Genomic DNA, 98,301 nt, shown 5'->3' with positions numbered 1-98,301 from the left:
GGTGAGGAGGGCGCAAATGCTGATGGGGACAGGGCTTGCGCCCTCTGGGAGGGGTTGTGTGAGGGGGTTCTTTCCAGCACAAAATATGGGTTGCAATTTCAAAAGGGACACTATATAATGTACTCCGTCAAGAGCACACCGTTTTCTCGCCGCCGGCGGGGAAATGGTGCGTCTCTTTGTTATAGAATATTGAAGGGGCGAGAAGATATGAAGATCATGAAGCGCAGCGGAGTGGAGGCCCAGTTTGACCGAAGCAAGATCGAGGCGGCGGTACGCAAAGCCAACCAGGCCACCGACGGCGCGCCGGAACTGACCGAGGCCCAGATCTGTGCCATCGCCGCGGACATCGAGGCCGATTGCCAGCGGATGGGCCGTGCCCCCTCGGTGGAGGAGGTCCAGGAGCTGGTGGAGACCGGCATCATGGAGGCCGACGCCTTTGAGACTGCCAAGCGCTACATTCGTTACCGTTATAACCACAACCTGATGCGGGAGGCCAACACCACCGACAATCAGATCCTGTCCCTCATCGAGTGCAACAACGAGGAGGCCAAGCAGGAGAACTCCAACAAGAACCCCACCGTCAACTCGGTGCAGCGGGACTACATGGCCGGTGAGGTGAGCAAGGACATCACCCGGCGGCTCCTCCTGCCCCAGGAGATCGTGGAGGCCCACGAGGCGGGCATCATCCACTTCCACGACATGGACTATTATGCCCAGCACATGCACAACTGCGACCTGGTGAACCTGGAGGACATGCTCCAGAACGGCACCGTCATCTCGGGCACCATGATCGAGAAGCCCCACAGCTTCTCCACCGCCTGCAACATCGCCACCCAGATCATCGCCCAGGTGGCCTCCAACCAGTACGGCGGCCAGTCCATCTCCCTGACCCACCTGGCCCCCTTTGTGGATGTGTCCCGGCAGAAGATCCGCGCCGAGGTGCTGGCCGACATCGCCGTATGCGGCGGCTCCACCGACCCCGAGGTCATCCACAAGATCGTGGAGAAGCGCCTGCGGGAGGAGATCCGCCGGGGCGTGCAGACCATCCAGTACCAGGTGGTCACCCTGATGACCACCAATGGACAGGCCCCCTTCATCACCGTGTTCATGTACCTGGGCGAGGCCAAGAATGAGCAGGAGAAGAAGGACCTGGCCCTCATCATCGAGGAGACCCTGAACCAGCGCTACCAGGGCGTGAAGAACGAGGTGGGCGTGTGGATCACCCCCGCCTTCCCCAAGCTCATCTACGTGCTGGAGGAGGACAACGTCCGCCCCGGCACCCCCTATTACTACCTGACCAAGCTGGCCGCCCGCTGCACCGCCAAGCGCATGGTGCCCGATTACATCTCGGAGAAGGTCATGCTGAAGAACAAGGTGGACAAGAACGGCGAGGGCCACTGCTACACCTGCATGGGCTGCCGCTCCTTCCTGACCCCCTATGTGGACCCCGAGACCAACCAGCCCAAGTACTACGGTCGCTTCAACCAGGGCGTGGTGACCATCAATCTGGTGGACGTGGCCCTGTCCTCCGGCGGCGACGAGGAGAAGTTCTGGAAGATCTTCGACGAGCGGCTGGAGCTGTGCTACCGCGGCCTCATGTGCCGCCACAACCGCCTGAAGGGCACCCTGTCCGACGCCGCCCCCATCCTGTGGCAGTACGGCGCCATTGCCCGCCTGAAGAAGGGCGAGCCCATCGACAAGCTCCTGTATAACGGCTACTCCACCATCTCCCTGGGCTACGCCGGCCTCTATGAGTGTGTCAAGTACATGACCGGCAAGTCCCACACCGACCCGGAGGCCACTCCCTTTGCCCTGGCGGTGATGGAGCACATGAACGAGGCCACCGCCCGCTGGAAGGCCAAGGAGCACATGGACTTCTCCCTCTATGGCACCCCCATGGAGTCCACCACTTACCGCTTCGCCAAGTGCCTGCAGAAGCGCTTCGGCATCATCGAGGGCGTCACCGACAAGGCCTACATCACCAACAGCTACCACGTCCACGTCACCGAGGAGATCGACGCCTTTACCAAGCTGTCCTTTGAGGCCCAGTTCCAGACCCTGTCCCCCGGCGGCGCCATCAGCTATGTGGAAGTGCCCAACATGCAGAACAATCTGGAGGCGGTGCTCCAGCTGATGCAGTTCATCTACGACAACATCATGTACGCCGAGCTGAACACCAAGAGCGACTTCTGCCAGGTGTGCGGCTACGACGGAGAGATCTCCATCGTGGAGGACGAGGACGGCAAGCTGGTGTGGGAGTGCCCCAACTGCCACAACCGCAACCAGGACAAGATGAACGTGGCCCGGCGGACCTGCGGCTACATCGGCACCCAGTTCTGGAACCAGGGCCGCACCCAGGAGATCCGGGAGCGGGTCCTGCACCTGTAAGAGAAGAGGCGGACATTTATGAATTATGCCGCCATCAAGCGCCGGGATATCGCCAACGGCCCCGGCGTGCGGGTGTCCCTCTTCGTCTCGGGCTGCACCCACCACTGCAAGGGCTGCTTCAACCAGGAGGCCCAGGATTTCTGCTACGGGGCGCCCTTCACCCAGGAAGTGGAGGACGCCATCCTGGCGGACCTTGAGCCCAGCTACGTCAGCGGGCTGACCCTGCTGGGGGGAGAGCCCTTCGAGCCGGACAATCAGCGCGCCCTGCTGCCCTTTCTGAAGCGGGTGCGGGAGCGCCTGCCGGAAAAGAACATCTGGGCTTTCTCCGGTTATGTCTACGACACCCAGCTTTTGCAGGAGAGCCGTGGCCGCTGTGAGGTCACCGACGAGATGCTCTCCCTCATCGATGTGCTGGTGGACGGTCCCTTCGTGGAGGAGCAGAAGGACATCACTCTTCTCTTCCGCGGCTCGGCCAACCAGCGCCTCATCGACCTGAACGCCACCCGCGCCGCCGGTACGGTGGTGCTGTGGCAGAATCCGGATTGAGTGTCCTCGCCGGACGGGCCGCTTACTCAGCGGGAGCACCGCTTTCTTTGCAAAGAAAGCGGTGGGAAAGAAAGCCCAGAGGGGGGATACCCCCCTCTGGACTCCCCCAAGGCGCACCCCGGCTTGTGTTCCGCTGCGGAGGGATTTCCAAAGCGTGGCGGAGCAAAAACCAGGCCCGGTGCCTATGAAGAAAGCGTTGTACCCTGGCAATCGGGCGGCCCCCAAAAAGGCCGCCCTTTTGGAGGGGAGTGGAGAGGGGAACGAGAAGTTCCCCTCTCCTTCTTTTCTTTCCCCGGTTTCTTTTCGAGAAAAGAAATCGGGTCCCCGCTGGATAGGCGGCCCGCGCGGCGAGCGCAAACTCCCCCGCCGCAGCGGGGGACAACTGCATCTCGATTGCTCACTCTTGAAATCCTAGTATTTCTATCGTATAATGATGGGTAATGAGAGGTGATAGACTTGAAAATTTCCACCAAGGGGCGCTACGCCCTGCGTGTGATGATCGATCTGGCCCAGCACCGGGATGAGGGGCTCATCCCCCTGCACGAGATCGCCCAGCGCCAGGGGATCACGGTAAAATATCTGGAACAGATCATCTCTCTGCTGGGGCGCGCCGGCTTTTTGCAGAGCGTCCGGGGGAAGAGCGGGGGCTACCGCCTGGTGCGGGAGCCGGAGGAGTACACCGTGGGGGAGATCCTGCGGGCCACCGAGGGTAAACTGGCCCCCACCCTCTGCCTGGAGCTGGGCCCCGAGCTGTGCGAGCGGCAGGGGAGCTGCCCGGCCCGGAGCTTCTGGACCGAGTTCTACGACACCATCAACCACTTTCTGGACAGCAAGACCCTCCGGGACCTGATGCCGCCGGAGGAATGAGGCATATCTCCCGCCGGGATGGCATAGACTGGCCTGTGGACGTATTTCGCATCCCGGGAAAGGGGGGAGAGCCATGCCGGAGGAGGAGCGCCGGGAACCCAGGAGCGGCGCCGGAGGCCAGGAGGATGTGGACGATCTGATCTTCCACACCGAGCCGGAGTGGTGTGCCAGCCAGCGATGAGGCGGGTTTTTGCACATTTTTCTTTACATCTCTCTATGGATTGTATATAATGGAGCGATGAAACAATCAAAGTGAGAGTGTATAGTATGCTTCAATTTGACGAGTATAAGGTAAAACTGAACAACATCCTGCCCGACCTGGAGGACCTGAATCAGGCTCTGGGCCTGGAGGCTGCCGCCCGGGAGGCGGATATGCTGGAGTCGGAGAGCGCCTCCGAGGGCTTCTGGAACAACCTGGAGAAGGCCCAGAAGGTCCAGCAGCGCCTGTCCCAGCTCAAGGCCAAGCTGGACGGCCAGAAGAGCCGCATGGACACCTGGTCCGACCTGATGACCCTGTGCGAGATGGGCAATGAGGAGGAGGACGAATCCCTCCTGCCCGAGCTGGAGGAGGGCTTTGCCAAGCTGGAGAGCGACATCGAGGAGGCCCGTCTGTCCTCCCTGCTCACCGGCGAGTATGACAACTCCAACGCCATCCTGAACATCCACGCCGGCGCCGGCGGCACCGAGGCCCAGGACTGGGCCCAGATGCTCTACCGCATGTACACCCGCTGGGCCGAGCGCCACGGCTATGCCTGCAAGACCATGGATTATCAGGACTGCGAGGAGGGCGGCATCAAGAGCGCCACCATCACCATCTCCGGTGAGAACGCCTACGGTCACCTGAAGAGCGAGCACGGCGTGCACCGCCTGGTGCGGGTGTCTCCCTACGACGCCCAGGCCCGGCGGCAGACCTCTTTCTCCGCGGTGGAGGTCATGCCGGAGCTGCCCGACGACGTGGAGGTGGACATCCGGCCTGAGGACATCGAGATGCAGGTCTACCGCTCCTCCGGTGCGGGCGGCCAGCACGTCAACAAGACCTCCTCCGCCGTGCGCCTGATCCACAAGCCCACCGGCGTGGTGGTCTCCTGCCAGACCGAGCGCAGCCAGTTCCAGAACCGGGACAACTGTATGCGGATGCTCCGCTCCCGCCTGGTGCAGCTGAAGATGGAGGCCCATCTGGAGAAGATCTCCGACATCAAGGGCGTGCAGCTCAAGATCGAGTGGGGCAGCCAGATCCGCTCCTATGTCTTTATGCCCTACCAGCTGGTGAAGGACAACCGCACCGGCTACGAGACCAGCAACATCAACGCCGTCATGGACGGCGACCTGGACGGCTTTATCAACGCCTATCTGAAGGCCAGCGCCACCGGCAACTGGGCCAGCAAGTAAAGAAAACGACAGACCGCCCCCATCCGGATTCCCGGATGGGGGCGGTCTTTTGCACGGTGTGAGAAATTTTGCACCAAGAGTGCTTGTATTCTCGTAACTCTTTTGTTACTATTATGATGTCAAACTCCGGAGACATCATCCGGATGAAGTGTGACGAAAGGTGGAATGTTTGAAATGAACTCCAAGAAGATCCTCTCGCTGTCTCTGGCGGCGGCCCTGACCCTGGGTCTGGGCGCTCCCGCCCTGGCGGCGGACGAGACTGCGGCCAAGGAAGACGGCAAGATCGTCATCCTCCACACCAACGACGTCCACTGCCAGATCGACCAGGCCAAGGACGAAGAGTCCGGTGCGGTCACGGCCATCGGCTACGCGGGCGTTGCCGCCTACAAGGCCGAGATGGAGGCCCAGTACGGCGCTGACAACGTCACTCTGGTGGACGCCGGCGACGCCATCCAGGGCGGCGCCATCGGCACCCTGTCCAAGGGCTCCTACATCGTGGACATCATGAACGAGGTGGGCTATGACCTGGCCATCCCCGGCAACCATGAGTTCGACTATGGCATGGACAACTTCCTCACCCTGGCCAAGGAGAAGGCCAACTACGACTACCTGTGCTGCAACTTCACCGACCTGAACGGCAAGGCCGTCCTGGACGCCTATAAGCTGGTGGACTACGGCGATGTGACCGTGGGCTTCGTGGGCATCGACACCCCCGAGTCTTTCACCAAGTCCACCCCCACCTACTTCCAGAACGACAAGGGCGAGTACATCTACAGCTTCTCCCAGGGCAATGAGGGCAAGGACCTCTACGCCGCTGTGCAGAAGGCCGTGGACGACGCCACCAAGGCCGGCGCCGACTACGTGGTGGCCCTGGGCCACCTGGGCAACGAGGGCTCCACTGATGTGTGGACCTCCAAGTCCGTGATCGCCAACACCACCGGCATCGATGTGTTCATCGACGGCCACTCTCACGAGACCTATGACGAGACTGTCCAGAACAAGGACGGCGAGGACGTGACCCTGGCCCAGACCGGCACCAAGCTGGCCAACATCGGCAAGGTGGTCATCGACACCAAGACCGGCGAGATCACCTCCGAGCTGGTCACCGGCTACGACAAGCAGGACGAGGCCGTGGCCTCCTACGTGGCCAAGGTCAACGAGGAGTTCGACGCTGTCCTCCAGGAAGTGGTGGCCAAGAGCGACGTGGATCTGACTACCAAGGACCCCGCCACCGGCAACCGCGCTGTCCGCAACGCCGAGACCAACCTGGGCGACCTGTGCGCCGACGCCTACCGCGTCATGCTGGACGCTGACATCGCCTTCGTCAACGGCGGCGGCGTCCGCGCCGACATCGCCGCGGGCGAGATCACCTACGAGGACATCATCAATGTCCATCCCTTCGGCAACGAGGCCTGCCTGGTGGAGACCAACGGCCAGGACATCCTGGACGCTCTGGAGATGGGCGCCCGCCTGTGCCCCGAGGAGAACGGCGGCTTCCTGCAGGTCTCCGGCCTGACCTACACCATCGACACCACCATCCCCTCCTCCGTGGTCCTCAATGACGAGGGCGAGTTCGTGAAGGTGGACGACGAGTACCGCGTGAAGGACGTCATGGTGGGCGACGAGCCTCTGGACGTCAACAAGACCTACACCCTGGCCTCCCACAACTACATGCTCAAGAACGGCGGAGACGGCTTTGTGATGTTCAAGGACGACACCGTGCTCAAGGACTGCGTCATGATCGACAACGCCGTGCTCATCAACTACATCGTGGACGAGCTGGGCGGCGTCGTGGGCGAAGCCTACTCCAACCCCACCGGTGATGGCCGCATCACCATCATCAAGGACGCCCTGAGCGCCTACACCGACGTGGATACCTCCGCCTGGTACGCTGAGGCCGTCCGCTCCGTGGTCACCGACGGCTACATGAACGGCACCTCCAGCACCACCTTTGCTCCCGCCACCACCGTGACCCGCGGCATGGTCTATCAGACCCTGTACAACATGGCCGGCAGCCCCGAGGTGGGTGAGACCACCTTCACCGACGTGGAGGGCAAGTGGTACGCCAATGCCGCCGCCTGGGCCGAGGCTGAGGGCCTCACCAGCGGCGTCAGCGCCGGCGTGTTCGGCGGCGACCGCACCATGAGCCGCCAGGAGCTGGCCAAGGTGTTCGCCGACTACGCCGCCAAGCAGGGCGTCACCGCCGCTGAGGGTGACCTGAGCAGCTTCACCGACGCCGACCAGGTGGCCTCCTGGGCGCAGGACAGCGTGGAGCAGGCTGTGGCTATGGGCATCATCGCCGGCAGCAACAACAAGCTCAATCCCACCGGCACCGCCTCCCGCGCCGAGCTGGCTCAGATCCTGGTGAACTTCGAGAACGCCACCACCCAGACCGGTGAGAGCACCGAGGCGGCTGCGTAAGTTCCCTTCCGTTCCAATCGATCCAGACCGCGGGGGCCGGCCAACAGGCCGGCCCCCGTTTTACTTCCATCGAAAGGTGTGTTTCGCGTGAAGAAATCGCTCGCTCTGCTGATGGCCGGTGCGCTGGCTGTCAACCTGGCCGTGCCCGCCCTGGCGGCTGAGGCCTCCTTCTCTGATGTGCCGGAAAACGCCTGGTATGCCTCTGCGGTGACCGAGGTCACCGCCCAGGGCATGATGGCCGGCATCGGCAACAACAAGTTCGACCCCACCGGCACCGTCACCCGCGGCACCGTGTTCCAGACCCTCTACAATCTGGCCGACCCCACCGAGGAAGTCGCCGCCACCACCTTCGTGGATGTGGAGGGCAAGTGGTACGCCGACGCCGCCGCCTGGGCGGAGGCGGAGGGTCTGGCCGCGGTCCCCGCGGACAAGACCTTCGCCGGTGACCGGGCCATCACCCGGGCCGAGATCGCCGTGATCCTCGCCCGCTATGCCGAGCTCACCGGCGTGACCAGCGAGGAGGGCGGCATGGCCATGCGGGAGGCCCCCGACTATGACCAGATCCCCGCCTGGGCGCTGGAGGGCATGTCCTTCTGCTACTACGCCGACGTGATGAAGGGCGACAGCCAGGGCTATCTGAACCCCAACGGCACTGCCACCCGGGCGGAGCTGGCCCAGATCCTGGTGCAGTTCACCGCTCTGAGCCCTGAACAGTCCGGCGAGGAGTACATCGCCGCCCATGCGGAGGACTTCTTCCTTACCGGCAAGACCGAGTACACCATCCAGGGTATGATGGTCTCCAAGGACACCTCCTTCCACAACGACCTGGAGAATGTGGACTACACCGCCACCGACGACGGCGAGAGCGTGGTCCTGAAGGGCACCGTGGGCGAGCAGTGGGTCACCAAGCTGAGCAAGGTGCTGGAGACCTACACCAAGGCCGACGGCTCTGCGCTCACCGAGAAGGATTTTACCGAGAACAAGGATACCTTTATCGACCTCAAGACCAAGGCGGAGCCTGACACCAACTTCGCCTGCTTCGTGCCCGCCGACGTGCGCCTCACCGTGAACACCGCCTGGGGCGATGTGCTCCACGTGAACGACCCCGCCTCCGAGCACGGCTATGGCGACTATCTGGTCTGCCCCAACAAGGACGGCAAGCCCGACTTCTCCGACGTCTGGGTGGTCAACGGCGCCATCTTCGCCAACACCTATGACACCACCAATGCCCCCGTGGTGGGCAGCGTGGCCGCGGTGGAGAAGTACGGCAACCTGGACCTGGACATCAAGCCCGAGGCCCTCTACACCGCCGGTCTGGAGCTGGGCGACGTGCTGGAAGTGACCGTCAACGGCACCAGCCTGGACATCCCCTTCTGCACCTCTTACAGCGACGTGAACACCGGTGAGAACGTGGTCCGGGACAACCAGGAGAGCGACCTCCTGGTGGTGGCCATCAACATGGGCAACTTCTCCACCACCTACGGCGTGGAGGAGGGTGACATCGTCACCTTCACGCTGGCCGAGAAGGCGGGCTATCTGGCCCAGTATGAGGCCCATCAGCTCCAGCGCACCAACGAGCGGAGCGACTACGCCTCTGACGAGGTCTTTGCCAACTTCCGCGCCATCACCGTGGGCGACATTGCTGAGGGCGTCCTGTACCGCACCAGCAGCCCCGTGAACCCCGAGCTGGGCCGCGCTTCCTACGCCGATGACCTCATCGAGAAGGCCGGCGTCAAGACCGTCGTGAACCTGGCCGACGATGACGCCGCCATCCAGGGCTACATTACCGCCGAGGGCTTCGATTCCCCCTACTACCAGAGCCTCTATGAGGCGGGCAATGTGATCGCTCTCAACATGGGCGTGGACTACAAGGCCGAGGATTTCCAGACTAAGCTCAAGAGCGGCCTGGAGTTCATGATCGCCCACGAGGGCCCCTACGCGTTCCACTGCACCGAGGGCAAGGACCGCGCCGGCTTCACCGCCATCCTGCTGGAGGCCCTGATGGGCGCCACCCAGGACGAGATCGTGGCCGACTACATGGTGTCCTATGAGAACTACTACCACGTGGAGAAGGGCTCCGAGCAGTACCAGCTCATCTCCGAGGTGGCCGTGGGCATGCTCCGCGACATGGCCGGCCTGGAGAAGGACGCCGACCTCACCGGCGTGGACCTCCAGAAGGCCGCGGTGGACTATCTCACCGGCATCGGCATGACCGCCGACCAGATCACCGCCCTTCAGAACCGCCTGTCCACCCCCGTGGCGTAAGCAAATATACCGCAAGGGCCGCCCGGAAAGAGACCGGGCGGCCCTGTTCACGCAGAAAGGAAGTGGCCCTATGCGCCATCCCATCGTCACCATTGAGCTCTCCAACGGCAAACAGATCGTCTGCGAGCTCTACCCCGAGGAGGCCCCCAACACGGTCAACAGCTTCCTCTATCTGGCCCGGCTGGGCTGTTTCGACGGCCACACCGTGGAGCGCCTGGTGCCCGGCTATGTGGCCGATATGAGCTTTACCGCCTTCGGCCGGGAGGAGGCCAAGTACCTCATCCCCTACGAGGCCCAGACCCACGGCTTCCCCAACCACCTGGAGGTGGTCCCGGGCACCATTGCCATGGGCGGCTATGAAAACGGCATCGCCGGGGGAGAGTTCTTCTTCCCCCTGGCGGAGGACCCCCGGCTGGGCTTCCACTATCCGGCCTTCGGCAAGGTTATCGAGGGCATGGAGGAGATCCGCCGCTGGGACAGCCTGGAGGTGCGCCCGGTGGAGATCCACCTGGGTCCCGGCGTCACCGTCACTGCCCCCGTGGAGCCCATTGTCCTGAAGAAGGTCCGGGTGGAGACCTTTGGGGAGGAATATCCGCCCCCGGCCCGCCTGGAGGGGGCAGAGCTGCCGGAGAACTGGCACTGAGTGTCCATAAAAGAAGGAGGCGTCCGCAGTATGCGGACGCCTCCTTTGCGTTTTCAGCAGGCCGGTCAGCGGGTCTGGCCGGTGCCGTAGATGATGAATTTGCTGCTGGTCAGCTCCTCCAGGCCCATGGGGCCACGGGCGTGCATCTTCTGGGTGGAGATGCCGATCTCGGCCCCCAGGCCGAACTCGCCGCCGTCGGTGAAGCGGGTGGAGGCGTTCACATACACCGCCGCCGCGTCCACCTCATCCAGGAAGCGCTGGGCGGTGAAGTAGTTGTTGGTGACGATGGCCTCCGAGTGGCCGGAGCTGTGCTTGGCGATGAAGTCGATGGCCTCGTCAGGGCCGGAGACCACCTTGCAGGCCAGGATGTAGTCCAGAAACTCGGTGTCCCAGTCCTCGGCCACGGCGGACTTTACCCAGTCGCCCAGGATGGCCCGGGTCTCGGGGCAGCCCCGCAGCTCCACGTTCTTGGTTCTCAGCAGCTCCCAGGCCATGGGCAGGAAGTCGGCGGCCACCGCCCGGTCCACCAGCACGCACTCGGCGGCGTTGCACACCGAGGGGCGGGAGCACTTGGCGTTGAAGAGGATGCGGCCGGCCATGTCCAGGTCGGCCTCGCCGTCCACATAGATGTGGCAGATGCCCACGCCGGTCTGGATGACGGGGACCCGGGCGTTCTCCACCACCGAGCGGATGAGCCCGCCGCCGCCCCGGGGGATGAGCACATCCAGGTATTCCGTCAGGTTCATCAGGGCCGTGGCGCTCTCCCGGCTGGTGTCGTGGACCAGGGCGATGCAGTCCCGGGGGAGGCCGGCCTCCTCCAGGGCGTCCCGCATGATGGCCACCATGGCGCAGCTGGAGCGGAAGGCCTCCTTGCCGCCCCGGAGGATGACCGCGTTGCCCGACTTGAGGCAGAGGGCGGCGGCGTCCACGGTGACGTTGGGGCGGGCCTCGTAGATGATGCCGATGACCCCCAGGGGGACCCGGCGCTTGCCGATGGTCATGCCGTTGGCGTGGTTGAACATGCGGGTGACCTGTCCGATGGGGTCGGGGAGGGCCTTCACCTGGCGGACACCGTCCACGATACCGGCCATGCGCCCCTCGTCCAGGGCCAGGCGGTCCAGCATGGCGGGGCGGAGCCCGGCGGCGCGGGCGGCGGCCAGGTCCTCGGCGTTGGCGGAGAGGACCTCCTGTTTCCGGCGCTCCAGCGCGGCGGCGATGGCCTCCAGCGCGGCGTCCTTGCGGGCCGAGCCCGCCACGGCCAGGACACGCCCGGCGGCCTTGGCGGCCAGGCCCTGGGTTTCCAGCTGAGTCATAGTGATCCACTCCTTTTCAGTTTGAATGGGGACCGCGTGGAGCGGTCCGGGTCAGGTTTTGGCGGAAAAACGGGTGCCGATATTCTTGCCCGCCACGATGTCGTAGAGCTCCTCCATCCGCGCACCGTTGGAGATGACCATGTCGATGCCGGCGTCCAGGGCCAGCTGGGCGGCGTGGAGCTTGGTGGCCATACCGCCGGTGCCCCGCCAGGTGCCCGCGCCGCCCGCCATGGCCCGCAGCTCCGGAGTGATGGCGGAGACGTGGTGGATGAGCTTGGCGTCGGGGTGGGTGCGGGGGTCGGCGTCATAGAGGCCGTCGATGTCGCTGAGCAGCACCAGAAGGTCGGCCTTGCACAGCCGGGCCACGATGGCGGACAGGGTGTCGTTGTCGCCCAGGACCTTGCAGCGGCCGGTTTCGATCTCGGCGGAGGAGACCGAGTCGTTTTCGTTTACCACCGGGATGACCCCCAGCTCCAGCAGCGCGGAGAAGGTGCTGGACAGGTGCTCGGCCCGGATGGGGTCCTCCACATCGTCGCCGGTGAGGAGGATCTGGGCCACCGTGCGGTTGTATTCGGAAAAGAGCTTGTCATAGAGGTGCATCATCATGCACTGGCCCACAGCGGCGGTGGCCTGCTTCATGCGCAGCTCGGTGGGGCGCTCCTCCAGGCGGAGCTTTTTGGTGCCCACGCCGATGGCGCCGGAGGAGACCAGGATGATCTCGTGCCCCATGCCCTTCAGGTCGGCCAGGGTGCGGGTGAGATGCTCCATGTTCTGTAAATTCATGCTGCCGCTGGAACGGGTGAGGGTGGAAGTGCCCACCTTCACCACGATACGCTGCGGCTTGAGATCCGCGTTCAAATCGTTCACGCTCCCGGTCCGGCCCCCTACGGGGGCCGGTGTGTTGAGATGAAAAAAGTATAACATAAAAACCCGAATGAATAAAGACTGAACTTTGCAGTTAAGCTGAAATGGGGATAAGAGGGGCCTAAAGTTGAAATTTTTGTGCGTTTTTCCCGTGTTTTATTATTGAAATTCCGGTTAAATTGGAGTACAATATGCTCCGTCAATGGAACGGAACTGTCAAAGGGGTGAGTGGATCGCGTGCTGAATATCGTTTTGGTGGAGCCTGAAATCCCCATGAATACGGGCAATATCGCCCGGACCTGCGCCGCCACGCGCAGCCGGCTCCATCTCATCAAGCCTCTGGGGTTTGACATCAGCGACAAGGCGGTCAAGCGGGCCGGCCTGGATTACTGGCATATGGTGGATCTCCATGTGTATGAGAACATGGAAGATTTCTTCGCGCGCACCGGAGCCACGGATCTCTGGCTGGCCACGGCCAAGGCCCCACGTCCCTATACGGAGGCGGAGTTCCGCCCGGACTGCTGGCTGCTGTTCGGGAAGGAGACCGCCGGTCTGCCCGAATCGCTGCGCTCGGCGTTCCCGGAGCGGTGCATTCGCATCCCCATCCGGAACGGGGCGCGCTGTCTCAACCTGGCCAACTCGGTGGCCGTGCTGGCCTTCGAGGCCCTGCGCCAGTGGGGCTTCCCCGGGCTGGGCCTGTCCGGCACGGAGGAGTGAGACCGGCAGTCCGTACCATTCTTCTCCGAATTTCCATTTTATCGGAATCTGAAAGGAGTCAATTGACATGAACTACAATAAGAAGACCGTCAAGGACATCGACGTGAAGGGCAAGAAGGTCCTGCTGCGCTGCGACTTCAACGTGCCCATGGCCAAGGACGGCAGCGGCGTCATCACCGACGACAAGCGCATCCGCGCTGCCCTGCCCACCATCCAGTACCTGCTGGAGCAGAATGCCGCCGTCATCGCCTGCTCCCACATGGGCAAGCCCGTCGCTACCTTCGACTCTTATGTGAAGAAGCAGGCTGAGAAGGGCAAGGACCCCGCCTCCATCACCGAGGAGCAGTGGAAGAAGTCCCTGGCTCAGCTGTCCCTGAAGCCCGTGGCCAAGCGCCTGAGCGAGCTGCTGGGCAAGGAAGTCATCATGGCCGACGATGTGGTGGGCCCCGATGCCATGGCCAAGGCCGCCGCTCTGCAGCCCGGCCAGATCCTGCTGCTGGAGAACACCCGCTTCGAGAAGGGTGAGACCAAGAACGATCCCGAGCTGGCCAAGAAGATGGCTTCCATGGCCGAGGTCTATGTGTCCGACGCCTTCGGCGCCGTGCATCGCGCTCACGCCTCCACCGCCGGCGTGGCCGACTACCTGCCTGCCGTCAGCGGCTTCCTGATCCAGAAGGAGCTGGAGATCATCGGCGGCGCTCTGGCTAACCCCAAGCGTCCTCTGGTGGCCATCCTGGGCGGCAGCAAGGTCTCCTCCAAGATCGGCGTCATCAACAACCTCCTGGAGATCGCCGATACCATCATCATCGGCGGCGGCATGGCCTACACCTTCTCCGCCGCTCAGGGCGGCAAGGTGGGCGACAGCCTGCTGGAGGCCGACTGGGAGGAGTACGCCAACGACATGGTGAAGAAGGCCGCTGAGAAGGGCGTCAAGCTCCTGCTGCCCGTGGACACCGTCGTTGCCAACGCCTTTGCCGCCGACGCCGAGAGCAAGGTGGTCAAGAATGGCGAGATCCCCGACGGCTGGCAGGGCCTGGACATCGGTCCTGAGACCGTGAAGCTGTACTGCGACGCCGTGAAGGGCGCCGGCACCGTGATCTGGAACGGCCCCATGGGCGTGTTCGAGTTCCCCGCCTTTGCCAAGGGCACCGAGGCTGTGGCCGAGGCTCTGAGCCAGACCAGCGCCATCACCATCATCGGCGGCGGCGACTCCGCCGCGGCCGTGCAGCAGCTGGGCTATGCCGATAAGATGACCCACATCTCCACCGGCGGCGGCGCTTCCCTCGAGTTCATGGAGGGCAAGGAGCTGCCCGGCGTGGCCTGCCTGCTGGACGCTTAAGAAGCGCGCAGGGTAGGCGCATAGGGAAGCCAAGGAAGGGCACAGACGAAAAAACAGGCGACGGGCGCAGCCCGGAGCGGCATTTTTCGCGGAGCCCGCATTTGGCGACCCGGCCATGCGCCCAACCCGAAGCGTGACAAGAAGCGCAGAGCGCCCCCAAGCGGAGGGCGCGGCGCGTGACAAAGAGCGCGCAACCCGGCGCTCGCGGCAGCGTGGGCGCCGCCCAGAATGCGCACAACCTGCCAAATCCGGTCGGACCGCGGACGGTTTGAGCCGTTTTCAGACCTGATTTTACGAAAAGCGCGGAGAAATTGCGGGAAAACGCTTGACAATCCAAGCGGATAACGTAAAATAATTGAATTGGGCCGGAAGTGCATACCTCCGGCCCAATTCGTGAAACCGTTTGACCGTGCCGCTGCAATACTGCACGAAGAACCATGAGGAGGCAATTATCCAATGAACAGAAGATACCGCAAGACCATCATCGCCGGCAACTGGAAGATGAACAAGACCCTGTCTGAGACCCGTGCCTTCGCCGAGGAGCTCAAGCCCCTGCTGGGCAAGCCCAAGTGGTGCGAGGTGGTGCTGTGTGTGCCCTACGTGAACATCCCCTCTGCCGTGCGCCTGTTCAAGGAGTGCCGCGTGGCCATCGGCGCGGAGAACGTGCACTATGAGTCCCACGGCGCCTACACCGGTGAGGTTTCCGCCGACATGCTCAAGGAGCTGGGCGTGAAGTACGTCATCATCGGCCACTCCGAGCGCCGCACCTACTACAACGAGACCGACTTCACCGTCAACAAGAAGGTCCACGCCGCCCTGGAGGCCGGCCTGTACCCCATCGTCTGCGTGGGCGAGAGCCTGGAGCAGCGCGAGCTGGGCGTCACCATGGACCTGATCTCCTACCAGGTGAAGGCCGCTCTGGCCGGCGTGCCCGCCGAGAAGATGCGCCATGTGGTCATCGCCTACGAGCCCCTGTGGGCCATCGGCACCGGCAAGACCGCCACTGCTGAGCAGGCCGGCGAGGTCTGCGAGGCCATCCGCGCTGTTATCCGCAAGCTGTACGGCGCCCGCGTGGCCCGCTCCGTGACCATCCAGTACGGCGGCTCCATGAACGCCAAGAACGCCCACGAGCTGCTGGCTCAGCCCGACGTGGACGGCGGCCTCATCGGCGGCGCTGCTCTGAAGGCCCCTGACTTCGTGCAGATCGTCAACGCGGCCAATCAGGAATAATCAGAACCGAGGTTTCTCTATGAGTAAAACTCCGACTACTCTCATCATTATGGACGGCTTCGGCCTGAGCAGCGAGGAGAAGGGCAACGCCATCCGCAGCGCCCGCACCCCCTTCCTGGACAAGGTGTTCTCCACCTGCCCCGGCTGCCAGCTCTCCGCCTCCGGCCTGGATGTGGGTCTGCCCGAGGGGCAGATGGGCAACTCCGAGGTGGGGCACACCAACATCGGCGCCGGCCGAGTGGTGTTCCAGGACCTGCCCCGCATCACCAAGGCGGTGCAGGACGGCACCTTCTTTGAGAACGAAGCCTATTGCGAGGCCATGGACGACTGCAAGGAGCGGGGCACTGCCCTGCACCTGATGGGCCTTCTGAGCGACGGCGGCGTCCACAGCCACATCACCCACGTCTTTGCCCTGCTGGAGATGGCCAAGCGCCGCGGCGTGAGCAAGGTCTATGTCCACTGCTTCCTGGACGGGCGCGACGTGCCCCCCTCCTCCGGCAAGGGCTATGTGGCCCAGCTGGTGGAGAAGTGCAAGGAGATCGGCATCGGCCAGATCGCCACGGTGATGGGCCGCTTCTATGCCATGGACCGCGACAAGCGCTGGGAGCGCCTGCAGCGTGCCTATGACGCCATCGCCAACGGCGAGGCCCCCTTCGAGGCCGACCCCGTGGCGGCCGTGCAGAAGTCCTACGATGCCGGCGTCACCGACGAGTTTATGGAGCCCGTGGTGTGCACCGAGAAGGCCACCGTCAACGAGGGCGATTCCGTGATCTTCTTCAACTTCCGCCCCGACCGGGCCCGGGAGATCACCCGCTGCTTCGTGGACCCCGCCTTCACCGACGTGGTGCGCAAGAAGGGCTACTATCCTGTCACCTATGTGTGCACCACCGAGTACGACGCCACCATGCCCAACGTGTCGGTGGCCTTCCCCCACAAGGAGCTGCACAACATCTTTGGTGAGTATATCAGCCAGCTGGGCCTCACGCAGCTGCGCATCGCCGAGACCGAGAAGTACGCCCATGTGACCTTCTTCTTCAACGGCGGCGCCGAGCAGGTGTTCCCCGGCGAGGACCGGGTGCTGATCCCCTCCCCCAAGGTCGCCACTTATGACCTGAAGCCCGACATGAGCGCCCATGAGGTGGCCGATGAGGCCGTCAAGCGCATCGAGAGCGGCAACTACGACGTCATCATCCTGAACTTCGCCAACTGCGACATGGTGGGCCATACCGGCGTGTATGAGGCCGCCCGCCTGGCGGTGGAGACGGTGGACGAGTGCGTGGGCCAGGTGGTAGAGGCGACCTCCAAGATGGGCGGCATCTCCCTCATCACCGCCGACCACGGCAATGCCGACCGCATGCTGGAGCCCGACGGCACCACCCCCTACACCGCCCACACCACTAACCCGGTGCCCTTCTATATCGTGGGCGCCGACGTGAAGCTGCGCAACGGCAAGCTGGCCGACATCGCCCCCACCATGCTGGACCTGATGGGTCTGGAGAAGCCGGCGGAGATGGACGGCACCACCCTGATCGAGAATTGATCGACGCGCCTGTGGGCGCGGAAACCAAGTCAGCCCCCCGGCCGGCCTTCGGGCCGGCAGCTCTCCGCCGCCTGCGGAGGGTGGGCACAGATAAACCAAAGGCCTGTCCATCCGGGCGGGCAGCCGGCTCAGCCGGCGGAGGGTATCCTGCCCTCCCATTTTGAAAGGAGTAGATTTCCCATGAAGCAGATCATCGAAATCGTTGACGTTGTCGGGCGCGAGATCCTGGACTCCCGCGGCAATCCCACCGTTGAGGTCGAGGTCTATCTGGAGGACGGCGTTGTCGGCCGCGCTTCCGTGCCTTCCGGCGCTTCCACCGGCGTGCACGAGGCCTGCGAGCTGCGCGACGGCGACAAGAGCCGTTACCTGGGCAAGGGCGTGCTGAAGGCCGTCGAGAATGTCAATACCGAGATCGCTGAGTGCCTGGTGGGCATGAACGTGCTGGACCAGACCGCCATCGACAAGGCCATGATCGAGCTGGACGGCACCCCCAACAAGAGCCGTCTGGGCGCCAACGCCATCCTGGGCGCCTCCCTGGCCTGCGCCAAGGCCGCTGCTGAGAGCCTGGGCACCAGCCTGTACAACTATATCGGCGGCGTCAACGCCAAGACCCTGCCTGTTCCCATGATGAACATCCTGAACGGCGGCGCTCACGCCACCAACAACGTGGACATCCAGGAGTTCATGATCATGCCCGTGGGCGCTTGCTGCTGGAAGGAAGCTCTGCGGATGTGCGCCGAGGTCTTCCACACCCTGAAGACCGTCCTGAAGGAGAACGGCACCCCCGCCGCCGGCGTGGGCGACGAGGGCGGCTACGCCCCCAACCTGAAGAAGGACGAGGACGCCTTCAAGTGCATCGTGGCTGCCATCGAGAAGGCCGGCTACAAGCCCGGCGAGGACTTCAAGATCGCCATCGACGCCGCTGTGTCCGACTGGTACAACGCTGAGACCGGCTGCTATGACCTGCCCAAGGCCAAGAAGACCATGACCAAGCAGCAGATGGTCAACATGTGGAAGAAGTTCGCCGACAACTACCCCATCATCTCCATGGAGGACTGCATGGGCGAGGACGACATCGAGGGCTGGCAGATGCTGACCAAGGCTCTGGGCAATCGCGTGCAGCTGGTGGGCGACGACCTGTTCGTCACCAACACCGAGCGCCTGAAGATGGGCCTGGAGAACAAGATCGCCAACGCCATCCTCATCAAGGTCAACCAGATCGGCACCCTGACCGAGACCCTGGACGCCATCCAGATGGCCAACCGCGCCGGCTACACCGCCGTCGTGTCTCACCGCTCCGGCGAGACCGAGGATGCCACCATCGCTGACATCGTGGTGGGCACCAACGCTGGCCAGATCAAGACCGGCGCTCCCAGCCGTACCGACCGTGTGGCCAAGTACAACCAGCTGCTCCGCATCGAGGAGGAGCTGGGCGACGTGGCTCAGTACCTGGGCAAGGACGCCTTCTTCAACCTGAAGTAAGCGAAGGAACCACAAGGGGCCGCTGCCAAAGGCAGCGGCCCCTTTTTTTACTCGTTCATCTCGAAATTACCACTGCATTTCCCACAGATCATCCATGGTAATGACAGGCTCATCCTCTCCAGGGGCAGTGGGTACGGTCTTTTGCGTGGGGACCGAGGAGGTCTCCCAGGAGCCGTCCAACCGGCCCAGATAGCGCCCGGCGACGGACAGAGTGCCGGAGCCGCTGAGGCCGTTAGACGCCATGGAGAGGGTAAATTCCACCGGTGTGGTCCCCGCCACGGCCAGGCGCAGGTCCAACCCGGCCTGGGTGAGAGCACCGTCCTTCACCGCAGCCGTAAAGGAGAAGGAGAACTCCGGCAGGTCGCCCGCCAGACCCAGCAGGTCGCTGAGGTCCATCTCGTCCAGCAGCCCCAGCTTTTGGGCCTGGGCGGCCAGGGTGGCCCAGCTGTGCTTGACCTGATAGGTGGTGGTGCCGCCGCTCTCTTTGACGGTGAAGCAGTTGTCCCCCAGCAGGACCTGGAGGAACAGCGCCGTCTCCTGAGCATTGGTGCTCATTCCTGTATAGCCGCTGCCGGAGTACAGAGTGGTCAGAAGGGTACCCACGGTAATATCGGATGTCTCAGACAACTGGAAGCCATCCAGCACCAGCCAGGTCTCCGCGTCCATCAGGCCATCGGTGAGGAGGGGCATCAGAGCGCCCCGCAGGTAGCACACGCCCTCCTCCCCGTTGAGGATGAGCTCCAGACCCGCGCCGTTCAGGTCCGTCAGAACCGTCTCTGCGTCCTCCGGAAGCTGGGAAAAGAGGGTGTCGGCCATATCGCCGGCGTCCAGGTCCAGCTTCACGCTGGCGCTGACCATCCGGCCATCTCCACGGGTGAGGCCCTCGCCGGTGAGGGTAAATGCGGCGGTGTCGTTCTCCTTCTCGCCATAGAGGGTACCGGACAGCTGGAAGGTCTCGCTGCTCTGATAGACCTGCTCCGGGTCCACAGAAGCCATGGAGGCGGCCAGCAGGGCGTTGAGGTGGGTGAAATTCTGGTCGATATCCGCGGCCATGGCGTCCCAGTCGGTGAGGTAGGCCACTTCCAGATAGTCATTCCACGCCACTTCCAGGCCCATGGCCTCGGCGGCAAAGCGCACAGGGATGTACACCCGCCCGTTCTGGGCGTAGGGGGTGAGGCCCATGTCCACCTCATGGAGCTGATCGCCCTCGTTCCAGGTGAGGACCGTGCTGTCCACATCCAGCTCCAGCACGTCGCCGCTCTCCAGTGCGGCGGTGATGTGGCCCTTCTCATAGGTCACCTTTGCGCCCATAGCCTCGAAAAAGGCCCGGAAGGGCACCATGGTCCGCCCCTCCACCGCCAGGGGGGCGGCGTCGCCGAAGGTCATCCACTCGCCGTTGAGTGAGACATTGATGCCGCTGGGGTAGGGCATGCCCAGCTCGGTTTTCAGCTCCTCCAGATAGGCGTCGTCGTCCCACTGGTCGGGGTAGTAGACCTCCATCCAGGCGGTGAGATCGGTGTCGTACCGGTCGATCAGGGACCAGACGTCGTTCTCGTAGGCACTCCAGTAGGCCCACCACTGGTCCTCGGTCCAGCTTTCAGCGGCCTGGGTCTGCTCGGCGGTCCAGCTGTGCCAGGGGCCCGCCGCCTGATAGAGGGCCTCGCCCTCGGAATTGTTCGGCTCCTCCGGAGAGGCGATGACGATGGTGGTGGGACCGTCGGCGCCGCCGATGATCCCCAGGTCGTAGGCGCTGGCCGATGCCGGGACCAGACCGGCCAGCACCGCCACGACTACGCAAAGACTTAGCAGTTTTTTCACAAAAATCAACCTCTTTTTCAAAATGGTTTTGTGCTTAATTCCAGTATAGCGGATGGAAGGCCCCTTGTCCAGCCCCCGGACGCCACCATCCGACGCTTCCACCTCTGGACGGAAGCGGGCCTTTTGGAGTACAATGGAGACAACTGTGATACAAAGGAGAAACCTCATGGATCAGATCATTTCCATCCTGGCCCGGGAGCTGGACCGCAGCGAGGAGCATGTGGCCAACGTGGTGCAGCTCATCGACGAGGGCAACACCATCCCCTTTATCGCCCGCTACCGCAAGGAGCTCCACGGCGCCATGGACGACACCACCCTGCGCACCCTGGCCGACCGGCTGGAGTACCTGCGCAACCTGGACAAGCGCCGGGAGGAGGTCAAGACCTCCATTGAGAACCAGGGCAAGCTCACCGAAGAGCTGGCCGCCGCCATCGACGGCGCGGTCACCCTGGCCGAGGTGGAGGACCTCTACCGCCCCTACAAGCCCAAGCGCCGCACCCGCGCCACCGTGGCCCGGGAGAAGGGGCTCCAGCCCCTGGCCGACCTCCTCTTTACCCAGGGGAACGACTGCCCCCAGCCGGAGCAGGCGGCGGCGGACTTTGTGGACCCGGAGAAGGGCGTGGAGACCGTGGCCGATGCCCTCCAGGGGGCCAGCGACATCATCGCCGAGGCCATTTCCGACGACGCGGAGGTACGCAAGCGCCTGCGCTCGCTGTACTGGGCCCGGGCTGTGCTGGTCTCCCGCAAGGCCAAGGAAGACACCCCCGACAGCGTCTACCGCCTCTACTACGACTTCCGCACCCCGGTAAACAAGGCCCAGGGCCACCAGGTCCTGGCCATCAACCGGGGCGAGCGGGAGGAGTTTCTGAAGGTGTCCATCGAGCTGGACCGGGAGGAGGCCCTCATCGTGGTGCGCCGGGCGGTGATCGTGCCCGGCTCTCCCGCCATGGCCTTCATCCGCACTGTGGCCGAGGACGCCTACGACCGGCTCATCGCCCCCAGCATGGAGCGGGAGACCCGCAACCTCCTCACCGAGCAGGCTGACGAGGGCGCCATCCACATGTTCGGCATCAACCTGAAACCCCTCCTGATGCAGCCGCCGGTGAAGGGCTTCGTCACCATGGGCCTGGACCCCGGCTACCGCAACGGCTGCAAGGTGGCGGTGGTGGACGGCACCGGCAAGGTGTTGGACACCGCGGTGGTCTACCCCACCTTTAACGAGCGCCGCGAACGGGAGGCCATGGACACCCTGAAAGCACTCATCCAGAAGCACGGCGTGGCCCGCATCGCCATCGGCAACGGCACCGCCAGCCGGGAGACCGAGCAGATGACCGCCCAGATGCTCAAGGAGCTGCCCGCCGGGAGCGTCAGCTACATGGTGGTCAGCGAGGCGGGCGCTTCGGTGTATTCCGCCTCCAAGTTGGCCGCCGAGGAGTTCCCCGACTACGATGTGAACCTGAGAAGCGCCGTGTCCATCGCCCGGCGGCTCCAGGACCCCCTGGCCGAGCTGGTGAAGATCGACCCCAAGGCCATCGGCGTGGGCCAGTACCAGCACGACATGCCCCAGGCCCGGCTGGACGAGACCCTGAAGGGCGTGGTGGAGGACTGCGTCAACGCCGTGGGCGTGGATGTGAATACCGCCTCGGCGCCCCTTCTCACTCAGGTGGCGGGCCTCAACAACACTACCGCCAAGAACATCGTGAAATACCGGGAGGAGAACGGCCCCTTCACCACCCGCAAGCAGATCCTGAAGGTGCCCAAGCTGGGCCCCAAGGCCTTCGAGCAGTGCGCCGGCTTCCTGCGGGTGCCGGAGAGCAAGAACATGCTGGACCACACCGGCGTCCACCCGGAGAGCTACACCGCCGCGGAGAAGCTGCTGGCGCTGTGCGGCTATACCCTCAGCGACGTGGCGGCGGGGAATCTGTCCCAGCTCAGTGCGAAAGTGGCCGACTACGGCGAGGAGAAGGCCGCGGAGGAGTGCGGTGTGGGCGTGCCCACCCTCCGGGACGTGGTGAAGGAGCTCCTGAAACCCGGCCGGGACCCCCGTGACGAGCTGCCGCCCCCCATGCTCCGCACCGACGTGATGGAGATGAAGGACTTGAAGCCCGGCATGGAGCTTACCGGTACGGTGCGCAACGTCATCGACTTCGGCGCCTTCGTGGATATCGGCGTCCACCAGGACGGCCTGGTCCATATCTCCCAGCTCAACGTGAACCGACGGGTGAAGCACCCCTCCGAGGTCCTCTCGGTGGGGGATGTGGTCACCGTCTGGGTGAAAGAGGTGGATGTGCCCAAGAAGCGCATTTCCCTCACCATGCGGCCTCCCAAGGCCTAAAAACCACCGTGCAACCTGAGGTTGCCTGAAATTTTCCACAAAGAACCCCCGGGTTGGTGGCCTTTTGGCCCTCTGCCCGGGTAGGATAGGGGCAGAACGGAGGAATGGATATGTCGATATTTTCCCAGAATCTGCCCAAGCTCCGCCGCCGGGCGGGCTACACCCAGGAGGGGCTGGCCGAGGCCCTGGGGGTGTCCCGCCAGGCGGTGGGGAAGTGGGAGGCGGGTCAGACCCTGCCCGAGGCGGCCACCCTGCTGGAACTGGCGGAGCTGCTGGACTGCTCTCTGGACCAGCTCATGCGCTTTCCTCTGGAGGAGGAGCCGCTGCCGCCGGAACCGGAACCAGAACCGGACGGCGGCGAGGAGGTGTGGCGGGTCTATGAGCGCCACATGAACCATTTTGCCGTCCAGATCTCCTCCGGTGTGGCCCTGTGCCTCATGGGCGTGGCGGCGCTGCTGGCCTTGCTGGCAGTGGGGGGACCGGTTCCGGGGATTATGGCGCTGTTCTTTTACCTGGCGGCGGCGGTGTTCCTCTTCGTGCGGGGCGGCATGGAGCACGACGCCTTCCGCCGGAGCCATCCGGTCATCCCGGACTACCGGGATGTGGAGGAAATGGAGCGCTTCCGGCGCATCTTCGGAATCGGCATAGCTCTGGCCATCGCCGCCATCCTAGCCGATGTGGCCCTGCTAGTGGGGCTGGTCGCCATGGCCCTCCGGGTGGGCTGGAAGCCGGTCTGCCTCCCGGCGGCCCTCTTTTTCCTCATCCTGGGCGGCGCAGTGGGGACCATCGTGCTGCTGGGGCTTTGGATGGAGAAGTACGACCTGGAGGGCTGGGCCCGGGAGTCCCACGGCCAGGCCAAGCTGGAGCAGCGGGTGGAGGAGCAGGTACAGCGGGAGCTGGAACAGGCTCTGACCGGCCAGGGAAGAGACTGGAGCGGCGCTATCATGCTCACCGCCACGGGTATTTTTTGGGTGGCAGGATTTCTGTTTGACGCCTGGGGCACGGCCTGGGTGGTCTTTCCCCTGGGGGGCATCCTGTGCGGCATCGTGGAGGTCCTGCAAAGAAAGCGCTGACTTTTTTCTGACAACAAAAGGTAAAGTGTGGAGCACCAATTACAATCCGTATTGCGCGATCCCCTTTCCTGGGAAAAGGTACTTGACTGTCAACCGGGTTCATCCTTTACAATGGTGTCAAAGGAGGGGATACCATGACGATCAAGGAGCTGGAGCAGCGCCTGGACCTGCCCCGGGCCAGCGTCCGCTATTACGAACAGGAGGGCCTCCTGCACCCGGGCCGCGGGGCCAACAACTACCGGGACTACACCGAGGAGGACCTGTGCACCCTGGAAAAGGTGAAGCTGCTGCGGCAGCTCCACCTGGAGGTGGACACCATCCGCCGCATCCAGGCCGGAGAACTTAGCCTGAAAGAGGCCCTGGACCGGCAGCTGGGGGAACTCTCCGCCGACCAGACCGCGCTGGAGCGCTCCTTCCGGGTGTGCCGCGCCCTGCGGGCGGAAGGGGAGAGCTACGACGCCCTGGACCCCCGGCCTTGGCTCCGGGAGCTGGAGCGGGACGTCCCGCCCCCGGCCCCTCATTTCCCACAGCCCCGGGAGACTCAGCCGCCCCCGTCGGTGGCCCCCAACCCCATCCGGCGCTGGGGCGCCCGGTTTCTGGACCTGTCCATCTGCGCCCTGCCCTGGGTGATCCTCTCCACGGCGCTGCACATCCAACTGCCGGACAACCTGATTGTCACCTGGCTGAAGAGCTATCCCGCTTACCTGCTTCTCCTGCTGGTGGAGCCGCTGCTCCTCCACACCTGGGGCTATACCCCGGGCAAGTGGCTGCTGGGCCTGAAGGTCCGGGACCGGAACGGGGAAAAGCTGACCCTCCGCCGGGCGAGACAGCGGGCGTGGCGGCTCTTCGGGAGGGGCGAGGGCTACAACATCCCCATTTACAACATCATCCGGGAGTGGAAGAGCTACCGCGCCTGCCGGGACGGGGAGCCCATGCCCTGGGACAGCGACGACGCGCTGCCGGTGGAGGAGGACCTCTCCTATGTGGCCGAGGAGCTGAAGGTCCGGCAGTTCGTCGGCTGGGTGGCGGCCGTGGTGGCGATTCTGGTCCTGACCGTACAGGTGGGATTCTTCGCACTGCTGCCCCCCTGCCGGGGAGACCTGACGGTCACCGAGTTTTCACGCAATTACAACTATTACGCGAGCCTTCTGGACCAGGACGTCCCTGCTCTAGATGAGAACGGCGTGGCCGACTCCACCTGGAGCAAGCTTCTGGACAGCGCCCTGGGCTGGTACCAGCCCAACCTGACCCTGGAAACCGACGAGACGGGGAAGGTCACCGGCTTCACCGTCACCTGGGTGAGCCGACCGGACGCGGGGGTCTACGGTGTCCCGGACCAAGCTATGGTCAACGTCCTGGCGGCGTCCCTGCTGGGAGCCCGGGAGGGCTGGTGGGCCCAGGGCTTCATGGACGACATCCTGGACTTCTCCGGTCAGCTCTCCGACCTGCCTATGGAGGGGAGCCTTTCCATAGAAGGTCTGAGCCTGGAGCGGAAGCTGGATGTGCGGGCCGGAAAATTGACCGATGTGAGCACCAACCACGATTTCTATAAGCCGGTGGGAACAGAGGACGTCCACGCCCTCCTGACCCTGACGGCCCGGATCCCGGAATAAGGAGACAACATGGACATTCTGACCTTTGACCAGGCGGGCGACCTCCTGGATGAGTTGGCCGAGGAGTTCCCGCCGGAGTTTTACGAGGACCTGAACGGCGGCATCTCCCTGCTGCCGGAGGCCATGCCCGACCCCGACTACCCGGAGGAAAACCTCTTCATCATGGGGGAGTACTGCAACGACCAGATGGGCCGGTACATCAACCTCTATTACGGCTCCTTCCTGGCCCTGGCCCAGCAGGAGCACTGGACGCGGGAGGACTGGGAGGACGAGCTCTACGACACCCTGGCCCACGAGTTCACCCACCACATTGAGGGCCTGGCCGGGGAGCGGGGCCTGGAGATCAAGGACGCGGCTTTTCTGGAACAGTACAAAAAGAAATGACAAAACCCCCGCCGGAGAGAAAACCATCTCTCCGGCGGGGGTCTTTTTGCGCCTTATGCGTCGCCTTCCAGGGCGGCGCGGTAATTTTCATAGTCGGCCGCCCAGGCTTCGTCGTCCGACTGGGCCATCAGGTCGGGCCAGCGGCGGCTGAGCTGGATGCTCAGGTAGTTGGTGAACTTCACCGCGCCCGAGCCGGTCAGATGCCGCTGGTCATAGAAGTCGTCCAGGGTCAGGCCAATCTCATCGTAGCAGTCGTTGAAGTCGTCAAAGGGCACGCCGTAGGCGGCGGCCAGGGCCTCCACAGCATCCATCCGCAGGGCCTGGGTCTCCTCCAGGGCGGTGTTGGAGGGGGACTTGATGAGCCAGAGGTCGATGTCCTTGGCCTCGCACAGGGCCACGATCTTGGCCAGGTACTCTACATTCTTGTCCAGCAGCTCCCCGCTCTCCCCCTCTTCCATGGGGATGACCTCGGGGGTGACCACCTGCTTGTCCGGCAGGAGCACATAGCCCTTGTAGGGGTCGTGGAGGTCCGAGCGCTCGGTGTTCCAGTCCGCGTCCTCCAGCTCGTCCCAGCGGCCGTGGTACTTCATAAAGTTCCAGATCAGCGGAGCCCGCTCCCCCTCGGGGGCGGAGGCGTAGGCCAGCTGGATCTTATTGAGGGACAGGGGAATGTCGTCCGTGAAGGAGAAATTCACGCCGTCGTCGTAGTACTCCTGGTCGCCCCCCATCATGTTGCACTCCACCACGATGAGCTGGGGGTCCTGGGTCTTGAGGGCCTCCTTGATGTAGTGGTAGGTGGCCCACATGGGCTGGAGCTGGGTAGCGAACACATAGCTCTTGATGCCGGTGTTGGCCCAGAGCTGGAGGGGGGACACCGAGGCGTACACATGGGAGGAGCCGAAGAACATCACGGAGAACTCCCGCTCCGGCTCGTTGTAGAAGCCGCCGATCTTCTCGGTCATGTCCCAGGGTCCCTCCAGGGACTTGCGGGCGAAGAGCCAGGTGATGGGCCCGACGGTCATGAGGAAGATGAGGGCGAACACAAACACACTGAGGAAAAACTTTTTGTTGGCTGTCATGGGTCCACCTCAGAACTGGAAATAGATGAACTGGGACTCGGAGAAGCCGGGTCCGTAGATGCCGAAAATGAGAATGAGATAGATGCACACCAGATAGCACACCCACCGCACCGGGAGGGGCAGGCGCAGCAGGTAGTCCCGCACCTGGATATGTGCGGCATTCAGCCCGTCCACCACCACCAGGGCCAGGAGGGAGAGGGCCATCACCTTCAGCTCCGGCGCGTCCAGACCCAGCGTAAACTCCGGCCCGGCGGCCACGCCGCCGGAGAGAGCCACAGCCAGGATGTCCAGCGCCGTGGAGAAGGAGGGGGCGCGGAAGAAGAGCCAGGCGAAGTCGATGAAGAGGAAGGTCACCACCACCCGCACTCCCTGCCAGACGAGGGTCTTGGTGGGGATGTGGAGGGCGGAGCAGAGCTTCTCCCGAGCGGGGCGGAGGATGTCGCCGATGACCTGATAGAGGCCGTTGAGCCCGCCCCACACCACATAGTTCCAGCTGGCTCCGTGCCACAGGCCGGAGGCCAGGAAGGTGACGAGGTTATTGAGGTACTTCCGGACCTTTCCCTTCCGGTTGCCGCCCAGGGGGATGTAGAGGTAATCCCGGAACCAGGTGGACAGGGAGATGTGCCACCGGTGCCAGAACTCCCCGCAGGACCGGGACAGGTAGGGCTGGCGGAAATTCTCCATCAGGCTGAAGCCCATGACCTGGGCCGCGCCGATGGCGATGTTGGAGTAGCCGCCGAAGTCGCAGTAGATCTGGAAGGCGAAGAGGAACACCGCCAGAACGATGGCCCAGGCGGGCATGGTAGTGTACTGGTTAAAAACGGTGTCCACCACCGTGGCCACCCGGTCGGCCACCACCATCTTCTGAAAGAGGCCCCACAGCATGAGCAGCAGGCCCGACCGGGCCCACTGGGCGTCAAAGGTGTGGCGCTCGTGGACCTGATGGAGCAGATTCTTGCTCCGCTCGATGGGGCCGGCCACCAGCTGGGGGAAGAAGGAGACGAAGAGGGCGTACCGGAAGGGGTTGCGCTCGGCCTCCACCTCGCCGCGGTAGACGTCCATGGTGTAGCTCAGGGCCTGGAAGGTGTAGAAGGAGATGCCCACGGGGAGCACCACATCAAAGACCGGCTTGTGGAGAGCGATGCCCCCCAGGGCCAGCACGGCCTCCAGGTTGTTCCAGAAAAAGTCCCAGTATTTGAAGCAGAAGAGGATGGCCAGGTTGCTGGTGAAGCTGAGGGCCACCCAAAGCTTGCGCAGCCGCGCCCGCTTGACCGCATCGCTGACCTGGTTGGCCCGATGGATGAGCAGACCGCTCAGGTAGGTGATGAGGGTGGACAGGGCCATCAGCAGGGCGTACCGGGGGTTCCAGCACATATAGAAGTAGTAGCTGGCCACCAGCAGCCACACCCACCGCACCCGGTGGGGCAGTACGAAGTAGAAAAAAGTGACCAGCGGGAAAAAGATCAGGAAGTCCAGTGAGTTGAAGAGCATCGCGCTTCCTCCTGCGCCCGGGAGCACCCGGGGTGATTGAGCAAAGGCTATTATATCACACCCGTCCACGGAAACGGAAGTACCGGCGCGTATAAAAAAGCGGACCTTCTCTTAGAGAAGGTCTGCTTTTCGAATCAAATCAGGAAGACAGGTTCACCAGAGCCTCGCCGGCGGTGTAGATGTCGCCCGCGCCCACGGTGAGGATGAGGTCCCCCTCCTGGGCCAGGTCCGCCAGAGCCTGGGTGACCTCCGGCAGCGTGGCGTAATAGCGGCTGCCGGGGATGACCTTGGCCAGGTCCGCCGAGGAGATGCCGATGTCGTTGGTCTCCCGGGCGGCGTAGATCTCGGCCAGAATGGTGATGTCGGGCTCCTGGAGCACCTTGGCGAAGTCGTCGAAGAGGGCCTTGGTACGGGAGTAGGTGTGGGGCTGGAAGGCGCAGATGACCCGCTTGTAGCCCAGGCCCTTCACCGCCCGGAACAGGGCCTCCAGCTCGCCGGGGTGGTGGGCGTAGTCGTCATAGACCTCCGCGCCGTGGTAGGTCCCCTTGTGCTCGAAGCGGCGGCCCGCACCCAGGAAGGCGCCCAGGCCCTCCTCCACGGCGGAGACGGGGAAGTGGAGGGCGATGGCCGACGCGGCGGCGGCCAGGGCGTTCTTGACGTTGTGGACGCCGGGGACCTGGAGGGCCACATGGGCGAACTTCTGGCCCTGAAGGATGATATCAAAGGCGGGCAGGCCGTTGGTCCAGGTGAGGTTGGCGGCGTGGACATCGCCCTCGTCCAGGCCGAAGGTCATCACCGGACGGGTCTCCCCCTCCAGGGTGTGCATGGTGTTGGCGTCGTCCCGGTTGGCGATGATGAGGCCGCCCTCGGGAATCCGGTCGGCGAAGGCCCGGAAGGAGTGCTCCACGTCCTCCAGGTCCTTGAAGAAGTCCAGGTGGTCGGCCTCCACGTTGAGGATGACGGCGATGGTGGGGTAGAAGTGGAGGAAGGAGTTGCAGTACTCGCAGCTCTCCAGAATGATGGTGTCTCCGTGGCCCACCCGGTGGCCGGCTCCCAGCAGGGGGAGGGTGCCGCCGATCATAACAGTGGGGTCGGCGGCGGCGGCCATGGCGATGTGGGTGCACATAGAAGTGGTGGTGGTCTTGCCGTGGGTGCCCGAGATGCAGAGGGCGTTGCGGTAGCCCCGCATGATGGAGCCCCAGGCCTGGGCCCGCTCGTAGACGGGGATGCCGGCGGCCCGGGCGGCGGCGATCTCCGGGTTGGAGTCGTGGGCGGCGGCGGTGCGGATGACGAGGTCCGCCCACGCCACGTTCTCCGCCTTCTGGCCGATGGCCACCGAGATGCCCAGGGAGCGCAGGTGCTCCACCGCGGCGCTCTCCCGCATGTCGGAGCCGGTGATGGTCATGCCCGCGCCGTGGAGGACTTCCGCCAGGGGGGCCATGGATACGCCTCCGATGCCCACTAAGTGGGCGTGGCAGCCGGGTTTCAGATAGTCGTGAATGCTGCTGTCAGTCATGGGTCATACACCCTTTCCAAATATCAAAAAATCAGCTATATTAGCCCTGTTTCGCTTCTTCGGATTTGGCGGCGTCCAGGCGGGCCTGCGCGGCCTCCCGGCGCGCCAGCTCCTCGGCCAGGGAGCGCTTGGGGCGGGCGTTGATGGTCTCACTCCACTTTGCCACCCAGGCCCGCAGCTCCTCCAGCCCCTCCTCCGAGAGGGGAAAGCTGGTGTGTTCCTCCACCTCGCTGAGGGCGTAGCCGTAGGGCCCCTCCCACACCTGGGCGAACAGGGTATTCTCCACCGGGTCCACCCGATAGCGCATCCGGCCGGCGCTGGCGGTCCAGAAATTTTCGTTTCGGAAATGGGAGAGGACGGGCAAATAGATCTCTTCCATGGGGGTCTCCTTCCTGAGGGCGGTGATCCGCCCTGAGTTCGTTCCATTATATCACAGAACCGGCGGGAGGAACAGCGGAAAAAGAGCCCCCGCCCGGAAAAAAGGGCGGGGACTCGTGGGATTCAGTTGGCGTCGGCGTAGCGGGAGAGGAACTGACGGGTGCGCTCCTCCCGGGGGTGCTCGATGACCTCCCGGGCGGGTCCCTTCTCCACAATAACGCCGCCGTCCATGAAGATGACCTCGTCGGCCACATCCCGGGCGAAGGCCATCTCGTGGGTGACGATGATCATGGTGGTCTTTTGCTCGGCCAGACTCCGGATGACCTTCAGCACCTCGCCGGTGAGCTCGGGGTCCAGGGCGGAGGTGGGCTCGTCAAAGCAGAGAATGTCGGGGTGGAGGGCCAGAGCCCGGGCGATGGCCACCCGCTGCTGCTGGCCGCCGGAGAGCTGGCTGGGGTAGTGGTTGCATCGCTCGGCCAGACCCATCTTGGCCAGCAGGGCCTCGCCCTCGGCCTGGATCTCGTCCAGAATGGCCTTCTTGTTCTGCTTGAAGTCGGGGCGCTCCTGGCTGAGCAGCTCCTTGGCCAGGGTGACGTTTTTCAGGGCCGTATACTGGGGGAAGAGGTTGAAGGACTGGAACACCATGCCGAAGTGGAGGCGCTTTTTCCGCACCTCGCTCTCCCGCTGGGTGGCGGGGTCGGAGGCGTCGAAGATCACATTGCCGTTTACCGCGATGGAGCCCTGGTCGGGCTTTTCCAGAAAGTTCAGGCAGCGCAGCAGCGTGGTCTTGCCGCTGCCGGAGGAGCCGATGATGGCCAGGGACTGGCCCTTTTCCAGGGAGAAGCTGATGTCCTCCAGCACCCGGGTGGAGCCGAAGTGCTTTTCGATGTTATGTACGTCCAAAATTGCCATGTTTGCTCCTCCTAGTTACTGAAAGAAGGCCAGTTTGCGCTCCAGCTTGCCCAAGAGCATGGTGACGATGCCGCTGAACACCAGATAGTACACCGCCGTGAAGAAGAGGGGCCACACGAGGCCAGAGATGCCGGAGTTGCCCTTCATGAAGGACTCGCCCATCCAGATGACCTCCTGCAGCGCAATGACCCGGGCCAGCGAGGTGTCCTTGACCAGGGTGATGATCTCGTTGGACATGGGGGGGACGATGCGCTTGATCATCTGGAGCAGGGTGATGTGGAAGAAGATCTGGGACTTGGTCATGCCCAGCACCTGACCGGCCTCCTGCTGCCCCTTGGGCACGCCCTGGATGCCGCCGCGGTAGATTTCCGAGAAATAGCAGGCGTAGTTGATGATGAAGGCCACACATACCGCCGTCATTCGGCCGCTCTCACCGCTGGGCCAGGTGAACCACTTCTGAATCCCGGGCACATAGAAGAGGGCGATGATCTGGAGCACCAGAGGGGTGCCCCGGATGGCCCACACCACCGTGCGGGTGACCCAGCGCAGGGGGGTGAAGCGGCTCATGGAGCCGAAGGAGATCACCAGACCCAGGGGCAGCGCTCCCACCAGGGTGAAGAAGAAGATCTGGAGGGTTTTCAGAAAGCCGCTGTTCAGGGCGGCCAGGACGGTCTGGAAGGTATCGGATGTGAAAAATTCGATCATGGTATCGTCCTCTCGAGGTGGTATGGTGGAAGAAAACCGTGGAAAGGCAGAGCGCGCTCACGGCGCGCTCTGCCTTGGGGATAGAACAGGCCTTACTCCAGGATCACGGCATCCTGAAGGCCGTAGGTGGTGGCGATTTCCAGGGCGCTGCCGCTGGCGACCTCATCGGCCCAGAAGCTGTTGAAGGCATCCACCAGATCGGAGCCCTGACGGAAGCCCACGCCGTACTCCTCAGACTCCAGACCCTGAGCGTCGTTGAGGTTCAGGCTGTAAGAGAGGTCGGCATAGCTGGTGCCCTCGCCGGTCATGGCGGCGGCCATGAGCACGTCAATGACGGCGGCGTCGGAAGTTCCGGCGGCCACTTCCATCAGGGTGTTGGCCTGGGACTGCACCGGCACGGTGGTGGCGCCCAGGGCCACGGCGGCATCTTCACCGGCGGAGCCGGATTCCACGGCCACATTCAGGCCCTCCAGAGAGGTCAGGCCCTCAAAATCAGCGGCCTTATCGCTACTATAGACCAGGACCTGATAGTTGGTGCAGTAGGGGTTCGAGGTGCCCATGGCCGACAGGACCTCGTCGGTGAGGGTCATGCCGTTCCAGACACAGTCGATGGCCTTGGAGTTGAGCTCCTCCACCTTGTAGTCCCAGGTGATCTCCTGGAACTCCACGGAGACGCCCAGGCTCTCGGCGAATTCCTTGGCCATGTCGGCATCGAATCCGATCCACTCGTCGCTGCCTTCGGCCTTGTAGTCCATGGGCTCGAAGTAGGTGATGCCCACCACCAGGGTGCCCTTGTCCTTGACATACTGCAGATCGCTCTCAGTCTGCGCGGCGCTCTCCTGCGCATCGGAGGGCTGAGTGCTGGGGTTGGTGCTGGGCTGGGAGGTGGTACCGCCGCCGCAGGCGGTGAGAGAGAGGCCCAGCGCGCCGGCCAGGGCCAGAGAGAGCAGCTTCTTGTTCATATCATTCTTCCTCCATCCGTTCTGGCAGCGATACAGTGCTGCACTGTTGCTTTAGTATATTAACACAATAAAGTCTTTTTGTGAAGGGGGGAATGATAAAAATTTTTCAGGAACGAAAAAGCGGCGGAGCCAGAGAGGCTCCGCCGCGGGAACTTGGATTTAGATGCGGGCCACACCGGAGTCCCGGGCGGCCTGAGCCACGGCCTGGGCCACGGCGTCCTTGACGCGGGGGTCGAAGGCGGCGGGGAGGATGTAGTCGGCGTTCAGCTCCTCGTCGCTCACCAGCCCGGCGATGGCCCGGGCGGCGGCCACCTTCATGGCGTCGTTGATGTCGGAAGCACGCACATCCAGGGCGCCGCGGAAGATGCCGGGGAAGGCCAGAACGTTGTTGACCTGGTTGGGGAAGTCGCTGCGGCCGGTGGAGACCACAGCGGCGCCGCCGGCCTTGGCCTCGTCGGGGAAGATCTCAGGCACGGGGTTGGCACAGGCGAAGATGATGGCGTCCTTGGCCATGGTGGAGACCATCTCCTTGGTGAGGGTGCCGGGGGCGGACACGCCGATGAACACGTCGGCGCCCTGGATGACCTCGGCAAGGGTGCCCTTCTCGTGGTTGAAGTTGGTGATCTTGGCCATTTCCTCCTTCACGGGGTTCAGGCCCTCACGGCCCTCGTAGATAGCGCCGGTGCGGTCGGTCATGATGACGTTCTTCAGGCCCATGCTCATCAGGAGCTTGATGATGGCGATGCCGGCAGCGCCCGCGCCGGAGGTGACGATCTTCACGTCCTCGATCTTCTTGCCCACCACCTTCAGGGCGTTGAGGAGGCCCGCCAGGGTGATGACGGCGGTACCGTGCTGGTCATCGTGGAAGATGGGGATGTCGCACTGCTCTTTCAGCTTCTTCTCGATCTCAAAGCAGCGGGGAGCGGAGATGTCCTCCAGGTTCACGCCGCCGAAGGAGCCGGCCAGCAGGGCCACGGTGTGGACGATCTCGTCCACGTCCTTGGAGCGGACGCACAGGGGGATGGCGTCCACATCGCCGAAGGCCTTGAAGAGGACGCACTTGCCCTCCATGACGGGCATTCCGGCCTCGGGGCCGATGTCGCCCAGGCCCAGCACGGCGGTACCGTCGGTGACCACCGCCACGGTGTTCCAGCGGCGGGTGAGGTCGTAGCTCTTGTTGACGTCCTTCTGGATCTCCAGGCAGGGCTGGGCCACGCCAGGGGTATAGGCCAGGGAGAGGGCCTCCTTGCTGTCCACGGCGGCCCGGGGGGTCACTTCCAGCTTGCCCTTCCACTCATAGTGCTTCTTCAGAGATTCCACTGCGTAATCCATGGGGATTCCTCCTTTGATCGTCCGGCGGGGCGGCTCACCGCTCCCGCATGCTTGGTAGCTCAGTATTCAGTATACCGGATTTGTGGGGGCGGGAAAAGCCCCCGCGTATTTTTTTTCGGCAGGAGAAAAACCGGTATGCCCGGAGGACTTCCCAGGCATACCGGTTTTTTGCAGAATTACTCCGCCTTGGCAGCGCCCGCAGCGGCGGGAGCGGCCTTGGGGGCGGCGGGCTTCACCTCGGGGACCTTGCCGTCCACCGTGATGAGCTTGCGGGGGCACTTCTGGGCACAGATGCCGCAGCCCACGCACTTGTCGTAGTCGATGACGGCCAGGTTCTTCTCCACCGTGATGGCCTCCTTGGGGCAGGCCTTGGCGCACAGGGAGCAGCCGATGCAGCCGTTGTCGCAGACCTGGCGCACCACCACACCCTTGTCCTTGGAGGAGCAGGTGATGGCCACGTGGCGCTTGGTCTTGTAGGGGGCCAGGAGGATGATGTGGCGGGGGCAGGCGTCGATGCACTTCTTACAGGCCTTACACTTGTCCTCGTCCACCTTGGCCACGCCGTCCACCACGTGGATGGCGTCGAAGGGGCACACCTTCTCACAGGTGCCGAAGCCCAGACAGCCGAAGGAGCAGCCGGCAGGGCCGCCGCCGGGCAGGCGGGAGGCGGCGGAGCAGTCGGCGATACCGGCGTACTCGTACTTCTCGTGGCCGCGGCAGCCGCCGGTGCACTGCACCTGGGCGATCATCTTCACACCGGCCTCGGCCTTCACGCCCATGATCTCAGAGATCTTGGCGGTCACGGCGTCGCCGCCGGCGGCGCAGCAGTTGGTGGCAGCCTTACCGGCAGCCACAGCGGCGGCATAACCGGCACAGCCGGGATAGCCGCAGCCGCCGCAGTTGGCGCCGGGGAGCACCTCGGCGATGGCCTCTTCCCGGGGGTCCTTCTCCACGGCGAAGGCCTTGGAGGCGAAGGCCAGGATCAGGCCGAACACACCGCCCAGGACGCCCAGCACCAGCAGGGCATAAATCACAGTCATATCCATGTAAAATCCCCCTTAAAAGACACTCAGGCCGGAGAAGCCCAGGAAGGCCAGGGCCAGCAGGCCGGCGGTGACCAGCGCGATGGGGAAGCCTTCAAAGGACTTGGGGCACTCGGAGAACTCCAGGCGCTCCCGCACACTGGCGAAGAGCACGATGGCCAGCAGGAAGCCCACGCCGCCGGTGACGCCGTAGACCACGCTCTCGATGAAGTTGTAGCTGTTCTGGGTGTTCTGGAGCACCACGCCCAGCACGGCGCAGTTGGTGGTGATCAGGGGGAGGTACACGCCCAGAGCCTGATAGAGGGAGGGCATGGCCTTCTGGAGGAACATCTCCACGAACTGCACCAGGGAGGCGATGACCAGGATGAAGGTCACGGTCTGCATGAACTTCAGATCCAGGCTCAGCAGCAGCTGGTTGATGGGCCAGCACACGGCGCTGGCCACGCCCATGACGAAGATAACGGCCATGCCCATGCCCAGGGCGGTGTCGATCTTCTTGGAGACGCCCATGAAGGGGCAGATGCCCAGGAACTGGGAGAAGATAAAGTTATTGACCAGGATCGCGCCCAGGGCGATGCTGAACAGTTGTGCGAAATCCATTACTTGGACACCTCCTCTTTCGTGTCAGCGTTCTTCTTGGGCTTGTTGAGGAAGTACTGCATGGCGGCAATGACGCAGGCCAGGGTGAGGAAGCCGCCCACCGGCAGCACCATGCCCAGGGCGGGGATACCCTCGGGGAGGATGCGGATGCCGTCGCCGCCGTTGAGGATGCCGCCGCCGAAGGTGCCGTTGCCCAGGAACTCACGGACCACGCACATGATGACCAGGATGACGGTGTAGCCCAGGCCCTGGAACACGCCATCCACAGCAGAGGCAGCCACGCCGTTCTTGGAGGCGAAGGACTCGGCACGGCCCAGGATGATACAGTTGACCACGATCAGGGGGATGAACAGACCCAGGCTCTCACTCAGGTCGGGGAGATAGGCCTGGAGCAGCAGATCCACGATGGTAACGAAGCCGGCGATGACCACGATGTAGCAGGCGATACGCACCTTGCTGGGGATGATCTTCCGCAGCAGGGAGATGACCACGTTGGCGCAGGTCAGGATGACCAGAACCGACAGGCCCATGCCGATACCGTTGAAGAGGGTGGTGGTGATGGCCATGACGGAGCACATGCCCAGCAGCTGCACGGTAACGGGGTTCTGGGTAATGAGGCCCTCTTTGAATTGCTTTTTGATATCCATGATGACCCTCCTTAACCCATGCTGGCCGCGGCGGCCACAGCGCTGTTGACGGCGTTGCACACCGCGCGGGAGGTGATGGTAGCGCCAGTGAGGGCCTCGATGGTGCCGCCGTCCTTGGTGACGGAGGCGGTGCCGGTCAGACCCTGGAACTGCTCACGGAAGTAGTCCTTGCTGGCGTTGGCGCCCAGACCGGAGGTCTCGCTGGTCTTGACGATGGAGATGCCGGAGCAGGCGCCGTCGCTGGTGACGCCCACCATGACGGACAGGGTGCCGCTGAAGCTGCCGGAGGGGGAGACCTGGACCACATAGCCCGCACCCTCAGCCTCATAAATGGTGTCCACGGTGGCGTCGCCGCCGGCATAGGACGCGGTGACATCGGTATAGGCGCTGGCGGGAAGGACCTCGTTCATGGCCTTCTCGATCTTGGCCTGCTGGTTGGCGGCGATGGCGTCGGCGGTCAGGCTGTTCACCAGGCCCAGAAGCAGAGCGGTGATGGCGCTGATGGCGAAGAGCACCAGCACCAGCTGCGCCATGCCGGCTCCTTTTTTCTTGGTTTCATTCATGGCGCTTAACCCTCCTTTTTCGCGGCTTTTGCCTTGGCCTTCATCTCTTTGGTGACGCCAAAGCGAGCGGGCTTGCCGGCCTTATCCAGCAGCCACACGCAGATGTTCATGATGAGGATGGCGTAGCTGACGCCCTCGGCGTAGCCGCCGAAGTAGCGGATGAAGATGGTCAGCAGGCCGCAGCCGATGCCGAAGTAGATCTCACCCAGCTTGGTGACGGGGCTGGTCACATAGTCGGTGGCCATGAAGAAGGCACCCAGCATCAGACCGCCGCCGCAGAGGTTGTAGAGCATCCAGTCCACACGGTCGATGCCGCCCTGGGGGAAGAGGAAGCACAGCACCGCCACGGTGCCCAGGTAGGCCACGGGGATGCGGAAGCGGATGACGCCCCGCCAGATGAGGTAGATGCCGCCCAGGAGCAGCAGCAGCGCGGAGACCTCGCCCACGCAGCCGCCCACGTTGCCCACGAAGAGGTTGGCCAGGCCATCCTCCGGCAGGGTGTGGACCTTCAGGCCGGAGGCCACGTCCAGATGGGCGTGGAGGGAGGCCATGGGGGTGGCGCCGGTGGTGGCGTCGGCGGCGGAGAACACGCCCGCCCAGTTTTCCACACCGGGGCGGACCCAGGTGGTCATGGCCACGGGGTAGGACATCATCAGGAAGGCACGGCCAGCCAGAGCGGGGTTCATGAAGTTCTGACCCAGGCCGCCGAAGAGTTGCTTGACCACCACGATGGCGAAGAAGTCGCCGATGAGGAGGACCCAGTAGGGCAGGGTCACCGGGCAGACAAAGGCCAGCAGCACGCCGGTGACGGCGGCGGACAGGTCGCCGTTGGAGCAGGGCTTTTTCAGGAGCTTGCGGTAGCCCCACTCGAAGAACTCACAGCCCAGCACCGACACAGCGGTGAGGGTGAGGGCGCGGGGACCAAAGACGTACACCGCCATGCACAGGGCAGGCAGCAGGGAGATGAGCACGTCCAGCATCAGCCGCCGGGTGTTGACGGGGGAGCAGACGTGGGGAGAGGAAGCCACGGTGAGCTTCAGATTTTTCGTGTCGATCATGCCTTTTTGGCCTCCTTCTCTGCCTCGGCCTTGCGCTTCATGGCAAGGGTGCGGATCTCAAACTTGGCCATCCGGAAGGACTGGACCAGGGGCACCCGGGCGGGGCAGATGTAGTTGCAGGAGCCGCACTCGATGCAGTCGCCCACATGCATGGCCTCCGCCTCGTCCCACATGCGCTTCTCGGCGTACAGGTGCATGTACACGGGAGTCAGGTGCATGGGGCAGACGTTGACGCACTTGCCGCAGCGGATGCAGGTGGGGGTCTCCACATGCTCGGCGGCCTCGCCCTTGGTCATGCACAGCAGGGCGTTGTTGCCCTTGATGGTGCAGGCGTTCAGGTCGTAGAGGGCAATGCCCATCATGGGGCCGCCCACCAGGATGCGGTCGGGCTCCTCTTTGAAGCCACCGGCCTCTTCCACCAGGTGGGACATGGGGGTGCCGAAGGGCACCAGCACGTTGCGGGGCTCCTTCAGCGCGCCGCCGGTGAGGGTGACGATGCGCTGGGTGAGGGGGATGCCCTTCACCACGGCGTCATACACCGCAGCGGTGGTGCCAGCGTTGAAGACGGCGCAGCCCACGTGGGCGGGCAGACCGCCGGGGGGCACCTCGCGGCCGGTGATGCGCTGGATGAGCTGCTTCTCAGCGCCCTGGGGGTACCGGGTGCGGCAGGCCACGACCTCGATGCCGTCCTTGGCCAGGCCCTTCATGTGCTCAATGGCGTCGGGCTTGTTGTCCTCGATGGCGATGTAGCCCTTCTGGAGGCCAAAGGTGTGCATGAGGATTTTCAGGCCCTCGATGATCCGCTCGCCCTGCTCCAGCATGAGCCGGTGGTCGGCGGTGATGTAGGGCTCACACTCGGCGGCGTTGACGATCACCGTGTCCACCTTGCCGAGGCCGGAGCTGATCTTCACATGGGTGGGGAAGCCGGCGCCGCCCATACCGGTGAGGCCGCCCTCCCGGACGATCTCCACGATCTGGTCGGGGGTGAGCTTCTCATAGTCGGGGTGGGGGGTCAGCTCGGAGCCGAAGGTGTTCTGGAAGTCATTCTCGATGACCACCGAGTTCATCATGCCGCCGCCGCAGTAGGGCCGGGGCTCGATGGCCACCACCTTGCCGGAGACACTGGCGTGGATGGGGGCGCCCAGTCCGGTGGGGGCGGCGATCTTCTGACCGACGGTCACCGTATCGCCCACCTGGACCACGGGCGCGCAGGGCGCGCCCAGGTGCATGGACATGGACATGACGACCTGGGCCGGGGCTTTGCGCAGAGGCTCCACCGCCTTCCCGCAGGTCGCATCCTTCCGCTCGTCCGGATGCACACCGCCATAAAAGGATAGTTTCATAGGTCCACCTCACAAATCAGGCCCCTGACGGGGCCAGTGTTGGACGGATGCCGGAGGCATCCGTCCCGTCGCTCTCTTCTCTGCGCCGGATCGGCGCGATTTGACAACCCCTATCATAACGCAACCTGTGATAAATGTCCAGCGATTCTTCAATAATATTCCGCATTTTTATATAAACTGGCTAGTATAGTCAAAAAGAGCCTCAGATTGTTCGAAAATTGACGATCTTGGGCTGGGACCGGAACGGGGGGCATTTTTTCAATTTAGTGCAGTAGCACGCTATTGTCCGTAAAAAAGCGGTTGACAAACGGGGGGAGTGAGAGTATCATAATCAATAATTTCACGGTTTGCCGGGGCAGAGAGGCCCGGCAGATTCCATGATGGAAAAGGCGATGACTGGAACAGTACGCACGGCCTGACCGGCGCAGAGAGGGAGCGGCTGGTGGGAGCTCCTGCGGGGGCCGAGGGCGGAACATCAACCAGGAGCAGCCGGGCTGAACGCGGGGGACCGCCCCTGAAAGTAGGCCGGGCCGGAACGCCCACCGTTACCAGGGCAAGAGTGCACGGCGTTCTTGCGCCGTGAAATTAGGTGGTACCACGGAGTAGAGGCTTCGTCCTATTTGGGACGAGGCCTTTTGCGTTTGTGGGGAGAAAAAGGAGGACATACGCCTATGTTGATGAAAAGCCCTCAGATCCTGATGGAGTGCCTGCTGGAGCAGGGCGTGGACACCGTGTTCGGCTATCCCGGCGGGACCATCCTGAACATTTATGACGAGCTGGAGCTCCACGGATATAAAGAGAAGATCCGCCATATCCTGACCGCCCACGAGCAGGGGGCCTCCCACGCCGCCGACGGCTACGCCCGCGCCACCGGCAAGGTGGGCGTGTGCTTCGCCACCAGCGGCCCCGGCGCCACCAACCTGACCACCGGCATCGCCACGGCTTACATGGACTCCTCGCCTGTGGTGTTCATCACTGTCAACGTGGGCGAGAGCCTCATCGGTAAGGACTCCTTCCAGGAGGTGGACATCACCGGCATCACCATGCCCATCACCAAGTGCAACTACCTGGTGCGCCGGGCGGAGGATCTGGCCGACGTGATCCGGGAGGCCTTCGCCATCGCCCGCTCCGGCCGGCCCGGCCCGGTGCTCATCGACATTCTGAAGAACGTCACCTACGATTCCGCGGAGTATGAGTACCTGCCCGTGTCCGAGCACGGCCGCCACGGCCGCCTGGCCGCCATGCTGCGCCGCTCCAGCCACGACCTCAAGACTCCCGAGCCCGACCACGGCGACATCGACAAGCTCCTGGCCCTCATCGAGGAGGCCCAAAAACCTCTGGTGCTGGTGGGCGGCGGCGTCATCCGCTCCAAGAACGCGGTGCCCGAGTTCCGCAAGTTCTTCGAGACCCTCAACGCCCCGGTGGCCTCCACCATCATGGGCGGCGGCGCCTGCCCGGGCAACCACCCCCTCTTCACCGGCATGATCGGCATGCACGGCTCCCACGCGTCCAACATCGCCTCCAGCCAGTGCGACCTGCTCATCGCCATCGGCTGCCGCTTCTCCGACCGGGTGGCTACCCATCCCGCCACCTTCGCCAAGCAGGCCAAGATCGTCCAGATCGACATCGACCGCGCCGAGATCGACAAGAACGTCAAGACCTACCACCACATCATCGGCGACGCCCGCCGGGTGCTGGAGCTCCTGAACGAGAAGCTGCCTCAGCATGACTACCCCGAGTGGAAGGAGTTCGTGTTCTCCCACAAGGAGGTCCCCCTGAAAAAGGACGAGATCCTCCACCCCCACGAGATCCTGGAGACCATCTCCGACGTCACCGACGGCCAGGCCATCATCGCCACCGACGTGGGCCAGCATCAGATGTGGTCCGCCCAGTACTACCACTTCTCCCGTCCCGGTCAGCTCATCACCTCCGGAGGCTTCGGCACCATGGGCTTCGGCCTGGGGGCCGCCATGGGCGCCAAGGTGGGCAACCCCGACCAGGTGGTGGTCCTCTGCACCGGCGACGGCTGCTTCCGCATGAACTGCCATGAGCTCTCCACCGCGCAGTACTATAAGATCCCGGTCATCATCGTGGTCTTTGACAACCGCACCCTGGGTATGGTCCGCCAGTGGCAGCACCTCATCTACGGCGAGCGCTACTCTCAGACCGACCTGGACCGCGGTCCCGATTTCGTGAAGCTGGCCGAGGCCTACGGCCTCCACGGCGCCCGGGCGGCCAACCAGGAGGAGTTTGAGGCCGCCTTCCGCAAGGCGGTGGACAGCGGCGAGAGCTGGGTCATCGACTGCGACATCGACAAGGACGCCATGGTCCATCCCATGGTGTCGGCCGGCGCTCAGACCACCGATTTCCTGCTGGACTAACGATAAGGAGGGTAAGACTATGACGACGAAAGACAGCATGAATCCCGTCACCCGCCACACCCTCTCGGTTCTGGTGGAAAACTCTGCCGGCGTCCTGTCCCAGGTCTCCCGGCTCTTCTCCCGCAAGGGGTATAACATCGAATCTCTGGCGGTGGGCACCACCGACGACCCCACCGTCTCCCGTATCACCATTGAGCTGCTGGCTGACAACATGAGCACCGAGCAGATCATGAACCAGCTGCGCAAGCTCTTCACCGTCTACTCCGTGCAGGAGCTGCTGCCCGAGCGGTCCATCCGCCGGGAGCTGGTGATGTTCAAGGTCAAGGCCGAGAGCCACGACATCCGCAACGAGGTCATCCAGATCGCCAACATCTTCCGGGCCTCCATCATCGACGTCTCCCTGAAGTCCCTGACCCTGGCCCTCATCGGCGACGAGGACAAGGCCGAGGCCATGCAGGGCCTGCTGGACGCCTTCGGTATCCTGGAGCTGGTGCGTACCGGCATGGTGGCCCTGGAGCGCGGTGCCTATACCATCGGCGACGAGACCAAGGAAAAGACCGAGTTCAACCTGGGCAAGAACGTGCTGTAAGGGCCACCAGCCGCCAAGTTCAACCTGGGCAAGAACGTGCTTTAAGGAACCGGAAATCTTTTTTGAGATTGTATCACAGGTATCATTCTTTTCCCCGCGCCTGTGGTATCATAGGACGAAACAAGGAACCAACCACTTTTGTTTATATAAAGGAGTGCAGAACTATGGCTAAGATGTATTACGAGAAGGATTGCGAGCTGAGCTATCTGGACGGCAAGAAGATCGCCATCATCGGCTACGGCTCTCAGGGCCATGCTCATGCCATGAACCTGAAGGATTCCGGCTGCGACGTGTGCGTGGGCCTGCGCGAGGGTTCCAAGAACTGGGCCAACGCCGAGAAGGCCGGCCTGCAGGTCAAGACCGTGGCCGAGGCCGCCAAGTGGGGCGACATCGTCATGATGCTCATCAACGACGAGGTCCAGGCCGAGGTCTATAAGAAGGACATCGCTCCCTACATGACCGAGGGCAAGGCCCTGGCGTTCGCCCACGGCTTCAATATCCGCTATCAGCAGATCGTCCCGCCCGCCGGCGTGGACGTGTTCATGGCCGCCCCCAAGGGCCCCGGCCACACCGTCCGCTCCACCTACGTCAACGGCAAGGGCGTGCCCTGCCTGGTGGCCGTGGAGCAGAACGCCACCGGCAACGCCTATAAGATCGCCCTGGCCTACATCGCCGGCATCGGCGGCGCCCGCGCCGGTGTGATGGAGACCACCTTCCACGACGAGACCGAGACCGACCTGTTCGGCGAGCAGTGCGTGCTGTGCGGCGGCGTGGTCGACCTGATGAAGTGCGGCTTCGAGACCCTGGTGGAGGCCGGTTACGAGCCCGAGAACGCCTACTTCGAGTGCATCCACGAGATGAAGCTCATCATCGACCTCATCAACAAGGGCGGCGTGGCTGCCATGAACTACTCCATCTCCGACACCGCGGAGTTTGGCGAGTACGTCTCCGGTCCCCGCGTCCTTCCTTATGAGGAGACCAAGAAGAATATGCGCAAGGTTCTGGACGACATCCAGGACGGCACCTTCGCCGGCCGTTGGATCGCCGAGAACAAGAACGGCCGCACCTTCTTCAACTCCAAGCGCGCCCAGCTCAAGAAGCACCAGATGGAGATCGTGGGCGAGGAGCTGCGCAAGAACATGATCTGGGGCGGCGACAAGGACCTGGACACCGCTTCCAACTAAAGAAAACGCAAACAGAGCCGCGGGACCCTTTCACGGGGACCCGCGGCTCTTTCTTTTAAGGTAGCAGGGCGGCCATGTCGGCGGGGAGGGGGGCCTCCAGGTCCAGCGCCGCGCCGGTGATGGGGTGGATCAGGTGGAGCTGCCAGGAGTGGAGGGCGGCCCGGCCGATGAGGGTACGGTCTTCCACCCCGTAGAGGAAATCCCCGGTGAGGGGACAGCCCAGATAGGCCATGTGGACCCGGATCTGGTGGGTGCGCCCGGTGTCCAGCTCCAGCTCCACCAGGGCCCGGCCTCCGGCCTTCCGGAGCACTCGGTAGTGGGTCCGCGCCTCCGCCCCGTCGGGGCGGACCTCCCGCTTCAGCACGGAGCCCTCCGCGCGGCCAATAGGGGCGTCCACCACGCCCGAGGGCGGATTTGGCACACCGTCGCAGACGGCCAGATAACGCCGCCGGAAGCCGCCGGTGTGGAGGCGGCCCTTCAAAATCTCCTGGGCGTGGGCGTGTTTGGCCACGCACATCAGCCCGGAGGTACCCCGGTCCAGCCGGTTCACCGACCGGAACTGGATGGTCTGGCCGGTCTTTAAGTAATAATCCGCCAAGAAATTACCTAGCGTATCGTCGTGGTGGTCGGGGCTGGGGTGGACCGCCACACCGGGGGCCTTGTTGACGATGAGCAGGTCCTCATCCTCGTACACAAGGTCCAGCGGCCCGGGCCGGGGGACCACTCCGCTCTCCACCGCCATATCCCCCACCAGCACCGAGAGGACCTGCCCCGCCCGGGCGCGGGCGGTGACGAACACCGGCGCACCGTCCAGCAGAATGCCCTCCGGCTCCCGCTTGGCCCTCTTGACCACGGTGCCGGAGAGGCACAACGTCCGCCGCAGGAGGGTGTCCACGCTCTGGCCGTCCTTCTCCGGCGGCACGGTCAGCGTCAGCCGCCGGGGTGTCCGTTGTTCCATAGATCTCTCCTTTCTCAGTGCGTGTCAACAGCCAGCAAGATTACCACAAGAGCCAGCCATAGTAGGGCAAAACAAATCAGCGCCGTTCCAAAGTATTTGGAAATATGAGGATATTTTTCCCGCAGTGGATGGTGGAACCGGGCAAACAGGTCCCGTTTCCAGCACAGCAACCCAGCTATGCACAGGATGAGGGCGATGATGACGCACAGCAGAGGTGTTTTCTGTTCCATGGCTTCTCCTCCTGCTCGAGCGGGATTTTTGACTATTATAGACCATACTACGGCGGATTGCAAAGCCGGGGCCGACGGTTTGTCCTTCACAGAAAATCCTCCTATTTTCAAGTGGGGAAAAAAGGGGTATAATAATAAAATCAATCTTGGCACAAGAACGAGGTGGAACCCATGCCAGGAAAACTCGGCATTTACATCCATATCCCCTTCTGTCGCCGTAAGTGCGACTACTGCGATTTTTACTCCCTGGCCGGACGGGAGGACCAGATGGACCCCTATCAGAAGGCCCTTCTGGCCCACATCAAGGAGACGGCCCCCCTGGCCAAGGGCTATCAGGTGGACACCGTGTACTTCGGCGGCGGCACCCCCAGCTATTACGGTGAAAAGCGCCTGCGGGAGCTGCTGGGCGAGGTGAACAAGCGCTTTGACGTGGCCCGGGACGCGGAGGTCACCGTGGAGTGTAACCCCGACAGCGTGGACAAGAAGATGCTCTGCAAGCTGCGCCGGGCGGGCTTCAACCGCATCTCCCTGGGCGTCCAGTCGGCCTGCGACCAGGAGCTGCAGAGCATCTGCCGCCTGCACACCTTCCAGCAGGCCAAAGAGGCCGTGGCCGCCGCCCGGGAGGCCAAGTTCAAAAACCTGAGCCTGGACCTCATCTACGGCCTGCCCGGCCAGGACCTGGACTCCTGGAAGGAGAGCGTGGAGCAGATCCTGGCGCTGGAGCCGGAGCACCTGTCCTGCTATGGTCTGAAGGTGGAGGAACACACCCCCCTGGCCCTTCGGGTGGCGGGCGGACTGCCCCTTCCCGATGACGACGCCCAGGCCGACTGCTATCTCTGGGCGGTGGAGCGCTTGGAGGAGGCGGGGTACAAGCAGTACGAGATCTCCAATTTCGCCAAAAGCGGCTTCCAGTCCCGGCACAATCTGAAATACTGGATGGGCAACCCCTACATCGGCTTCGGGCCCGGGGCCCACTCCGACTTTGGCGGGCGGCGCTACTCCTTCGTGCGCAGCCTGGACCGCTACATCGACGGCGTGCTCCACGGCGGCTCCATCGTGGATGAGTCCGACCTGATCCCCCAGCGGGAGCGGGGCAGCGAGTACCTGATGCTCCGCCTGCGCACCACCCGGGGTATTGAGGAGTGGGAGTACCGCCGGGAGTATTTCATGAACTTCGACCCCATCGAGCAGCGCATGGAGGAATACGAGCGCCAGGGCTGGGCCGCCCGGCAGGACCGGCGGTGGTATTTCACCCCCAAGGGCTTCCTGGTGTCCAATCAGCTTATCGGCGAGCTGCTGGAGATCCAGGAGAAGGCCGCCCTGGAGCAGCTCCTCCCCAAGCTCCGCCAGAATCGGGGTAAAACCAACGGGGCGGAAGGCTGATTCAGGGACCTTAATGGGAAGAACAGCGCTTTTTTTGGCATTCCTGCCGGTTTACAATCACAACAGATTGTGTTAACATAAATGCAGTTTCCTGGGCGCCCGGCCGCGCAGTGGCCGGGCGCCTTCGTCTGTTATCCGCCGGGACCCCGGCGGGCGCTATCACCTATGGGAGGATTTTTACCTATGACAACTCTTCGTAAACGGCTTGTCGCGGCAGCCGTGGTCCTGGGCATGACCAGCTCCATGGCCTCGGCCTCCGTGGCACTGGGACACGACCTCCACCAGGGAAATGTGGACCTGTCGGTGGGGACCGACATCACGCAGCAGATCTTCTGGAGTGATACATATTCCGATCTGCGCACCGAGCACTATCTCACCTACACCCCCAACAGCGACGTGCTCCCCACCGTCGCCTATGGAGACACCATCCTCTCCCGCGCCACCCTCACCTCCATGGCCCAGTCTCTGGAAAACCAGGGCAAGCGTGTGGTGGGCGGCATCAACGGCGACTATTACGCCCTGTCCACCGGCTCCCCGGTGGGTGTGGTCATCACCGACGGCGTGATCGAGTCCGCCCCCTCGGTGGACAGCACCGCCAGCGGCTCCTGGTACGGGGGCATCGGCTTCCGCAGCGACGGCACCGCCTTCATCGGCCAGCCCAAGATTGCCATCCAGGCCTACTGGGGCGGTACCGGCCACAACATCACCGGCGGCCTCAACAAGGTGCGCACCAGCACCGGCGGCTACACCCTGCTGAACAGCTCCTTCAGCTCCACCACCCAGAACACCAGCGCCGGCGTGGACGTGGTCCTCAGCCTGGTCACCGACCAGGTGGGGGAGACCGTCACCCGGGCTGACGGGGTGAACCTCACCATCACCGACGAGCCGATCATCGGCGGGCGCATGGTCTTCCAGGTGGAGCAGGTGCTGGAGTCCACCGGCTCCATCTCCATCCCGGAGGGCAAGTACGTCCTCACCGTCAACAACCAGTGCGGCGCGGCCTGGACTGATCCGCTCAAGGCCCTCAAGGTGGGCGAGACGGTGGAGATCGACTTCACCAGCCGGGACACTGCCAACGACTGGTCCCAGGCAGTGGAGGCCATCGGCGCGCCCAGCAGCCTGGTGACCAACGGTACCGTCAATTACAGCAGCTTCAGCGGTGACAGCAACGCCAAGTCCACCCGGGCGCGTACCGCCATCGGCATCAAGTCCGACGGCACCGTCATCTTCTACACCCTGGACGGCGGCCAGTCGGGGTACAGCGTGGGCTGCACGCTGGAGCAGACCGCCATGCGGCTCATCGAGCTGGGCTGTGTGGAGGCCATCGCCCTGGACGGCGGCGGCTCCACCACCATCGGAGCCACCTATCCCGATGAGAGTGCCCTGGGTGTGGAAAACAAGCCCTCCGACGGCCAGCAGCGCTCCAACAGTACCGCCATCTTCCTCACCACCGATCTCCAGCCCACCGGCGTGCTGGACCACTACTATGTGACCCCCAGCTCCAGCCTGCTCCTCTCGGGCGCCAGCGTGCAGTTCAGCGCCACGCCGGTGGACACCTCCTATTACACCATGCAGAACACCGGTGACGCGGTGACCTACTCCATCCAGAACGGAGACGGCGCCATCACGGTGGACGGCCTCTTCACCGCCAGCGGGGAGAGCGGCACGGCCCAGATCGTGGCCACCGGCGCCACCGGCCGGACCGGCGTGGCCTCGGTGACGGTGGTGAACAGCCCCGACTCCATCGCCGTGACCAACCAGAGCAGCGGCCAGGCGGTCAGCACCCTCAACCTCAGCCCCGGCCAGCAGGTGGACCTGCAGGCCAGCGCCACCTGGCGGAAGCTCTCCCTGCTCTCGCAGGACACCTGCTACACCTGGACCTGTGACAGCGCGGTGGGCACCATCGATGAAAACGGCGTCTTTACCGCCGGCATGGACAGCGCCAGCGGCAACATCACCGTCAGCTACGGCAGCAAGAGCGTGACCATCCCGGTGACGGTGGCCGGTCACGTCAAGACCCTGGAGACCTGTGAGGGTGACCTGTCCGCCTTCACCAACACCGACAGCGCCACCGCCTCGGCGGAGACCAACCTGACCTATGTCCACAACGGCCGCCAGAGCCTGAAGCTGGACTACGACACCACTGACTCCGGCACCGCCAGCCTGGCCGTGAACCTGCCCCTGCCGGAGAACGAGAGCTACCTGGGCGTGTGGGTCTACGGCGATAACTCCGGCAACACCCTCACCGCCACCGTGGCCGACCGGAATGGCGAGACCAGCAACATGGCCATCACCGCCCTCAACTTCACCGGCTGGAAGCATGTGGTGGCCGCACTGCCCGCCAACGCCGCCACTGTCCTGACTCTGTCGGTGGTCTACGGCGGCGGGGAGAACGCCGCCAGCGGTTCCTTCTGGCTGGACCACTTCACCACCTCCAATGAGAACATCAGCGACGTGACGCCCCCGGTCATCAAGCTCTCCCTCTCGGGGAACCAGGTGACCGCCACCGTCACCGACGACGTGGACCGCAACCTCAGCGGCGACGGCGTGACCGTGCTCTATGACGGCAAAGCGGTGGAGAAGAGCTGGAATGAGGCCACCGGCGTCCTCAGCGCCACCCTCCCGGCCTCGGACGGCTACGCCCACCGGGTGACCGTGGAGGTCTCTGACGCCAGCGGCAACCTGGCCCGTGCCTCGGCCGACGTGGCCCCCAGCGCCGCCAATCAGAACGTGTTCACCGACATGACCAACCACTGGGCGGGGCTGTACGCCACCTACCTCTACCGCTCCGGCGTGACCCAGGGCACCGGCGAGCCCGGCGGAGCCCTGGTCTACTCCCCCGACCGGAACATCACCCGGGCGGAGTTCTTCGCCCTGGTGGCCCGCTGGCTGGAGCTGGACCTGACCGCCTGGGAGAATGTGGAGCTGCCCTTCGCCGACGCCGACCAGATCCCCTCCTGGGCGCTGAGTGAGATCAAGGCCATGTACGGCCTGGGCATCCTCTCCGGCAGCGATGTGGGCGGCGTCCTCTACGCCAACCCCAACGCCAACATCACCCGGGCCGAGGCCATCACCATCCTGGGCCGCACCCAGGCCAAGGGCTATGCCTCGCCCGAGCTCACCGCCACCGACGCCGCCAGCGTCCCCTCCTGGGCGCTGAGCTACATGCAGATCCTCTCTGCCCAGGGCGTGGTCAGCGGCTACAACGGACAGATCAGCCCCAACGCCTCCATCACCCGGGGCGAAGTGGCCGTCCTCCTGTACAAGATGCTCTGATGAATCGAAAAACACCCCCCGCCTTCTCAGAAGGCGGGGGGTGTTTTTTCCGCCGGGGAGCCCTGTCCAAGGCGGGCGGGGTCTGGTATACTGAGAAAAAGACCGATGTGTCCCGAACTGACACAGAGAGTACAAAACTTTAGCTTATCTTTCAGGTGAAAGGGGGGAGGCGGTATGAAGGACCGCATCCTGATCGTGGAGGACGAGGGGAAGCTCCGGGAGGTGCTGTGCGACTACTTCCGGAGCAAGGGGGCGGAGCCCGCCGAGGCCGCGGACGGCCTGAAAGCCCTGGAGCTTCTGGGGGAAAACTCCTTCGACGCGGTGCTGCTGGACATCATGATGCCCGGACTGGACGGCCTCTCGGTGTGCCGGGCGGTGCGGCGGGAGAGCGACGTGCCCATCTTGTTCCTCACCGCCCTCTCCGACGAGGAAGACAAGCTCCTGGGCTACGAGCTGGGGGCGGACGACTACATCACAAAGCCCTTCACCCTGTCGGTGCTCTACGCCAAGACCATGGCCCTCATCCGCCGCAGCCGGGGGGCCATGCGCACCGGCGACCGACTGGAGGCGGGGGGCATCTCCCTGGACCGCTCGGCCCGGCGGGTGACGGTGGGGCGGCAGGAGATTTCCCTCACCCCCAAGGAGTACGCCCTGCTGCACTGCCTGATGGTGAACAAGAACATGGTCCTGAGCCGGGAACAGCTGCTGGTGAAGTGCTGGGGCTACGACTACGAGGGGGAGTCCCGGGCGGTGGACACCCACATCAAGCGTTTGCGGGAGAAGCTGGGGGATGCCGCGGGGTGTATCAAAACTGTCATCAAAGCGGGTTACAAACTGGAGGGGTGACTGTGAAAAAGCTGCGCACACCGGGCGCCATGGCGGCCACCACCGTCCTGGTGGGAGGTCTGGCACTCCTGATCTGGCTCGCCGGAATGTACTGCACCACCTCGGTGACCGCCGAGTACGCCGCGGAGCGCTGTTTGCAGGACTATGGGGAGCGGGCCGACGAGCTGATGCAGGGGAATATTGCCATCCGGATGGACAACATCGCAGAGCTGGACGCCGAATATGCCAATTACAGTAAAAATCTGATCTGGACGGCGGTGGACTACGATTTGTACCGCCACGGGTCGCCTCTGACCGAGGGAGAGGGCGGTTTCCTGCCACGGCGGGATGGGAAGGAGTATGTCTGGCAGGCCACCGCCGCCTTTGACGCCCAGGGCAATTTGCTGGCGGGGAGCTGGGAGGACTATATCTATTTCGAGTACCTCACCGAGGAACAGTGGCAGACGGGGGAGGAGCGCTCCCACAGCAGCGCCCGGGCCCTCTTCGACCGACAGTACCTCAATGAGGCGGGAAGGGAGGCGTTGAACAGCAGCTTTCACTTCAACGCGGAGGCCCTGCGCCTGACCGGCTCCTTTGACGGGGAGACCTTCACCCCGGTGACCATGGAGTGCATTGATCGGGGTGCGTTCTGGACCGCCCTCACGGAGCAGGGGGGTGGCAGCTATACCGTCTCCGGCATCGTGGAGAAATACGATCTGCCCTGGATCACCTTCTATGAAAACCCCGACGCCCTGCCCCCGGGGACCGAGACGGTCACTTTTTATTCCGACTGGTTCGACGTCTGTTACAACGAACCCTCCCCGGCCCTCTCGTACCGGGGCGAGCGGTATGAGAATGTCGCCGCGCTGGTGTCCGCCCTGGGCCCGGAGCTGAAAAACGGACGGCAGAACCTGAGCAAATTTGAGGGTTGGAAGCAGATTCTGGCCAGCATGAGCTACTGCTACGAGTACGATGGAACCATCTACTGCACCCCCTATTATTACGGCCCGTTCAACTACGAGGACGGGGGCGAGACCCTGCACTTTTACCTGGTCAGCGTGGTGTATGCCTCCCCCTGGCGCACCGCCCTGGGGGAGCTGCGGTGGTTCTATGTGGTCACCTTCCTGCTGGGGGCGGTGCTGACCCTGTTGGTGCTGCGCATCCTCCGGCGTCAGCTCATCCGGCCGGTCCGGCTGGTGGAGGAGGCCCTCCGGGAGCGGAAGAGTCTTCTGGACCTGGCACCGGGGGAGGACTGGTCCTGGCGGGAGGGGGAGGCGCTGAAACAGAGCTTCTACCTGGCCGCCGACCGGGGCCGGAGCGATCAGAACGAGATCACCCGGCTGAACACCGCCCTGGACTTCGCCAAGACCGCCGAGGAGAACCGACGGCAGATGACATCCCACATTGCCCACGAGCTGAAAACGCCCCTGGCGGTGGTGCACAGCTACGCCGAGGGGCTCAAGGAGCACATTGCGGAGGATAAACGGGACAAATACCTGGACGTGATCCTCTCCGAGACCGAGCGGATGGACGCCATGGTGCTGGAGATGCTGGACCTCTCCCGCCTGGAGGCGGGCAAGGTGAAGCTGGCCCGGGACACCTTCTCCCTGGCGGAGCTGACCCGGTCCATCTTTGAAAAGCTGGAGCGGGCGGCCGAGGCGAAAGAATTGCAGCTGACCTTCCGCTTCCCGGAGGATACCACCGTCACCGCCGACGAGGGGCGCATTGCCCAGGTGGTGGAGAACTTCGCCACCAACGCCGTTAAATACACCCCCGTAGGGGGCAAGATCACCGTTTCCATTTATCGGCGGTGGAACAAGACCACCTTCGCGGTGGAAAATGAGTGCCCACCCCTCTCCGACGAGGCGCTGGCCAAGGTGTGGGATACCTTCTACCGGGCGGACGAGGCCCGCTCCGGCGGCGGCACCGGCCTGGGACTGGCCATCGCCAAGAGCATCATCGAGCTTCACGGCGGCAAGTGTGAGGCACACAACAGCCACAACGGCGTTTACTTTGCCTTCACCATCTGAACCGTGTCCACCCATAAGAAAAACCGGCCCCCGCTCATCGAGCGGGGGCCGGTTTTTGGGGTTACTTCAGGTAGTTCATGAACATCTGGGCCACTTCCGCGCGGGAGGCGGTGCCGGTGGGGTCCAGCAGGCCGCTGCCCTTGCCGGAGAGGATGCCCTCGGACACAGCCCACTTCAGGCTGTCCACCGCCCAGGCGGAGGCGCTGGAGGCGTCCGTAAAGGCGCTCAGGTCAGCCTTGGCGCTGACGTCGTCCCCCTTGTAGGCCGCGTAGCGGTACAGGATGGAGGCCAGCTGTTCCCGGGTGATGGGGTCGTTGGGGCCGAACTTCTCATTGGAGTAGCCGCTGACCAGACCCTCCAGGCGGGCCCAGTACACCGCGTCGGCATACCAGGCGTCCGCGTCCACGTCGGCGTAGGGGTAGCCCAGGACCTCGTTGTCCAGGCTGGGCTTGCCCTCCAGGTTGTAGAGGATCTGGGCCATCATGGACCGGGTCAGGGTGGCGGTGGGGGCAAAGGTGGTGGAAGAGGTGCCGGTCATCAGGCCCTTCTCCACGGCGTAGGCCACCGCGTCGGCGTACCAGGCGTCGGGGTCCACATCGGTGTAGGGCAGGTCGCCCAGCGGGGTGTCGGGCTCTTCAATGTCGGTGCCGCCGCCGGAGGAGGAACCACCACCGGAGCTTCCGCCGCCGCCGGAACCACCGGAGCTCTCCCGGGTCACCTGGATGGTGAAGGGGGCGGAGCTGGTGTCGCCGGAGGTGGAGACATCATCCAGAATGGTGACGATCTTGGAGTGGCCCAGCGTGATGGACACATCCGCGCTGCCGGAATAGCTGAAGGTCAGACGGGCCACCTGATAGGAGCCGGAGAACTGGTTTTTCGTGTCATAGAAGCCGAAGAAGTACCGGTCGTCTTTGGTCAGCTGGGGGCTCTTGGAGGCGTTCTGGATGGCCTCGTCCAGGAAGGTGACGCCGGTGACCGTCACGCCCTCCGGCAGATCCACGCCGAACTCCGCCCCGGCAAAGGCCTCCTTCTGCGAGAGAGAGACATCCACCGTAAAGGTAGTCTGGTTCTCCGACAGAGTGACCTTGGTCACCGAGGGGGTGATGGTGGCCGCCTGGGCCGCACCCATCAGCATGAGCGCACACAGAAGGGCCAAACCGGCCTGTTTGATGATTCGCTTCAAAGTTGGGTCCTCCATTTCGGGGCGGGGATACCGTGGATTTCCAACGGTATCCCCGCCAATTCACTTAGGCTGTCGGGGATCAGGCGTTCAGAATGACGGTGGCCAGCAGGACCAGGTCCTCCAGATCCACGATACCGTCGCTGTTCAGGTCGGCCTTCTGGGCCTCGGTCCAGTTGCCGTCGCCCTCCTTGGCCTGATAGAAGCTCTGGGCGATGGCCAGGTCGATCTGATCCACCTTGCCGTCGTTGTTCAGGTCAAAGATGTCCACCACCTGGGTGGTAACGGTGGCATTTTCGATTTCCACGGGGATGATTTCGGTGGTGTTGCCGAAGGTGACGTCGCTGAGCTTCACGGTGATGTCGCCTTTCTGGTCGGCGGAGGAGCGGACGAACACCTGCAGGGCGTCGATGGTGTCGGACAGGGTCTGCACATCAGACAGGCCGTAGGCGAGAATAATTTCATGGGTGACGGAGCCGTCCTCGTTGTGGGTCTCCTTTTCTTCGAGCTTGGTAAAGCCGTTCAGAGCCTGAAGGTCCCAGCCGGTGCACAGGCCGCTGACCGTGATGGAGAGCTTCACATTGTCAATTTTGGACATATCGCCGCCGATGGAGACGGTGTAGGGCACGCGGACGTTCTGGCCGACCGTGGCGGGACCGGTGAGGGAGGCGATGGAGTCCGCCTGGAATCCCAGATCAGAGGCGGGGATGACCTCAAAGACGCTCCGGCTGCTGGCACCCTCGTACAGCAGGGCGATGGAGCCGTCGGCCATCTCGGTCAGGCTGGAGTAGCCGTAGGACACGCCGCTGGCGGTGACCTCGTAGGTGTTGACCAGAGTCAGGGTCTTGTCCTCGTTGACCACGAAGGTGTAGATCTTGCCGTTGGTGCGGCTGTTGGCATTACCCGCAGCGGTGGACAGCAGGATGACGTCCTTTCCATCCAGCTGCTGGGAGTACTTGATGGCGGAGAGCTGGTTGTTGTAGGTCTTGTGGACACCGGTGTCCACCGGGTCGCCGGCCACCCACTTCTCGCCGTCCCAGGTGTGGTCGGTGTAGTACAGGGTGGAGTAGCCGTCGCGGTAGAAGTGGCGCACGGTGGTCTCGTCGATCTGGACCAGGCAGCTCTCGCTGGACCAGTGGTCAGAACCGGTGGCGTCGTCGGAGCGGGTCCAGGTCTTACCACCGTCGGTGGAGTAGATGAAGCTGGCGATCTGGTTGCTGTTGGCGATGCCGGAGGTGAAGGTGTAGGCGGGCAGCATGATGGTGCCGTCCTCCAGGCAGAGGCCGGCGCCGGGGCCCACGCCGTAGAACTGGTCTTCACCGGTGCGGATCTGGGGGTTGAGGATGGTGGGGGCGGACCAGGTCTCGCCCTCGTCGGTGGAGGTCAGCAGCCACAGGTAGGTGGCGCAGCGCACATGCAGGTCAGCGTTGTAGAAGAACAGGTTCTGCTGGATGTACTTGCTGCTGCCCAGCTGCTGGCAGTAGATCTTCTGGGCGTCGGGGTCGCTGCCGTCGCCCTGGTAGAGGTAGTAATACTCGTCCACATAGTAATCGGTGACGGAGCCGTCCACGTCATAGATCTTGGCGTAGCCGTCCTCAAAGTCGCCCACATAGGAGACGTAGTTGCTGTCGTTCTGCTGGGAGGCGGTGCCGGAGGTGTACAGCACCAGGCGCTGCACGCCGTCGATCTCCACATAGCCGCTGGACTTGGTCGGAGCCATGGGGGCGGTGTTGAGGGCCACACCGCCGGGGAAGAGGTCCACCATCAGGTAGATGGTGCCGTCGTTGCCCTGGACCATCACCGGGTCGATGAAGGCAGTGGCGTAGCTCTGCTTGGAGTCCACGCTGTCCTCAAAATAGTTGGCAAAGGAGTAGTTCCAGGTCTTGCCGCCGTCGTCAGAGTAGCTGACGATGGTGTCCAGGGCGCAGGCGTCGCCCAGGTGGTTCCAGCGGGCGTCAATGGCGGCCAGAATGCGGCCGCTGTCCAGGGTGATGATGGAGGGGATGCGGAAGTTGTTGCTGCCGCCGGTGCCGGGGGCAAAGGGCTCGTCCTGGGTCGTGCCGGGCTGGGGGATCAGGTCCTCCCGGTCCGCCGTCTCGGCGGGCACCTCGGTCTGCTTGAACAGACGCAGGGCGTAGCCGGTGCTGCCGGTCAGGAAGGCGGTGTTTTCGGTGGAGTTGAAGGAGAGGTAGCTGTCGCCGGAGGCGATGGTATACAGCCCAGCCTCCTCGTCAAAGTCGATGGTCAGGACCACGGCCTCGGCGGAGGTGTTCAGGTTGGAGATGCTGGACTGGGACAGGTCCAGATAGCGGCCGCTGTCCACGCTCCGGACGGTGTAGCCGCCCTCCACGGCGGTGATGGTCCACAGCTGGCGGGAGGCGGCAAAGCCGCCGTTCAGGGCCAGCTCATCGCCGGAAACGGAGGCGGTGACCTTGTCGGTCTTGCCGCTGCCGGTGTGGTAGAGGATGCGGTTCTGGTTGCCGCCGTCATCCTCGTTGGTATAGATGGCGTACACGGCACCAGAGTCCACCCCATCGGTATCCCGGATGTAGGCGGTGGCGGTGGGCACAGCAGCCAGGGCTGCCGGGCAGAGGGCAAAGAGCATGCACAGGGTCGTCAGGACCGCTGCCAGCTTCCGAACTGTGTGTTTCATAGAATCTTCCTTTCTCTGATGTGAACATCTGTCGTCCAACAGAGTATCTTTTGACAGTGTATACCCTCCTTTTTGACCAGATTCCGGATGGACGTACTCCGGTTGACGGGCTTTTCCGACGGATTCTGTCCGCCGGCGAACTGCGTTGATTCTATTGTAGCACCGATGAAATTTATTTTCATTGCATGTTTTAGATGAAAAAATATTTAAAATACTGTACATAATTGCCAAAAGAATTGTCAAATAATCTCATATTTTGGTTTGGGTGACTGACAGAAAATAAAAAACGCGGACACCAGATCTGGTGTCCGCGCGAGGGTGTGTGGGCACTTATTCGGGCTGTTTCAGAAGCGCCAGAACATCGCCGGCATTGGCGTCCGGCTTCACCTTGGGCATGGCGTGGCGGATGATGCCGTCGCCGTCGATGACGTAGGTGGAGCGCACCACGCCCATGGAGGTCTTGCCGTAGAGCTTCTTCTCCTGCCAGACGCCGTAGGCCTGGAGGGTGGTGAGCTCCGGGTCAGACAGAAGCCGGAAGGGCAGGTCGTACTTGGCGGCGAATTTCTGGTGGGAGGCGGTGGAGTCCTTGCTCACGCCCAGAACCACCGCGTCCAGGGCCTGAAAGTCCGCAAAAGCCTGGGCGAAGGCGCAGGCCTGACGGCTGCAGCCGGGGGTGTTGTCCCGGGGGTAGAAGTAGAGCACCACGGTCTTTCCGCGAAAGTCCGACAGAGACACCGGGTTCCCGTCCTGGTCCGGCAGGGTGAAGTCCGGCGCTTTTGTTCCGATTTCCAGCATATCAGGATTCTCCTTTCAGGAATACAAATTCAGTTGAAGTAGAGCGAGCGGGGGAGAAGGAAAAACTCAGCTCACAAAAGCTCTGGATGTCCTCCACTCCGGAGCCGCCGCACTGGGCCAGCCAGCGCACCATGCGCCCCCGGGCCATTTTGCACATGGTCCCCTTTTCCACCACCCGGCCGTCCTTCTCCTCGCCAAAGACACAGGTGATGTGCCGGACGGAGGGGGGCAGGTGGGGGAGTACCGCGCGGCTGTACTCCTTGGAGGCCAGGTCCAGCACCAGATCGGTCTCAGCCGCCAGGGCCAGCGCCAGCCGCTCGCCCCAGAAGGCGTACAGATCCCGGCAGCCGTCCACCGCCAGCTTTGCTTGCATCTCCAGGCGGTAAGGGGTCACCCCGTCCATGGGCCGCAGCAGGCCGTAGAACCCGGAGAGGATGCGCAGATGCTCCTTTACATAGTCCAGCGCCTCACGCTCCAGCACGCCGGGGGCCAGATACTGGTACTGGATGCCCTCATAGGCGAAGAGAGCGGGTGTCAGGCCGCGCTCCAGGTCCATGGTCCGCAGCCGCTCCACGTTTTCCCGGGCGATGGCGTCGCTGCACTTCCACAGGGTCTGGAGCTGTGCGGGAGAGAGGGCCTCCAGCGCGGAGAGGACCCGCCGGGTCTCCGGCAGGAAGGCGGGCAGCCCCTCCGGGGCAAAGCTGTCCGTGTCCCGGTTCATTTTCTTGGCGGGTGAGATGATGATGCGCATGGAAGTTCCTCCGATCCACCGTTTACTCGTCCAGCTGGTCCATCAGGTCGTCCAGCCGGTCCTCCAGTTCCTCGTGCCGGTCGCCCCACTGCTCATACGCTTCGCTCTCCATGTCCTCCGGTTCCTCTTCGTCCAGCCGTGCCAGCTCAGCCCGCAGAAACTCCACCGCGGCCAGGAGCTGCTCCCGGTCGGGGTCCGACCCGTCGGGCCCGTCAAAGAGCCATACCACATCGCCCATGGCGCTCCCTCCTTTCGTTAGGCCCATTCTACCAGAGCGGCGAAAAAAAGAAAAGAGGGATGGAACCGGGCGGCGCGCTGGTGCATCTATAAAGTGTCCGGACAAAAGATGAGGTGAGTGCCATGAAGGAACAACAGATCACCGCGCCGGAGCGCCGGCTGGCCTTCGCCGCCCTGGTGACCGAGCACAGCCGGGCCATGTACCGGGCCGCCCGGTCTCTTCTGCCCAGCGACGCCGACGCCGAGGACGCGGTGGGAGAGGCGGTGCTGCTGGCCTGGCAGGCCTTTCCCAGGCTGCGGGACCAAAATGCGGCCCGGGCCTGGCTGGTGAAGATCACGGTGAACTGCGCCCGGGCCCAGCACCGCCGCGCCGGGCGGGTGACCTGCCTGGAGGACCTGGAAGAGGTGGCGGGGGAGTACCACGACCCGGCCCCCACCCTGTGGGACGCGGTGTGCCGCCTGCCGGAGGAGCAGCGGAGCGTGGTGACCCTCTTTTATTATGAGGATTGGACGGTGGCGCAGATCGCCCGCCAGCTCCACGTCCCTCAGGGGACCGTGAAGTCCCGGCTCAGCCGGGCCCGGGAGAAGCTGCGCACCATGCTGGGAGAGGAGGAATCCCCATGAAGCTGGAGGAAACACTCAGAATGCGCGCCCGGACGGAGGAGACGCCCCTGCCGCCGGGATTTGAGGACCGTTTAAAGGACAAACTGGACAGCCTGCCCGCCCAGGCCCGGCCCACCCGACATGTGGGCCGGACGGTGTTGGTGGCCGCGGCGGTGTGCGCCCTGTGTATCGCGTCGGCCCTGGCGCTGTCCCCCACTCTGCGGCAGATGCTGGAGGCGGTACAGGGGAAATACACCGACTACGCCAAGCCGGTGGAGGCCTCTGCGGTGGAAAACGGCATCGAGATCCGGATCATCTCCGCCCTGGCCGACCACACCAAGATCCAGGTGTACGCCGAGGCCCGGGACCTGGAGGGGGACCGGCTGAGCGGAGCGCTGGATGTGATTGGGGTCATCCAGCCGGAGACGTTCCGAGAGGGCAGTGGATTAAGCAGCTGTACCCATGAGGCCCGCTGCGTAGGATATGACCCGGAGACCGGCACGGCCCTTCTGGAGTTCACCACCTGGGGACTTATCCCCGGGGAGGACACCCGTCTGGAGCTGGTGGTACCCTATCTGGCCGCCGGTTCAGAGGGATTGAGCGAGGAGAGCTGGCGCATTCCCTTCGACCCAGAGCGGCAGGAGGTGCGCAGCATTGCCCTGAGCGGCACCGTCAACGGCCTGCCGCTGGAGCGCCTGGAGCTGTCCCCGCTGGGGGCGGCGCTCTACACCAGGAAAGGCAGTTACGACGGAGATTTGGCGGTCCACCTGTCCGACGGAACGGTGCTGCATCCCGAAAGGGAGGGAGGCGGTGCCACCAACGGAATGGAGGGACCGGTCAGCCGCTACTGGAGCTTTGCCGAGCCGGTGGACCCGGCGGAGATCACCGGCATCTCCCTGCAATACTGGTTCATCCCCCTGGACGCCGACGACACCGCCGCTCCGGGCCGCTGGCTCAGCGAGCTCCCCGCCTGACTCCATGCCCCAGGCTGCGCGCCCCGCAGAAGCGGGGCGCGCATTTTTTGTGCGGATGTGGTAACCTTTCGGAGAGGCGGAACGTGTATAGAGTAGAAGGGACAAGGAGGTGACGGCGATGGACCGAGAGGAGGCCCGGCAGGTGGTGGAGCGGTACGGCTCCATGGTGTACCGTCTGGCCTACGCCCGGACGGGCCGGAGGGATGACGCGGAGGACGTGACCCAGGAGGTCTTTCTCCGCCTGGTGCGCGCCGCCCCGGCCTTCCGGGACGAGGAGCACCAGAAGGCGTGGCTGCTGCGGGTGACGGCCAACTGTGCCGGGGACCTGTTCCGCTCTCCATGGCGAAAACGGCACCGCCCGCTGGAGGAGGCGGACGGCCTCATCAGCCCGGAGCCGGAGGAAAATGGCGTGCTGGAGGCGGTGCTGGCCCTGCCGGAGCGGTACCGGACGGTGGTACACCTTTTCTACTATGAGGAGCTGAGCGTGGCGGAGATCGCCGCCGCCCTGGGCAAGAGCGAGGGGGCGGTGCGCACCCGCCTGAGCCGGGCCCGGGGGATGCTGCGGGAGCTGTTGGACGAGGAGGGTGAGACGGATGTTTCGAGATGACTACCGAAAGGAGATGGACGCGGTGAAACTGAGCGAGCATCAGAAGGAACAGCTGGCCGGGCTCATGGCGGCCCAGCCGGTGCGGAAGGCCCGCCGGGCGGGGCGGACGGTACTGGTGGCGGCCGTGGCCTGTGCGCTGCTGGCGGCCACCGCGGCGGCCTATGTCACCGGTGCGCTGGACTTCCTGAAGGGCAGAGAGGAGTATCAGTTCCTGGGTCAGGCGGCCTTATATGAGGAGTACGCCCGTCGGGTTGACCTGTCCGACACGGCGGACAACGGGGACACTCTGACCATCGAGTACACGGCCATGGACGAAAATTTTTGCACCGTGTTCTACACCCTCCATACGGCCAAGCCTATGGAGGCCTGGTCCCAGCGGGAGCACCTGCCCATCTCGCCGGACGCGCCCGACCTCTGGCAGGCCATGGGCCTGGAGCCCACCTTCACCCTGGAGGCGGACGGGGAAACACTGACCGGCGGACAGGACGGGCAGCAGTACCTGCTGAATGCCAACACCCTGGTGGGCATGGCCCGGCTGCCACTGAACCGGGCCGGGGCCCTGGTGGACGGAGAGACCGTCACCCTGAGGGCGGAGGCCCCACTAACGGACTGGGATGGCGGATTGGAACGGGCGGAGACCGGGCGGTGGAGCTTTGCCCTGGAGGCTGAGCCACTGGAGGCGTGGACTGATACCCTCTCCGCACCGGCGGCGCTGGGGGAGCGGCAGGTAGAATCCTTGAGTGTCACGATCTCTCCTCTGGGCACGGTGCTGCGGGCCCGGGTGGCGGTGCCCGAGGAATACCGGGCGGAGCCGGACCTGTGGGGTGGCCTGGGCTGGTTCGTGGTTCGGGATGAGGATGGCAGGTACTACCCCTACGACGTGCTGACCTCGGCGCTGTCGGAGGACGGTACGGCCTGGGAGGAGTCCTACCTTCTCTACGGCCTGGAGGACGCGGAGACGCTGGAGCTGCTGCCGGCGGAGCTGGAGGGCGAGTTTGTCACCATAAATCTGGAGGACCTGCCCTGGCAGGGGAAAGGTGGTTACACCTTCGCGTCCTTCACGGTGGAGGAGGGGCAGATGACCCTCCGGATGGAGCCGGACGGCGTGGTGGGCAGCACCGGCTACTGCGGCAGCGTGGCCTACTTCCTGAGCCGTGCAGCCGAGCCGGATGATTCTCAGGAAGAGGGGAGCGGGAAGCTGTTCTACGGCGACGGAGCCCCCGACATCTACCAGAACAGCTTCACCGATTGGCGGGACGGCAGCGTCACCATCACCTGGTCCCTGGATGAGGCGGGACAGGCACAGGCGGAAGAGCTGGCCGGGTTGGAGCTCTATGTGGAGACCTATGTGCCGGAGGAGGGGACGGGCGTTCTACTCCCATTGACCGACTGAAAGAAAACCAAAGAGCGGTGCCTGCCGAATATGCGGCGGGCACCGCTCTTTCCTGTGGAACCTCTTGAAATCTGGTCACTTTTCCAGTATAATATGACAGATTGAACCAAGGCCGCCGCGGTCTGCTATGATATCATAGGAAAGCGTGAGAGATTTGAAGTACGATTTTGCAAGCATCGAGCCCAAGTGGCAAAAGAAATGGCAGGAGACGGGCGTCTACAAGACCCCCGATCACAGTGAGAAGCCCAAGTTCTACGCTCTGGTGGAGTTCCCCTATCCCTCGGGCCAGGGCCTGCACGTGGGCCATGCCCGCCCCTACACCGCCATGGACGTGGTGGCCCGCAAGCGCCGCATGGACGGGTACAATGTGCTCTTCCCCATGGGCTATGACGCCTTCGGCCTGCCCACCGAGAACTACGCCATCAAGAACCACATCCACCCCGCCAAGGTGACCCACGACAACATCGCCAACTTCACCAAGCAGCTGCAGATGCTGGGTTACTCCTTCGACTGGGACCGGGTCATCAACACCACCGACCCCAGCTACTACAAGTGGACCCAGTGGATCTTCCTCCAGCTCTACAAGCACGGTCTGGCCTACAAGACCACCATGCCCGTGAACTGGTGTACCTCCTGTAAGTGCGTCCTGGCCAACGAAGAGGTGGTGGAGGGCGTGTGCGAGCGCTGCGGCGCCCCCGTCATCCGCAAGGAGAAGAGCCAGTGGATGCTCAAGATCACCGAGTACGCCCAGCGCCTCATCGACGACCTGGACGACCTGGACTTCATCGAGCGGGTGAAGATCCAGCAGAAGAACTGGATCGGCCGCTCCACCGGCGCCGAGGTCACCTTTAAGGCCACCACCGGCGAGGATATCGTGGTGTTCACCACCCGGCCCGATACCCTCTTCGGCGCCACCTATATGGTCCTCTCTCCCGAGCACGAGCTGGTGAAGGGCTGGCTGGAGAGCGGCAAGCTGGCGAACGCCGACGACGTGAAGGCCTACCAGGCCGCCGCCGCCTCCAAGTCCGACCTGGAGCGCACCGAGCTCAACAAGGAAAAGACCGGCGTGTGCCTGGACGGCGTGAAGGGCATCAACCCCGTCAACGGCAAGGAGATCCCCATCTTCATCTCCGACTACGTTCTGTCCACCTACGGCACCGGCGCCATCATGGCCGTGCCCGCCCACGACGACCGCGACTGGGAGTTTGCCAAGAAGTTCGGCTGTGAGATCATCGAGGTGGTCTCCGGCGGCGAGGACGTGCAGAAGGCCGCCTTTACCGCCAAGGACGAGACCGGCATCCTGGTCAACTCCGAGTTCCTCAACGGCATGACCGTCAAGGACGCCATCCCCGCCATCACCGAGTGGCTGGAGGAGAAGGGCATCGGCAAGGCCAAGGTCAACTATAAGCTCCGTGACTGGGTGTTCTCCCGCCAGCGCTACTGGGGCGAGCCCATCCCCATGGTGTATTGCGAGAAGTGCGGCTGGCAGCCCATCAGCGAGGATCAGCTGCCCCTGCTGCTCCCCGACGTGGAGAGCTACGAGCCCACCGATGACGGCGAGAGCCCCATCTCCAAGATGACCGACTGGGTCAACACCACCTGCCCCTGTTGCGGCGGCCCTGCCAAGCGGGAGACCGACACCATGCCCCAGTGGGCTGGTTCCAGCTGGTACTTCCTGCGCTATATGGACCCCCACAACGACAAGGCCCTGGCCTCTCCCGAGGCCCTGAAGTACTGGTCCCCCGTGGACTGGTACAACGGCGGCATGGAGCACACCACCCTGCATCTGCTGTACAGCCGTTTCTGGCATAAATTCCTCTACGACATCGGCGTGGTCCCCACCAAGGAGCCCTACAAGAAGCGCACCAGCCACGGCATGATCCTGGGCGAGGGCGGCGAGAAGATGTCCAAGAGCCGCGGTAACGTGGTCAACCCCAACGATGTGGTGGCTCAGTACGGCGCCGACACCATGCGTCTGTATATCATGTTCATCGGCGACTTCGAGAAGGCCGCCGCCTGGAGCGACAACGCCGTCAAGGGCTGCAAGCGCTTCCTGGACCGTGTGTGGAACCTGGCCGAGAACCTGACCGACGGCGAGGGCTACTCCGCCGCCAACGAGAGCGCCATCCACAAGGCCATCAAGAAGGTGTCCGACGACATCGAGGCCATGAAGTTCAACACCGCCATCGCCGCCCTCATGGCGCTGGTCAACGACTTTTACGCCAATGGCTGCTCCAAGGGCGACTACGGCGCGCTGCTGCTGATGCTCTCTCCCTTCGCCCCCCACATGGTGGAGGAGCTGTGGGAGAACCTGGGCTACGCCGCCGCCCACGGCGGTATGGCCTGCCAGCAGACCTGGCCCACCTATGACGAGAGCAAGACCGTGGACGCCGAGGTCCAGATGGCCGTGCAGGTCTGCGGCAAGCTCCGCGCCACCATCACCGTGCCCATGGACAGCGACGAGGCCGCCGTGGTGGCCGCTGCCATGGCCGATCCCAAGGTGCAGAAGTTCACCGAGGGCAAGAAGCTGGTCAAGACCATCCTGGTGCCCAACAAGCTGGTCAACCTGATCGCGAAATAAGCAACTTCCCAAAAATGGGCCTTGACAACTGAGGGTCCACAGCATATAATATATAAATGTTAAAGCCATAACTATCAGTATGTGGCCCTTTCGCAGCGGGTTTTCCGTTGCTTCGGAGGGAGGGGAAATAAATGTCGGAAGTCCGTGTTAAAGATGGCGAGTCCCTGGAGAACGCCCTGAAGCGCTTCAAGCGCAACTGCGCCAAGTCGGGCGTCCTGGCCGAGGTGCGCAAGCGTGAGCACTATGAGAGCCCGAGCGTCAAGCGCCGCAAGAAGTCCGAGGCAGCTCGCAAGAACCGCAAGAAGTTCTATTAATGGTCGATGGGTCGTATGACCCGCTGGATCGTTGAACTGCGAACCCACTTGTCCGCCGCATACGGCGGGCAAGTGGGTTTTTATTTTCCCACGAGAAAATATGTGATTTGGGTTGACAACTCAGAAAGTGTGTGGTAGTATATATCACGCGCTGTGATTGGATCGGACGTGGAGAGATGTCCGAGTGGTTTAAGGAGCCGGTCTTGAAAACCGGTGACTCGCAAGAGCCGTGGGTTCGAATCCCACTCTCTCCGCCACTTTTCCACTCACGACAACGAGATATGGATTTGCAGAAGTACCCAAGTGGCCGAAGGGGCTCCCCTGCTAAGGGAGTAGACGGGTTAAACCGTGCGAGGGTTCAAATCCCTCCTTCTGCGCCAAGCAAAAAGCCTGGAACCGCAATGGTTCCAGGCTTTTTCGTTTGTTTCCCCCCGGCGAAATATATAGACAAAGATCCGGGGCTCCTCGCATGAGGAAACCTGGATTTTTGCGCGGAATCAACACTATGCACGCTGCATACTTGGCTGTTTTTGCAAAAATGAATATAATTGTGTCAGATTCAATCCAAAAGACAGCATAACGGCCAGGAGGAGATGGGTATGAGCACAACAAAGAGATGCACTCTGGAAAACGGAGTATGCCGGGTATTGGACGGCGTATCCAGGATCACGGTGGACTGCTTTGAGGGCTGTAAGGACGAAATGGTCAAGCTCTGCCTGCCCAAAAGCGTGAAGGTCATCACCGGAAAGGCGTTTGAGGACTGCAACCGGCTGGCGGAATTTGAAGTGGCGGAGGGCAGCACGAAGTTCCAGGTGGAAAACGGCTGCCTCATGGGAAAGGACGGCACGCTGGTCCGGGCGCCCATGGGGCGGCCGGTGGAGATCCCGGCGGGGACCACAAAAATCGGGGACTATGCCTTTTTCCGCACGAAACTGACCGCTGTCCGTTTGCCGGCGTCGGTAACGGAGATCGGGACCTGTGCTTTTGCGTACAGCGCGCTGGCGCAGGTGGACCCGCTCCCGGAGGGATTGACCGTCATCAAGGATTTTGCTTTCCGGTGGTGTTCCCTCAAAGAGGTCACCGTTCCGGAGTCGGTCCGACAGATCGGCGAGGGCGTGTTTGGGGAAAATTACGGCCTGCGGCTGGACCTGCGGTGCCGCGCATGTTCGTGCGGCTGGTTGGTTGGCTATCCGGATAAGAAGCGGAAGTGGATCCGCATCCTTCTGCCCCGGCACATTTCCGTCTCCGGGGAGCTGACCAAGGACGTGCGCCCGGCGGTTATCGCGGGATTTGCGGAGCTGTATGTCCAGGGAGAGCTGGAGGGGGACCGCAGCAACGACCTGCGCTACATCCGGAACAAGCGCAAAGAGCTCTATCCCCTGGCGCTGGAGGACGGGAATGTGCTGCGCCTGATGGAGGCCGAGCAGATCATCCCCGCCCGGGACATCGATGAACTGATCCGGACGGCGGCGGAGCGCGGGCAGCAGGACGTGGCGGCGGAGCTGGAGATTTATAAGAATGAGGTCCTGGGCGGCAGCGCGCAGGTGGAGCAGGAGCGCCGGAAGGCGGAACGACTGGCCAAACGGCCGGCCCTGGGCAAGATGCCCGAGGAGGAGCGGATGCGGGTCCTCCAGGCCTTTGTCCGGCGGCGCCGGACGGGGGAGGCGATCCCGGAGGAGGAAGCGCAGGCCTGCCTCTCCTACCTGCGCCGCAACCGGCGGAAGCTGGCCTGTGCCGGACCGGAGTACCCGGAGCTCTTCCACTTCCTTTTGCAGGAGGAGATGCTGACCAAGGAGGAGTTCCCCGAGGTGCTGGAGGCGGTCCAGCAGGCGGGAGACACGGAGCTGGTGGCCGCGGCCCTGGACTATCAGAACCGCCGCTTTGCCGCCGGAGCTCCGGACGCGGCTCTGGGCGGAATGGACCTCCTGTCCGGCAGCGTGCTGACGGTGAAGGAGGCGAAGCTCTCCTGGCAGTACGAAAAGACGGAGGGAGGAGAACTCCGGATTCTGGGCTACAAGGGCCGGAAAACCGCGGTGGAGGTCCCCCAGATGATCGGCAAGGACTGGGTGACCCGGATCGGGGACTACGCCTTCAGTCCAAACGCCAAGCGCCTCACCGAGGACCAGAGGACCATACGGGCGCAGATCAGCTCCATCCTGATCCCGGAAGGGGTGGTGGAGGTGGGAGCCCACGCCTTTGACCAGTGCAGGAAGCTCCGGGAGGTGGTCCTCCCCGCCACGCTGGAGAAGCTGGGGCCCGGGGCGGAAAACGTCTGGTCCGGTCGGGGGGAGATCAAAAACCCGTTCCATCTCTGCCCGTCCCTGGAGAACCTGGTGGTGGCCGACGGAAACCGGAGCTATCGCATGGAGGGCCCGCTCTTCCTGGCGCGGACCGAGGGGGGCGAGGAGCTGCTGACCCGCATCGGGCCGGTGACCGGTCATGTGGTGATTCCGGAGGGGAGTACGGACCTTCCGGAGGCGTGCTTCTCCGGATGCAGCGGGATTACTGGGCTGACCCTGCCGGGGACGTTAAGGAAAATCGGGGAGAAGGCCTTTTCCGATTGTACCGCCCTGACGGAGGTGGTCATCCCGGGGAGCGTAGAGCGGATCCTCTCGGATGCCTTTGAGAACTGTACCGCCCTGGAGCGGGTGACCCTGGAGGAGGGAGTGCGCTCCCTCTATTTTGGGGTTTTCCGGGGCTGCGCCAGCCTGACCTCCATTGCCCTTCCGGCCAGTATCCTGGAATTCAAGCAGTCTGCTTTGAGTGAGTACCTGCAGGCGTGGAGCATCTCGCCCGACCACCCGACGCTCAGCATTGAGGGGCCGCTCCTGCTGGACAAGGACCGGAGGGTGGTCTATGACTGCCTGTACAGCGCCTCCGGCGCGCTGACAGTTCCGGAGACGGTGCAGGAGATCTCATACCGGGCCTTTGAATCCTGCGGACGCCTGAGCCAGGTCACGCTGCCGGACAGCGTCAAAAAGCTGGGAGACGGACTGTTTACCGATTGTTCGCAGCTGACCCGGGTGGTCCTGCCGAAAAAGGTGAACGCCATCGGCGAGCATTTCTTTTCCCGCTGTGTCTCGCTGCGGGAGGTGATCCTGCCGGAACGGGCGATATCCATCGGGAAGCGGGTCTTTTTCGCCTGCCAATCGCTGGAGCATCTCACTCTGCCGGAGGGGCCGAAAAAGATCCCGGAGGACGCCTTCCGTGCCTGCAAGAGCCTGCGGGAGCTCACGCTGCCGGAGAGCGTACGGACCATCGACTGGGGCGCTTTCCAGAGCTGCGAGGCTCTGACCGACCTCACCATCCCGGCGGGCGTGACCCGGATCGAGGACGGGGCCTTCGATGACTGTCCCAACCTCACCATCCACGCCCCGGCGGGGTCTTATGCGGAAACATACGCCAAAGAGAACAACATCCGTTTTGAAGCGGAGTAAGGAGGCAGCGCTATGGAACACGATTTTGTGATTGAGAACGGTGTGTTGACGAAATACAACGGCCCTGGCGGGGATGTGGTCATCCCGGCGGGGGTGACGGAAATCGGCGAGCGCGCGTTTTATGGCTGCACGGACCTGACCGGCATCACCGTTCCGGACAGTGTGACGAGGATCGGAGAGAGAGAGTCTTTGAGAACTGCTTTCAATTGACCAAGGTCTCCATCCCGGAGAAGGTCGCGAAAATCGGAAGGTACGCCTTTTTGCGCTCCGGTGTCCAGAAGATACCAAGTGCTGCGGCCCTTCTGATGCATGGATGCAGCATCGACGGCCTGGGGGATGGAGTGGGGGATGTATTCTGCTGTGCCGACGATCTGGAGTGCGCGGCGGCCATTTACCTGACCCAGAGCCGAAAAGCCCCTCTGAGCCGTTGCGAGGCCACGCTCTACGCCGATGGGAACGCCACGGTCGCTATGATGACCAAGCTGCTGGCGGAACAGAAGCGGAAGCCGACCTGCTACAAGAAGGCGGCGGAGTTTGCCCTGTCCTGTGGGAGTTCGGTCAAGGCGGAGACCCTCCAGGCCCTCTGCGGCGTGGTGACCGCCGCCAAAGCCAAGGCGGCGGCAGAACTGCTGGAAAAGGAGCTCAAAAAGAGGAAGAGGACAAAGGGAACCGCCATAAAGGGGGCCACCGGCCATCCTGTGGAGGCGTTCTGCCAGGAGCATTTCAACGAGGGCAATGTCACCCACATGCTGGACCAGTGCGGGCTGGCGCTGAAAAAGCTCCCCGCGGTCCGCTACCGGGACAGCGAGGAGAGCGCCCCGCCCTTCGTGGTGGGGTGTGTGCTGGCGGCCTATCTGGAGATGGGTGAGACGGATGGTTGGAGTACGCCCGACTTCTTCTACCACAAAGAGGCCGATCAGATCGCCGCCGCCCTGGATCCTGCCGCGTTCCAGCAGGCCCTGGAGAAGCTCTACCAGTCCATCGACAAAAAGACCGGGATCACCAAGGCACCGCGGTTCCTCATGCCCTATTGCCGTTTCGGCACAGCTGAGCAGGTGAGCGGGGTCATCTCCAATCTGAAGAAGTGGACGTCCTGGTCCGCATACCACCAGGCCGGACGGGATACGGAGTATCTGGCCCGGTACGCCATCTGCCTGAATGAGAGCCGGACTGCTCTGCTCTGGGCGGACAAGAACGACCAACTGGACTTTGTGGCCAGACTGCGGAACACCACTGCCGACATGCTGCGGGACACTCAGCTCTCCGAGTTTGGTCTGGACGAGAAGGGGGAGAAGGTTTACGATCTGGGCGGAACTACGGTGACCGCCGTCCTGGCCGCCGATCTGTCCCTCAGCCTCTATGACAGCAATGCCGGAAAGATTGTCAAGTCCATTCCCAAGAAAGGGGCCGACCCGGAGAAATACGAGGCGGCCAAGGCGGACTTTGCCGAGATGAAAAAGAATCTCACAAAGGTGGCCAAGGCCCGCTGTGATGTGCTTTTCCAGGACTTTTTGAGCGGGAGGAGCCGAGCGGGAGAGGACTGGCGCGCATCCTATCCGGGGAACCCCTTGCTGCGCCAGGTGGCCTCTCTGCTGGTGTGGAGCCAGGACGGGCAGACCTTCACCCTCAGAGACGGCCAGCCTGTCGACTCCAAGGGAGCGGCCTATACCATCACCGATTCCCCCGTCACCGTGGCACACCCCATGGAGATGGACCGGGATGATGTGGAGCGCTGGCAGAAGTATTTCGCCGCCCAGGGCCTCAGGCAGCCCTTTGCCCAGGTGTGGGAGCCGGTTATCGATTTCTCCCAGGTGAAGGAGGACCGCTACAGCGGCATCGAACTCCCCGCCAACCAGCTGCGCGGCCGGGAGAAACACGGCATCCAATTTGGGTTTGATTATAGCACCGTCGCGCTTTCCGTCTCCTTTGCCGGCTGTGACCTGGATTGCGGCCTTACCGACTGCCGTCATCATTCTCTGGAGCCGGATAGCAAGGTGGTCTTTGGCGCACTGAAGGTGGAGAACCCATCCCGCCAGGCCAACCACATCATCGGACTTCTGGACAAGTGGACGGTGGAGGGCCGCATTCTGAAAGATGACGTGAGCGCGGTGGAGCATCTGGACAGCTTCACGCTGGCCCAGGTGACGGAGCTTCTCAACCTGGCCATCGAAAACCAGTGCACCAACTGCACCGCCGCCCTCCTGGCGTACAAGAATACCCGCTTTGCGGACTTTGACCCCATGGATGTGTTTACCCTGGAATGATCCTGAAAAAACATTTCTTTTGACGGTACAACACGGCCAGGAGCCCGAAAAGGCTCCTGGCCGTGTGCTGTCCAGATCGGAGATAAACAGTTCCAAGCAGACCTTACCCTCCCGCGTTTTTTTGACAAGTTGCAAGTCCTTTTGAAACGCGAACAATGAAGTTATGCTTATTGGAGAAAGAAAAAGTTTGTAACAATCCGCATGGATGTGCGTCATATAGACAGAAAGCGAGGTGGTGTGGATGGATTTTGACCAGCTGTACAAGGAGCAGTTCCCCATAGTGTACCGTTATCTGACAGGACTCTGTGGAAACCAGGCGCTGGCGGAAGAATTGACCCAGGAGACCTTCTGTCGTGCTATTGAACACAGTGCCTCCTTTCGAGGAACCTGCAGGCTGTCTGTATGGCTATGCCAAATCGGAAAGAACTGTTGGCTCTCCTATTTGAGAAAGGCAAAACGCCAAGCGGGAGATGAGGCCCTGGAGCAGATGCCTTCCTCTCAGAATGTAGAAGAGGATCTGCTTCTCCAGGAAAACGCCCGCCAGATCCATCAGCGGCTCCATGCCCTGCCGGAGCCATATCGGGAGGTGTTTACTCTGCGGGTCTTTGCGGAACTGCCCTACGGGCAGATCGGCGAATTGTTTGGAAAATCGGAAAACTGGGCCAGAGTGACGTATTACCGTGCGAAACAGAAAATCAAGGAGGGATTCGAATGAAATGTGAGATCATCCGCGACCTGCTGCCCCTGTACTGTGACGGGCTGTGCAGCGAGGCCAGCAAGCAGGAGATCGAAGCCCATGTGGCACAATGCGAGGGGTGCCGCGCCTGTTTGGCAGAAATGAAAGAGGAGGCTCCCGTCCCCTCGCTCTCTCCTGAGTCGGAAACGGAAGCCCGTGTTCTGCGGGGGGTGAAAAAGAAGTTCTCCCGTGGGCGCCGGCGGGCGGTCCTGATCGCCGTGGCAGTCATGCTGATCTTCTCTGTTGTTTTGGCGGGTGCGGCGGATGTCCCGCAGCCGGTGACCTATACGGACGGCCTGGTAACGGCAGAGCTTGCGGTGGATGAGGTGATCGACCTCTACTACCACGGCGGGAGCTACGACTCTTTCCACGGATTCAGCCGGGAGGTAGACGGCCGGAATGTGGTGTTCCTCTATTTTGACCGTACCCTTCGCTCGGATGTGATGCCGGATCGTGAGGGACATCTGTGCATTGGCAACGGGCTGTTGACCGACTTTGAGACGGCCACCTATCAGGTGGATCGGCAGGTGGATGCGGTCTACTATTTGGTGGGAGATTATCTGGAGCTCCCCGGCCTGGCGCAGGCCGAATTTGAGCAGGCTGTGGCGGATGCGGTCCTTCTGTGGGAACGCTGAACCAAGCCGAAAAGCAGAATGCCTGGACAGCCTTTCGAGGGCTGCCCAGGCTGCTTTTATATTCCGTCTTTCCATAGACAACGGGCGCCCGTTCTCATGGCCAGACAGTAGAGATATTTCATAAAAACAAGCGCAATTCCGGAAGGATTACAAGCGGGTGATCAAATGTGGCTTGAAAATCAAATGGTTGGAGCAAAGCATGCTGCGCCTGACTGCGGGAGAAACTCTGCCAGAGAAGGGCTGTTCTGTTACCGGTTGCCATTGTACCCTCCCAATTTCTGTTCCCTCGCGCGCCTAAAAATCCAGAGTTCCTGTGGTATGAGCAGCTCGGGTTTTGTGCGGAATCAACACTATGCAAGCTGCATACTTGGCTGTTTTCCATGATTTCATGTATAATAGAGGCGAGTTCATGATTTGCTTTCTGTTTTGAAGGGGGAACTGTTGTGGCAAACATTTCGAGTGCTTATGGAACGCTGACGCTCAAAGGCGACTGGAATCAGGAGGCCATCGACCTGTTCCAGAAGGTCCTGAACTGCTGGAGTTTTCACGGTGAATATGGCCTGGAGGCGGACGGGCTTCTGAGCCTGGACCAGCGGCAAACCACCTTCGAGGGAACGGGACGCTGGGGCTTTACGTCCACGCTGCAAGAGGAGTTTGACGACTGGACCAGAGACTGGATCGAGCATCCGGCACCGGATAGCGACCACCGGCTGGACTGGGAGACCTATCGGGCCTGCCTGGAACTCATGTGCCTGAAGCATCTGTCGGTCTCCCTTTCCTTTGAAGAAGAGGCGGATGATTTTTACTATCCCAGCAGTGGCTCCTTCTTCAGTGATGGCACCCGGTTTTTGTATTTGGATGATGAAAACCCGACGAGAGGCTATAAAAAGCGGATCCAAGAGGGCTTTGCCCAGCTGGGTGCTCTGCTGAAATATGAGGGCCCCGGCGGCGCGGTGGAGATTCCGCCGGAGGTCCGGGCCATCGGGGAGGGGGCGTTCCGGAGACGGACCGACATCACCAGCGTGGTCCTACCCGACAGTGTGTGCTGGGTGGGCGCGAGCGCGTGGAGGGACTGCAAAGCCCTGACCAGCGTCACGCTGCCCAAGGGGCTGAGCTGTCTGCCGGACTGCGCATTCTGTGGGTGCAAGAGCCTGACTGCTATCACCATTCCGGAGGGTGTACTGGAGATCGGCGAACAGACGTTCCGGAATTGCACCGCCCTCACGGAGCTGGTCCTTCCCCAGAGTGTGAGGCGGATCGGCGCGGAGGCGTTTGCGGGCTGCACCGCGCTGCGCCGGCTGGAGCTGCCGGAGCATCTGACGGAGGTGGGCCACGGTATCCTGCGAAAGTCCCCCAAAGTGGAAAATCTGGGGGAATTTGTAGTGGTCCATGGGGAACTGGTGGCATACCAAGGCCCGGGAAGCGCGGTGGTCCTGCCGGATTCCATTACATCCATCCAGCGGGAAGTGCTGAAGGGAAATAAGAAGGTGACCTCCCTCACCCTTCCGGAGGGGGTGACGGAGATCGGAATCGAGGCCTTTGCCGACTGCACCAGTCTGACCAGCGTATCCTTTCCGGCCAGTTTGAAGGAGATCAAAAGCAGTGCCTTCCGTGGCTGTACCAAACTGGCCTGTATCACGGTGCCGGGCAGCGTAAAAACCATTGGTGCCTGGGCATTTGCGGGCTGTACGGGCCTGACGGAGCTCGTGCTGGAAGAGGGGATCGAAGTAATCGATTTCCGGGCGTTTCTGGATTGTACTGGTCTGACCCATCTGACCATCCCGGCCAGTGTCAAGAAAGTGGGAGATTGGGCGTTCGAGGGCTGTGCGGGCCTGACCAACGCCGTGCTGAGCGAGGGAGTGCAGGAAGTCGTGGAGGGCGCCTTCAAGAACTGCAAGGAGCTTCAGGTGCTGAAGCTCCCGGCCAGTGTAAGGAGCATGGATAAAAGCTGCCGTGCCGGCTGCAAAAAGGTCACCATCCACGCCCCGGCGGGGTCTTACGCGGAGGAGTTTGCGAAGAAGAATAACATCCCCTTTGAAGTGGAGTAGGGAGGCAGAGCTGTGGACTGCGAATTTGTGATTGAAAAGCGGGTTTTGACCAAGTACAATGGCCGCTGCAGAGAGGTGGTCATCCCGGAGAACGTAAAGCAGATCGGCCTGGGTGCTTTTGCGGGCCGCACCAGTTTGAAGCAAATCACGATTCCGGATAGCGTGACTGATATCTGCTATCGGGCATTTGAGAACTGTACCGCTCTGACCCGTGTAGTCATTCCGGGCAGCGTGACAGCAATTGGCTCACACGCATTCAAAAACTGCACCGCCCTGACCAGCGTGGTGGTGCAGGAGGGAACGGTGGAAATTGGCGGAGCGGCCTTTGCCGACTGCGAAAACCTGACCGAGTTGGTTTTGCCGGGAAGTTTGAAACGGATCGATTACAACGCCTTTGACGGGTGCGGGAAATTGACCTGCCTTCAGATTCCGGAGGGTGTGGAGGAGATCAAAGGCCAGGCGTTCAGAAGGTGTTCTGCGCTGGAAAAAATCGCTCTCCCGGCCAGCCTGAGGATCTTGGAGCGGGAGGCGTTGGGTGCTTGCCCCAACTTACAGGAGATCAGCCTGGCGGAGGGCAATGACTGCTTCTGTCTGGAACCGCACGCCCTGTATGACCGGAGTAAGACCTTTCTGATCCGCGCATTTCAGATAGACGGGGCGTTTACTGTTCCGGACAGCGTGGAGCGGATCGCGGAGTATGCCTTTGCATACTGTGCCGGTCTGACCCAGGTATTTCTGCCCGATGGATTGCGCGAGATCGACCAAAGTGCCTTCAAATGGTGTAAAAATCTCCGGGAGGTCGAACTGCCGGAGGGATTGAGCAGCCTTGAATGTGATGTTTTCCTGGGGTGCAGCAGCCTGACCAGCCTGAAAATTCCCGCCGGAGTGCGTCGGATACCGTGCAGCATGACGGGGGGCTGCAGCAGCATGAGGGCTGTGGAGATTCTGGGAGAAGTCCAGGAATGCGGCGGAACGGGCAGCTTTGCCTATTCTCCCTTTACCGACGGGGTGCCGGTGCTGGCTCCCTACACGCCGGTTGAGGTATTCGGCCCCGATGACAAGACCAACGTTGTGTTGGGGTTTGCCCGCCTGTACGCAGAAGGGCGGGAGATGCCGGAGAACATCCGGAACGGGTATCTGGCCTATCTCAAACGGCAGCGGCGGAAGCTGTATGATCTGGCCCTCGGGGACCCGCCCCTGCTGACCCTGATGCTGAAAGAGAAGATCATTCCCAAAAATGATGTGTCGGAGGTCCTGGAGCGGGCCGCAAAGACCGGAAACACGGAGGCGTCCGCCCTTCTGCTGGAGTATCAGAACCAGCTCCGGCGGCCGGGGGATGAGAAGCGGGAGTTTCAGAAGGTCCTGCGAAAGCTGGAGTCCAACGGTATGACGGTGGCGGAGGCCCAGAGGATCTGGAGCTATGAAAAAACGGAGGAGGGCACCATCCGGCTTGTGAGCTACCGAGGGAGAGAGGAGGAAGTTGTGGTCCCGGATCGTATCGGGAAAATCGCGGTGACCGAGATCGGCGGCCACGCCTTCAGCCCCAGGGGCAATACCAGTGAGGATGTAAAAAGACGGCGGGAAAAAATCCGCTCCGTTTTGGTGCCGGAGGGCGTGGTGAAGCTGGGCGAATATACCTTCACGAAATGCGGTGCATTGGCCTGCGTGCAGCTTCCTGACAGCATGACAGAAATCGGCAGCTTTGCCTTTGGGGGCTGTACGAGTCTGACCGATATCAGCATCCCGGATCATGTGACCCGGATCGGCGAGTATGCCTTCGATGGCTGCACGGGTCTGACCGGTATCACCATCCCGAACCGCATGACCCGGATCGGCGAGTGGGCCTTCCGTAATTGTACCAACCTGACCAGTGTTCTCGTTCCGAACCGTGTGACCCGAATCGGTAAGGGGGCCTTCTTTGGCTGCGCGGGTCTGACCAGTATCACCATCCCGAACCGTGTGACCCGGATCGACGAATATGCTTTCGCTGATTGTGCGGGCCTGACCGGCATCACCATCCCGGACCATGTGACCAAGATCGGAGAGGGCGCCTTCGAGGGCTGTCCCAACCTCACCATCCACGCCCCGGCGGGGTCTTATGCGGAAACATACGCCAAAGAGAACAACATCCGCTTTGAAGCGGAGTAAGGTGGTATTTATGTGGACCACAAATTTGTGATCAAAAAGGGAATGCTGCTCAAGTACACCGGCCCAGGCGGGCATGTAGCCATCCCGGAAGAAGTGACAAAGATCGAACTGCAAGCCTTCCGGGACTGTACCAGTCTGACCGGTGTGACCATTCCGGCAGGCGTGACTGAGATCGGTTGGTTTGCCTTTGAGGGCTGCACAAATCTGACCAGCGTGAGCATTCCGGAAGGGGTGACTGAGATCGGCTGGTCTGCCTTCTCTGGCTGCACGGGCTTGACCGGTTTGACCCTCCCGGATAGTATGACGGAAATCGGCACGGCTGCCTTTTCCGGCTGCACAGGTCTGACCAGCGTGGCGATTCCGGCAGGCGTGAAGGAAATCGGCATGTCTGCCTTTTCCAACTGCACGGGTCTGACCAGCGTGAGTATCCCGGAGGGGGTGACAAAGATCGGAAACCAGGCCTTTTGGGGCTGTACCGGTCTGACCAGCGTGAGCATCCCAGAAAGTGTGACCGAGATCGGTGCCATTGCCTTCGAGGGCTGTACGGGTCTGACGAATGTGACCGTTCCGGAGCGTGTGGTGGAAATTGGCCGAAGTGCATTCGCTCAAACACCGTGGCAGGAACGGCAGAAGGAAGAGCATGGAATCGCTTATGCGGGACGATTGGCCGTGGCGTGTCAGGAAAGCCTGACCCACGCGGAGATCAGAGACGGAACCGAGCGCTTTGGCGATGGAGCCTTCGCGGACTGTACGAATTTGCTCCGTGTGACCATTCCGGACAGTGTGACGGAGATTAGCTGGTCTGCCTTTGAGGGCTGCACGGGTCTGACCAGTGTCACCATTCCGGCGGGCGTGACCAGCGTGTGCGGAAAGGCCTTCTTCGGCTGCACCGGTTTGACCAGCATCACCATTCCGGCCAGTGTGACCAAGATCGGCCAGTCTGCCTTCTCCGGCTGCGCGGGCCTGACCAGTGTGACGATTCCAGCGGGTGTGACCAAGATCGGCAATTATGCCTTCTATAACTGCACGGGGTTGACCAGTGTGACCATTCCGGAGAGCGTGAGAGAGATCGGCGAGTGGGCTTTCTCCGGCTGCACGGGGTTGATAGAGGTGATGATTTCGAAGGGTGTGAGAAAAATCGGCGAGTGGGCTTTCTCCGGCTGCACGGGGTTGACCAGTGTGGCTGTTCCGGAGAGCGTGAGAGAGATCGGCGAGTTTGCCTTTCGGGATTGCACGAGGTTGACCAGCGTGACCATCCCGGAGAGGGTGACCAAGATCGGAGAGGGTGCATTCTCTGGCTGTATGGGTTTGACACAGATCGAGATCGCACCGGGAAATAGGCAATTTTCTGTGGAAAACGGCCTGATGATTTCCGAAAAAAGGCATTGTGTGATATTTGCCATGGGAAGTTTGACCAGTGTGACGATCCCGGCGGGTGTGACCAAGATCGGCACGGCTGCCTTTCAGGGCTGCACAAGCCTGAAGAGCGTGACCATCCCGGCAGAGGTAACGGAGATTGGTTTGGCTACTTTTTCTGGCTGCACGGGCTTGACCGCTGTGGCTCTTCCGGACGGTCTGACGAAAATCAGGGACTATGCCTTCGCTGTCTGCACGGGCCTGAAGAGTGTGACCATCCCGGCCGGTGTGAAGAAGATCGACTGGTCTGTTTTCAGGGACTGCCCCGACCTCACCATTCACGCCCCGGCGGGATCTTATGCGGAAACATACGCCAAGGAGAACAACATCCCCTTTGAAACGGAGTAAGGAGGCAGTGCTGTGGAACACGATTTTGTGATTGAGAACGGCGTTTTGACCAAGTACAACGGCCCCGGCGGGGAGGTAGTCGTCCCGGAGGGCGTGACAAAGATCGGCAATGGTGCCTTTTCCGGCTGCACCAACCTGACGCGGGTGACCCTTCCGGTGAGCGTAGCGGAAGTCGGATACCGGGCCTTTTACGGATGCAGCGATCTGACCCAGATGACCCTGTCTCTGCATCAGCTTCCTGGGGCGCAGGATATGTTCAAGCCCACCGCGAAAACAGTGGAGCTGCTGGTGCGGGACGGGGCCGGAGAGACCATGCGCATGGTCGCGTCCTTCCGGAAGGAGTATTTTGCCCAGAGCTGGAATTACCCCAAAGAGTACCTGATCCCGCTGGAGCCGGAGGACATCCCGGTGTATGACCAGCTTCTGGCCAGCGGGAAGCACGAGGGGTTCCAGATGAACGAGGACGGCCGGATCAAGGCCATGCTGCTGCGCCTTGCGGACCAAAAGCAGCCGGTGAGCCGGGAGTTTTCTGGAATCTTCGCGGACTTCCTGTCCGGAAAGACCAATAAGGTGGTCAAGCTGGCCGAGCGGGAGGAAAACGCCGCTTACATCCGCACCCTCCTGGAGGTGGGGGCCATCGATGAGACCAACCGGAAGCGGGTCAAAAAACAGCTGGCCGCTTCGGCGCTCGCGGACCTCCGGGAGCTGGCAGAGAAGCTGGATCGGGAAGAAGCCCCCGCTCCGGCGCCCGCCGGGGACAGCGAGAGCGCGGTGGAGCAGAAGTACCGGGACCGGCTGCGGAAGATCAACGCCCGCAGCGTGCTGCTGAAGCACGGCGTACAGGACCTGCCGCCGGTCCACCTGGCCGGGGGCACCGAGTTGGCCCCGCCGGAGTATCTGGAGCTCTGCCTGGCCGAATATCTGAAACAGCAGAGCAAGTGGAGCGCGGACCTGTGTCCCCTGGCGGACGAGGTGGTGGCCAAACTGGACCGGGATGAGCTGGTCCGGGCACTGCTGAGCCTCTCCGAGCGGGTGGAAGGCGAGTCGAAGCAGGCGGCGTTCCTCCCGGCAATCTTCCGTTATGCCGACGGCGAGACGACGGGCAAGCTCTATCGCAAATACAACGCCATCTGGAAGCTGCGCGACTTTGCCAAACACGCCCTGCTGTTCAGCGACACCCGGGAGGCGATGATTTATGCGGAGAAGAACCAGATGCTGCGGGAGTATGCCTCTCTCCGCAAGATGGACGAGGAAACGCTTCGGATCACCAAACTGCTGGACTTCGGCCTGGACGCCGACGGGAAAAAAGTCTACGACCTGGGCGGGAACACCGTGACCGTGACGCTGGGTCCGGAGCTGACCCTGAGCCTTTCTGACGGCAACGCGAAAAAGACCGTGAAATCCCTGCCGAAGCGGGGCGCGGACCCAGAGAAATACGAGACGGCCAAGGCCGATCTCTCCGAGATGAAAAAGAATATGAAAAAGGCCGTCAAGGTCTGCTGCAACCGGCTGTTCGAGTATTTCCTGAGTGGTCAGCAGATGAGCAAGTGCGAGTGGTCGGAGGCCTATCGGAACAATCCGCTGCTGCGCCAGGTGGCCTCCCTGCTGGTGTGGGCTCAGGGGAAAAAGACCTTCACGGTGGCGGCCCAGGGGACCGTGGACTCCGCGGGGCAGCCCTACCAAGTGAAGGACGAGGCGGTGTATGTGGCTCACCCCATGGAGATGGACCGGGACGATCTGGTGCGCTGGCAGAAGTATTTCACGTCCCACGCGCTCAAGCAGCCCTTCGCCCAGGTGTGGGAGCCGGTGGTGGACTTCTCCCAGGTAAAGGAGGATCGCTATCAGGGGATCGAGGTCCCGGCCTACCGCTTCAAGGACCAGGAAAAGCATGGAATTCGACTGGATATTGACCAGAACCACTATGATGTGTCGATTTACCTGACCGATTGTTGGCTTGGGGTGGATGGTGATGCGATTTTTGACGACTTGTTGGGGTATTCCTTGGACCGTTGTATCATGCTCCAGACCTTTGAATGCCGCAAGGAGAGCCGGGCGTCCAACCACATCATCGGACTTCTGGACAAGTGGACGGTGTACGGCCGTATCCTGAAGGATGATGTGAGCGCGGTGGAGTACCTGGAGAAATTCACCCTGGCCCAGGTGACGGAGCTGCTCAACCTGGCCATTGAGAATAGCTGCACCAACTGCACCGCCGCCCTCCTGGAGTATAAGAGCAGGCGTTTCGCGGACTTCGACCCCATGGATGTGTTCACACTGGAATGATCCTGGAACACTAGAAACAATACGGCCAGGAGCCCGAAAGGGCTCCTGGCCGTGTGCTTTGGTTATGGATTCTGTGATTGGTATGTTGATTCTGAACGAGATCTGTTCATCAGTCCATAGTTATCGGTTCCCTGATTGGTCTGGATATTCGCATCAGTGACCGGTGCGCATCAGCTCCATCACCACCGGGTCGTCGCAGTGGACACCACGGGCCTTCAGCTCTTGGATCTTGTCCTGGAACTGGGGCAGATACTTCTCGTGGGCCACCAGCAGCTCATCCAGCACCCGCTGGGTCTCCCCGTTGTTCTCCACCAGGGGATTGAGCACAAAGGCCTCCAGCGCCAGGCCGTAGTCGCCGGTCAGGGCGGCCTGGATGGTGCACTCCTCCATGGCCTTCATCATCTGGAGCCAGCCCTTTTCCGCCGGGGGCAGTGTTCCCCAGACCAGAGGCTGGGCGCCAGTAGCGGAGATGATGGAGGACACCTCCACAATGGAGTCGCCGTCCAGGCAGGGGATGGCCCCGTTGTTCTGGGTACTCACCACCATGTGGATCTTCTTGTTGCCATAGATGGCGCGGATGCACTCACAGGCGGCGTCACTGTAATAGGTCCCGCCGCGCTTGGAGAGCTGGGGCGGCTTGACGTGGAGCTCGGTGTTCTTGTAGATCTCAAAGAGCTTGTGTTCCGTCTGCTTCATCTGCTCGGCCCGGGTGCCGCCCGCCCGGAACTCCTCAAGGGCGTGGTCCAGCATGGCCTGCTTAAGGTAGTAATAGCGGTGGTAGCCGCAGGGCAGCAGGTTCATGCTATGCAGCAGCTCCAGGGGGAACTCCGCCTGGTAGATGTTGGCGGGGGTGCCGCCGTCCTTCTCGTTGATGTGGTCGATGAGCTGGGGTGTCAGGTCCTTGCCGTCCTGGTCAAAGACCTTGTGCCAGTGGAAGTGGTTGAGCCCGGCGAAGCGGTAGTTCAGGTCCTGGAGCTCCTTGCCCAGCAGCTTGGGCTCGGCCATCATGGCGATGGTGGGCACGTTGCACAGGCCGATGCACTTTTTCCAGCCGAAGTGCTTGATGACCGCCTCGGTCACCATGCCGCTGGGGTTGGTGAAGTTGATGAGCCAGGCGTCGGGGCACAGCTCCTTCATGTCCCGGACGATCTCCCCGATGACCGGGATAGTGCGGAAAGCCTTGAACATGCCGCCCGCGCCGTTGGTCTCCTGGCCCAGCATGCCGTGGAGCAGGGGGATCCGCTCATCCTTGATACGGGCGTCCAACAGCCCCACCCGGAACTGGGTGGTGACAAAGTCGGCGTCCTTCAGCGCCTCCCGGCGGTCCAGGGTCAGGTGGACCTTGACATCGTAGGGAGAGGCGTCCCACATCCGCTGGGCCAGGGCACCCACGATCTCCAGCTTCTCCCGGCCGTCCTCAATGTCCACCAGCCAGATCTCACGGATGGGCAGCTCCTCATACCGCTTGATGAAGCCCTCCATCAGCTCCGGTGTGTAACTGCTGCCGCCGCCGATGGTGACGATTTTGACGGGTCCTTTCATGATTCTTACCTCCTGAATGCTCCGTTTGTCCGGTTGTTTTTCGGTGCCCTCAGTATAGGGTCCGGGAGCTTCCGGTGCAATCACTCCGGGCCATCCAGAGATTTTTTCCCGAAAAAAGTTCCAGAGGAATCACTTCCTCTGGAACTTTTTGAAACGCTCAGGGGTCCTGTGTCCGGTCGTCCATAAAATCAATGGACGCTCGCAGGTATGCGATGTTCTTTTCCCGGTCCAGATTGTAGATGCAGCCGAAGAGCACATCCAGCATATACTGCATGGCGATGTGGGAGGAAAACTGGGAGATGCGGTCCCGCAGATTTTCCCGGCTGCTGATGCTCAGGGCGTGGGTGATATGCTGAGGATAGAGGTTGCTCCCGCTCTTGCCGATGAGGATGACCGGGATCTTTTTCCGGGAGAGCACCTGGAGGATGGGCCGGATGAAGCTGGCCCGGCCGGAGTAGGAGAGGATGAGCGCCACCCGGTCCGGCGTCGCAGCCAGGACCGTGGCCCGCTGGTTGTAAAAACCGTGGGGACAGTTGACGGTTTTTCCGATCGTCAGCATCTTGTCCTGAAAATTCTCCGCCGCGTTCAGGTTGTGGGCGTGGGTATAAATGTCGATGCCGCCGGCCTGGTTGAGGAGCCGGGCCACCCGCTGGACCTGGGTGAAGTCGATGTGCTGGTAGGTGTCCTGAATGGCGGCCTCGTAGAGCATGGCCAGCTTTTTGGCAATGGGCCGGGGGCCGTCGGTTTCCCCGAAGGGGTAGTTGACGTCGATCAGGTCCACATCGGCCTGAGCCTCGGCCAGATCCCGGGCTGCCGCCACTTTCAAATCATTGAACCCGCCGAATCCGAGCTTTTTGCAGAAGCGGTGTACCGCCGATTTGGACACGTTGGCGCCGCCGGCCAGATCCAGGATGGACATGCCGGGGACGCGCTCCAGGTTTTTCAGGATATAGGCCCCGATCTCCGCCTCCACTGGGGTCAGATGCTCGGCCTGTCGGATGCTGTTTTCCAGTGTCACAAAGAATCACCTCGTCTGCGGGCGGTTCCGCCCGGAGAAGCACAAGTTCACCCCTATTATAACGAAAGACCGGGCATACCGCAATGTTACGAAGCGGGCAGGTTTTTCCCGCGAAGCTCTGCCCACTGCTGGATGTAAGCGGCAAGATGGTGGTAATCATCCTGTTCCGCCGGCTGCATCTCACAGATAAAGCCGGCGATTTCCTCTGCACTTCTGTAATAGTGCTGCAGGTTCGAATTGCCGCGCTGCAGGATGTAGGATTTCAGGGCCAGCGTCAGCTGTTTTTTTCGGGTAAAAAACAAATTCTTGGAAAAGTCCATAAAAAAACCTCCTTACTCGTGTTGAGTAAAGAGTAACACATGTCTATCCTCTTGTCAATATAAAACAATAATCCATTATATCATATATAATAGCATTTTGTATATACAATGTCAAGTGTTTTTTTGAAAAACTTCAGAACATAATCCGTTCAAAGAAACGGTGCTGCCAGACGAAGCAGAAAGCGCGGCCCGATTTCGGGCCGCGCTTTGCAAAAACTATGGGTCACTCTCCGGCTCCGGCCCGCAGCGGCTTGGGGCTGGCCGCTTCTGCTTGGGCCTGAACGGGAGGCTCCGGCTGATTGGGGTAGATCCGGCGCAGCCGGCGGATACAGATGATGCTGGCGGGCACCAGGAAGAGATCGGCCGCGATCCAGGCCGCCGGCGAGGCGAAGCACACCGCGTCGTACCCAAAGATCGGCACCAGGCCGATGCCCACGGCGGTGCGGGCCAGCATCTCCAGCACGCCGGCCAGAATGGCAAAGACGCTGTATCCCATGCCCTGAATGGAGAAGCGGACGATGTTCACCAGGGCCAGGGGGAAGAAGAAGGCGGTGAAGATCACGGTATAGCGGGAAGTGAGGTCCACCAGCAGGTCCAGCTGGGGCTCACTGGGATTGAGGAACAGCATGGAGCAGGGGGCGGCAAATGCCAGCATGGCGCAGAAGGCCACCACCGAATACACCAGCCCCAGCAGGGAACAGGCCCGGATGCCCTGGCCCAGGCGGTCCAGGCGGCAGGCTCCCACATTCTGACCGCAGTAGGTGGCCATGGTGGCGCCCATAGCGTCAAAGGGGCAGCACAGCAGCTGGAAGAGCTTACTGCCGGCCGCTACCGCCGCCACATAGGTGCTGCCCAGCACATTCACGGCGGACTGGAGGACGATGGAGCCGATGGCGGTGATGGAGTACTGCAGGCCCATGGGGATGCCCATGGCACACAGCACCTTACAGGAAGTGCCGTCCACCCGCCGTTCTTCCCGGGTCATGCGGAGAATGGGGAACTTTTTCACCATATAGGCCAGGCAGGCCAGACCGGAGATGCCCTGAGAAACCACCGTGGCGATGGCAGCACCGGCCACGCCGGCGTCGAACCAGAGGATGAGGGCAAAGTCCAGGAAAATGTTCAGGAAGGAGGACATGGCCAGGAAGTACACCGGGGTGCGGCTGTCTCCCAGGGAGCGGAGAATACCCGCCAGCAGGTTATAGAGGAACGTGACGGGGATACCCATAAAGATGACGAAGATGTAGGCATAGGCCCCCTCAAAGATGTCCGACGGGGTGCGCATCAGGGTGAGGATACCCCGGCAGCCCAGGCCGGTGGCCACGGTCAGCACCAGAGAAAAAAGGACGGAGAGATAGGCCGCGTTGGCCACATACCGCCGCATCTGGGAGAACATCTCCGCCCCCATCCGCTGGGCCACTGGGATGGCAAAGCCGCTGCACACGCCGGTGCAGAAGCCGATGACGAAAAAGTTGATGGAGCCGGTGGAGCCCACGGCCGCCAGTGCCTGGGCGCCCAGGAGCTTCCCGACGATCATGGTGTCCACCAGGTTATAGAACTGCTGGAACAGCAGGCCCAGCAGCGTGGGGATGGTAAATTGAAGAATCAGCCGCATGGGGCTGCCGGTGGTCAGATTCCGGGTCATGCTTCTCGCTCCTCTCTTGGATCCATATGCGGACCTCAACGCATACCGCTCTATTATAGTCACGGGCTCCCCCACTGCCTAGGGTCTTTTTTCACAATTTTTAGCCGGATCTGCCCCGTCCCATTGCAGCTGCCGTTCTGGGATGAAAACGGCCCGAAGCGTACCGCGTGCCTCCGGGGTCTGTCCGCCCTGTTTATTTCTGTACGAAATAGTACTATGCTGGCTGCATATGTGGACATTTTGAAGCGATTCCGGTATAATATAGACAAATTTCGTGCAGATACTAATTTTGAAACGGAACCAATCCGGTGGAATCAGAAGGCAGGAGGGATCACGATGAACGGCGATTCGGATTTTATCATTCAGAACGGTGTGCTGAAGAAATACACCGGACCCGGAGGCAAGGTGGTCATTCCGGAGGGGGTGACCAGCATCGGGGAAAAGGCGATTTGGGACCAGAGCGGTATCACGGAGCTGTATATCAACGAGGGGTGCAAAACCATCGAGCTCAATTTCAGGGGATGTTCTGGCCTGCGGTTTCTGAAGATCCCCAGCAGCGTGACATATCTTAGCCCCCTCAACTATTTCGTCCTGGATCATGCGACACTGGAACTGCCGGCGGCACTCTATCGGGAAATCCCGTTTGAGAGTGAACGCGAGCGGGATGAATATGATCGGTATAACACCGTGTCCTATGAGCGCGCACAGACGTTTTTGGATTGCCGCCTGATGGGTCCGGAGGGCCTGCTGGGTCTGTTTTACAGCCGCCTGGACACAAAAGAATTCTTCTACCGGCCGGAAAATAGCCTGGCCTGCGATACGCCGGACGCCGCAGGCTGCCGGGCCTATGACGAGCAGCTCCCCAGGGAAAAGCCGCAGATCCAGCTGCTGGGCGCCATGGGACGGCTGTACGCACCCCTGGAGCTGACCCCGGAGCACCGGGCGGAATTCGAGACGCTCATCCGGGACAACGCCGCCAAGTGCATCACCCTGGCGCTGAAGCTGGACGACGCGGAGCGCCTGAGCGTACTGGCCGGACTGGGCCTGATCCATGGGAAAAACTACGCCAAGACCCTGAAAAACGCCGGGGAGAAGGGGGCGGCCCGCTGCGCCGCCTATCTGGAGGAACACGCCGGAGCGCTGCAGGCGGCCGCCGCGCCGGCCCAGAAAACGGCCTCCCGGGCGAAAACCGGAGGCGCTCCCCGGCACCCGGCCGAGGAGCTGGCCGCCCGGAATGCCAAGGGCCTGCGGGTCCAGAGCATCCTGACCCGGGCCAATCTCTCCGGCGTGCAGCTGCAAAATCTGCCCCAGGTGCGCTACAAGGACACCGGCGAGGCGGCGGACCCGGAGGTGCTGAAGTACATCCTGGCCGCCTATATGGGGCAGATGAAAAAGCGCCCGCCCATGAGCTCCTGTTATGAGACGGAGTATGTCCCGCTGGCCATCGACCCGGCTGTGGACGAGGTGGCGGCCGCACTGGACCGGGACTCTCTCCTGGCGGCGCTGCGGGAGATCGCCGACCTGGAGCACGGCACCGAGAAGCCCCAGCGCCTCATTCCCTATGCGCGCTACGCGCAGCCGGAGCAGATCCAGGAGCTCATCCGGCTCACCAAGGATTGGGCCCGGTGGTTTGACTATGGCTCGGCAGGGCGGAGCGCCATCGTGGTGGCCCGGGGCGCGCTCCTGCTCAGCGATACCCGGGAGGCCATGCTCTACGCGGAGCGGTGCGGCTGCCTGGACTACTACGCCCAGATCCGCGGCAGCGACGCCCAGACCTTCCGGGATACCCGGCTCTCCGACTTCGGCCTGGATGAGCGTGGTGAGAAGGTCTATGACCTGGGGGGCAACACCGTCACCGCCCGGCTGGGAGACGACCTGGCCCTCAGCCTCTATGATGGAAACGCCAAAAAGACCGTGAAATCCCTGCCGAAGAAGAACGCCGACCCGGAGAAATACGAGGCGGCCAAAGCGGACCTGGCCGAGCTGAAGAAAAATCTCAAAAAGGTGGTCAAATCCCGCATTGACCTGCTCTTTGCGGCCTTTTTGGACGGCAGGAGCCGGACAGGGGAGGCCTGGAAGGCCGCATACCAGACGAACCCGGTCCTGCGGAGCGTGGCCTCTCTGCTGGTGTGGAGCCAGGACGGGCACACCTTCACGCTCAGGGACGGTCAGCCCATCGACTCCAACGGAGCAGACTATCCCATCACCGATTCTCCCGTCGCCGTGGCCCATCCCATGGAGATGGACCGGGCCGATGTGGAGCGCTGGCAGAAGTACTTTACCTCCCATGCCCTCAAGCAGCCCTTTGCCCAGGTGTGGGAGCCGGTCATCGACTTCACCCAGGTGAGGGAGGACCGCTATCAGGGCGTCTCCATCCCGGCCTACCGCTTCAAAGGGCAGGACAAGCACGGCATCGGCTTTGCGTTCCAGTACGACGCCAGCGAACTCTCCCTGTCCTTCACGGACTGCCATCTGGACTTCGGTCCCGGCACTGCGGTGGAGCGGCATTTCCTGAATCTCCAGGGCGAGCTGACGCTGGGGGCGTTCCGCTATGAAAAGGAAAGCCGGGCGACCAATCACATCATCGGGCTCTTGGACAAGTGGACGGTCTACGGCCGGGTGTCAAAAGACGACGCCTCGGTGGTCCGGACGCTGGACGTCTTCACCCTGGCCCAGGTGATGGAGCTGCTGAACTTCGCCATGGAAAACCAGAGCACCAACTGCATCGCCGCCCTGCTGGCGTACAAGAACGAGCGCTTCGCCGACTTCGACCCCATGGACGTGTTTACGCTGGACTGAGCGCATGAAAATCCTGTAACCCTCCGGTTACAGGATTTTCTGTTGTCTCGGTCTGGGGGAGTTTGGCTGTTTGGGAGACATGGAACGGACTGTTTTTGTGCGATAAATACTATGCAGGCTGCATATGTGGACCTTTTTCGACGATTCGTATATAATTGGTGGTAAGATTTCTACGGCGGGTCGATGGGTGCAACGCCATCCCCAAGCTCACCGGAGCCAGTGCCATTTATTTCATAGAGAGAGGTATTGTCATGTCTCAACTGACGGAAAAACAGCAAAAAGTGGACCAGCTGGCCCGGGAGGTGCTGCTCCTCTCCCGCAATACGCTGCTGGTGCATCTGCGCTTTCTGGACGCGGCCCTGAGCCAGCTGGACCTGAAGCCCGGCCCCTGGCCGCTGGCCACCGATGGAGAGCGGATCTTTTACGACGCCCGGCAGGTGCTGCAGCTCTACCGGGCGGAGCGGGAGCGCCCGGTACGGGACTACCTCCATATGGTCCTCCACTGCGTGTTCCGCCACAACTTTGTGGACACGCTGCTGGACCACGACTGCTGGGATCTGGCCTGCGACGTGGCGGTGGAGGCCATCATCACCGAGCTGAACATCTCCGCGGCCGCAGCGGGGCGGCAGAGCCGCCAAATGGCCGTGCTGGAGGAGCTGCGGGGCGCGGTGAAGGACCTGACGGCGGAGAAGCTCTACCGCCATTTCCTGGACCACCGGCCCGACCCGGAGCGTTTTTTGAAGCTGCGGGAGCTCTTTTACGCCGACGACCACGCCCCCTGGTACCTGCCGCCGGAGCAGCGGTTGGCCCTCACCGGCCGGACGGGGGAAAGCGCCTCCTCCGATACCGGGGGAGACGACTCCATGGGCCGGGCCCGGGCGGGGCTGGCCCAGCGCTGGAAGGACATTTCCGAGCGGATGCAGACCGATCTGGAGACCTTCTCCCGCCAGCGGGGGGATACCGCCGGAGGACTGGTGCAGAACCTCCGGGCGGTGAACCGGGAGAAGTACGATTACGCCTCCTTCCTGCGGAAATTCGCCGTGCTGGGGGAGGCCATGAAGGTCAACGATGACGAGTTCGACTACATTTTCTACACCTACGGCTTGAAACTCTTCGGCAATATGCCCCTCATCGAGCCGCTGGAGTACAAGGAAGTCAAGCGCATCCGGGAGTTCGTCATCGCCATCGACACCTCTGGCTCGGTGTCCGGGGATCTGGTGCAGAAGTTCGTCCAAAAGACCTACAACACCCTCAAGCAGGAGGAGAACTTTTTCAAAAAGATCAACCTCCATATCATCCAGTGCGACGCGGACATCCAGGAGGATGTGAAGATCACCAACCAGGAGGAGTTCGACCGCTATCTGAGTACCATGCAGCTCCACGGCTTCGGCGGCACCGATTTCCGTCCGGTGTTCCGGTATGTGGAGGAGCTGCGGAACAACCGGGAGTTTGTGAATCTGAAGGGGCTCATCTACTTCACCGACGGTTACGGGGAGTTCCCGGAGAAACAGCCGGAGTACCCCACCGCCTTTGTGTTTGTGGACGAGCGGTATGAAATTCCGGAGGTGCCCACCTGGGCCATCCGGCTGGTGCTGGAGCCGGAGGAGATTTAAGGAGGAAGAATATGGGCAGCAATTCGGATTTTGTGATTGAGAACGGTGTTCTGACGAAATACACCGGACCCGGCGGGGAAGTGGCCATCCCGGCGGGCGTGACCGAGATCGGGGAACGGGCGTTTGAAGGCTGCGCCGCCCTGACGGAGGTGGTGCTGCCGCAGACGGTGCGGAGGATCGGGCCGTGGGCATTTTATCAGTGCGTTCATTTGACACGAATCGTGTGCCATGAGAAGAGCCGGAGCTTTCGCACAGAGGGGCCGCTGGTCCTATCCAAGCGGGGCGCCGCAGTAAAATGCTGCGCTCCCGGGATGACGGGCGTATGTGAAATTCCGGAAGGCGTTCATAAGATCGATGCCTATGCCTTTGCCGGCTGCTTTCAGCTAACGGGTCTTCGGCTCCCGGAAGGCGTTCTTTCCCTGGAAGAAGAGGCCTTGGCCGCGTGTACCGGCCTGAAGGAACTGACCTTGCCGGAGAGTGTGGCGTTTTTGGGGCCAAACGTGTTTGCGGATTGCGGTCTTCCCCGCTTGAACATCCGCAACGCGAACCTCTTTCTCGATGGAAGCGTCTTCGGGCCGCAGGGCGCTGGTGTGCGATGTTTGGTGGCGGAAAAGCTGTCGTTCAAGTCCTTACCCGCCTCCGTGAAACCTGCCGCGGTATGCGGCTTTACGGAGCGGCGGGAAGAGGCCCCCGATTCCTACGACCCGGCAGAGCAGGCGGCTTACGAGGCTTACATAAAAAACCAGCGGCGACGGCTGTTTCGCCCCGCACTGGAGCATCTGCCCCTTCTGCGTTATCTCATGGAAAAGCATCTGATTTCCAAAGACGAACGCCCCAACCTCCTGGAGGAAGCGGTCCGGGAGAATATGGTGGAGGCCTCAGCCCTGCTTTTGGAGTATCAAAACCGGGCGTTTGGTGCTGAAACGCCAGAGACGATGTTGAAACGGGACATGCGCGCCCTGGAGACCGGGAGTCTGCCGGTAGGCGAGCTGAGAAAGATCTGGTCCTATCGGAAGCGGGAGGACGGTACCTGGATGATCACCTCCTACAAGGGCTGGGATCAGATCGTTCAGGTGCCTGCGAAAATTGGAAGATCGGTGGTGACCGCGATTGGAGAAAATGCGTTCGGCACCGCTTGGGAGACGGAATCGCGCCTCTACGAGGAATACCGCCGCACCAGAGAGCGTCTGGTACAAGTGGAATTGCCGGAGACCATTCAGGTCATCCACAGCCAGGCATTTGACGGTTGTTTCAGCTTGGAGCGCCTGATCGTTCCCGGCTCCGTAACAGAGATTGGAAAATGGGCCTTCGATGATTGCCCAAAGCTGACCATCTATACCACTGCAGGCAGCTATGCCGAGCAGTACGCCAAGGAACACAACATCCGTTTTGAAGCGGAATAAGGGAGATTTTTTATGGAGCGGGATTTTGTAATTGAGAACGGTGTTTTGAAGAACTACACCGGACCCGGCGGGGATGTGGTGATCCTGGAAGGTGTGACCGAGATCGGGGAACGGGCCTTCTTTGGCTGCAGGGGTCTGACCCGTGTGACGATCCCGGCGGGTGTGACCATGATCGGCGATTATGCCTTCTATGACTGCATGGGTCTGACCCGTGTGACGATTTCGGAAGGCGTGACCGAGATCGGCGAGTGGGCTTTCTCCGGCTGCACGGGGTTGACCAGCGTGACCATCCCGGAGAGGGTGACCAAGATCGGCGAGGGCGTATTCTCTGGCTGTATGGATTTGACACAGATCGAGATCGCACCGGGAAATAGGCAATTTTCTGTGGAAAACGGCCTGATGATTTCCGAAAAACGGCATTGTGTGATATTTGCCATGGGGAACCTGACCAGCGTCACGATCCCAGACAGCGTGACGAAGATCGGCGAGGAAGCCTTCCGTGGCTGCAAAGGCCTGACGAGCATCACCATCCCAGCGGGTGTGACGGAAATTGGCTGTGCTGCTTTCTGGCACTGCACGGGTCTGACCAGCGTGACAATCCCGGATGGTGTGACCGAGATCGGCGGGGGTACTTTTGCGGACTGCACGGGTCTGACCAGCGTGACGATCCCGGCGGGTGTGACCGAGATCAGCGTGTCTGCCTTCGAGAAGTGTAAAAAACTCACCATCCACGCCCCGGCGGGGCCCTATGCCGAGCAGTACGCCAAGAAGTGCAATATCCCCTTTGTGGCGGAGTGAGGCGGCGGGATGGAGCATATTTCGATTCTGGACCTGGTCACCCTGGCGGTATCGGTGGCGGCGGCACTCTTCTCGGCGGCCACCTATTGGAGAAATGTGATCCACGACCGCAGGCAAGCCACGCTGGACGCCTTCCAGGTCCTCCAGGAGCAGGCCTTCGACCGGCTGAATCAGTATACCCCGGCGGCTGTGCGGGAAATCGCTCAGGACCCACGCCCCGGGGCATATAAGGAGCTCAGCGGCTGTCTGGCCCGCATCGAGCACTTCTGTGTGGGGGTCAATCAGCGCATCTACGACCGGAACACCATGTATGAGCTGGCCCACGGCTATCTGGACGGACCCACGCTGCACCGGCGGATCGGGCCGCTTCTGGAGCGCAAGAGCCGGGGGGCAGACGAGGACTACTATGCAAATCTCCGCTCCGTTCTGGCATGGATGGAGCAGGAGACAAAACGGCGGAGAGGGAGAAAACCATGAACATCAAAGAGGCAAAAGAGCAGATCAAGAACGCCATGACGGCGTATTTTTCCAAGGACGAGTTCGGCTACGAGATCCCGCCGGAGAAGCAGCGCCCGGTGTTTCTCATGGGCCCTCCGGGCATCGGCAAGACGGCCATCATGGAGCAGGTGGCCGCCGAGATGGGGGTGGGCCTCATCTCCTACTCCATGACCCACCACACCCGCCAGAGCGCCCTGGGCCTGCCCTTTATCGTCCACAAAAACTATGGCGGCTACGAGTGTGACGTGTCGGAGTACACCATGAGCGAGATCATCTCCTCGGTCTACGACATGATGGAGGAGACGGGCATTCAGGAGGGCATCCTCTTCCTGGACGAGATCAACTGCGTCTCCGAGACGCTTTCCCCGGTGATGCTCCAGTTTCTGCAGTACAAGGTCTTTGGCCGCCACCGGGTCCCCGACGGCTGGATCGTGGTGACGGCGGGCAACCCGCCGGAGTACAACAACTCGGTGCGGGAGTTCGACATCGTCACCTGGGACCGGCTCAAGCGCATCGACGTGGAGCCGGACTTCGACGTGTGGAAGGAGTACGCCTACCAGAAGGGGGTCCACCCGGCGGTGCTGACCTATCTGGAGATCAAGAAGGCGGATTTTTACAAGATCGAGTCCACGGTGGACGGCAAGCGCTTCGTCACCGCCCGGGGCTGGGACGACCTGTCCCGGATGATCCAGGTTTATGAAAAACACGACCTGAAGGTGGACGAGAAGCTGGTGGGGCAGTACCTCCAGAATCCCAAGATCGCCAAGGATTTTGCCATTTACTACGACCTCTTCAACAAGTACCGCAGCGACTACCAGGTGGACGCCATTCTGGCGGGCAAGGCCAGCAAGAGTATCAAGGAGCGGGCGCAGGCCGCCAAATTCGACGAGCGGCTGGCCCTGCTGGGCCTTATCCTGGACGCGGTCACCGGGAGCCTCAAGGAGGTCATGGAGGAGGAGGCCGTGGCCTTCGACCTGATGGCCGTCCTGAAACAGTTCCGCACCAACCTGACCGCCCATCCCACCCTCTCCCCGGCGGAGCAGATGGGCCGCATGGCGGAGGAGCAGCGCAAGCGCCTGGCCAGCAGCCGGAAGGCGGGCAGCCTCTCGGCGGAGGAGGGGCGGCAGAAGATGCAGCTCCTTCAGGCGCTGGAGCACCTGGAGGAACTGCTGCAGCGGGAGAGCAACGGCGCGAAGGCCTTCCAGCTGGCCAAGGCCGACTTTGACGCCCGGGTGATGGCTCTGGGCGATAACGCCCAGGCGGCCCGGAAGAAGCTTGCCAACGTGTTCCGTTTCTGTGAGGAGGTCTTTGCCGAGGGCCAGGAGATGCTGATCCTGGTGACGGAGCTGACCATCCACCCCCACGCGGCCAAGTTCATCGCCCGCTACGGCTGCCCGGAGTATTTCGTCCACAACAAGGAGCTGCTCTTCTACGAGCGGCAGCAGGACATCATCACCGAGCTGGAGCGCCTGGACCTGGACGACGAAACCGAGTGATTCTTCGCTCAGGCGCGGTGGAGCAGGCCCTCGCGCTGCATGCGGCGCATGGTCTGGAAATAGACTGGCACCAACAGCAGCGATGCGCCGCACCAGGCCAGAGGAGTGGCCAGACAGATACCTGGATAGCCGATCCGTGCCCCCAGCAGCACCGTGGCCCCCACCCGCAGTACAAGCTCCGTGATGCAGGCCAGGAAGGGCGCCAGTCCGTTGCCCATGCTTTGGATGGAGGAGCGATAGGTCATCAGCACCCCAAGAACCAGGTAAAAGGGCGCCACCGCCAGCAGATACTGGTCCGAATACATGCAGATGTCGGCCGTTGCCTGGCTGACGAACAGCGGCACGACCAGAGGCCGGCAGAGCAGGATGCCCACGCACAGGACCAAATTGAGCACGCTGGTCTGAAGCAGGCAGGCCCAGACTCCGGAGCGAATGCGTCCGACCTGTCCGGCGCCGTGATTCTGAGCCACATAGTTGGAGATGGAGACACCCATGGCATTGTCCACCAGTACAGAGACTTGGTCCACCTTGGTGGCGGCCGTGTAGCCCGCGATGGCGGACGACCCCAGCGCGTTGACGGCGTTCTGCATGGCCAGCTGACCGATGCACATCACCGACATCTGAAAGCCCATGGGAAAGCCCAGCTTCAGGTGGCGCAGAAGCACCCGCCGGGAGCAGCGCAGATCGGACCGGCGCAGGCGCAGCACCGCAAAGTGCCGCGCTCCCGCCGCTGAGCTGAGTACCGCTGAGAGCAGCTGGCTCAGAACGGTGGCCCAGGCGGCTCCCGCCACTCCCATGCCCAGCGCCACAATGAACACGATGTCCAGAAGAACGTTCAGTATGGAGGAGAACACCAGGAAGATCAGAGGCGTGCGGCTGTCTCCCAGAGCCCGGAGCAGATTGGAGATCAGGTTGTAAAAGATGGCGGCGCCCGAGCCCAGCAGCACCACAAACATATAGTCGTAGGCCATGGAGAAAATCTGCTCCGGTGTGTTCATCCAGACCAGGATGCGCCGGGCCAGCATGCAGCACGGCACAGTGATGCACACCGTACAGAGCAGGCATAGCCACAGAGAGGCGGCGATGCTCTCTCGCATACCGGCCTCGTTGCGCTGGCCGCACTGGTATCCAAGGCAGATGCCGAAGCCCCCGGTTACCCCCTGGATGAAGCACAGGACCAGATAGAGGATGATACCGGTGCTTCCGACCGCAGCCAGCGCATCCGGCCCCAGAGCCTGGCCCACGATGACGGAATCGGCCAGTGTGTAGAACAGCTGAAACAGATTTCCGCCAATGACCGGCAGGGAAAAGGTCAGGATGGTGGGAAAAGGCTTTCCTTTTGTCAGGTCCTGTGTCATAATGAAAAAACCTCCTTTTGGAAAGGGTGTTGGCGATGCGGTCCATTCAGATCCAGGTCGATCAGAAACAGCGGGAGCTTTCCGAGCACGGCACCCCTCAGTTCCCGCTGGAGATCAACCATGATGTGCTGGATGATTTCGATGAGCACGCCATCCGATGCCATTGGCACGAAGAGCTGGAGATCCCCGTGGTGGTCCAGGGGGCGGTCTGCTGCCAGCTGAAGGACCAGACCTTCGAGCTGAACGCGGGGGAGGGGCTTGTGATCAATTCCCGGGTCCCGCATTCCATTCGGAACCGGGGAAGCGGGGAGCCGGTGCTCCTCACCACGATCTTCCATCCATCCCTTCTGTATGATTCGCCCTCCAGCGCCGTCTATCAGAAGCTGCTGTGCCCCTACCTGAATGCAGCAGAGCTGGCCGGCCTACCGCTGCCCGCGGAGGGCGTGGTGCGCATGGAGGAGATTGACGCGGTGTATGAAAAGGCCCCCTTCGGCTATGAGCTGCAAATCAAGGGGCTGCTGTGTACGCTGTTTTTTGAACTGCTGTCTGGCCGCCGAGAGCAGCTGGCATCGGCCAGACCTGTGGAGACACAGGCGCTTTCCAGACTGGGGAGCCTATTGGATCTCCTCCACGAGCGCTATGCGGAACCGCTCTCCCTGGCCCAGCTGGCCGCGCAGACAGGGCTGTCCCGTGAAGGGTGCTGCCGGCTCTTCAAGAGTATGACGGGAAAGACTATTTTCCAGTACCTGGAGGACTATCGGGTCACCCAGGGCGTGCGGCTGCTCCAGGAGGAGGCGTACTCCATTACCGAGGTGGCCTATCTGGTCGGCTTTGGGAATCCGGGGCGATTCTCGGCGGCCTTCGCCCGGCGCATGCACTGTACGCCCAGCCAGTTCCGAAAAGGGCTGTGCCCCTCCGATGACGCGCCGCCATGTTCTGCCCGGAACGGGGAATAGTATAGGCGATGCAGCCTCCGGCGGAAAGACGGATGTTGCGAAAAATCAGCCGGATATTGACCTGAAATAATCAGCCGCCCGCGGAAACTTCCGCGGGCGGCTGATTGGTTTTATTGGGATCAGAGCTTGAACTGAAGGCGGTAGTACTCCGGGCGGAAATAAAACTTAGCCCGCGCAAACGGCGCGCAGCCCCCGTCGTACAAGAGGGCCTCCAGCAGCAGCAGCGGCGTGCCCTCCGGGATCTGGAGGTGGGAGGCCTCCATCTCGTTGGCGTAGACCAGCTTCACCGTTGCATGCCAGAATTGGGCGTGCTCGAAGATCAGCTGTGTGACCAGCTGCTCCACGGCGTCCTCCCGGGTGATGTCCACATCCAGCTCATTGAAGAGTGCGGTGGGGATCTGGGTGAAGGAGTAGCCGATGATGGTCTCATTCTGATGATAGAGGGCGTCGCTGGCCAGAACGAGGTCCCCCTTTTCCAGCTTCAGATTGACCCGGGCGATGTCGGTGGGAGGGCCGTAGTTGTACTGGATCTCCACACTGTCCACCTTTTCCTTGGCGAAATGGGTCATGGGATTGAGCAATTTTCCGCCGATGGGGGTCTCCTTCCGGGGGGCCACGATGGTGCCGCGGCCCTGTGCCCGCACGATCAGGCCATCCTCACACAGGATCGCCAGGGCCTGGCGCAGGGTATTGCGGCTGACGTTGTATTTCTCTGCCAGAGCCACCTCTCCGGGCAGGCTTTCGTTTTCCGGGTAGACACCGCTGGTGATATCCGCGTAAAGGGAGTTGTAAATTCCCACATAGGTGGGGATTTTGCTGTGTGCCAGGCGCTTTTGCATGTGTTCCTCCTCTTCCAGGCAGAACCTCGATTGGCTGTACTTGGATTTAGTATAACACCCCCCGTGAACAATGGCAAGGGAGGAGGTGCATCTTGTGCAACAAGTTGATTTTGAAAAGATGCCACATCTCTGCACAAAAGGGATTGACAGGGGAGAGAGGAGCTTGTATATTATTAAACAAGATAAAACTTGTTCAACAAGATAGGGGGCGGTGAAAGGATGATCCGCTGTCAGGAACAGCACCGGGCCGAGCTGGTGGCCTATCTCAGCCGAAAGATCCACTTCAACATCTTTCTGCTGTCGGACATCCAGCTCTATGGATTCTCCCATCCGAATCAACAGGTCTTTCGGCTGACCAACCCGGATGGAGGGATCCGGGGCGTATGCCTGCGCTATTACGGGAACCTGCTGTTGAGCGGGGAGACGCCGGACCGGACGGCGCTGCACGACTGGGTGACGTCCGGTGTGCGCACCATCATGGGCGAGGCCTCTCTGGTCCGCCGGGCGGGGGAGTATCTGGGTGACCTGGGCGTCTATCAGGAAAAACGGCTGCTGGCGCTGCCCAGGAGCTGGACGGGGCAGGAGGAGGCCCTTCCAGTCCAGGTGGCCACAGAGCGGGATGTGGACCGGCTCCACGCCTTTTTGATGACCGTTCCCGGCTTCCAGGCGCTCTATGGAGAGAAAGATATGATCTCCAACCGGATCGCCAGCGGTGAGGGAGTCCACCTCTACTGTGAGGACGATGGGAAGATCATCGCCCACATCAACAGCGCTGCCCAGACCGCCGGAGCCTGTATGCTGGGCGGACTGGCCGTGGCGCCGGAGTATCAGGCGAGGGGACTGGGGACGGCGCTGACGTCCACCCTGTGCCGGTGTATGGCGCGGGAGGGCCGTCAGCCCCACGTGTTCAGCGACTGCGCCGGCGAGCACTCTCTGTTTGAAGCCCTGGGCTTCCGGGAGATCGGAAAGTGGGGGGTGTTCTCGGTATCTGAATAGGGCCAGCATCCCATACTATCACCTTGATGAGGAGAGAGAACGATCATGAAACAAAATCAGACGTTGCCCCTTCGCAAAATGTTCGGCTATTCCATCGGCGCACTGGGCGATTATGCTGCATACGGCTTCATCTTTACCTTCCTGTCCTTCTTCCTGACGACCGTGGCCGGCATTTCCCCAAAAGTCTCCGGCGCGATCCTGTCCATCGCCATCGTCTGGGACGCCATCACCGACCCCATCTGCGGCATGTGCATGGACGTGTGCCGGGCCAAGCACGGAAAGCGCCGCGCCTTTGTGGGGGCGTCCATCATCCCGCTGGGCGCATCCATTGTGCTGCTGTTCCTCAACGTGGACTTTGCCCCCAACATCAAGAACCTCTACTACGGTTTTATCGTTCTGGTGTTCTGGACGGCGTACACCATCTGGAACATCCCCTACTACTCCATGGGCGCGGTGATCGAGCAGGACGACTATGCCCGCACCAAGATCTCCGGCATCCGTCAGGTGACCGGCTTCCTGGGTACCTTCTGCGCCAGCTCTCTGTCCACCTTCTTTGTGGGCAAGCTGGTGGAGCGGGGCGTGGCCACCGATACGGCCTGGCTGTACATGGCCATGGGCATCGCGGTGATCGTGATGGTCACCATCTTCATCGTCTGGCGCAGCACCTACGGCCTGGAGCCCGTGGAGGAGGGGCCTGCCACCAAGACCTTCAGCATCGGGGCGCTCTGGCAGGAGATCCGGGAGGTCATGAGCTACCGGCCCTATCTCGTGGTGATCGTGGCGGCGCTATGTACCAATGTCTATATGGCCCTGTTCAATTCCAGCGTGCTCTACTACACCACCTATTGCCTGGGCGTCACCGAGGTGCAGGCCTCCGTCCTGTTCACCGTGCAGACGGCCACCTC

77 protein-coding genes, 2 tRNA genes and 1 other annotated feature (1 of these 80 only partly in view) are annotated in these 98,301 nt (G+C 62.4%); of the genes, 49 read left to right on the top strand and 30 right to left on the bottom strand.

The annotated features are described in order from the left end of the window. Positions 1–207: 207 nt before the first annotated feature. The 7 genes from nrdD (at position 208) to B5G43_RS06540 (ending at position 10,519) form a co-directional block, all read left to right on the top strand. On the top strand, positions 208–2,388 hold the full coding sequence (nrdD, locus tag B5G43_RS06570) for an anaerobic ribonucleoside-triphosphate reductase (RefSeq protein WP_087259677.1): 2,181 nt from the start codon (positions 208–210) through the stop codon (positions 2,386–2,388). 18 nt (positions 2,389–2,406) lie between these two features. Further along, positions 2,407–2,934 (top strand): anaerobic ribonucleoside-triphosphate reductase activating protein, encoded by a 528-nt coding sequence (gene nrdG / locus B5G43_RS06565; RefSeq protein WP_087259676.1) that lies wholly within the window; start codon positions 2,407–2,409, stop codon positions 2,932–2,934. Positions 2,935–3,390: 456 nt separating this feature from the next. Beyond that, the gene (locus tag B5G43_RS06560) at positions 3,391–3,801 is read left to right on the top strand and encodes an RrF2 family transcriptional regulator (RefSeq protein WP_087259675.1); all 411 of its coding nucleotides are present in this window, start codon (positions 3,391–3,393) and stop codon (positions 3,799–3,801) included. A 267-nt stretch (positions 3,802–4,068) separates the two neighbouring features. After that, positions 4,069–5,190, top strand: a complete 1,122-nt coding sequence (gene prfB, locus B5G43_RS06555; RefSeq protein WP_087259674.1) for a peptide chain release factor 2 — start codon at positions 4,069–4,071, stop codon at positions 5,188–5,190. A gap of 174 nt (positions 5,191–5,364) precedes the next feature. Continuing rightward, positions 5,365–7,611, top strand: coding sequence for a 5'-nucleotidase C-terminal domain-containing protein (locus B5G43_RS06550; RefSeq protein ID WP_087259673.1), 2,247 nt, complete (start codon positions 5,365–5,367; stop codon positions 7,609–7,611). An 87-nt stretch (positions 7,612–7,698) separates the two neighbouring features. Beyond that, entirely contained in the window at positions 7,699–9,876 is a 2,178-nt protein-coding gene (locus B5G43_RS06545) for an S-layer homology domain-containing protein (protein ID WP_087259672.1), read from the top strand. Between the two features lie 70 nt (positions 9,877–9,946). Then, entirely contained in the window at positions 9,947–10,519 is a 573-nt protein-coding gene (locus B5G43_RS06540; protein WP_087259671.1) for a peptidylprolyl isomerase, read from the top strand. A 65-nt stretch (positions 10,520–10,584) separates the two neighbouring features. Here B5G43_RS06540 and B5G43_RS06535 read toward each other — a convergent pair whose 3' ends face one another. Both B5G43_RS06535 and proB read right to left on the bottom strand, forming a co-directional pair. After that, on the bottom strand, positions 10,585–11,832 hold the full coding sequence (locus B5G43_RS06535; RefSeq protein ID WP_087259670.1) for a glutamate-5-semialdehyde dehydrogenase: 1,248 nt from the start codon (positions 11,830–11,832) through the stop codon (positions 10,585–10,587). A 51-nt stretch (positions 11,833–11,883) separates the two neighbouring features. Next, positions 11,884–12,690, bottom strand: coding sequence for a glutamate 5-kinase (proB, locus tag B5G43_RS06530; protein WP_242960488.1), 807 nt, complete (start codon positions 12,688–12,690; stop codon positions 11,884–11,886). A gap of 243 nt (positions 12,691–12,933) precedes the next feature. Here proB and B5G43_RS06525 point away from each other — a divergent pair, with 243 nt between their 5' ends. The 5 genes from B5G43_RS06525 (at position 12,934) to eno (ending at position 19,004) form a co-directional block, all read left to right on the top strand. Beyond that, positions 12,934–13,413, top strand: a complete 480-nt coding sequence (locus B5G43_RS06525; RefSeq protein ID WP_087259668.1) for a tRNA (cytidine(34)-2'-O)-methyltransferase — start codon at positions 12,934–12,936, stop codon at positions 13,411–13,413. Between the two features lie 67 nt (positions 13,414–13,480). Then, positions 13,481–14,752, top strand: coding sequence for a phosphoglycerate kinase (locus tag B5G43_RS06520; protein ID WP_087259667.1), 1,272 nt, complete (start codon positions 13,481–13,483; stop codon positions 14,750–14,752). A gap of 456 nt (positions 14,753–15,208) precedes the next feature. Further along, a complete protein-coding gene (gene tpiA, locus B5G43_RS06515; RefSeq protein WP_087259666.1) occupies positions 15,209–15,982 on the top strand; it encodes a triose-phosphate isomerase in 774 nt (257 codons plus the stop codon). Positions 15,983–16,001: 19 nt separating this feature from the next. Continuing rightward, the gene (gene gpmI / locus B5G43_RS06510; protein WP_087259665.1) at positions 16,002–17,522 is read left to right on the top strand and encodes a 2,3-bisphosphoglycerate-independent phosphoglycerate mutase; all 1,521 of its coding nucleotides are present in this window, start codon (positions 16,002–16,004) and stop codon (positions 17,520–17,522) included. A gap of 180 nt (positions 17,523–17,702) precedes the next feature. Next, complete coding sequence (eno, locus tag B5G43_RS06505) at positions 17,703–19,004, top strand: phosphopyruvate hydratase (RefSeq protein WP_087259664.1); 1,302 nt, start codon at positions 17,703–17,705, stop codon at positions 19,002–19,004. A gap of 66 nt (positions 19,005–19,070) precedes the next feature. On the opposite strand, the gene B5G43_RS06500 is transcribed toward eno, so the two are convergent. Then, entirely contained in the window at positions 19,071–20,822 is a 1,752-nt protein-coding gene (locus B5G43_RS06500; RefSeq protein WP_158097377.1) for a copper amine oxidase N-terminal domain-containing protein, read from the bottom strand. 166 nt (positions 20,823–20,988) lie between these two features. On the opposite strand from B5G43_RS06500, the gene B5G43_RS06495 reads away from it, so the two are divergent. The 4 genes from B5G43_RS06495 (at position 20,989) to B5G43_RS06480 (ending at position 26,227) form a co-directional block, all read left to right on the top strand. Continuing rightward, positions 20,989–23,157: a Tex family protein gene (locus B5G43_RS06495; RefSeq protein ID WP_087259662.1), complete on the top strand. Its 2,169-nt coding sequence runs from the start codon at positions 20,989–20,991 to the stop codon at positions 23,155–23,157. A 110-nt stretch (positions 23,158–23,267) separates the two neighbouring features. Further along, a complete protein-coding gene (locus tag B5G43_RS06490) occupies positions 23,268–24,230 on the top strand; it encodes a helix-turn-helix transcriptional regulator (protein WP_158097376.1) in 963 nt (320 codons plus the stop codon). A gap of 134 nt (positions 24,231–24,364) precedes the next feature. Further along, positions 24,365–25,843: a MerR family transcriptional regulator gene (locus B5G43_RS06485; protein ID WP_087259660.1), complete on the top strand. Its 1,479-nt coding sequence runs from the start codon at positions 24,365–24,367 to the stop codon at positions 25,841–25,843. 9 nt (positions 25,844–25,852) lie between these two features. Next, on the top strand, positions 25,853–26,227 hold the full coding sequence (locus B5G43_RS06480; RefSeq protein WP_087259659.1) for a metallopeptidase family protein: 375 nt from the start codon (positions 25,853–25,855) through the stop codon (positions 26,225–26,227). Positions 26,228–26,280: 53 nt separating this feature from the next. Here the strand turns inward: B5G43_RS06480 and B5G43_RS06475 are convergent, their stop codons facing one another. The 14 genes from B5G43_RS06475 to rsxC form a co-directional block, all read right to left on the bottom strand. Further along, the gene (locus B5G43_RS06475) at positions 26,281–27,306 is read right to left on the bottom strand and encodes a hypothetical protein (protein WP_087259658.1); all 1,026 of its coding nucleotides are present in this window, start codon (positions 27,304–27,306) and stop codon (positions 26,281–26,283) included. 9 nt (positions 27,307–27,315) lie between these two features. After that, the gene (locus B5G43_RS06470; RefSeq protein WP_087259657.1) at positions 27,316–28,797 is read right to left on the bottom strand and encodes an MBOAT family O-acyltransferase; all 1,482 of its coding nucleotides are present in this window, start codon (positions 28,795–28,797) and stop codon (positions 27,316–27,318) included. 139 nt (positions 28,798–28,936) lie between these two features. Then, positions 28,937–30,313, bottom strand: a complete 1,377-nt coding sequence (murC, locus tag B5G43_RS06465; protein WP_087259656.1) for a UDP-N-acetylmuramate--L-alanine ligase — start codon at positions 30,311–30,313, stop codon at positions 28,937–28,939. A gap of 40 nt (positions 30,314–30,353) precedes the next feature. Next, positions 30,354–30,692 carry a hypothetical protein gene (locus tag B5G43_RS06460; protein WP_087259655.1) on the bottom strand — a complete coding sequence of 113 codons (339 nt, stop codon included), beginning with the start codon at positions 30,690–30,692 and terminating at the stop codon, positions 30,354–30,356. Between the two features lie 122 nt (positions 30,693–30,814). Further along, entirely contained in the window at positions 30,815–31,603 is a 789-nt protein-coding gene (locus B5G43_RS06455; protein ID WP_087259654.1) for an amino acid ABC transporter ATP-binding protein, read from the bottom strand. A 15-nt stretch (positions 31,604–31,618) separates the two neighbouring features. After that, entirely contained in the window at positions 31,619–32,308 is a 690-nt protein-coding gene (locus B5G43_RS06450; protein WP_087259653.1) for an amino acid ABC transporter permease, read from the bottom strand. A gap of 92 nt (positions 32,309–32,400) precedes the next feature. Beyond that, positions 32,401–33,270, bottom strand: coding sequence for a transporter substrate-binding domain-containing protein (locus B5G43_RS06445; protein ID WP_087259652.1), 870 nt, complete (start codon positions 33,268–33,270; stop codon positions 32,401–32,403). A 159-nt stretch (positions 33,271–33,429) separates the two neighbouring features. After that, positions 33,430–34,602: a malic enzyme-like NAD(P)-binding protein gene (locus tag B5G43_RS06440; protein ID WP_087259651.1), complete on the bottom strand. Its 1,173-nt coding sequence runs from the start codon at positions 34,600–34,602 to the stop codon at positions 33,430–33,432. A 176-nt stretch (positions 34,603–34,778) separates the two neighbouring features. Beyond that, positions 34,779–35,648 carry an RnfABCDGE type electron transport complex subunit B gene (locus tag B5G43_RS06435; RefSeq protein WP_087259650.1) on the bottom strand — a complete coding sequence of 290 codons (870 nt, stop codon included), beginning with the start codon at positions 35,646–35,648 and terminating at the stop codon, positions 34,779–34,781. A gap of 12 nt (positions 35,649–35,660) precedes the next feature. Further along, a complete protein-coding gene (gene rsxA / locus B5G43_RS06430) occupies positions 35,661–36,245 on the bottom strand; it encodes an electron transport complex subunit RsxA (RefSeq protein ID WP_087259649.1) in 585 nt (194 codons plus the stop codon). After that, complete coding sequence (locus B5G43_RS06425; protein ID WP_087259648.1) at positions 36,245–36,892, bottom strand: electron transport complex subunit E; 648 nt, start codon at positions 36,890–36,892, stop codon at positions 36,245–36,247. The genes rsxA and B5G43_RS06425 overlap by 1 nt, the downstream gene beginning before the upstream one ends. A gap of 11 nt (positions 36,893–36,903) precedes the next feature. Beyond that, on the bottom strand, positions 36,904–37,455 hold the full coding sequence (locus tag B5G43_RS06420) for an RnfABCDGE type electron transport complex subunit G (RefSeq protein WP_087259647.1): 552 nt from the start codon (positions 37,453–37,455) through the stop codon (positions 36,904–36,906). A gap of 5 nt (positions 37,456–37,460) precedes the next feature. Then, complete coding sequence (locus B5G43_RS06415; RefSeq protein WP_087259646.1) at positions 37,461–38,513, bottom strand: RnfABCDGE type electron transport complex subunit D; 1,053 nt, start codon at positions 38,511–38,513, stop codon at positions 37,461–37,463. Continuing rightward, on the bottom strand, positions 38,510–39,856 hold the full coding sequence (rsxC, locus tag B5G43_RS06410; RefSeq protein ID WP_087259645.1) for an electron transport complex subunit RsxC: 1,347 nt from the start codon (positions 39,854–39,856) through the stop codon (positions 38,510–38,512). The genes B5G43_RS06415 and rsxC overlap by 4 nt, the downstream gene beginning before the upstream one ends. A 383-nt stretch (positions 39,857–40,239) precedes the next feature. After that, positions 40,240–40,478 (top strand) — a binding site (T-box leader). A gap of 49 nt (positions 40,479–40,527) precedes the next feature. On the opposite strand from rsxC, the gene ilvB reads away from it, so the two are divergent. From ilvB to ilvC, 3 genes are all read left to right on the top strand, one after another. After that, entirely contained in the window at positions 40,528–42,237 is a 1,710-nt protein-coding gene (gene ilvB, locus B5G43_RS06405; protein ID WP_087259644.1) for a biosynthetic-type acetolactate synthase large subunit, read from the top strand. Between the two features lie 19 nt (positions 42,238–42,256). Continuing rightward, the gene (gene ilvN, locus B5G43_RS06400; RefSeq protein WP_242960485.1) at positions 42,257–42,826 is read left to right on the top strand and encodes an acetolactate synthase small subunit; all 570 of its coding nucleotides are present in this window, start codon (positions 42,257–42,259) and stop codon (positions 42,824–42,826) included. 164 nt (positions 42,827–42,990) lie between these two features. Beyond that, entirely contained in the window at positions 42,991–44,010 is a 1,020-nt protein-coding gene (gene ilvC, locus B5G43_RS06395; protein ID WP_087259642.1) for a ketol-acid reductoisomerase, read from the top strand. 55 nt (positions 44,011–44,065) lie between these two features. On the opposite strand, the gene B5G43_RS06390 is transcribed toward ilvC, so the two are convergent. Then, entirely contained in the window at positions 44,066–44,968 is a 903-nt protein-coding gene (locus tag B5G43_RS06390) for an RluA family pseudouridine synthase (RefSeq protein WP_087259641.1), read from the bottom strand. A 14-nt stretch (positions 44,969–44,982) separates the two neighbouring features. Further along, entirely contained in the window at positions 44,983–45,198 is a 216-nt protein-coding gene (locus tag B5G43_RS06385) for a hypothetical protein (protein WP_087259640.1), read from the bottom strand. A 171-nt stretch (positions 45,199–45,369) separates the two neighbouring features. Between B5G43_RS06385 and hemW the strand changes: the two genes are divergently transcribed. The 4 genes from hemW (at position 45,370) to B5G43_RS17995 (ending at position 52,712) form a co-directional block, all read left to right on the top strand. Then, positions 45,370–46,581, top strand: coding sequence for a radical SAM family heme chaperone HemW (gene hemW, locus B5G43_RS06380; protein ID WP_087259639.1), 1,212 nt, complete (start codon positions 45,370–45,372; stop codon positions 46,579–46,581). 183 nt (positions 46,582–46,764) lie between these two features. Continuing rightward, positions 46,765–49,857 (top strand): phosphodiester glycosidase family protein, encoded by a 3,093-nt coding sequence (locus B5G43_RS06375; protein ID WP_087259638.1) that lies wholly within the window; start codon positions 46,765–46,767, stop codon positions 49,855–49,857. A gap of 174 nt (positions 49,858–50,031) precedes the next feature. Further along, positions 50,032–50,703, top strand: a complete 672-nt coding sequence (locus B5G43_RS06370) for a response regulator transcription factor (protein ID WP_087259637.1) — start codon at positions 50,032–50,034, stop codon at positions 50,701–50,703. Positions 50,704–50,705: 2 nt separating this feature from the next. Further along, on the top strand, positions 50,706–52,712 hold the full coding sequence (locus tag B5G43_RS17995; RefSeq protein ID WP_087259636.1) for a HAMP domain-containing sensor histidine kinase: 2,007 nt from the start codon (positions 50,706–50,708) through the stop codon (positions 52,710–52,712). 61 nt (positions 52,713–52,773) lie between these two features. Here the strand turns inward: B5G43_RS17995 and B5G43_RS06360 are convergent, their stop codons facing one another. The 5 genes from B5G43_RS06360 to B5G43_RS06340 form a co-directional block, all read right to left on the bottom strand. After that, complete coding sequence (locus tag B5G43_RS06360) at positions 52,774–53,895, bottom strand: S-layer homology domain-containing protein (RefSeq protein ID WP_158097375.1); 1,122 nt, start codon at positions 53,893–53,895, stop codon at positions 52,774–52,776. A 79-nt stretch (positions 53,896–53,974) separates the two neighbouring features. Then, on the bottom strand, positions 53,975–56,545 hold the full coding sequence (locus B5G43_RS06355) for an exo-alpha-sialidase (protein ID WP_158097374.1): 2,571 nt from the start codon (positions 56,543–56,545) through the stop codon (positions 53,975–53,977). Between the two features lie 330 nt (positions 56,546–56,875). Continuing rightward, positions 56,876–57,340 (bottom strand): thioredoxin-dependent thiol peroxidase, encoded by a 465-nt coding sequence (gene bcp / locus B5G43_RS06350; RefSeq protein ID WP_087259633.1) that lies wholly within the window; start codon positions 57,338–57,340, stop codon positions 56,876–56,878. Position 57,341: 1 nt separating this feature from the next. Beyond that, on the bottom strand, positions 57,342–58,091 hold the full coding sequence (yaaA, locus tag B5G43_RS06345) for a peroxide stress protein YaaA (RefSeq protein WP_087259632.1): 750 nt from the start codon (positions 58,089–58,091) through the stop codon (positions 57,342–57,344). A 22-nt stretch (positions 58,092–58,113) separates the two neighbouring features. After that, on the bottom strand, positions 58,114–58,329 hold the full coding sequence (locus tag B5G43_RS06340; protein WP_087259631.1) for a hypothetical protein: 216 nt from the start codon (positions 58,327–58,329) through the stop codon (positions 58,114–58,116). A 122-nt stretch (positions 58,330–58,451) separates the two neighbouring features. On the opposite strand from B5G43_RS06340, the gene B5G43_RS06335 reads away from it, so the two are divergent. The 17 genes from B5G43_RS06335 (at position 58,452) to B5G43_RS06255 (ending at position 80,115) form a co-directional block, all read left to right on the top strand. Continuing rightward, positions 58,452–58,952 carry a sigma-70 family RNA polymerase sigma factor gene (locus B5G43_RS06335; RefSeq protein WP_087259630.1) on the top strand — a complete coding sequence of 167 codons (501 nt, stop codon included), beginning with the start codon at positions 58,452–58,454 and terminating at the stop codon, positions 58,950–58,952. Further along, positions 58,949–59,905 carry a DUF4179 domain-containing protein gene (locus tag B5G43_RS06330; protein WP_087259629.1) on the top strand — a complete coding sequence of 319 codons (957 nt, stop codon included), beginning with the start codon at positions 58,949–58,951 and terminating at the stop codon, positions 59,903–59,905. The genes B5G43_RS06335 and B5G43_RS06330 overlap by 4 nt, the downstream gene beginning before the upstream one ends. 118 nt (positions 59,906–60,023) lie before the next feature. Further along, on the top strand, positions 60,024–60,512 hold the full coding sequence (locus B5G43_RS06325; protein WP_087259628.1) for a sigma-70 family RNA polymerase sigma factor: 489 nt from the start codon (positions 60,024–60,026) through the stop codon (positions 60,510–60,512). Beyond that, entirely contained in the window at positions 60,499–61,905 is a 1,407-nt protein-coding gene (locus B5G43_RS06320) for a DUF4179 domain-containing protein (protein ID WP_087259627.1), read from the top strand. The genes B5G43_RS06325 and B5G43_RS06320 overlap by 14 nt, the downstream gene beginning before the upstream one ends. 154 nt (positions 61,906–62,059) lie before the next feature. Further along, positions 62,060–64,486, top strand: a complete 2,427-nt coding sequence (leuS, locus tag B5G43_RS06315; protein ID WP_087259626.1) for a leucine--tRNA ligase — start codon at positions 62,060–62,062, stop codon at positions 64,484–64,486. Positions 64,487–64,617: 131 nt separating this feature from the next. Then, entirely contained in the window at positions 64,618–64,800 is a 183-nt protein-coding gene (rpsU, locus tag B5G43_RS06310) for a 30S ribosomal protein S21 (protein ID WP_087259625.1), read from the top strand. Between the two features lie 170 nt (positions 64,801–64,970). Next, positions 64,971–65,057, top strand: a tRNA-Ser gene (locus B5G43_RS06305). A 32-nt stretch (positions 65,058–65,089) separates the two neighbouring features. Then, positions 65,090–65,180 (top strand) — tRNA-Ser (locus B5G43_RS06300). A gap of 219 nt (positions 65,181–65,399) precedes the next feature. Next, positions 65,400–68,237, top strand: a complete 2,838-nt coding sequence (locus B5G43_RS06295) for a leucine-rich repeat domain-containing protein (protein ID WP_158097373.1) — start codon at positions 65,400–65,402, stop codon at positions 68,235–68,237. Positions 68,238–68,249: 12 nt separating this feature from the next. Further along, complete coding sequence (locus B5G43_RS06290; RefSeq protein ID WP_087259623.1) at positions 68,250–68,447, top strand: leucine-rich repeat protein; 198 nt, start codon at positions 68,250–68,252, stop codon at positions 68,445–68,447. 95 nt (positions 68,448–68,542) lie between these two features. Further along, complete coding sequence (locus tag B5G43_RS06285; RefSeq protein WP_087259622.1) at positions 68,543–70,501, top strand: DUF4132 domain-containing protein; 1,959 nt, start codon at positions 68,543–68,545, stop codon at positions 70,499–70,501. Positions 70,502–70,742: 241 nt separating this feature from the next. Further along, positions 70,743–71,216, top strand: a complete 474-nt coding sequence (locus B5G43_RS06280; protein WP_087259621.1) for a sigma-70 family RNA polymerase sigma factor — start codon at positions 70,743–70,745, stop codon at positions 71,214–71,216. Further along, positions 71,213–71,872 (top strand): zf-HC2 domain-containing protein, encoded by a 660-nt coding sequence (locus B5G43_RS06275; RefSeq protein WP_087259620.1) that lies wholly within the window; start codon positions 71,213–71,215, stop codon positions 71,870–71,872. The genes B5G43_RS06280 and B5G43_RS06275 overlap by 4 nt, the downstream gene beginning before the upstream one ends. 443 nt (positions 71,873–72,315) lie before the next feature. Beyond that, on the top strand, positions 72,316–73,920 hold the full coding sequence (locus B5G43_RS06270) for a leucine-rich repeat domain-containing protein (RefSeq protein WP_087259619.1): 1,605 nt from the start codon (positions 72,316–72,318) through the stop codon (positions 73,918–73,920). A 12-nt stretch (positions 73,921–73,932) separates the two neighbouring features. Next, positions 73,933–76,068: a leucine-rich repeat domain-containing protein gene (locus B5G43_RS06265; protein WP_087259618.1), complete on the top strand. Its 2,136-nt coding sequence runs from the start codon at positions 73,933–73,935 to the stop codon at positions 76,066–76,068. Positions 76,069–76,080: 12 nt separating this feature from the next. Further along, on the top strand, positions 76,081–77,832 hold the full coding sequence (locus B5G43_RS06260) for a leucine-rich repeat domain-containing protein (protein WP_087259617.1): 1,752 nt from the start codon (positions 76,081–76,083) through the stop codon (positions 77,830–77,832). Positions 77,833–77,844: 12 nt separating this feature from the next. Further along, positions 77,845–80,115 (top strand): DUF4132 domain-containing protein, encoded by a 2,271-nt coding sequence (locus B5G43_RS06255; RefSeq protein WP_087259616.1) that lies wholly within the window; start codon positions 77,845–77,847, stop codon positions 80,113–80,115. Positions 80,116–80,268: 153 nt separating this feature from the next. Here the strand turns inward: B5G43_RS06255 and B5G43_RS06250 are convergent, their stop codons facing one another. From B5G43_RS06250 to B5G43_RS06235, 4 genes are all read right to left on the bottom strand, one after another. Then, on the bottom strand, positions 80,269–81,657 hold the full coding sequence (locus B5G43_RS06250; RefSeq protein ID WP_087259615.1) for a 6-phospho-beta-glucosidase: 1,389 nt from the start codon (positions 81,655–81,657) through the stop codon (positions 80,269–80,271). A 157-nt stretch (positions 81,658–81,814) separates the two neighbouring features. Next, entirely contained in the window at positions 81,815–82,675 is an 861-nt protein-coding gene (locus tag B5G43_RS06245) for a MurR/RpiR family transcriptional regulator (RefSeq protein ID WP_087259614.1), read from the bottom strand. Between the two features lie 86 nt (positions 82,676–82,761). Beyond that, entirely contained in the window at positions 82,762–82,995 is a 234-nt protein-coding gene (locus tag B5G43_RS06240) for a hypothetical protein (protein ID WP_087259613.1), read from the bottom strand. Positions 82,996–83,218: 223 nt separating this feature from the next. After that, on the bottom strand, positions 83,219–84,640 hold the full coding sequence (locus B5G43_RS06235) for an MATE family efflux transporter (RefSeq protein ID WP_087259612.1): 1,422 nt from the start codon (positions 84,638–84,640) through the stop codon (positions 83,219–83,221). A gap of 336 nt (positions 84,641–84,976) precedes the next feature. Here B5G43_RS06235 and B5G43_RS06230 point away from each other — a divergent pair, with 336 nt between their 5' ends. The 6 genes from B5G43_RS06230 (at position 84,977) to B5G43_RS06205 (ending at position 93,247) form a co-directional block, all read left to right on the top strand. Continuing rightward, positions 84,977–87,439, top strand: coding sequence for a DUF4132 domain-containing protein (locus tag B5G43_RS06230; protein WP_158097372.1), 2,463 nt, complete (start codon positions 84,977–84,979; stop codon positions 87,437–87,439). Between the two features lie 251 nt (positions 87,440–87,690). Continuing rightward, positions 87,691–89,052 carry a VWA-like domain-containing protein gene (locus B5G43_RS06225; RefSeq protein ID WP_087259610.1) on the top strand — a complete coding sequence of 454 codons (1,362 nt, stop codon included), beginning with the start codon at positions 87,691–87,693 and terminating at the stop codon, positions 89,050–89,052. 11 nt (positions 89,053–89,063) lie between these two features. Then, positions 89,064–90,455 (top strand): leucine-rich repeat domain-containing protein, encoded by a 1,392-nt coding sequence (locus tag B5G43_RS06220; RefSeq protein WP_087259609.1) that lies wholly within the window; start codon positions 89,064–89,066, stop codon positions 90,453–90,455. A 12-nt stretch (positions 90,456–90,467) separates the two neighbouring features. Then, positions 90,468–91,253: a leucine-rich repeat domain-containing protein gene (locus B5G43_RS17295; protein ID WP_087259608.1), complete on the top strand. Its 786-nt coding sequence runs from the start codon at positions 90,468–90,470 to the stop codon at positions 91,251–91,253. A 9-nt stretch (positions 91,254–91,262) separates the two neighbouring features. Continuing rightward, entirely contained in the window at positions 91,263–91,730 is a 468-nt protein-coding gene (locus tag B5G43_RS06210) for a hypothetical protein (protein ID WP_087259607.1), read from the top strand. Beyond that, positions 91,727–93,247, top strand: a complete 1,521-nt coding sequence (locus tag B5G43_RS06205) for an AAA family ATPase (RefSeq protein ID WP_087259606.1) — start codon at positions 91,727–91,729, stop codon at positions 93,245–93,247. The genes B5G43_RS06210 and B5G43_RS06205 overlap by 4 nt, the downstream gene beginning before the upstream one ends. A gap of 8 nt (positions 93,248–93,255) precedes the next feature. Here B5G43_RS06205 and B5G43_RS06200 read toward each other — a convergent pair whose 3' ends face one another. Beyond that, positions 93,256–94,605, bottom strand: a complete 1,350-nt coding sequence (locus tag B5G43_RS06200) for an MATE family efflux transporter (RefSeq protein WP_087259605.1) — start codon at positions 94,603–94,605, stop codon at positions 93,256–93,258. Positions 94,606–94,640: 35 nt separating this feature from the next. Here B5G43_RS06200 and B5G43_RS06195 point away from each other — a divergent pair, with 35 nt between their 5' ends. After that, the gene (locus B5G43_RS06195) at positions 94,641–95,561 is read left to right on the top strand and encodes an AraC family transcriptional regulator (protein WP_087259604.1); all 921 of its coding nucleotides are present in this window, start codon (positions 94,641–94,643) and stop codon (positions 95,559–95,561) included. 119 nt (positions 95,562–95,680) lie between these two features. Here B5G43_RS06195 and B5G43_RS06190 read toward each other — a convergent pair whose 3' ends face one another. Further along, complete coding sequence (locus B5G43_RS06190; protein WP_087259603.1) at positions 95,681–96,400, bottom strand: GntR family transcriptional regulator; 720 nt, start codon at positions 96,398–96,400, stop codon at positions 95,681–95,683. 219 nt (positions 96,401–96,619) lie between these two features. On the opposite strand from B5G43_RS06190, the gene B5G43_RS06185 reads away from it, so the two are divergent. Together B5G43_RS06185 and B5G43_RS06180 are read left to right on the top strand one after the other, a co-directional pair. Beyond that, entirely contained in the window at positions 96,620–97,396 is a 777-nt protein-coding gene (locus B5G43_RS06185; protein ID WP_087259602.1) for a GNAT family N-acetyltransferase, read from the top strand. 45 nt (positions 97,397–97,441) lie between these two features. Next, positions 97,442–98,301, top strand: the 5' portion of a protein-coding gene (locus B5G43_RS06180; RefSeq protein WP_087259601.1) for an MFS transporter. 502 nt of this gene lie beyond the right edge of the window; only the first 860 of its 1,362 coding nucleotides appear in the window; the start codon lies at positions 97,442–97,444; the stop codon falls past the right edge of the window.

It is taken from the genome of Flavonifractor sp. An92 (assembly GCF_002159175.1).
Taxonomy (GTDB): Bacteria; Bacillota; Clostridia; order Oscillospirales; family Oscillospiraceae; genus Pseudoflavonifractor_A.
This window is presented reverse-complemented; position numbering and strand designations above follow the sequence as displayed.

Bases quoted from the DNA above. Each gene is read 5' to 3' on its own strand.
- nrdG (WP_087259676.1), top strand. From the start codon at position 2,407: ATGAATTATGCCGCCATCAAGCGCCGGGATATCGCCAACGGCCCCGGC.
- tpiA (WP_087259666.1), top strand. From the start codon at position 15,209: ATGAACAGAAGATACCGCAAGACCATCATCGCCGGCAACTGGAAGATG.
- B5G43_RS06540 (WP_087259671.1), top strand. From the start codon at position 9,947: ATGCGCCATCCCATCGTCACCATTGAGCTCTCCAACGGCAAACAGATC.
- B5G43_RS06440 (WP_087259651.1), bottom strand. From the start codon at position 34,602: ATGGATTACGCAGTGGAATCTCTGAAGAAGCACTATGAGTGGAAGGGC.
- B5G43_RS06235 (WP_087259612.1), bottom strand. From the start codon at position 84,640: ATGACCCGGAATCTGACCACCGGCAGCCCCATGCGGCTGATTCTTCAA.
- B5G43_RS06250 (WP_087259615.1), bottom strand. From the start codon at position 81,657: ATGAAAGGACCCGTCAAAATCGTCACCATCGGCGGCGGCAGCAGTTAC.
- B5G43_RS06195 (WP_087259604.1), top strand. From the start codon at position 94,641: ATGCGGTCCATTCAGATCCAGGTCGATCAGAAACAGCGGGAGCTTTCC.
- bcp (WP_087259633.1), bottom strand. From the start codon at position 57,340: ATGCTGGAAATCGGAACAAAAGCGCCGGACTTCACCCTGCCGGACCAG.
- B5G43_RS06200 (WP_087259605.1), bottom strand. From the start codon at position 94,605: ATGACACAGGACCTGACAAAAGGAAAGCCTTTTCCCACCATCCTGACC.
- B5G43_RS06470 (WP_087259657.1), bottom strand. From the start codon at position 28,797: ATGCTCTTCAACTCACTGGACTTCCTGATCTTTTTCCCGCTGGTCACT.
- B5G43_RS06320 (WP_087259627.1), top strand. From the start codon at position 60,499: ATGTTTCGAGATGACTACCGAAAGGAGATGGACGCGGTGAAACTGAGC.
- rpsU (WP_087259625.1), top strand. From the start codon at position 64,618: ATGTCGGAAGTCCGTGTTAAAGATGGCGAGTCCCTGGAGAACGCCCTG.
- B5G43_RS06390 (WP_087259641.1), bottom strand. From the start codon at position 44,968: ATGGAACAACGGACACCCCGGCGGCTGACGCTGACCGTGCCGCCGGAG.
- B5G43_RS06190 (WP_087259603.1), bottom strand. From the start codon at position 96,400: ATGCAAAAGCGCCTGGCACACAGCAAAATCCCCACCTATGTGGGAATT.
- B5G43_RS06520 (WP_087259667.1), top strand. From the start codon at position 13,481: ATGAACTACAATAAGAAGACCGTCAAGGACATCGACGTGAAGGGCAAG.
- B5G43_RS06275 (WP_087259620.1), top strand. From the start codon at position 71,213: ATGAAATGTGAGATCATCCGCGACCTGCTGCCCCTGTACTGTGACGGG.
- B5G43_RS06385 (WP_087259640.1), bottom strand. From the start codon at position 45,198: ATGGAACAGAAAACACCTCTGCTGTGCGTCATCATCGCCCTCATCCTG.
- gpmI (WP_087259665.1), top strand. From the start codon at position 16,002: ATGAGTAAAACTCCGACTACTCTCATCATTATGGACGGCTTCGGCCTG.
- B5G43_RS06280 (WP_087259621.1), top strand. From the start codon at position 70,743: ATGGATTTTGACCAGCTGTACAAGGAGCAGTTCCCCATAGTGTACCGT.
- ilvB (WP_087259644.1), top strand. From the start codon at position 40,528: ATGTTGATGAAAAGCCCTCAGATCCTGATGGAGTGCCTGCTGGAGCAG.
- yaaA (WP_087259632.1), bottom strand. From the start codon at position 58,091: ATGCGCATCATCATCTCACCCGCCAAGAAAATGAACCGGGACACGGAC.
- nrdD (WP_087259677.1), top strand. From the start codon at position 208: ATGAAGATCATGAAGCGCAGCGGAGTGGAGGCCCAGTTTGACCGAAGC.
- B5G43_RS06435 (WP_087259650.1), bottom strand. From the start codon at position 35,648: ATGGATATGACTGTGATTTATGCCCTGCTGGTGCTGGGCGTCCTGGGC.
- B5G43_RS06225 (WP_087259610.1), top strand. From the start codon at position 87,691: ATGTCTCAACTGACGGAAAAACAGCAAAAAGTGGACCAGCTGGCCCGG.
- B5G43_RS06335 (WP_087259630.1), top strand. From the start codon at position 58,452: ATGAAGGAACAACAGATCACCGCGCCGGAGCGCCGGCTGGCCTTCGCC.
- B5G43_RS06425 (WP_087259648.1), bottom strand. From the start codon at position 36,892: ATGGATATCAAAAAGCAATTCAAAGAGGGCCTCATTACCCAGAACCCC.
- B5G43_RS06480 (WP_087259659.1), top strand. From the start codon at position 25,853: ATGGACATTCTGACCTTTGACCAGGCGGGCGACCTCCTGGATGAGTTG.
- B5G43_RS06455 (WP_087259654.1), bottom strand. From the start codon at position 31,603: ATGGCAATTTTGGACGTACATAACATCGAAAAGCACTTCGGCTCCACC.
- B5G43_RS06460 (WP_087259655.1), bottom strand. From the start codon at position 30,692: ATGGAAGAGATCTATTTGCCCGTCCTCTCCCATTTCCGAAACGAAAAT.
- B5G43_RS06325 (WP_087259628.1), top strand. From the start codon at position 60,024: ATGGACCGAGAGGAGGCCCGGCAGGTGGTGGAGCGGTACGGCTCCATG.
- B5G43_RS06370 (WP_087259637.1), top strand. From the start codon at position 50,032: ATGAAGGACCGCATCCTGATCGTGGAGGACGAGGGGAAGCTCCGGGAG.
- B5G43_RS17295 (WP_087259608.1), top strand. From the start codon at position 90,468: ATGGAGCGGGATTTTGTAATTGAGAACGGTGTTTTGAAGAACTACACC.
- B5G43_RS06375 (WP_087259638.1), top strand. From the start codon at position 46,765: ATGACAACTCTTCGTAAACGGCTTGTCGCGGCAGCCGTGGTCCTGGGC.
- ilvN (WP_242960485.1), top strand. From the start codon at position 42,257: ATGACGACGAAAGACAGCATGAATCCCGTCACCCGCCACACCCTCTCG.
- B5G43_RS06420 (WP_087259647.1), bottom strand. From the start codon at position 37,455: ATGAATGAAACCAAGAAAAAAGGAGCCGGCATGGCGCAGCTGGTGCTG.
- B5G43_RS06475 (WP_087259658.1), bottom strand. From the start codon at position 27,306: ATGACAGCCAACAAAAAGTTTTTCCTCAGTGTGTTTGTGTTCGCCCTC.
- B5G43_RS06285 (WP_087259622.1), top strand. From the start codon at position 68,543: ATGCATGGATGCAGCATCGACGGCCTGGGGGATGGAGTGGGGGATGTA.
- B5G43_RS06220 (WP_087259609.1), top strand. From the start codon at position 89,064: ATGGGCAGCAATTCGGATTTTGTGATTGAGAACGGTGTTCTGACGAAA.
- murC (WP_087259656.1), bottom strand. From the start codon at position 30,313: ATGACTGACAGCAGCATTCACGACTATCTGAAACCCGGCTGCCACGCC.
- B5G43_RS06490 (WP_158097376.1), top strand. From the start codon at position 23,268: ATGTCGATATTTTCCCAGAATCTGCCCAAGCTCCGCCGCCGGGCGGGC.
- B5G43_RS06495 (WP_087259662.1), top strand. From the start codon at position 20,989: ATGGATCAGATCATTTCCATCCTGGCCCGGGAGCTGGACCGCAGCGAG.
- B5G43_RS06415 (WP_087259646.1), bottom strand. From the start codon at position 38,513: ATGATCGACACGAAAAATCTGAAGCTCACCGTGGCTTCCTCTCCCCAC.
- B5G43_RS06240 (WP_087259613.1), bottom strand. From the start codon at position 82,995: ATGGACTTTTCCAAGAATTTGTTTTTTACCCGAAAAAAACAGCTGACG.
- B5G43_RS06485 (WP_087259660.1), top strand. From the start codon at position 24,365: ATGACGATCAAGGAGCTGGAGCAGCGCCTGGACCTGCCCCGGGCCAGC.
- B5G43_RS06230 (WP_158097372.1), top strand. From the start codon at position 84,977: ATGAACGGCGATTCGGATTTTATCATTCAGAACGGTGTGCTGAAGAAA.
- B5G43_RS06550 (WP_087259673.1), top strand. From the start codon at position 5,365: ATGAACTCCAAGAAGATCCTCTCGCTGTCTCTGGCGGCGGCCCTGACC.
- B5G43_RS06185 (WP_087259602.1), top strand. From the start codon at position 96,620: ATGATCCGCTGTCAGGAACAGCACCGGGCCGAGCTGGTGGCCTATCTC.
- B5G43_RS06340 (WP_087259631.1), bottom strand. From the start codon at position 58,329: ATGGGCGATGTGGTATGGCTCTTTGACGGGCCCGACGGGTCGGACCCC.
- B5G43_RS06535 (WP_087259670.1), bottom strand. From the start codon at position 11,832: ATGACTCAGCTGGAAACCCAGGGCCTGGCCGCCAAGGCCGCCGGGCGT.
- B5G43_RS06450 (WP_087259653.1), bottom strand. From the start codon at position 32,308: ATGATCGAATTTTTCACATCCGATACCTTCCAGACCGTCCTGGCCGCC.
- B5G43_RS06290 (WP_087259623.1), top strand. From the start codon at position 68,250: ATGGAACACGATTTTGTGATTGAGAACGGTGTGTTGACGAAATACAAC.
- hemW (WP_087259639.1), top strand. From the start codon at position 45,370: ATGCCAGGAAAACTCGGCATTTACATCCATATCCCCTTCTGTCGCCGT.
- B5G43_RS06205 (WP_087259606.1), top strand. From the start codon at position 91,727: ATGAACATCAAAGAGGCAAAAGAGCAGATCAAGAACGCCATGACGGCG.
- rsxC (WP_087259645.1), bottom strand. From the start codon at position 39,856: ATGAAACTATCCTTTTATGGCGGTGTGCATCCGGACGAGCGGAAGGAT.
- rsxA (WP_087259649.1), bottom strand. From the start codon at position 36,245: ATGGATTTCGCACAACTGTTCAGCATCGCCCTGGGCGCGATCCTGGTC.
- prfB (WP_087259674.1), top strand. From the start codon at position 4,069: ATGCTTCAATTTGACGAGTATAAGGTAAAACTGAACAACATCCTGCCC.
- B5G43_RS06330 (WP_087259629.1), top strand. From the start codon at position 58,949: ATGAAGCTGGAGGAAACACTCAGAATGCGCGCCCGGACGGAGGAGACG.
- B5G43_RS06295 (WP_158097373.1), top strand. From the start codon at position 65,400: ATGAGCACAACAAAGAGATGCACTCTGGAAAACGGAGTATGCCGGGTA.
- eno (WP_087259664.1), top strand. From the start codon at position 17,703: ATGAAGCAGATCATCGAAATCGTTGACGTTGTCGGGCGCGAGATCCTG.
- B5G43_RS06210 (WP_087259607.1), top strand. From the start codon at position 91,263: ATGGAGCATATTTCGATTCTGGACCTGGTCACCCTGGCGGTATCGGTG.
- ilvC (WP_087259642.1), top strand. From the start codon at position 42,991: ATGGCTAAGATGTATTACGAGAAGGATTGCGAGCTGAGCTATCTGGAC.
- B5G43_RS06445 (WP_087259652.1), bottom strand. From the start codon at position 33,270: ATGAACAAGAAGCTGCTCTCTCTGGCCCTGGCCGGCGCGCTGGGCCTC.
- B5G43_RS06355 (WP_158097374.1), bottom strand. From the start codon at position 56,545: ATGAAACACACAGTTCGGAAGCTGGCAGCGGTCCTGACGACCCTGTGC.